We start from the raw sequence: 115,343 nt of genomic DNA, 5'->3' as shown, positions 1-115,343 counted from the left end.
ACCGGCGATAGCTATAAATAAAACGGGGAGCCATTAAAAGCTCCCCGCATGATTATTGTATGTATTTGATCTTACTTCTTCAACGTCACCACCCCGCTCGCTTCAAGCTTCGCGCGTTCAGCGTCCGCTAGTTTCCAGTTATTATCAAAGTATCCGTCGGAAACGATAGTGCCCGGGCTACCTTTGAACAACGCAAAGTCCTTAAACTCACCAAGCGTAGCGACAGCCACAGGTGCGAAAGCAAACTGCGTTTGTTTGTTCATAGCCCACCAGGGCAATCCGGAGTTGATGACTACATAGCGGCCGTCGATCGGCAACACGTAGAACAATCCATAGTCGGTAGTGCCGGCTTTCAGCTCCACCGGCAACCGGTCGCTATACTTCTCTACCAATGTATTGGTTTCCCGCGTACCGAAGAGTATGAGATTACTGCTTTGAAAATCACTGGGGCGTACCTCCTTGTCGGACACGACACGAGGGAACACCATGATTCGCCCCAGGAATGCATTGCGATATACCGACCAGTTGGCAGCCTGCGTCGCAATGTCCATGCGCGCTTTCAGCTCGGCTTCCGATGGGTTGCCCGCAGTGCCATACACATATACATGACGTTCGCCAAAGGCAGCGCTGATGGGACCCTCGGCGCCCGGCTTCTTCGCAGCGGCCGGTGCTTCGTATTTTGTAGCGACCCACTTGCCCGCTTGCAGCTGAAACGAGAGGGTAGGAGCCGTGGTTACTTTAACCTTCTTCCCATCGAGCGTCACCTGTAAAGGCTTCGCGGCATCGAACTTCGGGTGGCCAGTCAGTTGTAGCGTGAAAGCACCAAGCGCCGTGGTCTTGATAGTAAGCTGGTTGGGCGCTGTAAACGCAGCGTCGATTGTCGCCAATGTGCCGGGCGTAAGTTGATCGAGCGTTACCCAATAAGCGTGGTTATACTTGTAGTTGCGTGAATTGTATAGCACGCGGTCCGGGAATTTCTGACGGGTATATTTCTTGAACCAATCGAAGGCGGCTTCGTCTTTATAGGCATTCTCCCAGCTGTTGTGGTTCACGCCGGGGTATTCGGTATACTCCACGTTGACGCCAAGCTCCTTCAGCTTCTTGGTCCACTCGCGCGATACCGCCACCGGTACGGCACTGTCCTGGTCGCCGTGGTGAAAAAACATCGGCACATTCAGCGCATTGCCGGCGAGGTCGTCGGTGCCTCGGGGTGGTGCAGGGCAGACAGGGAACATCGCCGCCCAGATGTCGGGGTGTGTCAGACCGATCCACAGGGTGCCGCCGCCGCCCATGGAGAGGCCCGTGAGGTAGGTGCGGTCTTCGTCGATGCTAAAGCGTTTTTTTACATCCGCCAGCACGTCGTAAACATCGTGCTCGGCTACGCCCTGGTAGCCCATCGTACCGCGGGCATAAGGGCTGGCAACAATGTAGTCGACGTCCTTCCACTTCGGAAAATAGAGCGTAGCCTCTACGTCGTTCTCGCCGTTGGCGTTGCTCTTGCCAAAGACGCGCCGCAGCGACAGGCGATGGTTCGAGCCGGCGCCGTGCAACATCATGACCAGCGGGTATTTTTTGGTTTCGTCGTAGTTCGGCGGCAGGTACAGGCCGTACGGCTGCTCGGTGTCATCGATGGATGAGAAGAAGGTCATTACCTGGGGACCGGGCGCCAGCTTTTGGGCACGGGCCGCCGGCAGCAGCAACGCTGCTAGCGTAAGGGTTGTGAGAATGGTGCGTAGGTTCATGCGTATCAGTTATAGTATCCGCCCCCCCACCTGTCGGGGGGAGTGGAGTTAAAGTTAATGGTAAATTATGTTTATCAGAATGAATCTTGCCTGCGTCGCATCGGCTTTTTCATTCTTATACATAAAATACAGATCGTGTTTGCCCTTCGTGGGTTTCAGCGGCGCGGTAACGATGGTCGGTTTAGGCGGTGTTTTGCCCATAAGGTCCATGACCACCGGCTTGATCATCGGCGATTCGCCCACGACTTCACCCCCCGGGTAATCCAGGCGCACCTCTACGGTGCCACCGGCAGCACCCAGCATATTTTCCGGCGCCATGGCCACAAAGGTAATGGCGCTGATGTCGGTCAGGTCTACTTGTTTGAAGATAAGGTGGGCGCCTTTGGACGAGCCGATCATCAGCTCGATGGGCGGGTCGGGCATTTTATATTTCTGTACTTTGTCCCACTGGTCGGCGTCGCCGGCCATGACCGTGGCGCTGCGCAGGGTCATCGTCTTCTCGGACGTGATCGGGGCAATACCGTTCGCGCCGTGGTCGGTATACGCGGCACGCAGGATGACCGCACCCTGACCGGGCGCGCCCTTCGGCAAGGTAGGTGTATACGTGCCCTGGATCGGCAATACCGGACCGGGGGCGTTACCCAAACTGAGGATGTACTTCACGATCTCTTGTACGTCTGGCTTTTTCAACTGGGGGTGCGCCGCCATGGCCGTCTCGCCCCACACACCGCCACCCCCGGCGATGATCTTGTCCGTGAGGTAGTCGAGCGCTTTCGGATCGTTTTTATACTTGGCCGCTACATCCAGGTAACGCGGACCAATGGATTTTTTGTCGATGATGTGACACGATTTACAATCGCTGTTGTCCATGAGCTGCTTGCCAACGGCAACGGCGGCCGCCTGATCCGCCGCCTGATGACCCTGCGCCACCGCGATCTTGTCAAACCCTTCGAGGTAGTCTATCGACAGGGAAACATTGTCAGCCGTGATGCTGCCCGCCTCGGTGCTGCCGTCTTCCTTGTCCGTTACTTTTACTTCGTAATCAAACGGCTTGCCCGGGAAGAAGAAGCTAGTGTTGCCTTTTGTGATGTTGAATGATAACTGCGGCGGATCGTTTCCGGCCTCCAGCGTTATCGTGGCAGCAGCCGTATCACCCTTCGCATCGGTGACAGTCAGCGCGGCTTTATAAACGCCCGCTTTGTCCAGCGTCACAGACGAAGTCGCGCCTTTCTGCGTCGCTACCTCCTGGCCATTGGCCGCGGTAATCTTCCAGGCGTAGGTCAGGTCGTCGTGGTCGTAGTCCTTTGTGCCTTCCGACGTGAGATTGACGGTGAAGGGTACGGCGCCGCGTGTATGGTCTGCCGCCATGCGGATATGCGGCTTGCGGTTTCCTCCGTTATATTCAATGCGCACGAGGCGTGCGTCATCGTTGCCCTGGAACCAGGCCGTGCCGTACTCGAGTATATAGAGATCGCCACTGGGACTAAAGGCCATGTCCATGGGATTGCTGAAGCGGTGACTCGGCATAAAACGTTCCATCGAAACATAGTTGCCTTCTTTGTCCATGGTAACAGCCATAATCCAACCGCGCATCCACTCGTAAATGAACAGCTTGCCGTTGTAGTATTCTGGAAAAGCGCGCGGTGCATGGGTAAAGTCTTCGGTATAATATACCGGACCGGCCATGGCCGTACGTCCGCCGGTGCCGAGCAGCGGGAATTCGGGCGAGGCATCGTAAGGATACCAGATGAATGCCTTCTGCGCGGCAGGCAGGTCTTTCAGACCGGTATTGTTGGGCGATTCGTTGCGTGGCCTGGCCGGATCGAACTTCGCGCCGGTTTTGTTGGCGGCAAAGTCGTAGTCGAAGTAGGCTTTGTTGTCGCCGACAAAATAGGGCCAGCCATAGAAACCCGGACCGCGGGCCTGGCCGATCTCATCATATGCGCGTGGCCCGAGCGTGGTAGAGTCCTTGCCGGCATCCGGACCCACATCACCCCAGTAGAGATAACCGGTCTTTTTGTCGAAGTCTATGCGGTACGGATTCCGGTTGCCCATGACGTAAATCTCCGGGCGCGTCTGCGCGGTGCCTTTCGGAAACAGGTTGCCGTCGGGCACAGTATAGGTGCCGTCGGCTTCCGGGTGAATGCGCAGGATCTTACCGCGCAAGTCGTTGGTATTGGCCGACGACTTCTGTGCATCCCACGGACTGCGATCAGGTCGCTCGTCTATCGGCGCATAAGCCGTGGCACGGGGACTGGTGTTGTCGCCCGTAGAGAGGTATAGATTTCCCTTCGCATCAAAGGCCATGGAGCCGCCGGTATGGCAGCACTGCTCGCGTTGCACAGCCACTTCCAGGAGAACTTTTTTCGATTCCTCGATCAGTTTCTCGCCGCGCAGCTCATAGCGCACCAGCACGTTCTTGGGCTCGTTTCCGGGATCGGAATAATAAAGATATACCCAATGATTGGTAGCAAAGGCCGGATCGAGCACCACGCCCAGCAAGCCGTCTTCCGCTTCGCTCTCCTTGCCTTCTTTGTCTTTATACTTGGTACTGACGGCAATAGTGGCAATGACCTTGGTCTTCTTTTCTTTTTGGCTGTAAAGCTTTACAGCACCATGACGCTCGACAAACAGGATGTCGTCGCCGGGCAGGATGGCAAGCTCCACAGGCTCGTTGAGCTTCTCATCCAATACCACTTTGGTAAAGCGGTTTTCCTCGGGCATGCGCAGCGTGTGTGCAGTCTTGTAGTTCAGCGGCTCGTCGCCGCCGAGCACAAACTGCAAGCCACCCCATAAGTGGTGCAGGAACAAAGGATCGGAAAACGATTCGTCGGTGTGGCCGAGGGCGGTATAAAACGCGCGACCTCCGTCGTAATGATGATACCAGGCCATGGGATGGTAGTCGCCGTTGGTGCCGCCTTCGTACGACTTCTCGTCGATCGTCAACAGCACCTTTACATCGGGGTTGATGTCTTTGAAGTTATAAAACTCGTCATCGCGTTTCCACGGGTCGGGCAGGGAATCGGTAGCGGGATTATTTTTATCGGCTACATGAAAGATGGCGTTGCGTACGTTCGGTGCGTTGGGGTGACTGGTGAAATATGCGCCCACCAGCTTACCGTACCAGGGCCAGTCGTATTCGGTATCGGAGGCCGCATGGATGCCCAGGTAACCACCGCCGGCCTGGATGTAACGCTCGAAGTTGTTTTGCTGCTCGGCATTGAGCACGTCGCCCGTGGTGCTGAGGAAAATGACGGCCTTGTAACGCTTCAGGTTTTCTTCGTGAAAAGCCGCGCCGTTCTCGGTGGTATCGACAACAAAGTTATGCCGCTGTCCGAGCTTCCGAATCGCTTCGATGCCGGCGCCGATCGACTCGTGCCGGAAGACCGTGGTCTTGGAAAATACGAGTACACGCGTGGGCTCGTCCGGCTGCCGTTTGCAGGCGCCGGTTACCGCCACGAGGCAGATAAAAGTAAGGAGGGCGGAAAATAGTTTCCGCGAAGACGCAAAGAGATTTCTCATGGGTACATGACTGGTTAACTTGGATTAATATGCGAGGCCGAAGCCAAAAGGATAAAGCGGCTTAGCCGAATCGTGTGGAAGGTCTTCTTTCTGTTGGCGCACAGCCTCCATGGACGACGGAAGCTCAAAGGGAAGTTTCCCCTCCGGGCGTGCCTTGCCAAAGAGTACATCCAACAAGGCAGCGTCGCTGGCGCCGTAGTTCGCCACGAGGGCGCGGGCCGCAGCGTTGATTTCGGGAATGACAGCGGGCCGGTCGATATACAGGTCGACTACGGTCGGCACTTGTTTGAGCAGGGCCAGGATGCTGTCCTTTTCGGCACCTTTAAAGTCGAGGTCGCCATGGTGGAAGAGTTTGGCCATCGGGTTGTCAGTCTGCACGGCATACCACGGTGTGCGCAGGCGAACGATGGCGATATCTGCTTCTTCCGGACGATTCACCACGGTGCCATAGCGGGCAGCCGTTTCGGGGTTGACGTTGCGTACATACAGCTTCAGCTTGCCGGTGGCTAATGGCAATACTTTGCGTCCTTTTATTTTATCGTTCTTGAGCAGTGTGATGGATCGCCGCTGGGCCACTTCGCCCGCCTGTTTTAATGCTTCGTTCCCCACCGTCTGCACGGCCTTCTCAACATCGACATAGGGATTGTCGAATAATCCCAGTACAAACTTCTGGCGCAGCAGGCGTCGTGCCGAAACATCCACGCGCGCCATCGGCAGCTTGCCGCGCATCACCAGGTTTACCACGTGGTGTGTGCATTGCTCGCCGCCAAACTGGTCTACGCCGGCTTCGATAATTTTCAGTACACGCTCCTCTTCACTCAGGTGTTCTGCCCCCCAGGCGCGGGCGGGCCATACCACCGGACCCATATGGGCATCGGTCACAAGCCCCCAGTCGGTACAAACCACGCCGTCATAGTGATACTTTTCGCGGAGTAGTCCGGTGATGATCTCTTTGTTATAAGCAAAGGCTACATCTTCTTTTGTCTGACCTTTCGGCACGCCGTAATACGGCATAATGGCGGCCGTGTGTGCGGCGAACGCGCCTTCAAAGGGAATGATGTGATACTGAAAGTTGTTGCCGGGATATACCTGTCCTTTCTGAAATTCAAAGTGCGGGTCCAACCCCTCTTTCTGCGGACCGCCCCCGGTAAAGTGTTTGGTCATACAGGCAACACCCTCCGGACCCAGTGTGGCGCCTTGAAAGCCGAGGATATAGGCTTTCACCATACGCGACGACAGCTGCGCATCTTCACCGAACGTACCGCTGACCCGCGGCCAGCGCGGCTCGGTGGCGAGATCGGCCATGGGGTGTAACGCTTCGCGAATGCCGACGGCCAGATACTCCTGCCGGGCGATGTCGCCGTGTTGCCGCATGAGGGCTTCGTCGCCGATGGCAGCAAAGCCAAGCTGCTCCGGCCACTGCGAAAAGTCATTGGCCGCGACGGCGAACAGCGCTTCGCTAAAGGCGTTGCGGGGATCAGATGCCACCGTGACCGGAATGCCCAGCCGCGTCTTTTCTTCGGCGAGCTTTTGAATATTGTTAGACCACGTCGCCAGCGCCCGTTTGCCCGGCACGGCCCAGACATTGATGTGATTCATGCGTTGTTCGAGAATCAGCCTGGCCGCTTGTGGTGCGAAGGCAAAAGGCCCTTTGCCGGGGCGGTCGTCGAGCGAGCCGTCGTCGTTGATGCGGGCGCCGTTGATAAAGAGCAGTCCCGCTTTTTCTTCCAGCGTCATCTGGCGCAGCAGATCGTCTACGCGTTTCTCCACAGGCTGGGAAGCATCTTCATAGACATCCATTTTGCCGTTCTTATTGAGGTCGCGGTACGGCGGCCGATCGGGTAGGGTCCGCCAGGCGGAAGCACCTGCCAGCAACAATGGCGGCAGGACGCACAAAAGCAGTAGAGCGTGGGTACGTGTCATGATTGGGTTATTGTGTCGCAGTAACACAATGATACCTATTTCTTCGTTGCGTATGAAATACACATTGGAGTATTTATTTTAGCAGCATGGAGCTGAACGAGTTCGTGGAAAAGGGGCACGAGGTGTATTTGCGGCATCTCTCGATTGACTGCGTCATCATGGGTTTTCATGACGAGCAGCTGAAAGTATTGCTGTTAAAATGGAAGGAAAACGGCCAATGGTGCCTGCCGGGCGGCTTTGTACGCAAGGAAGACTCGCTCGACACGGCCGCCGCCCGCATCCTGCGGGAACGCACCGGCCTGCAAGACATTTACCTTCAGCAGTTTCACACCTTTGGCGATCCCGCGCGCGAGCGCCATAAAGAGCAGTTTTTATGGCCCCGGTCCATGCCACCCGACAGCTGGATGCACGACCGCTTTATTTCTGTGGGCTACTACGCCCTGGTGGAGTTTTCGCAGGTCACACCCCAGCCCGATCTCCTGACGGATGAGTGCCATTGGTGCGACATCCATGCCGTGCCGGACCTCATTTACGATCACAACGTCATTTTGGAAAAGGCGTTGGAGACACTGCGCATGCGCCTGAACGACTACCCGGTCGGCCTGAACCTGTTGCCGGCGCGGTTTACCATGCCGGAGCTGCAGCGGTTGTATGAAACGATCCTGGACATGTCGCTGGACCGCCGGAATTTTCAGAAAAAGATGCTGGCGTTTGGGATCCTGGAACGTCTGAACGAACGAAAAACAGGCGGCGCCCACAAAGCGCCGTACCTATACCGATTTGACAGAAGGAAATATGAAAAGGCCCTGAAACAGGGCCTCAAGTTTGGTTTCTGATATAGCCGGTTAGTGTGCGGCCATATCCAGCTCCTGCATGGAGTGGATCAGGTTGAGCTCCTCGGTTGAAAACTCCGAAGCTTCTTTTCGGGTGCGGCCTTCCATGAACGCTTCCAGGTTTGTGTAAAAGCGCAAACGGTGTTTCCAGATCAGCTTGCCGCCAATCGCCTCCTTGACGTCGCGGATGTCCTCGCGCTCGTCGAGCCAATACATGTCATGCTTACCATTGCCGGTGCCCATGTAACCCGTCATATATTTTATGCGGGCCTGGTCCAGCCGCTTCCGGACTTCATGGCTGAAGTCGGACTTGCCGGTTATATATAATGTTGCCCATTCCATAGTTCGTTAGTATTTATGTGGTATACAGCGTGTGCGTTGTAAAGAAAGTTTGGCAGTTTAGGAGAAGGCCGTGCATTTCTTTGGAGGAAGGATTGTTTGTTCTTCCGGTATAAAAAGTACGCACTACTAAGTACGGAACTATACCCCGGAAAGTTCTATCGTAACCGATAAATGTTGTAGAAATATGATACAAAATGATAAGAGTATAACATTACACTACTCGCAACGTGTACTGTCTCCGGCGGCAAATGCGGATAGACCGATCGTTCGGTGTTACAACCTGTATATACTTCTCTACACGTTACCGCTACCGGTCGCACGACGCTGACGTACGATACCAACGCCAACGAGACCGCCGGCCACCGGTCGAAAGAAGATGACGTTAGTCGGGGTATATATTTCCCGATGTGATGGTGCGTGTACGCAAACGTGTCGCACTATGACGCATGTCAGGAAAAGAATATCTTTAGAAAAATATTCGGTATGATCTCCAGACGTTTTATCAAGCTCACAGCGCCGGTGCTGATCATCGTGGCCCTGTATTTTCTCGGCCCTGCCCCCGCCACCCCCGTGTACGAACCCACGCTGCCCACCGTACCGGCCGAAGCCACAGCGCTGGAGCAATATGTCGCTGCAAACGAAGCCGCGCACACCCTGCGCCCCAACAACGAAGCGCGCATTGTCTGGAACGACAGCACACACAAAAAGACGCCCTGGGCCGTCGTGTACCTGCACGGCTTCACCGCCAGCCAGATGGAAGGAGACCCCGTACACAAACGATTTGCCAACGCCATGGGTTGCAACCTCTACCTGGCCCGCCTGGCCGACCACGGCCTGGACACAACGGAAGCCCTGATCAATATGACACCCGACCGTCTCTGGACCAGCGCCAAACAGGCCCTGGCCATCGGCAAACAACTCGGCGACAAGGTGATCCTCGTCGGCTGCTCCACCGGCAGCACACTGGCCCTGAAGCTGGCCGCCGAATTTCCGCAGGACGTACAGGCGCTCATCCACCTGTCACCCAACATCGCCATTAACAACAGCGCGGCATTCTTGCTAAACAATCCCTGGGGACTCTACATCGTCCGTGCCGTCATGGGCGGCCACTACGGCGAAACACCGCCTCCGATCGTACCGCCGGAACGCGCCCAATACTGGTACATGAAATACCGGCTGGAAGCCACAACCCAGCTGGAAGAGCTGATCGAAACCACCATGACACCGGAAACCTTCGAAAAAGTCCACCAACCGTCCCTGACGCTTTATTATTACAAAAACGAAGCGGAGCAAGACCAAGAAGTAAAAGTGAGCGCCATGCTCGAAATGAACGCCCAACTGGCAACCCCCGACAACTTGAAAGAAGCCATAGCCATCCCCGAAGCCGGCGCCCACGTAATCGCCAGCGGCCTCCGATCAAAAGCCGTGGACAAAGTGCTTGACATAATGGTAGACTTCGCCCACGAAAAGCTAAACATGCCAACGAAGTAGCAGACAGCACTTGCTGGCGCAAGAGTCTTCCGACCGAAGGGAGGGCGACTTGTGCCTACCCTAATGTCAGTCTTCAGACTGACGAGACAACCCCAAGGCGCACAGAATGCCCACGAAAGCGCCGAGCGTAAGCGAAGGCGCGAAACAACTACAAGCGCAACCCCCGCCACAAACAAAAAAAACAGCGCAAAGGCCCCGCTCTCGCGTCACCCTCACACTGTTTTTCAAACCCCTCTCTAAAAAACTCTTAATACTTCAAATGATGGATCTCCGTATGCCCGAACATCAACCCCTTGCTTACTTCCGCGGTTCCATCATACGTCACACGCGCTTCGCCAAAAGAATTGATCCGTAGCTCGTCTTGAGCACTCACCTTCACCTTACTCTCACCGTAAATATTGGTCGTGGTAGAATAACTACGCAACGGCTGTGTATCGATCTTATTGTCACCAAACAGCCGGTATTTCTGAAACTCAACACGGCCGCCGCGAACCTTCAGATCATTCTCGCCATACAAGCTGGTGCGCAGGTCCCGGGTTTCAATCGATGCGAATCGGATCTCGTTCTGGCCATACGCTTTCAACACAAGCTTATCGGCATGCAGCGGACTTTTACAGGTTAGCTCCTGAGCACCGCGAATCTCGATGTGACGGAGCGAGCGGTACGTGACGTAGGCCGTAATGGTGGCGTCGCGGTAGTAGCTGTGTTTATTATGGCGACGCACGCGATCCATCTTTTCGGTAATCTTGGCATCGTCGAGATAGATGTGCAGGGTTCTGCCATGTTCGCGAATATTGATCTTGTCGGCCGATACACCCCGGTATACCAGGCGGATGCTTTCGTGGTCGCCTTCTTCCAGGATCAGGTTCACTTTCGGTGACGCGATGACCTTGTTAAAGGAATGCAGGTCTTTTTGTATTTCTTCCTGAGCAGCTGCCGGCAGCGCCAGCGCGCCTGCCAGGAGAAGGGGCAGGGAGACACGTGTGAGGATTTTCATGCGGGTATTGTGTTGTTTGTCTTGAGACACCCAGCCCGCACCATACCCCCATGAGTTTTGATAAAATTTTTGCTTTATCTATAGCCGGCGCGAAGCGTCGGATTAAGATTGCTGGCGCAAGGTCTTCCGACCGAAGGGAGGGCGACTTGTGCCTACACGAATGGCAGTCTTCAGACTGCCGAGGAACCCCAAGTCGTCCTGAATGCTTACTAAAGCGCCGGGCGCAAGCGAAGGTGCGGAGCCAGATTTTTCACAACAACAACGCCTGATACCGCTTCAACGCCTCAAACAACTCCGACGACACCTTCTGAAACGTCTCATGATCCTCTTCAATATATTGATCATTCCACGACCCCATACCACCAAACACATCCGCAAACTTCACCGCCAGCATCCCCTGCGTACGCGACGCCTCCCAACCCAACTCCGTACAAAGCTCACCCACCCAGGTAGCCTGGCGGAAATTCTCGATCGCCTGCTCCGAAAACCCTGCTTTCGAAAGCGCCGCCACCAACGACGCAATATGCGCGTCGTCGTAACGCCCCGGTGAGAATGATTGGAGCGCAAACATGCTCAACCCAAAAGCCTCTTCAAACGGCGAGTCTATACCACCCGCGAATAAACGAATCGCTTTCAGGGCCTCTAGAAACGCTTTTCGTGACTCCGACAAGGATGCCGGCGTAAACCGCGGAGCATCTTCTACCGGACGAAATGCATAATGCTCCCACGGGTTTTGCGTGCTCTGCAAATTCCAGCGGTCTTTGTCTTTTGATCGTGCCGCCGAGCGTTTCTGCTCTTCTTCGTCCGGGCCAAAACTCCCGGCCAACGCAGCGGGTATAATCGGTTTAACGCCCGCCGCTTCGCACAGCGTACAAATGCTGCGGCAGAGCGGATGCACAATGCGCTCCAGGTCTTCGCGGGACATACCCCGCAACGTCTTCTCCCATTGTTCCGGCGCGACAACAGAGACGGCCGGGTCATCATACTCTTGTAGGGTGGTGTTTAAGGTCTCCCAGAGCAATAACCCGAAGGACTGTGCGTGTACCAGGTCGAGAATCTCTTGAGCCGATACATCGCGCAAGGGATAGAGGTATACATATTCGCGGTCATCGTCGAAGAAGGAATAGTCGTATTTAACAAACAGCGCTTGGAAGTCTTCCGGAATGACAAAAGGTTGCTCGCGCACCGTGCACTCGATCTGTAATTCTTTGACCAGGTCCGGCGCAAGGTACTCAAACACCTGGCGACCTTCCGCTGTTTGTAAATACGCCGGTGTTTCTTCCGGGGGAAATACACGGCGGTTATTCATACCGTTGGATTCGAGGATGAGCTCGGCCGCACGGTTCCAGAGGTGTGTTTTATCGGGTTGACTGTCCAGCAGGGTAATGAACTGCTGAGGCGTCAGCTCATACTGCGGACAGAAATAAGTATTGAGTGCAAATGCATGGGTGCGGCGTGCGGTCTTTACGCGCAGTAGCAAGTCGGGTATACCGGCAAAGGCCGCGGCCATGTGCGCGGGCATGTCGCGCTCGTCGAAGGCGTGGTACGATACATGCACGTCCTTTACGTGTTCGCTGCGCAGGCGACGCAGCCATGTCGCGAACGTTTCTTCGGTATCATCTTGCTCAGCACCAAGCGACACGGCGCCGGGCTTACGCGGTTCTTGCAAAGAGTAGATCTTCTCCAGGGTGGCGAGGAGGCGATCAACGTCGGCATCGGGCGCGCGCAGGAGGGTGGTGGTAAAAGCCAGGATGTGGTCGGTGCGTTTCATAGTGAACAAAATGAAAGCCCGAAGTAACGACATTCGCCGGATGACCACAAATCACTGATTCCGCCTATTCGTTGTTCCGCAGCGAGTTGGCAGGATTGCTCAGGGCGGCGCGAATGACCTGTACACTCATGGTGAGGAATGCCAATGCGACCACCACGATGCCGGTGACGACAAACACGTGCCACGACACTTCTGTGTGATACGCAAAGTTCGCCAGCCAGCGGTCCATGGCATACCACGAGATCGGCGCGGCCAGCACAAAGGCAATGATGATCAACCGTATGAAGTCGCGCGAAAGCAACGTGACGATCTGCTGCACGGAGGCGCCCAGCACTTTGCGGATGCTGATTTCTTTGATGCGCTGGGAAGCCGTGAAAGTTACCAGGCCAAACAACCCGAGACACGAAATACAGATCGCGATGATCGAGAACGCATAGAACAGTTTTTCCATGCGGGCCTCACTGCGATACATCTTATCAAACTCGGCATCCATAAAATTATAGTGGAAAGGATACTTGGAATTGTATTTCTTCCAAAGCTTCTCGGCAGTGGCCACGGCGCGTGCAGGGTCCGTTGTTTTCACATAGACCAGCCATACCCAATTTTTAGTATGGAAGAAGGCCGTAGGCTCTATCTTCTTACGGACAGAACTGTGGTGGAAATCTTTAACCACGCCGATGATGGTGGCTTTTGTCTGAAATAGGGTAAACGTCTTGCCGACGGGATCGGTGATGCCGGCGTTCTTCACCGTGGTTTCGTTGAGAATGACGTGCGCCGAGTCGGCCGGTGAGCCGGTAAATCCGCGGCCTTGTACCAACTCCAGGTTGAGTGTCTTAAAGAACGTTTCGTCAACGCCCATCGGATGGATGATAAATCCTTCGTCGGGGTTTTTACCCTCCCAGTCGGTGTCGCCGGTAGAGGACCCGATCGACATCAGGTTCTGATTGGCGAATGACACGTCGGTAACGGATGGGTCTTGTTTCAACGCATCACGCACGCCTTCGATGTTCTTAAACATATCGCCGCCCAACCCGAACGTAAAGACATTCTCTTTGTCGAAACCCAACGATTTTGTGCGGATATAGTGTAACTGATTACCCACCACGAGGGTGCCGATGATGATGATCGCCGACAGCGCAAATTGTGTTACTACGAGCGCCTTGCGGAAGGTCGTATTGCCGCCGCTGATGGCGAGCTTGCCGCGGATCACGTCGATGGGCTTGAACGCCGACAATACCCACGCGGGATAAAAACCGGAGACCAGCCAGGTGACAACCAGGACACCTCCCGTGAGCAGGGTCACCTGCGGATTGTCGAGTCGTACGGAGAGCTCTTTGCCGGACAGCATGTTATAAAACGGAATGGTGAGCTGCATGATAAAAAATGCCAGGGCTACCGCAAGCACGGACAACACCGCCGACTCCGTCAGGAACTGGCTTACCAGGCGCCGACGGTCCGCACCCGTCGTTTTGCGTACACCCACTTCCTTCGCCCGCTTGGCAGACCGTGCCGTGGCCAGGTTTACATAGTTGATGCAGGCAATAAGGAGGATGGCCAGCGCGGTAAGGGAAAAGATCTTGACGGTTTGCATGCCCGTTTCCTGACCGTCGCGGGCGTAGAGGTGCAGGTCTGTCAGCGGCTGAAGGGTATAATGCACGTTGGCGCCGTCTTGTGCTTTGGCATGGATGCCCGTGAGTTGTTCGCCGACGGTGGTGGCAGTGGCGCGTGGGTCGAGCAGCAGGTAGGTATGATAATGATAGTTGCCCCAGTCGGTTTCGAGCGACTTCCAATAGTCATTGGCTTCGTAGCGCTCCACCAGCCGGGCAAAGGGGTATAGCGCCGAAGCCCGGATCGTCGAGTTGGTGGGGAAGTCCGCGACGATGCCGCTGACAGTGAATTCATCTTTGTCGTCCAGGCGTACCGTTTTGCCAAGAGGCTCTTCGTCGCCAAACAGTTTCTTCGCCATGGTTTCGGTAAGCACCATGGACTGTGTCGTAGGGAAAGGTTTCCGGGGATTCCCGTGGATCAGCGGGAAGTCAAATACGTCAAAAAAATGTTCATCGACATAGCTTCCGCGCTCATCGGTGAATTCGCGCGTACCATGGGTGAAGATGGTGGTGTTCCAATCCCGCTTCAGGCGTACGACATCGTGTATGGCAGGTATTTCTTGTTTGCCGCGGGTGCCGATCGGACCAGGGGTTGTCTCCCACGTCATCTTGTTGCCGCTGTTGATGAAGTTGGCGTTGACAAGGTAAATGTTGGAACCGTTTTGGTGGAACCGATCAAAGCTCAGCTCGTCCTGAACCCAGAGTAACAATAAGACCGAAGCGGCAATGCCCAGCGCCAATCCGGCTACATTGATGCCCGCGTATATTTTGTCGCGAAAGAGCGTTCGGAATGCCAGGCGGATGTGGTGAAGAAACATAGACGTACAGTGTTAGGGGTTAGCGGGATATATTATTCGTGGCGCAGCGAATCTATCGGGTTGGATAGCGCCGCGCGAAGGGTTTGAAAACTGATGGTGACAATGGTAATCCCCGCGACAATGATCAACGTGATCACGAAGATTGCCGGATGCAGCGACACGCGCGTGGCAAAACCCTCCAGCCAGCGTTGTCCGATGAACCACACCAGGGGTATAGCAATGACGTTGGCCAGCAAGACCAACGCGAGGAACTCCCGCGACAACAAGCGCGCAATGCTCCACACGCCCGCGCCCAGCACCTTGCGCACACCGATCTCTTTCGTGCGCGAGACGACCATAAACGACACCAGGCCGAGTAATCCGCTGACGGCAATCAGCACCGTGACACCGGAGAACAATCCAAACACCTGCGCCAGCCGTTGCTCGGACTCGTATTGACGTTCGAAGCTTTCGTGCAGAAAAGAATAGTGAAAGGTATGGCCGGCGAATTGCTCATCCCAGAGCGCACGCAGGGTGGCCGTGAGTTGCGCCGCATCCTCCGACCGGAAGCGGATAGCATAGAGGTCGCTGGCGTGCGGGTTGTAATCCATGACAATCGGACCGATAGCGTGTTGAAGCCCCGCCTGATGATAATCACGCACCACACCCACCACTTCGCCTGCCGGATAGCCCGAGGGGGAAGCGATCCGTTTGCCGAGTGCGTCTGCCGGCGACGCCCAACCGAACTGGGCGACGGCGCGTTCATTTAATATCAAACCGTCTTTTAGGGCAGCGGTACGCTCCAGGTCGAAATAATTTCCCGCGATCACCTGAAGTCCGAGCGCTGCGGCATAATGCTCGTCCACGGCGATATACTCTACCGTCACCGCATCTTCGCTGCGTCCTTCGGCGGCCCAGGCTACCTGGCCGGCCCAGCCGCGGCGTCCGGGGAGGGCGTTGGAAAAGCTCACCTGGCTCACCGCCGCCTGCGCGCGAAGCTTGTCACCGAAGGTTTGGAATACGGCGCGGTTTGGCGTGCGCACCACGCTCGCGTCGATGATCAACACCTCTTCGGTGGTAAAGCCCAACGACTGCTCCTGCATGTAGCGAAGCTGATCCATGACAATGAGCGTGCCCAGGACCAATGCGACAGAGATCACAAATTGAAAAACCACCAACGAACGCCGCAGTTGCACGCCCCGTACAGAGTACTGCATTTTGCCTTTCAATACGTCTGCCGGACGTAACCCCGATAATACGAGGGCCGGATAATAACCGGACAGCGTAGCGACCACCAGCACCAGCAGGGCAATGCAAATCATGACGGCGGGTGATCCGAGGGCAGCGAGCGTATAATGTTTGTGGAGTAAAAAATTAAAGGCCGGCAGGATCATGCTCGTCAGCATCAAGGCTACCAGCAAGGCGCAGCACGTGAGCAACAACGATTCACTGAGGAATTGAAAGATCAGGTTGGAACGCGTGGAGCCGACAACTTTGCGCAGCCCCGCTTCTTTGGCGCGGTATACCGACCGTGCCGTGGTCAGGTTGATGAAGTTGATGCAGGCAAGCAGAATGACAAATGCGGCTATGCCCGAAACGAGGTAAAGCCGGTCGAGGCTGCCCAGCGGACCGATGCTATTGGTATGCGACGTGAGATACAACGTGCGCACAGGTTGGAAAAGCACACTGGCGGTAATACCCCAGGTTTTAAGCTCTTCTCCCGCGTGCTCCTGATAGATGCCGGCGGCCTTTCGGTGAAACGCTTCGGCGTCGACACCCGGTTTGAGCAATATATAATTTTGGATGTTGATGTTGCCCCAGCCGTCCTCGTAGGAAAACTCGCTGTTCAGCAGCGGATACGTTGCGAACGACAGTACCATGTCGGCTTGCAGGTGTGAATTGCCGGGGATGTCTTTCATCACGCCGGTCACCGCGAATGTCAGGGAGTCGGCGAGTGTCAGGGTTTTGTTGAGCGCATCGCCGCCCGGGAAATACTTCTTTTCCATGGCCTCGCTGATCACAATCGAGTAAGGCGCTTCCAATGCCCTCCTCGGATCGCCTTTTAGTAAAGGGAAAGAAAGGATCTGGAAAAACTCCGGCGATGCGAAGTATAGCTTTTGCTGGATCTGCTGGTTGTCGTGGACGATCAGCAAGCCCGAAGCGTCTTTGGCATACAATACCGACTCCACCTCCGGATAATCCTTTAATTTCATACCGATGGGCCAGCCGTTGGCATCATAGGATTTTTTTCCGACGCTTTCGGTCGTCGCGAATAACGTCTCGACCCGGTAGAGGCGGTCGAGGTTTGCATGAAACTTGTCAAACGAAACCTCGTCCAGCACATAGAGTAAAATGAGTATCCCCGCCGTCAGCCCTAACGCCAGCCCCAACAGGTTAATAGCCGTATACCCCTTGAACTTCAGCAGGGAGCGGATCGCAATCTTGATATAGTTCTTCAGCATGACCCGGAGGTTTTGAGATAGTTTCGCAGCATGACCATTGCGAACTGCATTTCAAGATCAATGCCATGCCCAAAGCGGCCTTTTCCGGCGATTTTGCCGGTCTCGGGATCTCCAGGCGCTTCAAAACTGAACGGGGGCGTCCGGCAGCGGTCACCCGATAGCCGAAAAGGACGTAACAAAACGAACTCATTAGCGGGGGAGGCTATTTCAATTTTTTCAAATAGTCCGCCACGTACGCCGGAATGTGCTTTCGCTTGTACTGCATGATAAACCGTGGGTGCGACAAGGGCACAACCTCTTTAAAAAATCCATGCTGGCGGTTGAGCTTGTCGAGGTACGCAAAGTTTTTCCCCTCGCCCAGGCAGTAGGCCGCCTTGCGGTCGATGCCAAAGTCCAGTTGACGTTGGATGCTGTCGACAACAAAAGGCTCGATGGCCTCTTGTAATTCGCGTATATCGTAGTAGTTGAGATTCTTGCCGTCCCGGACAAACCCCAAGGGGCACACCGAGTTGATATAATAACGGCTATAGAATTTTTTCGGGCCACCGTAGGCATCGATCATGGTATAGATAAAGTCGGCCGAGAGCTCGACTTTCTTTTTTAAATCGTTCTTGATGCCAAACCGCTGCTCCAGTTTAAGGGGATCGGTAAACGGCACGCCCGTAAGCCCGCCGCCAAAGCGCCCGGGATTAATGCCCATAATAATGCGACGCGGTTTATCATCACTATAGAACCGACGATAGAACTGCTCGCTCAGGTCATAGGCGGTGGCATCCTGGTAAGGATTCATGGCGTCGACCCCCGCCGGCAGATTGGGCAATTCCAGGGAACGATAGAACGTGAGAATCTTATCCGCAAACGCCATAATCAATACAGGATTTCAAATGCACTTTTATAGTATTCCTTGCCCTGCACATAGTCGATCAGCTCGGAGTAGAACGGGTGTGCACCCAATGTAGCAGAGTCGCCGATCATGATCAGCTTGCGCCGCGCACGGGTCATGGCCACGTTGGTACGGCGAATGTCACCCAGAAAGCCCACTTCACTTTTATCATTGCTCCGCACAAAGCTGATGGCAATCACATCGCGTTCCTGCCCCTGAAACGCATCGACCGTGTTGATGGCGATTCGCCCATGCAACGGCTCCAATATAGAGGAGGCTTCGGCAAGTTTCACAAGATAATCTACTTGTGCCCGGTAAGGGGTGATGATCCCAAACGTGATGTTCTCTTGTATCCACTCTTCGACCCCCACTTCTTCCACCAGCTGTTCTACCTGGCGGATCAGGAGCTGTGCTTCTTCTTCGTTGGAACGGCTTAACGTCTCCGGATCTTGTTTCTCGGTATAGCCGCAACCTGCTGTATCAATAAAAAGTATAGGGGCTTGATTGGGACGCAGCAGCGCATGGCGTACCGACTCGTGGGCGACAAGCTCATTATGATAAAAATACCGCGACGAAAATGCCATGATGTCCTCGTGCATACGGTACTGCACCGTTAGCATCGACACATGCTTCGGGTGACGGGCAATACCCTTTTCAAACAGCGTCTTCGCCAATCCGCGTTTCGCCGCGTCGGCCGACTTGATCGTGGGCGGCAGCTGCAAGTGGTCGCCGGCAAAGATGGCGCGCTGTGCTCGCAGCAAGGGTATCCAGCAGGCTGGCTCCAGTGACTGCCCGGCTTCGTCAATAAAGACCGTCTTAAACTTTTTACCGCGCAGCGTGGGATGGGATGAGCCCACCAGCGTACAACAGATCGCTTCGCTGTTCTGCAGCAGGTCGTTGACGATATAAAACTCCAACAGGTCGGCGTCCGCTTTCAGAAGCTTGGCTTCCTGTAAAAGCATCCGGCGCTCTTCGCGCTCGTGGTGGCCGAAGTGACGTTTAAACTTAAATGCTTTGCCGCGCACCCGCTCCATACGTTTGCGCAGGTCGCGCAAGTCGCCGTACTGGGCGTGTGCCGCAATGCGCGCATCGAGTGTCTTGCTCATTGCCTGCTCGGTCACCCGCGCCGGGTGGCCGATGCGCAGTACGTTGAGGCCTTGCTGCCCCAGCTTGTCGGCCAGCAAGTCGACAGCGGCGTTGCTGGGCGCGCAGACCAATACTTGTTTTTCTTCTTGAATGGTGGCGATGATGGCCTGTACCAGGGTCGTTGTTTTGCCCGTGCCGGGCGGACCGTGCACAAAGGCTACATCCGCCGAGGCCAGTACCGTGTGCAAGGCCTCGCGCTGGCTGTCGTTCAGCGGTGCTTCGATCGTAGCAACCGCCGGCAGCGCGCGCGTGCCGGCAGGTGTTGAGCCTAGCAACACTTCGCGCAGCCAGGCCACGCGATTGTCTTCGGCTTTCATGACTTCCCGCAAGGCGAACTCCATTTCGCGATAGCTCATCTCGTCAAACATCACGTCCACGCCCAGGAGCCCGTCTTCGAGCCATTCGGGTGTGTCGTCGCTGTTGAGCGTAATCGTCATGACGTTGTCGCGCACAAAGTTCACCACGCCGTTCACGTGGTTCTTTTCGGGCTTACCCCCCACATTGGAAAAAACGCTGACCGACTTGCCGCTCTGAAAGGCGTGGGGCTGGTCGAGGTGGTTGGTCCGCTCTACTTCTATAATGAGCCGCTCGCCGGTGCCAATATAGTGGCGTTGAAACCGGAGGGGGTACCACGTTGTGCCCTCCTTCGTGCGCTGACTAATGGACCGAAGCAAAACTTTCTGCCGGTAATATTCCAGGTCCGCCTGGCGCTCCAGTTGGATGAGTTCGAGGGTCTGTTGTAGTTGACTGTTCGCGGTCATGGGCGCGAAGATACAGATTCCTGCCGTGCCGCCGTAGACCGGGCGATGGCATGCAGGGGCGTGCCCACCAGTGCCGCCAGCTTGGCCAGCTGGTCCTGGTTGGACGGTGAGTTGATGGTATACTCGATCCCAAACTTCTCGCGTGTTGTCAGGCGCCAGCTGAGCGATGCCCGCGAGTTGTTCTGGCGGATGCTGTCCATCTTTTGCAGAATGGGCGTATAGCTTTCCGACTGATATTCAATGTCAATGCGGTCGATCGGACCCTGGAACCACGTACGGGCATGACCGATGAGCATGTCGCTGGTAATGTCCTGGAAGTTTTCAAAGTTGTTGTACACCGAGCTGATGGGCTGTGTAAAGTCGTCCACCAGCGTCTGACCCGTCTTCGGCATGATCGTCGCCATTTTAGGAGAGTCGCGAATGGACACAAAGACGATGCCCGAGGTATTCTCGGCAATCCATTCCTTAAAGGCAAAAACAAACCGCACCGCGTCCGACACGCCAAAGTTATCGGAGATGCCCGCATCCATGATCTTGATGGATGGCTCCGTCGGCAGCGTCGTGTTGGGGGTGATATATGGAAAGGTCGCGCTCATGCGCAACGCCGAAAGGAAACGCAGTTGCGAGCCGCCGTGTTCTTCAAAAAGCGTCTGGAAATCTACACCACTGATCTTCGACGAAGTATAGGCGGGAAAGTTGGCAATGTCGGCGTTCATAAACGATACCGGGCGCGACGCTATGTATAGTTTGCGGCCGTCGTTGACGACCGTCGGCGTCAGGATCATCATGGGGATGAGGGCCTGCTGCTCCACACTGTCGTAAGCGCTGATGGGTTTGTTCATCAGTCCCTCGGTAATTTGGTTCAGCTGCTCTTCAAAGGTATAGCCGCGGTCGCGGTAGTACAGGTTGCCGTTGTATTCAAACTTGGTAAAGCCCACAAACAGGTCGTTGGCCAGGAGGCTAAAGATGAGTGGGTTGAGGTTGTCCGTTGAGATTTTCTGACGATGGCTGGCGGCGTTGGGGCGTACGTTCTCGCCCAGCTTACTGCGCAGCTTCAGCTCGCGGTAATAGCTGGCGCCAATCAGACCGCCCGAAGCGCCCGTGATCAGCATCGCATGATTCATCACGCGTCCTTGTGTAATACTGTCGGCCGCCTGCAGGGCCGTCAGCGTCCACAGGGCGGCACGCTTACCGCCACCACTGGCGCAGAGGAATACCATTTTTGGTTTGTGTCCCTCGGGAAACTTGCGCCGCCAGTTTTCGAGCATGGCATAGGTGGCGCGGCGGTCGCGCTCGATGTGCGTGGAGTCGTTCAGAGCGCGCAGCGCAGCAACGGTATAAGGAACCGGCGGCCGGTTATACTCGATTCCAAAGGCCTCGTAGCGTTTACTGAAATAGTCTTCGCCCACCAGGTGGTTCACCACCAGGAAAATGGCCAATGCGGCCGTGGCCGCCCACCCGCCAAACCAATAGGAGAAGGCACCCGCCATCATCACAAAGATGGTCAGCAAGATGATAAAGCTCGACGCTGCGGGAAGCTGAAACGCGGCGTAATCCTTAAAGAGGCCCAGCACCAATACCAACGCAAAGATGAGCAGTTCGATCACCACCAGGTTAAAATGATTCTGATCGAATACTTGCAGGATCGTGGCCTTGTCGTAAAATACGTTATTCTCTACCGGCCGCACCCGGAAGTCGCTGTCTATATAATAGTCGACGCGCTCCTGCTTCTTGCGGGCGATGTCGAGCTTCTTCATGGCGCTGGCGCGCGTAACCTTCACATTCTGTTTGATCTTCTCGTCGATGCGGCAGATGACATATTTAAAAATGTCTTTGTTGGTGAATCGGAAGTAGGCAAAGAAGATCAGGATCATGACCACGTAGCCGCCAAGCAATCCCGCCAGGTTCCACGCCAGGCTGCCGGGCGTAGAGTATTCGTTGTTGATCTGGAAGCCGACGATCTGGTAAATATAGGTGCCCAGGAAAATGGCGGGAATGATGCTGTTGTTGATCGCAAACTTGGTAAACGGTCGCGACAACGTGCCGACGAACGAGAACCGGTGGCCGTCGTTGATATAACAGGTGATATGGAACGCCGTGGTGAACCCCGCCGTGACGAGCCCCATGATAAAGAAGCTGGTGAAGTTTACATGATTGAGATATTCAGGATCGAGAAACAGATAGGGAATGCCGAGGTATTTACCAAAGTTGCCGGTGATCATCGCAAACAGCACGATCCAACAGAGCAGTAATACCAAATTGCGTTTGATATTATTGAAGAGCAACTGCACGGGAAACGAGTAGAGGATCTTCGGCACCAGGAAATACAAACTTCGCAGCATAGACGTTTACCCGTAAGGGAATTTTCGAACCGGTAAGATACACGTTTCGGGATTCTTTGTGTATGTGGGGCGGGAGAACTATGAACCGAACGTGGTAATCGTAAATACAGGAAAGCCCGCCGGGGTGACTGGAAAAGAATGCGCTTGGGAAGGATATTTTTTATACGGGGTATTCAAATATTTCCTTACTTGGCACCGTGACCGATAAGACCTTTCACATTTACCGTTCCTCGGCAGGCTCAGGCAAGACCCGAACGCTGGCCAAGGAATACCTCAAGCTTGCATTGCGTTTCCCGGAATACTTCCGGTACATCCTGGCGATGACCTTTACCAACAAGAGTACCCAGGAAATGAAGGACCGGATCATCCGCTACCTCGATGACTTTGGGCACGACCGCAGCCAGGACCTCGCCGCCGAGATCCGCCGGGAGATTGCGTTGGATGGAAAGGCCTTTACAGACAGTGAGTTTCGCGACCGCAGCCGCGAGGTGCTGTCCCTTATTCTGCATCAATATTCGCAATTTGCGGTGAGCACCATCGACGCGTTCTTCCAACGCGTGATTAGATCGTTCACCCGCGAAACGGGGTTGCTGGGTAATTTCCGGCTGGAAGTCGACAACGACCTGGTGCTGGAGGAAGTGATCGACCGGGTACTGGACAAGCTCACCGACGATGACGAGCTGCGGGGCTGGGTGCTGGAGTTTTCGCTCGAACGCCTCGAAGACGGGCGCGACTGGGACATCCGCTCCTCACTGCTGGATTTCTCGCGCGAGATCTTCCGCGAAGAATTTAAGGCCATCGAAGAGGATGTGCTCCGCGCCACCGAAGACAAACGTTTCTTTAATAACCTGAAGCAATCCCTCCAAAAGGAGGTAAAACAATTTGAGCAACACGTGCTGGGCGAAGCCCGCGCGCTGATGCAGGAATTTCACAGCCTGCAACTGGTGGTGGCGGATTTTAAATGGGGCGCCTCCGGCAGTGTCTACACGTATATCGCCGGCCTGGAGACCGAGATCAAACCGCCCGGCAGCCGCGTGCGCGACGCATTACTCAGCAGCGCCGCCTGGCCCGGCGCCAAATCGCCTTCCAAGGACGTGATCATCGCCCGCGCCGGGCAGACGTGGATCCCGCGACTGCAGGCGCTGACCGACTACATTGAACAAGAGAGTGTAGCATACTTTTCAGCGGAACAGGTATTGCGCAACCTGTACGCCTTCGGACTGCTCTCCGACATTACCAAAACCCTGCGCGAATACCTGCGCGAAAACAACGTCATGCTGCTGTCGGATGCACCGCAGTTTTTGCAAGGCGTGATGCAAGGCCAGGACACGTCGTTTGTATATGAAAAGGTCGGCTCGTTCTTTCGACATTTCTTGGTAGATGAGTTTCAGGACACATCCGGCCTGCAGTGGAGCAACGTGCTGCCCTTGGTCCGCAACGGCATCGCCCAGGCCTACCGCAGCTTGCTGGTAGGCGACATCAAACAATCGATCTACCGCTGGCGCGGCGGCGACCTGAACATCTTGCAGGAGCGCGCCCGGGAAGATATAGGTGTATTGGTGACGGATATATACCAGCTCGACACGAATTACCGCAGTGCCACCAACATTGTACAAATAAATAACGCCCTATTCGATGCCTCGGCGGCGATCGTAAGCCGCGAGACGGGTACGGCCTTTCCGCAGCAGGCCTATATCGATGCGGCGCAGAAGATCTTCCGGCAACACCCCGGCTATGTCAACATGCGTTTTTTCCGCCAGGAAGAAAAAGCCCCGGGCGAAGAAAGTGGCGGTCGCTTCGACTTTCAGTCCGTGTCCCTGGAACAGTTGCCGGGGCTGGTGGAAGATCTGCAAGGCCGCGGCATTGCGCTGCGTGATATCGCCTTTCTGGTACGCGACAACAGCGAGGGACAAGCCATTGCCCAGCACTTTATGCAGTATCGCGCCTCGCCGCAGGCCAAAAGCACGTGCAAGTACGACGTAGTGTCAAACGAATCGTTGCGCCTCGACCAGGCAACATGCGTGCTGGTGTTGATCAACGCCCTGCGCTTGCTCGACAACCCCAAGAACCAGATCGCCCGCGCACAGCTGGCGTTTGAATACCAGAAGCTGTGGCCCACGCAGGCGTTTCCCAACCACCACCGCCTGTTCTCGGAAAGTAAAACCAAAGCGTTTGCCACCCAGGTGCCGGCGGCCTTTGCGCAGCAACAAGATGTGCTGGCAGCCCTGCCGTTGGTAGAGCTGGTGGAAACACTCATTCACATTTTTAACCTGGGCAAACTGCCGACCGAGATTGCCTACCTGCAAGGGTTTCAGGATGTGATCCTCGAGTTTGCCGAACGCGAGAAGAACGACCTGGCGTCGTTCCTGGAATGGTGGAATGAAAACAAATGGAAGAAGTCGATCCAGGTGGCCGGTGGCGTGGACGCTGCGCAGATCATTACCATTCACAAGTCGAAAGGACTGCAATTCGCCTATGTCATTATACCCTTCCTGGACTGGGAGCTGAATCACCCCCCCATGAAGTCGCCCATACTGTGGTGCCGCTCCGACGATGCTGCGTTCAACGGCGCCGGATATTTTCCACTCAAGTACTCCAGCAAGCTCGAAAGCACCGTCTTTAAAGAATATTATACCGAGGAGCGCAAGCGCATCTACCTCGACAACCTGAACCTGCTGTATGTAGCCTTTACGCGTGCAGAAGAAGGCCTGATCGTACACGCGCCATTAACCAAATCGGACAAGCTGACGAACGTCGGCCGCCTGACCAAGCTGGCGATCGAGCAAAGCGAGTACCTGTCGGGCCTCTGGACGGAAGAAACCCTGTCGCTACAGGCCGGCACCATTACACCGCCACCACAAAAGAACGTCACACCCGATGGCGGCGTGATGCTGCGGGGGTATTCCGTTTCCCCCTGGCGCGAGCGGCTGGCGGTACGCGCCGATGGCAAAGAGTTTTTTGAAGAGACCGAAAAGCGTCGGAAGATCAACTATGGTATCTTTCTGCATACACTCATGTCGCGGGTGCGCACCGCAGACGATATCACGGTGGTAGCCGGTCAGGCCTTACGGGAGGGACTCCTGGCCGAAGACGAGCTGGAGCTCGTGGCCGAGTCTATGCGTTGGATTGTATCGTCGCCGGTATTGCAGCCTGCCTTTGCAGCCGATGCCGTGCTCAAGACCGAAGCGGCGCTGATTATGCCCGATGGCAGCGAGCGACGCATCGACCGCGTCACCCTGCAAGACAACAAAGCCTTTGTTGTCGACTATAAAACCGGCAAGCCCAAGGAAGACGACCGGCGACAGGTGCAGGAGTATTTACAAATACTGCAGGCAATGGGCGTGAAGGACACAAAAGGCTTCCTGGTATATGTACACGAAAAACGCTGCGAGGAGGTACACGCATAATTCATGAAGACCTTTATCCAGGAACTGGCAGAGACAATTGTACGGGAATATCCCGATTGGAATAACCTCACCGTTGTATTCCCCAACCGCCGCGCGGCCCTCTATTTCCGCAAGGCGCTGGGCGAAGCACTGGACACCCCCCGCTGGGCACCGGACGTGCTGCACGTGGAAGCCTTCATTGGCTCCTTCTCTGAATTGGTGGAAGCCGATAAACTTTCGCTGGTAGTGAAGCTGTACCGTACCTTCAAACAGGTGACAGGCTCCGACGAAGACCTCGACTTTTTTTACTTCTGGGGGGAAATGCTGCTGCGCGACTTTGACGAGCTGGACAAATACCTGGTACCTGCCGCCGGCCTGTTCCGCGACATGAGCAACCAAAAGGAGATCGATGAATACTTCGATTACCTGACGGAAGAACAAAAGAAATTCCTGACCGACTTCTGGCAGTCCGTCGAGTTCGGCACAGCCGACAGCAAACGACGCTTCCTGGAGCTATGGCGAAGCCTGTATACCATCTATACAGAGTTCCGGCAACAGCTCGAGCGCGAAGGCATTGCCTATGGCGGCATGATCCACCGCGCCGTAGCCGAAAGCATCGGAAAGACGTTGACACCGCCCGCCGGACGACAGTATATCTTTGCCGGCTTCAACGCCCTGACCTCTGCGGAAGAAGCAATCATTGCCTGGTTTGTACTCCACCGCAAGGCACGGGTGTATTGGGATGAAGATGCCTTTTATGTACAGCCGCGTCACCGCGAGGCAGGCGCCTTTTTCCGGCAGTATCGGGCCCACGCGGTGTTGGGCGCAACCTTCCCCGAACAACCGGGTTCGTATCTCGGCACGGCCAAAGAGATTACCGTATTGGGAGTGCCGCAAAAGGCCGGTCAGCCGAAGCTGCTGGCACAGCGCCTCGAAGCCGTGCTGAAACAACCCGGCATGGAAGCCGAGCGCACCGTGGTAGTGTTGCCCGATGAAAGCTTGCTGCTGCCGGTGCTCTATGCCCTGCCGCCGTCGTTGCAAACCATCAACGTAACGATGGGCTTCCCGTTGGTCAGTACACCGTACTATACGCTGATCGACCTGCTGTTCGATTTGCACCTGCACCAACGTAAAGCTGAATTTTATTTCCGCTACGTCCTGGCGCTGCTGAATCACCCCTACCTGAAAGGGCGTGTGGGCGACGAAGGCAACGAATGGCGGGAGTATATATTAAAACACAATCAGGTATACCTGGCGCCGTCGTTCTTTGAGAAACATCCGCTGGCGCGCGTGATCTTTCAGCATATAGACCTGGAAGACTTCCTGCCCTATCTGCTGAATGTTATAGAGGTACTGGCAACTTCCGGTGGTCAGGAAGGATTGATGGAAAAAGAATTTGCCTTCCATTTCCACCGCATCCTGGCGCGTGTCAAAGACCTGGCGGCAAGCGAGCCCATGAACCTGCGCATGCTGCAGCGGATGTTCCGGCAGATAGCCCGGGCGGAGAAAGTTCCCTTTACAGGGGAGCCCCTGCGTGGCCTGCAGATCATGGGCGTACTCGAAACGCGTAACCTCGACTTTGATCGTGTGATCGTGTTGTCATTAAACGAAGGCCTGTGGCCCGCCGCCGCCCGGCAAGGATCGTACATTCCCCATAACATCCGCAAGGCCTACCGCTTGCCCACCGCCGAGCATCAGGACGCCATGTACGCCTACCTGTTCTACCGGTTGCTGCAACGGGCGTCCATCGTGGATTTATACTATAACACCGAACCTGACGTACTGGGTACACGCGAAATGAGCCGCTACCTGTACCAGCTCATATACGAAACGGGTTGGCCCTTCTCCCGGCAGGTGCTGTACAATCCCGTACAAATTCACCCGGTACAGCCCATCACGATTGAAAAGAAAGCCGATGTTTTGTTGAAGCTGGAGCGTTATTTCGGCAAGGCGCTGACACCGTCTACCCTGAATACATACATCGAGTGCCGCCTGCAGTTTTATTTCAGACACCTGCAGGAGCTGCGCGAGCCCGATGAAGTAGAGGAGGAGGCCGATGCGCGCATCTTTGGAAATATACTGCACCGCGTGATGGAGCTGTTTTATATAGCACTTCGTCCGCCGTCGGGGCCATGGCGCATCCAGGCCGGAGATTTTGCGAACCTGGACGACAAGCTGGAATTCTTTATCGAGCGCGCCTTTCGTGAGCACTTCTTCCTGCCCGACGAAAAACCTTTTGAATACGAAGGCCGTCAGCTGGTGGTAAAAGAAATGGTGAAGCGGTTCGCCGCCAAGGTGCTGCGCCACGATGCGCGCAGTGTACCGTTTGTCATCGAGCTGCTCGAAGCCAATAACTTCACCACGACGATAGTGGTCAAACAACGCGACAAGTCCCTGAGCATTGTGATGGGCGGCAAGATCGACCGGGTAGACCGCAAGGACGACACCGTGCGCATCATCGACTACAAAACCGGCAAAGACGAAAATCGCTTCGAAAATATACCGGCGTTGTTTCAGCGTAGTCCCAGGCGAAACAAAGCCGCCTTTCAGGCCATGCTGTACGCGTGGGTATATGCACAACGCCAACCCCGTAGGGAGGGTGAGACCCGCGCGCTCCAACCGGGCCTGATCAACCGCCGCGAGATCTTCAAAGACGATTTTGAATATGGCCTCTTCCTCGGTCGCCAACGCCTGGAAGATGTCACGAACCTGCTGCCCGAATTTGAAGAGCAACTCCTCATGTTGCTGGAAGAAATGTTCGATCCTGCCGTTCCCTTTGATCAGACGGAAGAGCTCAAGACATGTATGTATTGCGATTATAAGGAGATCTGCCAGCGGTAGCGCTTCCACAGGCATTAGTTTTGAGCGAACATCCTCATGTTCCACTTAAAACGTAATGCATCATGAGTACTACAGCGAAATTACGCGGCTTTTCCAACATCAGCTTTTATGCGGATGATCACCACGCTGCAAAAAGATGGTACACGGCACTGTTCGGCGTTGAACCGTACTTTAACCGCCCGGGATATTCGGAGTGGCGTATCGGAGACTATGAGCATGAATTTGGGTTGATCGACGGCAAATACAGACCCAAGGCCGCACAGGCTGGTCCCGGCGGCGCGATTATGTCGTGGCACGTGGATGATGTCAAAGGCACACTTGAGCACTTGTTGTCAAAAGGCGCCAAAGAATACGAGCCCATCATCGAGCGCGGCGAAGGTTTTGTAACGGCGTCGGTAATCGACCCATTTGGCAACATACTGGGCATCATGTACAACCCCCACTACCTGGAGGTGCTACACGCAGAGGAGGCCAGCACACCGGGCCTGCAATAACGACTGTATAGGTTGGTCGAACGGCCCCGAAAGGGCGTAACATACCAGCCCGGGTTGCAGGCCCTGGGTTTTCGGTTTTTTACAATTTTAGGCATGTACGCCGGGTGATCTTTGTATCAGAAACAACACAGATACCATGAGATCACACAGTATGAAAACGAATCAGCTTGTAAGCCTGCTGGCGGGCATTGCCGTGGCATTGGCCATCGTCTTTTTGTTGCAAGGCTGCAAAGAATCCTGGTCAAAAGAATCGCATGCGGGTTCCCTGACACCATTGGAAGAAGCGCGTCAGGCCATCGCCGCCAGCAATGAAGTGTACTTTCAGGCCTTTGTGAAAGGCGACTCGTCCTTATTTATCGAGCGGTATGCCGACGACTGCTGCATCATGGCCCCCGGCATACCGGCACTTTGCGGAGCGGACGCTGCCCGCCAATTCTTTCGCACGGCCTATGATGATATTGGGCTGCGAAACGGCAAGTTCATCACCACCGACGTATACGGCCTCGGCGACGGCTATGTAGTAGAAGAGGGCCTGTGGCAATCGTTTGGCGCAAACCAGATGATGTTTGACGACGGCAAGTTTCTGGTGCTGTGGAAAAAGACCGCAAAAGGCTGGAAGATGTTCCGCGATTCATTCAGCAGCAACCACGCCGCACCGGTACAATAGCCCGCCGTAGGAACGATAAAGGAAAAGGCAACCGGGAGGCTGCCTTTTTATTTACAATTGTCTTAATCGAGATCCATACGCTCGCTGCCCCATTTCAGATCGTCTCCCCAATCCAGCTTTTCAAAGCCATCTTCGCCGCGGGGCGCATCCTTGCGGGGAGCACCGCGTTGTGACTCCGTCCGCGGCGTACGTTGTTTTTCCGGACGCGGAGCGCGGGGCTGACGCGGTTGGCTGTTTTGTTGTGACTGCCCTTCCGGACGAGCCTGTGCCTGTTGCGCTTGCGGCTGGCCTTGACCCTCGCCTTTATTACGACCACGGTTACGGCGGTTGCCGCGACGACGGCCATTGCGGCCATTGCCTTCTACAGACTCCCCCGTCTGGCTGGTATTCTCGGTCACGTTGCCTTCTGCTTCCGAGGTAACGTTCGTCGCACGAACCGGCCGCGGTGGCCGGCTGTCAGGAGTGCTTTTGGCTCCGTTGCGGGAGTTCTGACGGCGGTTGTCCGGACGCTGTTGTTTGTTTCCCTGGCGTTGTCTTCCGGGTTGCACCGACGGTACAATTTTCGGCATGCCATCGCGCTGGAGCGGGTAGGGGTGATCCTCCACCACCGGAATGGTCTTGGCGATCAGCTTATGAATGTCTTGCAGGTATTCCTTTTCTTCTTCGTCGCAGAACGACAGCGAAACGCCACTGGCACCCGCGCGGCCGGTACGGCCAATGCGGTGTACATAGGTCTCCGGTACGTTGGGCAACTCAAAATTGATCACGTGTGTGAGCTCGTCTACGTCAATGCCGCGGGCTGCGATATCAGTCGCGACCAGGATGCGCGTCTTGCGGGCTTTGAAATTGCTCAGCGCGCGCTGGCGTGCGCCTTGTGATTTGTCGCCGTGGATGGCCTCCGCGCGAATGCCCGAATCGTTCAGGTCACGGGCCACGCGGTCAGCGCCGTGCTTGGTGCGGGTAAACACGAGGGCCGTGCCGATGGTGTGGTCATCCAGAATATGCTTCAACAGCTTGCGCTTGTCTTTCTTGTCGACAAAGTACAGGGACTGCTGAATGGTATTGGCCGTAGACGACACGGGGGTCACTTCGACCTTTACCGGGTTTGTCAGGATCGTGTTGGCCAGTTTGGCGATCTCCGTCGGCATGGTGGCCGAGAAGAATAACGTCTGGCGCTTGGCAGGAATACGGGCGATGATCTTTTTTACGTCGTGAATAAAGCCCATGTCCAACATACGGTCAGCCTCGTCGAGGACAAACATCTTGATGTTGTCGAGCTTAACGAAGCGCTGATTCATGAGGTCTAACAAACGGCCTGGAGTGGCGATGAGGATATCCACGCCATTGCGCAAGGCAGTGGTTTGGGAGTGTTGCGACACGCCACCAAAGATAACCGTGTGGCGCAGGCGCAGGTGACGGCCGTACGCGGTAAAGCTTTCGCCGATCTGGATGGCCAGCTCGCGGGTAGGCGTCAGCACCAGGGTTTTTATGCCTTCGGGGCCTTTTACATATAATTCGTCCTCGTGCAGGTTCTGCAAAATGGGGAGGGCAAAGGCTGCGGTCTTACCCGTGCCGGTTTGGGCGCACCCCAGCAAGTCTTTTCGCTCCAGCAATATCGGGATGGCCTGCGCTTGAATCGGGGTGGGGATGGTATAGCCTTCGGTCTTCAAAGCCCGTAACAGGGGCTCAATCAGCTTTAAATTTTCAAATGTCATAGATTTTCTTGTGCCTGAAAGAGGCGGAGTGACGGCGTCTGCGAACGGGCCTCTTTGTGTGAATTTGCGTTTAAATCGCGCTTTTTATATAAAACTTGAGATAATGATCACAAAAATACGGAAATAATCTGACACTACCGTCTGGCGCCAAATCCGGCAAATCGGAGGGGGGTGTCACCCGCTTTAAATTAATTCTGCTACCTTTGTACTAGAATATTTTAACATTTTCAATGAAAGAAGGAGTAGTAAAATTTTTTAATGAAGCCAAAGGTTTCGGCTTCATCAAAGAAACAGCAACCGGCCAAGAGTATTTTGTGCACATTTCTGGCCTGCTGGTAGATTCAATCCGTGAGAAAGACGCGGTAACATTCGAGCTTCAGCAAGGTAAAAAAGGAATTAATGCGGTTAACGTTCGTTTAGCCAACTAATACATCTTTCACTCTTTGCAAAAGCCAGGCCCGCAAGCCTGGCTTTTTTTTCTTATATATAGTATAGCTCCGTCACCGTTTGTGTCAGCCTTTCCTGCCGCCAGCTATACCCGCCCGCGTTAATTCATCACTTTTCCGGGAAAAAGTGGAATAAAACGGCTAATTTTGCCTATTCCTTACCTGGATACAATAACCAAACGATCGTTATGAAAACAATCATCCTGGCAATCCTCCTTCTGATTCAACCCATGGCGACTTCTATTTATGACTTCAAGATTAACTCGCTGGAAGGTGAGCTGGTCGATTTTGCCCGGTATAAAGGCAAAACCCTGCTGATTGTAAACGTGGCCTCCAAATGTGGATATACCCCGCAGTATGGCGACCTGGAAAAACTGCACGAGCAATTCGGCAACAAGGTGACAATACTCGGTTTCCCCGCCAATAACTTTGGTTCGCAGGAACCCGGTAGCAATGCCGATATCGCCTCATTCTGCCAAAAGAACTACGGCGTGAAATTCCAGATGTTTGAAAAGATTTCGGTGAAAGGCGCCGACCAGCACCCCCTCTATACATGGCTCAAGGAAAAGACCGGCAGCGAGCCCGGCTGGAACTTTAGTAAATACCTGGTGAAGCCTGATGGCACCGTGAAGTTCTTTGCTTCGGGGGTCAACCCGTTGGACAAACAAATTATCGATGAGATTAATTAAAGTTACAGCCTGGATAGCTGTTACAATGGGCCTAGTGGCATTCTTTTCCTCCAAGCTGTTATCGGCAAAAAAGCGCGAAGCTGTCGAAGGCTCGATCTATGACTTTAAGATGCGTGCCCTGGACGGCGAAGAGATCGACCTGGCCCGCTATAAAGGCAAATACATGCTGATCGTCAATACCGCGTCTAAATGCGGATATACGCCGCAGTATGGCGACCTGGAAAAACTACACGAACAGTTTGGCGACAAAGTGGTGGTGCTGGGTTTCCCGGCCAACAATTTCCTGTGGCAGGAGCCCGGCTCCAATGGCGACATCGCCACCTTTTGCCAGAAGAACTACGGCGTAAAATTCCAGATGTTTGAAAAGATCTCGGTCAAAGGCCGTGATCAGCACGCTCTATATAGATGGTTGCAAGATCGGTCGGGCCATGCCCCGTCCTGGAATTTTTGCAAATACTTGATCGACCGCGAAGGAAACGTCGTTTCTTTCTACCCCTCCAAAGTCAATCCGCTCGACGAGCAGATCGTTAGCAAGATTTCGATCTAATCTCCTACTTTTACGCTGCTATGAATACAAAAGTCTGGTTACAGGCCTTTCGCCTGCGTACCCTGCCACTAGCTTTATCGAGCATCGCCATGGGTGGTTTTCTGGCCTCTGCTGCGGGCGCCTTCCAATGGGGCATTTTTCTGCTTTGCGTACTCACAACCATCTTCTTACAAATCCTGTCAAACCTCGCCAACGACTATGGCGACTCCATACACGGCGCCGACAGTACCGACCGCAAAGGCCCCGCGCGTGCCGTACAAAGCGGCCGCATCACGGCAGGCCAGATGCGGACAGCCGTCGTCATTTTCGTGCTGCTAAGCCTCGTCAGCGGTGTTTCGCTTTTGTTCTTCTCGTTTGGCCTGGCCTGGAACGCCATCCTGTTTTTCCTGGGCCTGGGGCTGTTGAGCATCGGCGCCGCCATTGCCTACACCGTGGGCCGCAAGCCGTATGGCTACATCGGCCTGGGCGACCTGTCCGTATTGATCTTTTTTGGATTGGTGGGCGTGATGGGGTCGTACTACCTGTTTACAAAGGCCATCACGCCGTATGAAATATTGCCGGCGCTCAGCTGCGGTTTGTTCTCCATTGCCGTGCTGAATGTCAATAACATCCGCGACATCGAATCCGACCGCAAAGCAGGCAAATATTCCATTCCGGTGCGCATTGGCCGTGAGAAGGCCGTGGCCTACCACTGGTGCCTGCTGGCCGGTGGCGTACTGTGTGCCGTGTTATATACAGTATTTCACTACCAGTCGCTCACGCAGTTTCTGTTCCTGGTCAGTGTGCCGCTGTTTGTGCGCAATGGCCTGGCCGTAACCCACAAACCATCTACCGCGCTGGATCCGTTCCTGAAGCAAATGGCGCTTTCCACGCTGCTCTTTGTGCTGCTCTTCGGCGCCGGCCTGTTGTTGGCCTAATCTTTTAACGATGTATCTTTAAACCTAACGGCACCAGGCGGTGTCTATAGGGTGTGCCCCCGTCATACTGCACGGGCCGCTGCGTACGTTTCAGTATAGCGGCCGGTGACAACAAACGGAGCGGCCGTCTACGCATATGAAGATCATGAAAAGATACCTTTTTGTACTGGCCGTGATACCGGCCCTATGGAGTTGCGAGCCTGAGCCTGACAACTTGCGCCTGCTCGACCAGCTTGTGGTCTCGACCAATTTCGATCCGGATACAGAGTTTCAAAGCTTTGATACATACACCATTCCCACGGATACTATCGGGTACGTTTCCAATACCTCGCGCGACACCATCTGGACCTACACCGCTGCTCAGCCCTATCCACGTAGGATGATCCAAACGGTACGCGAACAAATGGACTCCATCGGTCTTACCTACGTGGGCCGTGATCAGGATCCCGACGTCGGCATGAACATCTACATCATCGAAAACCTCAACTTGTTCCAGCAGGTATATTACCCGAACTACTACTCTAATTATTACGGCTACGGCGGGTATTATTACTACCCCATTGTGCAGACCTATGCGCAAAACACCGCCACGCTGGTGGTGGAGATGATCGACCTCAAAAACCGCAACGCCAACAACCAGGTAAAGATCGTTTGGAACGCCTACATGGGTGACGTCGTCAACTCGGTAAATTATGAGCAACAGTCCATCGATGCGATCAGGACGGCCGTCAGACAATCGCCCTACCTCCATTAATTACGCTGCCAGATGAAGAAGCTACTGACCGTACTGTTTATACTCTTGCCCGCCTGTGCCCTGCTGGCGCAAGAGAACTACTTTTATTTAAACCTCGACATCAATACCCCGCTGGCCAACACCGATTGGGTAAGCAAAACCAGCGGTCGCGGTGGCAAGGCCGGCTACCGGATTATGATCGGCGAAAGCCGCTTTTCTGCCGGTGTTGATTTTGCCTGGGCATACTTCGAAGAATATGCACCGACGGAAACCTTTGAGAACGGCAACGGCGCCATCACCACCGACTATTTCAAAAAGCTCAACCAATACAGCATTGCCGCCAGTGGCCAATACAATTGGGAACTGGGTGAGCAGGGTCTGTTCTTTCCCTACGCCGGCATAGGCCTGGGCGCGCTGCACAACCAATACATTATGGCCTACAACATTTACGAAGATTCCGATAAAGGTTGGGGCTTTCTGGCGCGGCCGGAGGCCGGTATCCTGGCGCGGTTTGGCAAGCGGCGCTCGATGGGCGCGATGGCGGCCGTGCACTACGATTTTGCCACGAACAAAAGCGACGCCTACAACTATTCCAGCTATTCGGCGGTAGGCTTTCAGATAGGCCTGGTTCTCATGAACCGCTAGTACAGACAAGAACTTGCGTTTATTCGGCGTCCGCACTTTTGGAGGCGAAAAGTCGGTTTATCTTTGCACCCATGTCGCAACAGATACTGATCCTCGATTTCGGCTCCCAGTACACCCAGCTCATTGCCCGCCGCGTGCGCGAACTGAATGTCTACTGCGAAATCCACCCCTTTAACAAAATTCCTGCCCTAACGCCTGATATCAAGGGTGTTATTCTTTCCGGCAGCCCCTGCTCCGTGCGCGATGCCGGCAGCCCCGACATTGACATGAGCCTGTTTGAAGGCAAGGTGCCCGTGCTGGCCGTGTGTTATGGCGCCCAGTTGCTCGCCCACAAAAGCGGCGGCAACGTACTGCCTTCCACCATCCGCGAATACGGCCGCGCCAAGCTGTCGACCGTCGATCACCACAACACGCTGCTCAAAGAAATTTCACTCGACACCCAGGTGTGGATGTCGCACGGCGACACGATCGCGTCGGTACCCGATTCGTTCGAGATCATCGCCAGCACACCTTCGGTGAAGGTAGCCGCCTATCGCGTAAAAGGCACCGACACCTACGGCATCCAGTTCCACCCCGAAGTAACACACACCCTGCAAGGCAAAGAGCTGCTGCGCAACTTTGTAGTACACATCTGCGGCTGTGCGCAGGATTGGACCTCCGATCAGTTTGTGGAAGTTACCGTGGCCGACCTGCAGAAAAAGCTCGGCAATGACCGGGTGGTCATGGCCCTCTCCGGGGGCGTCGACTCGACCGTCGCCGCCATCCTGGTCCACAAAGCCATTGGCAAAAATCTCCACTGTATCTTCGTGGACAACGGTCTGCTGCGCAAGGGTGAGTTCGAGCAGGTGCTCGACTCCTACAAGCACATGGGCCTGAACATCAAAGGCGTCGACGCCAAAGAGAAATTCTATACGGCCCTGGCGGGGTTAACCGACCCCGAAGCAAAACGCAAAGCCATTGGCAAGACTTTTATAGATGTATTTGACGAAGAGTCACACGCGCTGACCGATGTGAAATGGCTGGGGCAAGGTACTATCTACCCCGACATTATCGAATCGGTATCGGTGAAAGGTCCTTCGGTCACCATCAAGTCGCACCACAATGTGGGCGGCCTGCCCGAGAAGATGAAGCTGAAGATCGTGGAGCCCCTCAATACCCTGTTCAAAGACGAGGTACGCCTGGTGGGTAAAACGCTCGGCATCGACCCGACCATTCTGGGGCGCCACCCGTTCCCCGGACCGGGACTGGGCATCCGCATCCTGGGCGACATCACGGCCGACAAAGTCCGCATCCTGCAAGAGGTGGACAGCGTCTTTATCGGCGGCCTGCGCGAGCACGGTCTGTACGACAAAGTATGGCAAGCCGGCGCGATGTTGCTGCCGGTACAGTCCGTGGGGGTGATGGGCGATGAACGCACCTACGAGCGCGTGGTGAGCCTGCGGGCCGTGACCAGCACCGACGGCATGACGGCCGACTGGGCACACTTGCCGTACGAATTCCTGGCCACGGTGTCGAGCGACATCATCAACAAGGTAAAAGGAGTGAACCGCGTGGTGTACGACATCAGCTCGAAGCCGCCGGCGACCATCGAGTGGGAATAAGAACATAACAACCCGTATTCTAACGCATGAGAATAAGAGCCTATAGTTTCTGTCTGGTCCTTTTCGTTTTAACGACATCGGTATACGCGCAGCTGGATTACAACAAACAGTTCTTCAACGCCAAGCAGCTTTTCCGCGAAGGAAAATACAACCTGGCCATGGAGAGCTTCAAGCCGCTGATACCGTACGACCAACGTAACCCGTATGCTCAATATGCCTCCTTCTATTACGGTCTGGCGGCATACAAGCAAGGCTTTCCGGCCGTGGCCAAAGACCAGTTCAACCAGCTCAAGACGCAACACGCTACCTGGGAGAAGATCGACGAGGTAAACTTCTGGCTTGCCAAAATATACTTCGACGGCAAAGACTACTTCCAGGGTATGAAACTGCTGGCACAGGTGAAGGATAAAAAGCTGCAACCCGATGTAGAGGCGCTAAAAGCCAAGGCCCTGTCGGACCTTCAGGACGCCGAGACCTTGCGCATGATGCGCGAAGAGTATCCCAAAGACGAGACCATCGGCAAGTTGCTGGCCACGGCATTGGCAAAAGACCTGACCGATCCCGAAAGCCGCACGCAACTGGAAACGCTCATCGACCAGTTGCACCTGAAGAAAACGGACTATATCCCGGAAGCTCCCAAAAGCTATAAGAAAGATATCTATACGGTTTCGGTGTTGATGCCGTTTATGGTACAAACGCTCGAACCGTCGCTGGGCCGCAAAAGGAATCAGATCGTCCTCGACTTTTACGAAGGCATGAAGCAGGCCGTCGACACGCTGGCGAAGCAAGGCGTAAAGATCAGCCTGCGCGCGTACGACACCGAGCGCAGCACGACCAAGCTGCGTACGGCGCTGGCGTTGCCCGAGATGAAAAACACCGACCTGCTGGTCGGCCCCTTCTTTCACGAAGAAAACCCGCTCTTGAAAGAGTTTTCGCAACAACAAAAGATCAACCTGTTCAACCCGTTGGCCAACAGCAGCGACCTGATCAGCAACAACCCCTACGGCTACCTGTTCCAGCCTTCGGAAGAAACGCTGGGCCAAAAGGCCGCCGCCTTTGTCGCGACCCATGCGCGCAGGAAAAACTGTATTGTATACTACGGCACGTCGCGCCGCGACTCGGTGCTGGCCGCCAACTTTATGCAGCAGGCACGGCAAGACGGCGTAACGATTCTGTCGTCGCAGCGCATTGCCCGCGAGGGCGTCGCCAGGATCCTGACGACACTGGCCACGCCGACGGAATACGACGAGTTTAAATATCCCAAGCAGTTCACACTGAAGAAAGACAGCCTGGGCAGCATCTTTGTGGCGACCGACGAAGCCCTGATCTATACCAAGGTATTGAGCGGTGTGGAAACGCGCGGCGACTCGGTGCTGGTGATAGGATCGGAGTCCTGGCTGGACCAACCCACCGTCGACCTCGAAAAATACAACACCCTGCCCATCGTGCTGGAAGCGCCGAACTATGCGCAGCCCGACGCGGTGCACTACCGCGCCTTCTTTCACAAATACGTTCATACACACGGCCGCACGCCGTCGGCCTATGCGCGCATGGGCTATGAGTTCATGCTCTTCACCGGTCTGCAGTTACGCGACAACGGTGTATACTTTCAAGATGGCCTCAGCCGCCAGGCATTTGTGCCGGGCAGCCTGACAACGGGCTATAATTACCAGTTCAGCCACGACAACCAACTGGTGCCGTTCATCCGGTTCCGTCACGGTAAGGCTACTGTAGTAGACAAACGATAATCTTCGCAGTGATGCACGATATTTCCAGGAGCACAGCCATTTTTGAACGCGCCAAACAATATATACCCGGCGGTGTAAACTCCCCCGTCCGGGCCTTTCGCGCCGTGGGCGGCAACCCGCTCTTTATGCAGCGGGCCAAAGGCGCTTATCTGTACGACGAGGATGGCCACGAGTATGTGGACATGATCAACTCGTGGGGTCCCATGATCCTCGGGCACGCGCACCCCATCGTGGAGGAAGCCGTGAAGGCCGCGCTGGCATACTCGCCGTCGTTTGGTGCGCCGACGCTGCGCGAAGTGGAGATGGCGGAGCTGATCTGTGCGCTGGTGCCCTCCGTGGAGCGGGTGCGCATGGTGAACTCGGGCACCGAAGCCACCATGTCGGCCGTGCGGGTAGCCCGTGGGTATACCGGACGCGACAAGATCATTAAAATGGAAGGCTGCTACCATGGCCACGGCGACTCGTTCCTGATCGCCGCAGGCAGCGGCGCCCTGACCTTCGGCACGCCCGATAGCCCCGGCGTTACCAAAGGCACCGCGCGCGATACGCTGCTCGCGCCGTTCAACGACCTGGAGGCCATTGAAGAGCGGGTAGAAGAAAACAAAGGCCAGGTGGCCGCGATCATATTGGAGCCGGTAGTCGGCAACATGGGGTGCGTGGCGCCCCAGGCAGGCTACCTGCAAGGGCTGCGCGCGTTGTGCGACCGTCACAACATCGTGCTCATCTTTGACGAAGTCATGACAGGCTTTCGCCTGGCACCGGGCGGCGCGCAGGAGCTGTACGGCGTAACACCCGATATGACCACACTCGGCAAGATCATCGGGGGTGGCTTGCCGGTAGGCGCATATGGCGGCCGTAAAGAGATCATGGACTTTGTATCGCCTGTAGGCCCTGTATACCAGGCAGGCACCTTGTCGGGCAACCCCCTGGCCATGGCCGCGGGCCTGGCAATGTTGAATTATCTGCAAGGGCACCCCGAAGTGTACCAACACATCGAACGGATGACCACCTCGTTGGTACAAGGGTTGACACGACAAATAAAAGAAGCCGGTGTAAAAGCGACCATTAACCAGGTAGGTTCCATGTTTACACTATTCTTTACCGACAAGCATGTGATCGACTTCGAAACGGCCAGGACCGTCGATACGCAAAAATTTGCCACGTATTTCCAGGCGATGTTACAACAAGGGATCTACCTGGCGCCTTCGCAGTACGAAGCCATGTTCATTTCTGCAGCAATTGATGAAAAACTAATTTCCAGGATACTCGAAGCAAGCCGCCGGGCATTGGCCACATTGGGATGAAAGCAGAAATATTGCTAACTTTTCACTGATGAGGCGCTGACCTCTAACCGGAAATTTTTTAACCAACTTCATGAAAAACCGAGCCCTGAAGTACTCCGTCGGCTTTGCCGTCGCGGGGGTACTGATCACGTTGTTGATCGCCTACGTGGAGCGCGACACCATCAACACGTACGAACGCAACCTTCCCTACATCTCGCTAGGCGACAACCTCAAGAACCGTGTCACCAAGGCACACCTGTGGTTCGAAGAGATGCTGGCCGGCGACGCTTCTGTAAACTATGAAAAGGACGTGCACAACGCATTTACGACGTCGCGTGACATATTACAGGGCGCCTACGATGGCACGGAAACGGAGCTGGGCCTGTTCGAAATTCACGACGACGAAGACACAAAAGCCATTCTGAAAGAAGGCATTATCATCCTCGAAAATCTGATGGCCTCGGCACAGGAAAGAATCCTCCATAAGCCCCAGGCGGCCGCGCCGGTCCAGACGGATAGCACCGGTGCGATCATCGCAACACCCCCCTTGGTAGACAATGTTGGCCCCGCGCTCGATGAAAAATTCGACCGCGAGTACGAAGCCTTTCAGTCAAAAATGGACCAACTTATTACACATGTCAACAAATCCGTAAAATCTGACGCTTCGTACATCAACACCCTCGCGTGGATCTCCATTCCACTCGTCGGTTTTGGTATTCTGGGCTTGTGCCTGCTGCTGTACAAACTGCAGCGCAGCTCCGACGCGCTGGTGGCGGACAACACAGAACGCCTGGTACAGCAGAACGACGAGAAGGCAGCGGTGATGACCTTTATCGAAGCGATCTCTTCGGGTAACTATGGTGTCGAGCTGGGACTGAAAGAGGCCGACAACCTCGGCACGACGATGATCTCGATGCGCGACAAACTGCGCCGCAATGCCGAAGAAGACCGACGCCGTAACTGGTCGAACACCGGTATCGCACAGGTAGGAGAGATTCTGCGAACCACGAATATATCAACGACCGAGCTGTACGACAACATCATTCGGTTTGTCGTGAAGTATACCAAAAGCAACCAGGGCGGCCTGTTTGTGCTGAACGAAGACAGCGAGCAGGAAAAGTATCTGGAGCTGGTCGCCTGCTACGCGTTCGAACGCAAAAAATACCTGCATAAAAAAGTAGGAATAGGCGAAGGGCTCGTCGGACAGAGCTACCTCGAAGGACAGAAGATTTATTTGCTGGAAGTACCCGAAGAATATGTCTCCATCACCTCGGGCCTCGGCGGCTCGAATCCCAATGCGTTGCTGCTGATGCCCCTCAAAGTAAACGAGCAGATCTACGGTGTGTTGGAGCTGGCGACCTTCGGTAAATATGAAGATTACGAGATCGGCCTGGTAGAAAAGCTGGCCGAGACGATCGCGTCGACGATCTCCACAGTACGCATCAACGAAAGCACGCGCGAGCTGCTGGAAAAGACCCAGCAACAAGCGGAAGAGATGCGCGCCCAGGAGGAAGAGATGCGCCAGAACATGGAAGAGCTCGAAGCCACCCAGGAGGAAATGCGCCGCAAGGAAAAACACATCCAGAACATGCTGGACGGCGAAAAACATCGAAACGAGATCAGCCAGAAGAACCGCCGCGCGCAAATGGAGCTGACCAAAAACAGCGACGTGCAGTCGGGCAACTGGAATGCCGCCATCGAAAAGATTACGGCGACCATCGCCAACCAGATCCACGTATCACGCTGCGGCATCTGGTCGTTCAACAACACCCGTAACAAGCTCACGTCAGAAAAACTCTATACACTTTCCAGCCGTGGCTTCTCCGCAGGAGCGGAGCTGTCGGCAAAAGATTACCCGGGCTACTTCGAGGCTTCCACGGGCGAAGAAGTGCTGGCGGTAAAAGACGTTGCCGGCCATGCCGCGACACGCGAGCTCTACGCCGGCTACCTGCGCGCGAATGGTGTCGCGTCGGTATTGAATGTGCCTTTCTTTAACGAAGGGCGTATTGCCGGTATCATTAGCTGCGAGCAGCAAGGCGAAGCAAAAGAGTGGACGGAAGAAGACATCGAGTTTCTGAAGTCGTGCTCGGACCTGGTAACGGTGGCGTACAATACCATGAAGATAAACACCATGGTGGAAGAGATGCAGACCGCCCAGCAGACGTTGCAAGCCGTCATTGACAATATACCCCGCGCGATCTTCTGGAAAGATAAAGACCTGCGCTTCCAGGGTGCCAACCGCATCTTTGCGCAAGTGGCCGGTGTACGGTCGCCACGCGAGCTGGTGGGCCTGACCGACTTTGACATGCCCTGGAAAGACCACGCCGACGCCTATCGCCAGGACGACCTGGCCGTGATCGAAAGCCGCAAGTCGCGCCTGGACCAGGAAGAACGGAATGTAAACAGCGCGGGCACAGAGTCGTGGGTGTTGACCAGCAAGGTGGTTGTTACCAACCAGCATGGCGAGGTAACGGGCGTGCTGGGCATGTTCGAAGACATTACCGACCGCAAGCACCGTGAAAAGGATACCCAGGCCAGGCTCGAAGAGCTGGAAGCCCTGAAAAAGACGCTTGGTGCCAGGGGATAATTGATTTTTTGGGCCAAACTCTTACCTCTGTAACCAGGGCGGTATACAGGGGGAAGTATTTTTTTCCCTGGATTGACTATTTTTACTGAAAATTACCCTAATCTACCCGGTTTATGAACTATCGCTTTTTACTAATCATGACTGCGTTTGTGGCCTGCACAGGTCATCTTTTTGCGCAGGGTGAACGAAAGGATAAAACGGCCGTTACCTACGAAGAGCTGTACGACGAACCGTATTCCGTCAATAAGCTCTTTATAGGCATCCAACCCCTCTATGGTGAGCTGTTCGTAACCAACGTCAACGCTGGCTTTGGTATGGAGGCTGCATACTATTACAAAGACAAAGCAGACTTCCACGCGCACTTCCGCAAGACCTATAGCCAGCAGTTCTTCGACTTTTCGCGCGACCTGGCATCTAAACAAAGCAGCGTGGACAACCGCGCCGAGGTATACAACTACTTCGAGCTGGGCGGCACCTACCACGTGAAGGACTTTGAACAGAGCTCGAAGACCAAGATGTTCTTGTTTAAAAAGAGCTACCGCGGCGACAAATGGGCAGCCCGTGTGCCCCTCAGCGCCGACGTGCCCTGCAAGGTGCGTAAGATCTATGGCGTGCGCGTAGGCGCGATCATCTGGGACAGCTCCACCGACCTGGAACGTGTACTCGAAAAACAAGGACTGACAAACGCCGACCTGAAAACAGCCGAAGGCCTGCCCCTGCCCGATACCGAATTTAACGACCGCGGCGAAGCCATTGATGTACACCCCTTCACTAACATCGCAACCCTGGGTGGTTATGTGGGAGGCTCGATGAGCTGGATCAAAAACGTAGCCGTAAACTTTGACAAGTTTGAAGAAGGCATCGACGACCTGATCTTTACCGCCTATGCGGACATACTCCTGTCGCCCTCCATGCGCCTCGACGACATCGTCTATACCAGCAAAGGCCCCAACGGCGAACCGATCGGCCCGACCATGACCTACCTGGTAGACCCGGTCAAAACCAAGATCTTTGGTTTCCGCATGGGGATCGATGGTCGGTTTAACCGCCAGTTCAGCTGGGCCTATGGCATCGAGACCGGCTACCGCCCCAGCATTCAGGGCCGTTCGTACTATGCGTTGCTGAAGATCAGCTTCCCGGTATTCGGCACGAACCTCGACTACAAGGTAGAATCCTTCGGAAAATAAGCCCGGCCACAGCATGGCCACCATCCTCATTACCCACATCAGAGGCCTGGTACAGGTCCGCGAGCCCGGTATAACGCCGATAAAAGGCGCGGCCATGGACACGCTACCGGTACTGCCCGATGCCTGGCTCTGGCTGGCCGACGGCAAGATTGCCGGCTTCGGCACCATGGACCAGTTCCCCACCGTACCCGGCGCGGAAGTCATCAATGCCACGGGCCGTTTTGTACTCCCCGCCTTTGTCGACTCGCATACACACCTGGTATTTGCCGCCAGCCGGGAGGAAGAGTTTGTGCTCAAAATCAAAGGCGCCACCTACGCCGACATTGCCGCAAAAGGCGGCGGAATTCTGAACTCAGCCCGCAAGCTGCAGCAAACCAGCGAAGACGAATTGTTCGCCCGGGCTTTACCCCGCGCACACGAGATCATGCGTACCGGTACGGGCGCCGTGGAGATCAAGAGCGGTTATGGGCTCACGGTACAAGACGAGCTGAAGATGCTGCGCGTCGCCCGTCGCATCGGACAAGAGACACCGCTTACAGTGAAAACTACTTTTCTGGGAGCACACGCCGTCCCCGCCGGCGTGACAAAAGAGGACTACGTGCGACAAGTGATCGAAGAAATGATCCCCGCTGTCGCGGAAGCAAGACTGGCCGATTACATCGATGTATTTTGCGAGCAGGGATTTTTTACACCCGAGGATACCCTACGCATCTTTGAAGCCGGTAAACACGTGGGACTCAAACCGCGCGTACACGCCAACCAGTTACACCGCTCAGGCGGCGTCCAGGCCGGGGTACAAGCCGGCGCATTGAGTGTCGACCACCTGGAAAATATAGGAGAAGAGGAAATCGCCGCGCTACAAGGAAGCAACGTCATGCCCACTGCACTACCCGGCGCAGCCTTCTTTTTGAATCTACCCTTTCCCCCCGCGCGCCAGCTGATCGGCGCCGGATTACCCCTCGCCATTGCCTCCGACTATAACCCCGGCAGCGCCCCCAGCGGCAACATGCCCTTAATGCTGTCACTGGCGTGCATCAAAATGAAAATGACCCCCGAGGAGGCAATCAACGCCGCTACCATCAACACCGCATACGCCCTAGAACTGAGCGCAACACACGGCAGCATAACAGTCGGCAAAATAGCCAACGTCTTCATCACCCACCCAATCCCATCACTCGCCTTCATACCCTACGCCTTCGGCAGCAACCTCGTCGACACCGTCATCCTGAACGGTACTCGTCCAGGAGAAAACTGGCGCCAGTATTAATACCAGCGTTCTTAATTTTCCACCCGCTGCTCAAACTGGTAGAAGTACCGCGTCCAACAATATAATCCTATAAACAAATTCACCGCCCCAAGCACCAACGGCGGCACCTGAAAAAGCGTCAGCACCACCGACCCAATCACCCACGCAAAAGCAAAACCCCCAAGCTGCTCCGGCGCACGATCGCGCCGATGAAGAATTCCATAAAACAGTATAACCCCCGCCAACAAGTACACCACACTCGCAATAGCCTCCATCACCGCCAGGTTAGCCGGTAAGTACGTGATGATAAGACCGACCTCCGGCAACAACAAAGCGAATAGTGTAACGGAGGTATACATAATCCGCCGCCCAAACGACAACGGCAATTGCCGCACAATGGAAAAGTGCACATGCTCGAACTGCAGCAGCTCCCACACCAGCTGCAGGTTAGCGGCCGCCACTACCGTGATGCCCATGATCAGCAGACGGCTGTCATATGCCTCGTCGGTATATAAATAGACAACGCTTAATAATAACAGACACCCAAAAGCCTTTGTGCCAAACAACAGCAACGGCTGCCGGCGAACAATCCATTCGATGAAGAACAACGAATAAGGCCGCACAAAGGTCTTGTCCAGAAAGCGCCGCAGGCGACTGGGCGAATGCTGGCGATGGGAGTAGAGCCGCTCCCGATACAACAGCGCGACGACGAAGAACACGAGCACCACCAACGCCAGCAGTACCATCACGAAAGACATCCATGCCTTTTGCCGCAGAGCCATCAACACCAGAAAAATGCCATATCCGATTGCCGGCAGCAACTGTACGGCAACGGTACTCAGCCACCCCACCCACTGGGCGCGCACGGGTAGCAGACAGTAATGCTGCATAAACGTATTCTCTGCGCGTTGCAGCAGGGCCTGGTTAAAGCGTAAGACTTTTAATGTATAAAGCGCCCAGACCGCGATCGGCGCCAGCATGCTGAGCGGTGTGCTGACAAACAATGACGCCAGGGCAACATGCTCCACCGCGCTCATAAAGCCACCCGCCATCACGGCAATGAACAGGAACAGCGTAGCGTTCGCTTGATAGAAGGGAATCACAAACACCCGCGCCAGTATATACCGTTCTACGTTCATGCCGCCACGACCGTTTGGTTTGCTACCTGGCACACGCCCTGTACGGGCAGCAGCTCCGGCTCCCACAGCTGGTGGGATGAGATGAGAAACGTTACATTCTGGCGTTCGGCGGCGGTGCGAATGCGATCGAACAACCTGCGGCGGGCTTGCTCGTCCAGCGTGATAAGCGGCTCGTCTAACAGGATCACGGTGGGCGAGCCAAGGAAGGCAAGCGCCAGCGAGAGCTTTTTCATCATGCCGCTGGAGTAGGTCTCGCAGGGCGTTTCGAAATAACGGCTCATGGCAAATGCCTCGACCAGCTCCTGTTGCTGGCCTTCCGGCGCCTGCCGGGCCTTGCCGGCAAACCGCAGCAGGTCCTTGCCTGTCAAAAAGCCCGGGTACAGGGGCTCGGCCTCTGCATAGTGCACCCGCCGCCGGTACGCCACCGGGTGAGCGTGCAGGGAGGTGCCATCGTCGAATTGTACGGTACCCTGACAGGGCAACAGGCCCGCCAGCGCCTTAAAAAAGGTAGTTTTACCCGCGCCATTCTCGCCTTTGACCCAATAAGCCCCAGGCTGGAACTGCAATGTATCAATAGACAATGCCAGGTGGCTGCCGTAGTATTTCCTGAAATTTGACAGGCTTAACATGTTTTGGGAAAAATTATTGTGAAAAACTGTCAACAATCTCAAACTTTTTGAGCTTTTGACGCGTCTAACTATTGAATCGATAAATAATCAACTGTGGTGTGATATTTGTCGTAAGAATACCAGGACTAATTACATTATGTATTTGAAGAGAATTCTAACCGTCTGGATCATACTTCTGGCAGCCTCGTTGCAGGTTTTTGCCCAGGACGGTGACTCGCTTCGGGTACAATCCGAAACCCCCGACTTTTTTAAGTCGATCCATCTCTTCCCTAACCCGGCGGTTGAGTACGTCAACGTAAAGATTGACCACGCTAATGTACATGACATCCGCGTGACCCTGCACAACATTATCGGCAACGAAATGTCCATCGAGACCGAAGTGGTCGACGAGCACACCCTGCGGGTGCGGGTGAAAGACTTCCCGGTAGGATATTACCTGCTGGCCCTGCGCGACAAGAATTCACGTCATACAGGTACTTTCAAATTCGTGAAGCGGTAGCGCCGATCAGCCGCCGTACACTGGCACTAAAGTGCCGTACATCTTCCTCTTCCGTATCGAACGAGCACATCAGGCGTATCTCTGACGTCTTTTCATTCCATACATAAAAATAGATCTCTTCCTGTAACGCCGGAATAATGGCCGGAGGCAGCGTGGCAAAAATGCCGTTGGCTTGTACCGGCCGCGTAATGGTAACACCGGGTATGCTGCGCAGCTCCTGCTCCAGCAGCCGCGCCATCGCATTGGCATGCCCCGCGCTTTGTTTCCAAAGATCACCACTCAACAAGGCTTCAAACTGGGCGCCGATAAAACGCATTTTCGAGTGAAGCTGCATGCTCTGCTTGCGGATATACGGGAAGTGTTTGGCCAGCCCCGGGTGAAAGAACAATACAGCTTCGCCAAACATCAACCCATTCTTCGTACCGCCAAACGACAGCACGTCGACACCCGCGTCGACGGTAAATTCCCGAAAGGATTTACCAAGACTCACGGCAGCGTTGGCCAGCCGCGAACCATCCATGTGCAGGTATAGATCGTATTGGCGTGCGACAGCCGCGAGCGCCTTTATTTCTTCTACCGAATAGACCGTACCATATTCGGTCGACTGCGAGATGGAAATAACCCGCGCCTGCGGATGGTGCTGGTCGCCCACCCGCTGAATGCGATGCGCTACATCTTGCGGGTAGATCTTGCCGTCTTCGGTTGGGATCGTCACCAGCTTACACCCCAGAAACTTTTCCGGTGCGGTGGATTCGTCTACGTTGATGTGTGCCAGGTCCGAGCAGATAATCGCTTCAAATGAGCGGGTGATGGCGCTCAGGCCAATGACGTTAGCACCCGTACCGTTGTAAGCAAAGAACACTTCGGTGTCGGGTGTAAAGTGCTCACGGAAGAGGGCCGTGGCCCGGGCGGTATATTCATCGGCGCCATAGCTGGGCGTGTGCCCCTGGTTGGCCCGTTGTAAGGCGGCAAAGATATCGGGGTGTACGCCGGAGTAATTGTCGCTGGCAAAAGTTCGTTTCATACGTATCAGTTCTTGTCTCCACTCCCCCGGTGGTTGAGCTTGTCGAGAATATCGTCCATCAGGTCTACCTGTATCTGCTGGATCTCCAGCAGGCGTTGGTTCTGTTGTAAAATGAGGTGGTCTATCTTTTCGTGCAGCAGCCGTATCTCCAGCTCTGCCTTGAGGTTGATCTTATAGTCGTGCTCCGACCGCTGGCGGTCTTTCGTCTCCTGGCGATTCTGACTCATCATGATGATGGGCGCCTGAATAGCGGCCAGGCAGGAAAGGATCAGGTTGAGTAGAATAAACGGATAGGGATCGAATGGCTTCCGGAAGAGTATAAATATATTCGTACCCATCCACACCGCGATAAAAGAAAAGAACAGAATGATGAACGTCCAGCTGCCGCCGAACTCGGCAATACGGTCGGCAATGCGATCGCCCAGCGAAGCGCTTTTCTCTATCACGGGCTCGATATTGGTCGAGAGTAATTCGTCCTCGTTGATGCTGTTCAGCACGGCTTGCTCGAGGTGTGACAGCTCACCCCGTTCATCTTTCAGCATCTTCTCGAGGTAACGCTTGCGATAATGCAGCAGCTCGTCCAGCGATACATAGGCATCATCGGTAAAGGTAGGATGGTCTTTTTTGATCAGGTCGCGGATGCCCGGGCGTACATCGGTACCTTTGACTGCCTGGGAAGCGGGTATTTCGCGGTTCGAGAGGTGGCAGTGTACCTTTTTCATGATGCGCAGAAAATTAAGGTTTAATCGGGTGGGTAAAAAACATTATTTTAGGAGGCACGTAACCCTTTTTGCACATGGTCAATATCCTGGTTCCTACAGATCTGTCAGAACTATCGAAAGCCTCGGTACAGTATGCTGTAAAGATCGTCAATAAGTTGGGAGGAACCCTCACGCTGCTGCACGTCATGACCATGCTGTCCCCGACGCGCACCGCCATGCGTCAGCGGGCGAAGGCCCTGGAAAAAGAGCTGGTGGAAACGGCACAGGAAGACCTGGAGGCATTCGCCCACAGCCTGTCGAAGCAGGTGAAGTTTCCCGACCCGATCCGTTGCCGGGTGGTAGTATCGGCCTCGTCGTTTACCGATACCGTGCGGAAGGAGGCCCGTAAGCAACACACTGGACTGATCGTGATGGGCACGCATGGTGCCAGCGGGCTGCAGAAGGTCGTACTGGGAAGCAACACCACCACGCTGATCAGCGCCAGCGCGGTGCCGGTGCTGGCCGTACCGGAGGCCGCGGCCTTTAAAGGCTTCCGGAATATGATTTACGCCACCGACATGCGCCACCTCGACAAAGAGCTGAAGATGCTGATCTCATACGTCGAGAATTTTAATACCACCATACACATGGTGCACATCGCGTCGTCGGGGCGCCAGGCGGTTGTAGCCGAGGAGAAGTTGGAGGAAGCGGCGGCACGGTCGGAGTATAAAAAGATCGTGACGATCGTGCTCGTGGATACAAACCTGGATACCGCGTTGGATCAATATATTGAAAACTCAAAAGCCGACGTGCTGGCAATGTTTACGCATGGGCTGAGCTTTTATGAAAAGCTCTTCAATCGCAGCCTGACCCGGCGCATGGCCTTTCATGTCAAAATTCCGTTGCTGGCTTTCAAGCACTAGCCGGCAGCCTTCGTAAGGTCTTTTTCTTATTCTCAATCGCCGCCGGACAGAGGATCTGCATCCCGGTAAAAGGTGCTCTGGTGTTACTTTATTTCCAGTCAAAAGCCAGGATAACCTAGAGTTAACCTGGTTATGAGCTAGTGTTAAGCTAGAGATAACCTAGTCTTATAAAGGACTAGGACATCTCCAGGTCATCTTTGCCTCATGTCTGAGGTATTTGTACAATGTATAGGCAGTTGACAAGCCCGTTGGGGGATGCAGGGGGGAATTTACCTGGCGGAAGAAATAAAAAAGGCTGCCAGCGGTGGAATTGCCGGCAGCCCCATGGCCTGGTGGAGGCCTTGATGGATTAAAACTCGGCGTTGCCGGGGTAGCGGGGGTATGCAATGACGTCGCGGATGTTGGTCATGCCCGTCACGAACAGCATGAGGCGCTCGAAGCCGAGGCCAAAGCCGGCGTGAGGAGCCGAGCCAAATTTGCGTAGGTCGAGGTACCACCACAGGTCTTTTTCCGGCAGGTGCATCTCGTGGATGCGGTTCAACAGGCGCTCGTAACGCTCTTCGCGTTGTGAGCCACCGATGATCTCGCCAATGCCGGGGAAGAGCACGTCCATCGCGGCCACGGTCTTGCCGTCTTCGTTCTGGCGCATGTAAAATGCCTTGATGTCTTTCGGGTAGTTGTAGAGAATAACCGGTTTCTTAAAGTGCTTCTCTACCAGGAAGCGCTCATGCTCCGACTGCAGGTCTACACCCCATTCTTCTACCAGGTATTGGAATTTCTTTTTCTTGTTCGGGTTGGAGTTTTTCAGGATGTCGATAGCCTCCGTGTATGACAGCCGTTGGAAGTCGTTGTCGGCGACAAAGCGCAGGCGGTCGAGCAAGCCCAGCTCGCTGCGTTGTTCCTGCGGTTTGGTGGCCTCTTCTTCCTGTGCGCGCTTGTGGAGGAACTCCAGGTCGTCGGCACAGTGCTGAAGGGCATAACGCACCAGGTACTGTAAAAACTCCTCGGCCAGCTGCATGTTGTCTTGCAGGTCGAAGAAGGCCATTTCAGGCTCGATCATCCAAAACTCCGCCAGGTGACGCGTGGTATTGGAATTTTCGGCGCGGAAGGTCGGGCCGAAGGTATAGATATCGCCCAGGGCCAGCGCGTACGTCTCGCCTTCGAGCTGACCGGATACGGTCAGGTTTGTCTCGCGACCGAAAAAGTCTTCTTTGAAATTTACATTGCCTTGCTCGTCGCGCGGCGGTTTGTTGGCGTCGAGGGTGGTCACGCGGAACATCGCGCCGGCACCTTCGGCATCAGAGCCGGTAACGATCGGGGTGTGGATATAAAAGAAGCCACGTTCGTGAAAGAACTGGTGTACGGCAAAGGCCATAGCGTGGCGCATGCGCATAACGGCGCCAAACGTATTGGTGCGCGAGCGCAAGTGCGCGATCTCGCGGAGGAACTCCAGTGAGTGCTTTTTAGGCTGCAGGGGGAATTTTTCCGCGTCGCTGTCGCCCAGTATTTCGAGGGCAGTAACCTTGAGCTCCACGCTTTGTCCCTTCGCCGGCGACGGTATCAGCTCGCCCGTGATGGAGAGGCAGGCACCCGTGGTAATGCGTTTCAGGATGGTGTCGTCGAGGGAATTCAGCGTCACGACAGCCTGTATATTGTTGATGGTCGACCCGTCGTTGAGGGCGATGAACTGGTTGTTACGGAACGTCCGTACCCACCCTTGCGCGAGTACTGTTTGGCCGGTGGGTTCTGTGGCGAGCAGCGCTTTGATCTTTGTTCTCTTCATAAACCTTGCAGAAGTGTGTAAACCGCGGACAGGCGCCGGGGGAAGAAGTATGCATGTTCTCCCGGTAACGTGTCGCGGTACACAATGGCCGCAAAAAACGACAAAAACTTGCAGTTTTGAAAGCTGTGGCCGCCTGAATGTCGGTGGAGTATAGCGTGTGGACGTGCGGCTGGTCTGCACGGTTGTTTCGCGGTTACCGCATTTTTTATAATTTGCATGGTATTTGATCAGACGGTCAAAAAACTTCCATCGATGCAGAAACTGGGACTAAATCAATCGTTACAACAAAAGCTGTCGCCGCAGCAAATACAGTTTATCAAGCTGCTGCAGGTGCCCACGGCTGAGCTGGAAACGCGCATTGAGGAAGAGCTGGAGATCAACCCCGCCCTGGAAGAAGGTGAGGACAACGAGCCCGAACGGGCCGAAGAGACCACCAACAATGAGGAGGATTACCCGGAGAGTGATAACACACCCAGCGCCGAGGACGATGTCGATATAAAAGACTACCTGCGCGACGACGACTATAGCGGCTATAAAATGCAAGGCGACGGCGATGACGACGAAGACCGCGAAATGCCGCTGCCGATGTCGACCTCGTTGCACGAGCAGCTGATGGATCAGCTCGAGTTCCTGGGCCTGGACGAAAAACAATACGCCATTGGCAAACAGCTCGTGGGCAGCATCGAGGGCGACGGTTATATTCGCCGTGACCTGGAAGCGATCGCCAACGACCTGGCCTTCTCGCAGGCCATCGAGACGACGGTCGACGAGGTAGAGAACGTGCTGAAAAAGATTCAGACCTTCGATCCTCCTGGCATTGCCGCGCGCAACCTGCAGGAGTGCCTGTTGCTGCAATTGGATCGCATGGACAACGGTCACGATATTGACGTGGCGGTGGCCAAGAAGATCATCGAAGAGTGTTACGAGGAGTTTACCAAAAAGCACTACCAGAAGATCCAACGCAAGCTGGATACCGAAGACGAAGAGTTTATACGCGATGCGATCGACCTGATCGTAAAGCTCAACCCCAAGCCCGGTGGCAGCAGCGCGCCGTCGATGGTGAAGAACCAGTTTATCATTCCCGACTATATTCTGACGAACACCAACGGCAAGTTGGAGCTGGCCCTGAACTCGCGCAATGCCCCTGAGCTGCGCATCAGCCGGTCGTATACCGACATGTTCAAGGCCTACGACAAGAGCGACAAAAAAGACAAGAAGCTCAAGGAGGCCGTATCGTTTGTCAAGCAAAAGCTCGACGCTGCTAAATGGTTTATCGACGCCATCAAGCAACGCCAGCAGACGTTGCTGCGTACGATGCGGGCGATTATAGACTTTCAATACGACTTCTTCCTGGAAGGCGACGAGACGAAGCTCAAGCCGATGATCCTGAAAGACATCGCGAGCATGATCAGCATGGATATCTCGACTGTGTCGCGGGTGGCAAGCAGCAAGGCCGTACAGACGGACTTCGGGATCTTCCCACTAAAATACTTCTTCTCAGAAGGTATCTCTACCGACTCGGGCGAGGAGGTGAGTAGCCGCGAGGTGAAGCAGATCATCAAAGATATTATCGAAAGTGAGGATAAGGACAAGCCTTATTCGGACGACAAACTTGAAAAGATCCTCAATGACAAAGGCTATAACATTGCGCGCCGTACGGTGGCTAAATATCGCGAACAGCTCAATATTCCCGTGGCCCGTCTGCGGAAAGAGCTGTAACGCTTCCGTTGCGCGGAGAGCCTTTTATTTTTCCATATAACCTTTCTCTTCAGTGAATACGGCTGCACGTGTAGTATCGTTTTTATTCCATCCGTTGTTGATGGCTACATATTTGTTTGCGCTCTTTGCCTGGACGCTGCCCTTGGCATTATCGCCGCTGCGCGAAGAGGGACATGGTAAATTTGTCCTGATCATTTTTAGCATTACGTTCGCCATGCCCGCATTGGCCATGGGCATCTTCCGGTCGATGGGTACGATCGACAGCGTGCTGATGCACACCCGTCGCGAGCGCATTGTACCGTTTTTGTTTACCACGGCGCTGTACGCCACCCTTACCTATATGTTTTATACCCGCACGGGTGTCCGGCTTGATGATAACCTGTTTCGGTTTATGCTCATCATCGACGCGCTCATCGTAGTGGGTACTTTGCTGACGCTTTTCTGGAAGGTGAGCATGCACAGCCTGGCAGCGTGGGGCTTTACGGGCATTATGCTGGCGCTGAACCGGCTGACGGAAGACGGTTCGCTGTTCTATCCCCTGATCTGCTCGCTGGTCATTACCGGTCTGGTGATGTCGGCCCGCTTGCAATTGCAGGCACATTCGATGCGCGAGGTGACCGCCGGATCCATTGCAGGATTACTGACCAGCTTCGCTGGTATGGTGTTTCTGTTTTAGGTATCTTCGGCGTATACCAACGCTAACCCTGTATGGATTTTACGACTTTGCGCTATACCGTTGAGAACGGCGTAGCCACCATTACGTTGAATCGTCCCGACGTATACAATGCCCTGAACGACGAGATTACCTACGAGCTGCAAGATGCACTAAAGGCCGTTGCGAAAGATGCCGCCGCGCGCGTGGTCGTGCTGACCGGCGCCGGCAAGGCGTTTTGCTCGGGACAGGATTTAAAGGCTTCGGCGGCGACACCGAATCGCTCGTTTCAGGAATCGTTACACAAACGCTATAACCCCATCATCCGGGCGATGCGTCAATTACCGAAGCCCATAGTCTGTCGGTTGAATGGTGTTGCGGCGGGCGCGGGCTGCTCGCTGGCGCTGGCGTGCGATGTGATCGTAGCCGCGGAGGATGCTGTGCTGACGGAAGTGTTTATCAATATCGGATTGGTGCCTGATTCGGGCTCGTCGTATTTTCTGCCCCGGTTGGTAGGTATGGCCAAAGCCTTTGAGCTGTGCACGCTCGGGTCGAAAGTGAGTGCGAAAGATGCGGCCGACTGGGGACTGATCAATCGCGCCGTGCCGGCCGATCAGTTGGATGCTGCCGTGAAGATTTATACAGATTATTATGCGACCGCGCCGACGAAGGCCATCGGGTTGATTAAAAAGATGCTGCAGAAATCGGCAACGGCTACGCTAGACGATATGTTGGAGTATGAAGCGTATTGCCAGGAGATTGCCGGCGGTACAGCCGATCATAAAGAAGGGGTGCAGGCATTTTTAGAGAAACGCAAGCCTGCGTTTGCCGGCAAATAAAAAGTCCACGGCGTGAGTAGCATCTCATGCCGTGGACTTTTTAACAACAATGTTGTACGATTACTTGATCAGGAACTGTGCCGTTACCTGCGCCTGGATCGTAATCTTGCGGAAGGCGGTAGGCTCCTGTGCGCCGCCGCCGTCGTATGCTTGTGCACGCATCATGACATTGGCAGTTTCAGACATCGGGAACGGGTTGTTCTCGAACTCGCGGATCATGAGGGGCGCTCCAATGCCGGCGCCAATCGATTTCGCCAGGGCGTCAGCTTTATCGCGGGCCGCCTGCAGTGCTTTAATTTTCAGGTCGAGGCGCAGCTTCTCCAGTTCCGAGTGGCTCACGCGGGTCACAGCAATATCGTTCACTTTCACGGCGCCAAGTTTTTCGACAAGGGTCGTCAGCTCGGTGCCGCTGGTGAGTTTCAACTGGTACACTTTCTCGCGGAAAGAGTCTTTGTCTTTGCGGCCCAGCTTGCCAAGGTCGGCGCCGACTGTGGCGAGCTCAAGGCGTTTCTTTTCGATGCCGGCATTTTTGATGGCGTCGAGGAAATCTTTATCGAGTTTTTCAAGTGCTACTTTGGCGCGGTTTTCTTCAAATTCAAGGAGGCTGATGCGAACATAAATTTCGTTGGGCTCGATCTCCTGTTGGGCGTTGCCGGAAACTTCAATGAAATGCTCACCCCGGAAGAGCTCCTGCTGAGCAAAGGCAACTGTGCTGAACAACACAAGGGCAACAAACAAAATGCGGGACTTCATAGTCGTAATAATTAGTTTATGTGAATGTTTAATGAAATATTCATGCCAGAAATTCCAACGGCATAGACACCGTTGGCGACAAAAAGGTGGGAACGCAGGTTGTTTAATATCCCACAAAAAGTTTTTACTTTAGCACAGTATCATAGCGAATGGAATTAAAAGAAACAGAATTAAAGGCGTTGGTGTCACTGCTGGACGATGAGGATACCCAAATCGTATCGCACGTAGAGGACAAAATACGTTCGCTCGGCACCAGTATCATACCCTTCCTGGAGCAGGAGTGGGAAAGCAATTTCAGCCCGCAGGTGCAGCGGCGCATCGAGGAGCTGATACACACCCTGCAATACGAGCTCTTAAAAGAAAGGATCAGAGAATGGTACAGCAGCCCGGAGCAAGATCTGCTGACGGGCATGTGGCTGGTAGCAACCTACCAATATCCTGACCTGGAGCTGATCAAGCTGAAGCAAGAGCTGGAGCAGCTGTATTATGAAACCTGGCTTGAATTTAAGCCCGACCTATACCCGTTCGACCAGGTGAAAGTAGTAAACAGCGTGTTGTTTAATAAGATCAAGTTTGGTGCGAATACCAAGAACTTTCACTCGCCCGGCAACTCATTGATCAATGTGGTGTTGGAATCCCGTAAAGGCAATCCCATCACCCTGTGTGTGATCTACCTGCTGGTGGCACAAAAGCTCAAGCTGCCGGTTTACGGCGTCAACCTGCCTAACTTGTTTGTGCTTACCTACAAGGACGAACGACATACACAGTTCTACATCAATGCCTTTAACAAGGGCCTGATCTTTTCACGGCAAGATATCGAGAACTATATCAGCGAGCTGCACCTCACGCCGCAGACCTCGTTCTTCGAACCGTGCCAGAACCTGGAAATTATCCGACGGGTGTTTCGTAACCTGATCATGTCGTTTGACAAAATGGGCGAGCACGCCAAAGCCGAAGAAGTGAAGGAGCTACTGCTCCTCATTGCCGATGGTAGCGACCTGGGCGTCTGATCTTTTCCGGAACGTCTCTCTTAAAATTCAAAGTTTGGATTCTGCCAGCCCATGGGGATGTCGGCTTCGTATGCGCGGCCCGTGGTGCGAATGCGCATTTCCAGCCGGCCTTCAATGCGGAAGCCCAGCGATTGGTAGAGGACAATGGCTTTGTCATTGCTTTCGCGCGTGACGAGCTCGATGCGGCCAATATCGGGACGGTTGCGTCCGACCTCTTCCAGGAAAATTGTAAAGAGCGTGCGCCCGATCTTGCGCCCCTGGAACTGCGGGTGCACAACCAGGGTAAGTTCAGACAAGACATGGTCGAATACGTGGATGCCCGGTTTGTAGGCGTGAATGGAACCTACCAGCTGCTCGGGGTCTTCCGGATGTACCGCGACCAGGGCCAGGCCCGTGGCGAAGCTTTTAGTGAGGATGTTTTGAATGTACTCTTCGGTGATCTCGCTTTCCAGGCGAGCGATGCCGCCTTCGTGGCGGGCAACCTCTTTGTATAGAACCTTAAGCCGGTTCAGGTCGTCTATTTCTGCTGTGCGGATGTGCATGTCGTGTATACTTTGCCTTTCTGCCTGCGGGCGAAGATGGCAAATTTGCGACAGGTGACAAAGCCAAAAGGATACTGCGTGCGCTCACGCCAGCTTGCGCAGCAGCGGGCCGGCAATGCCGCCATCCACGATGGCAAACGTCGGTCGGTTAGGCGTAGCGACTATCTGCGTGCCTTTTTCTTTTAAAGTGCCGTTTTTGTGTCCGTTCTTCTTGTGTCAGCTTGGCCAGATTATCCTGTGCCACTAAAAAATGCTGCAGGTACGAGTTACGGACCGGAGCCAGATTGATCTTGTTTTCCATAGCTATCCTGTTTTCCTTTCAAAGACAACCGTCGTGCCAAATACCCCTATGGTTCAGGACATTCCGATTGTTTGCAAACCCTCGCCCGCCTGCCGAAGGCAGTTGCGGTTCGCCATCTCTGAATACGGAACAAGCGCCCAAAGTGTTGTGGGCCGCTTAAAAAAAAGGATGCCTCACGGGGGCACCGTAATGTATGTTTTTCCATAAAAAAAGCTCCCGGAAGGCATTCCGGGAGCCTGGACAGTCGATAAAGACCGTTAAGCTTAAATATTGGGTTGAGGCGTTGTTCTCAGGTAGGGCTTAATACGCGTATGGCCCTTGGGGAATTTCGCTTCGATGTCTTCGTCTTTTACGGCAGCGGTGATGATTACGTCGTCGCCCTGTTTCCAGTTGGCGGGAGTCGCTACGCTGTAGCCGGAAGTCAGCTGGAGGCTGTCGACAACACGCAGGATCTCGTCGAAGTTACGGCCCGTAGAGGCAGGATAGGTCAGCATCAGCTTGATCTTCTTGTCGGGACCGATCACAAATACCGAGCGCACCGTAAACTTGTCGACGTTCGGGTGCACCATGCCGTACAGGTTGGCCGTCTTAAACTCGGGGTCGGCAATGAGGGGATAGTTTACCGTCGTGTTTTGCGTTTCGTTGATGTCGTGGATCCACTTTTTGTGGGATTCCAGGGGGTCGGCGCTGATGGCCAGTACCTTAACATTACGCTTGGAGAACTCGCCGGTTAACTTGGACATTGCGCCAAGCTCGGTCGTACACACGGGCGTGAAGTCGGCAGGATGGGAGAAAAGAATACCCCAGCTATTGCCGAGCCATTCGTGGAAGTTGATGGTTCCTTCGGTCGTTTCGGCCGTGAAGTCGGGGGCCAGGTCGCCTAATCGGAGTGACATAATGGGTTGTTATTTAAGTGAAACAATAAATTTCGTTCGAGGGGCTAAAGTTACTTTTAATCCCTATTAAACAAATAGATTTAAACCAAACGTTTTTTCTTGGCTTTCAGTTTCGCTTCTTTTTTGGCCAGGGAATCCAGGGTCTCTGATTTCAGCATTTCGACGGTGGCATTCCGGATTTGTTTGAAGGCATCGTGAATGCTGCAGGTCTCTTCGTCCTCACACTCGGCGCAGGGTTCATAGAACTTGTGGGTAGCACAGGACACCAGGGCAATGGCCCCGTCGAAAAGGCGTACGATCTCGGCCAGGTCTACCGTGGCGGGATCCTGCCGCAGGAAATATCCGCCGCCTTTACCCTGTTTGCTGCCCAAAACGCCGGCACGCTTGAGGTCGAGCAGGATCGCTTCCAGGAATTTCTTGGGAATATTGCACGCGTCGGAGATGTCTTTGATCAGAAACTTGGCTTCAGGCTCTTTCGCCATGTGCACAAGGGCGTGGATGGCGTATTTACATTTTTTGGATAGCATACCTGCGACAATTTAATGAATTAGGAATTTTGTAGTTGCCTTCGAACATTTAATTTTGAGGCCTGCCCTGACACTTGCCAAGGTAGCTCAGGGGTAGAGCAGCTGATTCGTAATCAGCAGGTCGTGGGTTCAAATCCCATTCTTGGCTCTCAGATAGAAAGACGATCGCACGCCGGTCGTCTTTTTTATTTACCGGAAGGTCGGTAGCATGTATGCGCGAGTTATTCAAGAGGATGAGAGAGCAGGGTTTGGATACTGCTCAGCTTACAAAGCTAATCAACTATAACAATATTAATTTTGTAGGGTTTACTATGACTGTATAACGGCACGCCCATCTTCTTGTGAACAGCCTGTGAACGCCGGTTGCAGACGGGGCAGCCGGCGTTTCGTTAACGGATAAAATCCTTCTGATCGATGGAGATCAGAAGGATTGCCGATTGAGACGGATATACCGTTGTTATGATTTTTTGTTTAGGAACATATCTACCTTCTCAAAGAACCATGTGGGATCGTCGTAAAAGATAAAATGTTTGGCTTTATCGCTCACCTCCAACGTGGCGTTGGGAACCTTAGCGATCTGCGCCTGGTAAGCTGCCTGTGATCGTTCACGGGTCATGCCATAGCCCTGGTAGGCAATCCAGGCGCTGAGGAGAAGTACCGGGCAGTCAATGGCAGCAACGGCTTCGCGTAAGTCGGTGGTGAAGATCTCGTATAAGACCTGGGCTTGTGTGGGAATGTCCGACTGGGAAGCAAAGGCGTTGACCTCTTCGATTCGCGCCGGGCTGGTAATCATGGTTTGGAAGACGGCCTGGTTATAAGCCTTGTATTCTTCGCGGGTTCTTGCTGCCATGGTTTTTTGTGCGTCATCGGCGAAAGGCTTCGCGGATGTTACCGTGGCGGAGGGATTCAGTAACCCGGGCAGGAACGGAACGCCATCGACGGCAATAACTTTACTGAAGGTGCCGGGGGCGCTGGCGGCAGCCCAAAAGGAAAGTATGCCACCCATGCTATGTCCCATGATGACCGGCGACTTCAATTTTTTAGTTTTGATGTAGGCCAGCAGATCGTTCTTGACGGCTTCGAGGAAATTTGGTTGTAATGCGGGCGGTGTACCACCAAAGCCGGCGAGTGTTACGATGTGGCACTCATAACGGTCCTGGTAACGAGCAACGGTTTCTTTCCAGACATCGCCGTTACACGAGAAGCCGTGGATAAGAATAAGGGGAGTACCTTTTCCTTTTACGTCGACTATAAAATGTTGTTGATCATGTGCTGTCAGATGGGCAAACAGAAGACCGGCGAGCAAGGCAATAATAGGTAAGGAGAAGATGCGTTTCATACGGTATTGTTTTGGTTATGAGCCAAAGGAACTGTGGCCGGCCGCGATTTGAAATATTTCTTGACCAACTGCAAAATGTTACTGACGATCTGTATGTGTCCAAGCGCTCGCTTGGTGTTGACTGACGAATAGGGGAAGGGACTCGGGAAAGAGGAGGAGGCCGTAGTTGATCAATGACTTTAGCTGCTTTGTCAATGAAATTTGGAGTAAATCCGCCCAGTTGTGTTATTTTATCGTTGCATGAATACCGAACGCATTTGGTTTTGGCTGGACCGCCTAAAACTCTTTCACCTGTTTTTCTGGATCTTCCACTATTTCTTCTGGGTGATAGTATACCGGCCCATGTACAAGGATTCTACAGACCTGTACATGGTAATGGTTGTGTATGAGATCTTCAATATGATTACTTTTTATAGTATCTCCTATTGGGTGGCGCCACGTTTCTACCATCGCGACCGCTATTTCCTGGCGCTGGTGTTGTTCTTGTTGATACTAATCGTGACGTCGACAGGGCTGGCGCTTTCGCTCGTCCAGGTTACTTTGTGGCTGGGTAAAACCCCCACGTATCCACTTATCCTGTTCATTGGTTACACGATGGCCTCTAATATAATCGTGTTGGTCATTGGCACAACCCTGCGGCAGTTGACGGCGCGTTTACGTATGGCCGGAACCGCGGCGGCGGTTCGCCGCAAGCAGACCGAGGCCGAGCTGCAATACCTGAAGGCGCAGGTGAATCCGCATTTTCTTTTTAATGCCATCAACAGTGTGTATTTCCTGATCAAGAAAGATCCCGACCTGGCGTCTGAAACGCTGATCAAGCTCAGCGACCTGCTGCGCTTTCAGCTATACGACTGCTCGGAAGATACCATTACGATCGAGCAGGAGCGCGAGTACCTGGAAAACTATATGGCGTTGGAAAAGCTACGCAAAGGTGACCGCGTTATGCTGGAGTATAGTCCCGAAGGTGACTTACACGGCTTTCGTATGGCGCCGCTGGTGCTCATTGCATTTTTGGAAAATGCCTTCAAGTTTGTTTCCAATTATACCGATCGGGAGAACCTCATCCGTGTTATCTTGCGACGGGAGGAAAAGCTTTTCCGGGCGTCGTTCTATAATACGTATGAGCCTCTTCCATCGGCGATGGTCGGTGGCATCGGCATCCGGAATGTGAGGCGCCGCTTGGAGCTGCTGTATCCCGATCATACACTGGACGTCCGCGATGAACGGGGCACCTATTTAGTAACGTTAACCATTCCGTTGGCATGAATAAAATACGAACGCTTGTCGTAGAAGATGAACCGCTGGCGCGGGAAGGACTGTTGAACTATATCCAGGAGGTCGACTTCCTGGAAGTTGTTGCCGCCTGTGAAAACGCATTGGATGCAAATCGGGTGTTGTCGTCGACACGGGTCGACCTGATGTTTCTCGATATCCAGATGCCGCGGCTTACCGGGATTGATTTTTTAAAGTCACTCACAAAACGTCCGATGGTCATCATGACCACGGCCTATCCTAACTTTGCACTACAGGGATATGAGCTGGATGTCATGGATTACCTGGTAAAGCCGTTCCCGTTCGATCGTTTTCTAAAAGCTGCCAACAAGGCCCGTGATTTTTATACACTGCGTGCGCAAGCGCCACAGAACACCACGCCTGTCCGTGAGGACTACTTCTTTGTAAAGTGCGACTATCGTTATGAGAAAATTCATTTCGATTCGATCCTATATATCGAAGGTATGGAGAACTATATCGTAATTCATACAGTGGAAAAATCGTTTATGACGTTGCTTCGCATGAAGAATATCGAAGAGATTCTGCCAATACCGGCATTCATGCGTATTCATAAATCCTATATAGCATCCGTGAAAGCAATTACCGCTATCGATGGGAATGAAGTTGTTATTGGGTCGAAGCGACTTCCATTGAGTCGTGAGAGAAAGGCGGAGATCTTAGAACGGCTGTTAAAGCATTAGCAAGAGCATATACTATTCATCGGAATAGTATATGATGTTTCGGAAACGATGGTCCTGAAAAGATGTTCCGCAAATGAAGGACTTTAAATGAAAGATTTTTAAAGATGTAATTTTTACGGTGTAAAGGCCTGAATTTGGCCCTGTGACCGAAGAAATACTACTACGACAGTTTGCCGAGAGTGTGGCCCGCGTGTTTGTCGCCCTGCGAAAAGAAAAAGGATACACAAGCTATGAAAGCTTTGCGTTCGATCATGAGTTCCCGCGGGCGCAGTACTGGCGTGTGGAGACCGGCAGGCACAACCTTACACTGCGAACGCTTACCAAGTTATTGATCATTCACAACCTCACGTTGGAGGAGTTTCTGCAACGCGTGATTGCCGAGGCTGTCCGGCGGCCGTAAGGAGCCTGAATAAAAAATGCTATCTTACTGGCAGCATTTTTCAACACGGTTATGGATCTGTACAAAATTCTGACGGTAGCCCTAGGCGGCTCGCTGGGCAGCGTGGCCCGGTACATTACCGTGCGGTCGGTCGACGCGCGGCTGAACGCCATGTTCCCGTATGGCACCCTGGTAGTGAATGTAGTCGGCTCGTTTGCCATCGGCCTGCTGTACGGGCTGGCGCTGCGGAAGACTGGGTTCTCCGAACCCTGGCGACTGTTTTTGGGCGCCGGTTTCTGTGGAGGCTTCACAACCTTTTCGGCCTTTGCCTGGGAAAATTTTAGCTTGTGGGAGCAGAAAATGGCGCCAGCGGCCCTGATGTATGTGGCGGCGACCCTGGTTTTGGGATTTTTTTCGGTTTTTGCCGGAAGTTTTGTGAGTCGTTTTTTAGAATAGCTTTGTTAATCTGCGAAGCTTTGCTACTTTTGTCGCCCCAACACGCACACACACTGTAATTTCGTATTATCCACACACAGAATGCCCAGGTGGTGAAATTGGTAGACACGCTACTTTGAGGGGGTAGTGCCTTAACCGGTGTGCTGGTTCGAGTCCAGTCCTGGGCACCCGGCTAGTCCGCTGGATCACATAGGGAGACAGGTAGGACTGCACGTTGTAAAAACATAAACGCACATAACGATTATACCGAAGTGGTGGAATTGGTAGACACGCACGTTTCAGGGGCGTGTGTCGCAAGACATGGGGGTTCGAGTCCCCCCTTCGGTACTCCAACAAAAAAAGGCTTGTCATTGACAAGCCTTTTTTGTTTCCAATATCCCGGATGATTTGTCACGGTTAGATCATCAAGATGACCTACTTAAGCTTATGAGCTTCCTCCACTGCTAATAAAAAGATGAAGCTACGACGGTGACGCTATGCTATGTTATAGCGTATGCATCTTGTTGATTGCCCTATAAAGTTAACGTGGTTAGTCCTTTTTTTCCTGGTGTGGATTTTTCGAAGCGATGAACTCACGGGCGGCATTGATCATTGCGTGTTCTATTGTTTCCCAGGAGAGATTGATCAACATCTCTTTGATTTCGGCTGAAATACTATGCTGCGTGATATGAAATTCTGTTCCTGGGAACATATCCCGAAGTGTTAGCAGTAGTTCTCTTTTGTTGACTTTCTCACAGGTGAAAAAATCGATATCTACTGATTTCCGATGGCCTAAGTGAAGAGATATGGCTGTGCCACCGACGATCCTGAACATATTAAGTCGAGGATTGTCGCACAGTTGTTGGGCAATCGAAAGTAAATCGGACGTTACCGTTTCAGAATGAAGCATGGTTGATCACAAGTATCTATGCTCGGGATCGACATTGAGGAACAGATAGGCCATAACTCGTCCGGTTGGCTTCAATTTTTGGTTGCTCAGGACGCTGACTATTTTTTGATGGCCATAAAATTCAATGGCGGCGAAGATGTCTGCAATCTTGCCATACTCGAATATCCGGACAATGGCCCAATCGTCGTTTTCGCGTAAAGCAGCATCAACCCGTTCGGGACTAATATCCCAAAAAAGCTCTTTTCGCTCTGTTAATGGCGTTTTTAATGTTGCATTGCCTGACATATTGCTATAACGTCTATGCGAATTTATTAGTTTTTCGCGTTTTTCATTTGTTCAAGCCAGAAAGTGCAATCCCCATGCGATGTAGGCCCCGAAAAACGCTTTAACCAACGTCAGGCATGACGACGCAAATGTCTTTTGTGGTTGTTAAACAGTTTTTTTGGAAATCAATGGCAGCTTTTATCAAGCGACCTCTTCCAACTTCATAATATGCTCGCGGCTCCATTGTGATAGAAGCTTCATGATTTCACGGAGCGATTCTCCTTTATCACTTAACGAATAGACTACCCTGGGTGGAATTTCCGGAAATGCAGTGCGAATGATTATCCCGTCGGTTTCCAGTTCCTTGAGACTTCGTGACAATACTTTCAACGCCATGCCCGGCATGGATTTATGAATGTCGCCAAACCGCATTGGTTCTTTCAATAAAAGCCAAATAATGGGAGGCTTCCATTTGCCGCCAATCACATCAATGGTGCTTGTGATCGGGCAGTCATCGGCATGGTGAAATTTTTTTTGGCTTTTTTCCTGCTCCGTTTCCATACATTCAAAATTACTACCTTTTTGTCATTACTAGACAAAAAGGTAACTACTTGCCAAAAGTACACTATTGGGATAGTTTTGGTAAACAAAAAGAAAGTAAATATGAAAATTATCATCATTGGCGCCTCCGGGACGATCGGTAAGCATGTTGTAAAAGCATTGGAGCAAGATCATGAAATTTTAAAAGCAGGATCAAAAAGTGGTGATCTGCAGGTCAACTTGAACGATCCTGATTCCATAAAGCAGATGTATGAAATGGCAGGTTCTTTTGACGCGGTCGTGTGCGTAGCCGGGGATGGTCACTTTGGCCCGTTAAACAAAATGACAGATGCTGACTTCAGAGTAAGTGTGAACAGCAAATTAATGGGCCAGGTGAATTTGGTGTTAATAGGTCAGCACTATATTAATCCAAAAGGGTCGTTCACGTTGACGTCGGGGAGTTTGGGTGATGACCCCGTGGTGCTGGGAGCTTCGCTCAGTACCGTTAATGCTGCTATCGATGGTTTTGTGCGTGGGGCGTCGATCGAATTGGAAAACGGTGTGCGGATCAACTCTGTGGGGCCGGATGTGGTAGAAGAATCACCGGGCTATTTTCCTTATTTTCAAGGACGAATACCCGTGTCCATGCATCGTGTGGCTCAGTCATATGTGAGAAGCGTGGCTGGCGCACAGACAGGAAAAACGTATAAGGTTTTATAACTGGCTTCTTGAAATGAAATAGTATTCAGCAGTATAAGGAATAGAGATCGGGTAATCTTAGAGTATGACTATCCTGTTTTGACTTTCTGACTGTCGCGGTATAAAAACGAATGCCTGCAGAGGATGCTGCAGGCATTCGTTTTCATTGCCCGGTCAGATCGGCAAGACGTTCAGGCTGGTTAAGAAAAAGAACGGTGCGCTACAACGTTGACATTAGAAGAGCGGCATCCCATACTGATGTTTCTTACTTATAAGCTGCTTGCAAGTCTTTGCGCAGGGTCGTGATGGAGTACTTGTTATAATAATCGCCTGTGGCGTCGTAGCTCTTGTTGATGTGGCTCAGACTACGCTTGTCCAGCAGCTGATACATTTGCGTGGCCGTGAAGATCTCGTCGTAGTTTTGCTTATACGCGTACGCCTCCATCTCCTGAATGTGCTGGTAGGCATTGCGGACCGGTCTTTCGGTAAAGAAATCAATGATCATCAACGAGCCGCCATCTTTCAGTACCCGGTCTGTTTCGGCAATGGACTTCAGCAACATCTCACGGTCTACCACATATAGCACAAATCCGATTACGATCAGGTCAAAGGTCCCATTAGAAAATGTCGATAGATCATCGGCGGTACCTCTTACAAATTGTACCTCCGGATATTGTTGCTTGCCTTTGTCAATCGCTTCTTGGGAAGGTTCGATGCCGGCCACAAACGAACCAAACTGGCTGCGGATAGCCTCGAGGCGATAGCCTGTGTTGCAGCCGATTTCCAGTACACGCTGCGGTGTATAGTTATATTCTTTTAGCAGGTTGATTACCACGTCCTTTTCCGGTACATAAGAAACGCCTCTATTCCGGTTAAAATAGTTGTCTGCTTCGTAGTGCAGGAATGCTTCTTTTTGTGTTTTACTTGTCATGGGTCTTAACAGGGTTTCTACTCTGGCCACGTGAATAGGTTTACACCGTGACCGATCTGTACAATTTAAAGATTTTTACGCTTCTGTTAGAGAAGCATTAACTTTTTTTGCGAATTATTCGGGGAATTGACTTTCCAATGAGGTGGCTGGGGCCGTTGGGGGGCGCAGGATTGTCGCGGTACAAGACGGCATACATTTTGTCGGCAAAATATAGCTGAAGGCCCATCTTTTCCTGATACCAGCGAACATCCCGATCGATGTCAGTCGTAGGGAGGACGGGAATGGTATTGAGGAATGTTGTATTCATTTATTTCGGTATTCCGGCTTTCTGTTTTTCATAAGCCATTGTTTTATCCCAGGCTTCTCTTGTCATAATGATTAAGTCCTTGTCTTTGCAGTCCCAGATGGAAACATGCCTGGCACCTATAACAAAATGTTGCCCCCAGGGTATGTGGGGTGCATAAAGCAGTAGCGTGCAGACATCGGTGGGGGTGATTAGATCGCCTGTTTCCGGTAGATGGGTGTGCATCGTGGCCAGGACTAGTTTACCGTCCTGTTGATCGTATTTTATCGGGATCAGGTTCTTGTGCAGTAATCGTTTCTGTTTTAGGATATTGTTGTTGTCAAACGTCAGCAGGTAATCATTGCCAAAGACGACGATGCCCTGTTGCTGAGGGGCCGTTAAGACATATACCCTTTTTCCTTGCTTGTCGCTTACCGGAATAAAATTGGGACTCATGTTTTTGTATGAATGAAACAAGGTGTCGGATGAGTACGTCTGGATAGCGGTCTGACGGATCGTCACGAGGTCCTGTTCATGCCTGGTCAATGCCCGCTCCTGTCCGTCGACAATGGCTGTTTGTGTATTATACGTGCTGTCGAAGGTGAACGTACCGATCACCCTGGGAGTCGCATCTTTTGAAAAGAATACACAGATGGCTTTGTTTCCGGATAGATAAGAGATGTATCCGCCGGTGTTTTCTTTTCTTTCGCCATACTTCGCCAGGAAAAGATCGGTTCCAACCCAGGCAGCCATTTCTGATTTGTATAGTTGGGTTCCTTCTTGAACGATCTCGGCCCGGGATTGTGCATAGGCGTGGATTCCCGGAAGGATCAGAACGCATAGAACAAGAAACTTTTTCATAAACTGCGGTGTGGCAACAAGATAAGCCTTTTTTTGCCTTCTTATCGTGCCTCCACGCCAAACCGCTGCCGCAGTTTCTCTTCTTCCAGATCCAGCTGCGTCAGATACTTTCGCACCAGCTCTTCATCAAACTCCTCCTTCCGATTGATCTTATGTAATAGCTCGCGCTTATGCTGGATCAGCTCGGTAACAATCGTATGATACCGATGCCCGCTTTCCGGTAATGCATCAATTTCCGGTGATCCCTGCGTGGTCAACAAACGCAGCTCATTCTCGATATTTACCCGCAGATTTTGCAACGGTATATTCCGCGTAAGATCCGAAGTATAGTGTTCATTCAGTAGTGCGAGGGTCTTCTCGTTCAGCTTCCGCTGGATGATAGCTTCTTGTTCCGACGAGGTGATAACAGTATCCCGGTCGGGGATTTGAAGGAAACGGATGACGGCGGGCAAGGTTAATCCTTGTACCACCAACGTGATCAGGATCACCATGAAGGTGATGAAGAGGATCATGTTGCGTTGGGGAAAGGCCTGACCGTTGTCGAGCAATAACGGTATAGACAAGGCCGATGCGAGCGACACCACGCCACGCATACCAGCCCAACCAAAGACAAGTGGCATGCGCCAACCCGGGCTGCTGTCGGCCGTGGTAATAAACCGGCTGATGAACACGGTAAAGACGGAGGCGCCGAGGCAGGAGAGGATGCGGGTGATGATGATCACCACCGAAATGATGAGTCCGTATAGAATGGCGCTGGGCAGCGCGTCGGGGCCGAGACCTTCGACAATGACGGGCAGCTCCAATCCGATGAACATAAAGACCAGGCCGTTGAGTACAAACCCGAGTGTACTCCAGACATTGACACCCTGCAGGCGGCTGATGTGGTTCATGATCTCATACCGGCGGCTCGAGAGAAATAAGCCACCGCTGACCACGGCCAGGACACCTGACACGTGGAAATGCTCGGCTGTTGTATACATGGCGTACGGGGCGATCAGCGTTAGCACCGTGTCCATGCTGGGCGTGGTAGGTAGCCAGCGGATGATGGCGTAGAAGATGAGCGCAATGAGCAGACCGGTAATGGTACCCATTACAATGACTACGACGAAGCTGACGGCAGCCTGTTGCCAGACAAACGTACCGGACGCTACAGCCGCGAGGGCAAATCGAAATACCACCAAACTGGAGGCATCGTTCAGCAGGCTTTCACCTTCAATGATGGAGACCAGCCGTTTCGGCACCCGCACACCACGCATGATCGTCGTGGCCGACACGGCATCGGGTGGTGAGATGATTCCGCCCAGGAGGAAGCCCAGGGCGAGGGTAAAGCCGGGGATGATGCTCGCCGAGACAACGGCGACCACGCCGGCGGTGAGGATGACAATGCCGAAAGCGAACGAGCCGATTACGCGCCGCCATTTCCAGAAGTCTTTCCAGGAAGTTTGCCAGGCAGCTTCGAAGAGCAGCGGCGGCAGGAAGATGAGGAAGATGATTTCGGGGTCAATGGAGATCTCGGGTAGGGCGGGGACAAAGCTGATGGCCAGTCCGCCGAGCACCAGGACGATGGGGTATGAAATCTTCAGGCGCTGGGCCAGCATGACCAACGCCAGAATGATAAATAATAAGACAATGTAAAGGGTAATGATCTGAGGCATGGGGAGACCGGTGTACCGACAAAGATAATAAAGTTTTATGCCTGCCGGCGGTTGCGATGCGGCGACCAATTCTTACAATTTTCCGACTTTTTTGCGGAGGGAAGGGGCGAGGTTGGTATATTTCAAGCCGGTAGACCTATTGATCGTATTGCTATGCTCGAAAACCTGATAAATTTATATGATCGCGACTTGCGGCGCCTGGAAACGGAGCTCTCTACATTTCGCCAGGAGGAAAACCTGTGGCGGGTTACCGGACAGATTGCAAACCCCGCCGGCAACCTGGGGCTACACCTGGTCGGCAACCTCACTACCTATATCGGCAAAAACCTCGGCGGCATCGACTATATCCGGGACCGCCCCGCGGAGTTCTCGCGACGCGATGTGCCTCTTTCCGAACTCCTGGCCATGGTCCGCACCACGCATGGACATGTGATCAGTACGTTGCAGCAATTGAAACGCGATGATTTGGAGGCGCGGTACCCCGAGGATGTATTGGGTTTTGAAATGACGAAGGGTTATTTTCTTTTACACTTGCTGGCGCACCTGGCGTATCATACAGGGCAGATCAACTATATACGGCGCATGCTGGAGTAGCCGTGTGAGCGTGGAAGCGAGATCGATATGGCGTGCTTTGCAGTTGGTTAATTATCATGGCGAAACAGGTGGAGTCTTTTTTAGTAAAATTGAACTTTGGGTATTCTCGTCTGTCACATATACCTCTTTGTTGAGTAAAACTGAGATATCATTGAGATAGTTAAGAAAGTTGTCATGATCTATCATTGATTTAAACCCTCTTGGGTCGATGTCATTTTCGATTTCGCCATCATCAAAGAAGTAACACATAATGATGATCGAATTCAATTTAATTTTGGCCTGGATTGTTTCTCTGTCGTTTGATTCCCAGTATTCCTCGACAATTTTGAGGTCGATTTTGTCGCTTGTGGATTCTGTCTTGGCATCGTAAAATTCAACGATGTATTTCTCGTTTACTAAGTCTATCCATTTTTTCCAATCTGTCTTGGTTGTGTTGAGAACGTAAATGTCACGTAACGATCCATCCTCAAAGTAGATTTTGTCTTTTAATTCTTGCCAGTGCATGTTGATATTCAAATTAATCCTTCGCAAAAAGTATTTTGATAGAAGCAATCTGTCGGATCCAGCGGGCATGTTTTTTGTCGCCGGGGGCTACAATGCGAAATGGACCTTCGCCGATGGGTAGCGGCTTGCCATCGACCTCGTACGCAAGCACAACCACTTTGTCTGTAAATTCAGGATCTACTTCCGCTAATGAATATACCACTTCGTAGCCATCCGTTGCCTTTATTCGAATGTATTTTGCCAGGTTTTCGCCGCGCAGTTGTCCGCCGAGTGTTACGCCTGCCTGCTGGAGCACTTCGTGCAATGCTACGCCGGTATAGCTGTGTTCTTTGCCGTCGCGATCTTTTGCCTTTATCGGGGTGTTCTTAAATGTTGCCAGGTCTTTGATGGTCAGTGTCAGCGGTGTCTGCACTTCACCTTCTACCTTGAGGGTGGCAGCCGTTTGCGCGTGGACGGTAAACGTGAATACGATCAGAAATAATGCTATTATTTGTTTATACATAAAGTCAGTGATTTGCATGAGGATCGGCAAAGGCCGGGTTCGTAATAAAAGTTGAGTCTGTTAACATAGTCAGGAAAGCGACCAGGGCTTTCTTCTCTTGTGCCGTTAGTTGAAGGCCCCGGCTACCGCCTGTGCCTGCTTCGTTTGTAATGAATGGGCTGAGCGTTGCGCTGGATTGTATATGGTCACTGTAATGATCCAGGACGTCTTCGAGCGTCCTAAAACGTCCATCGTGCATGTACGGCCCCGTCAATGCAATGTTGCGTAGCGTAGGCACGCGAAAGCGCCCGCGGTCCTCGGCGCGGCTTGTGAAATCAAAGCGGCCCGCATCTTTTGCTATAGTATCCAGGCCGTTGTTGTGAAAGACGTCGAGGAAGGTCTTGGGGGTGCCGTGGCAGTGGGTGCAGTTTGCGCCTCGTGCCCCCATGCCGGTCATGGGCGACATGAAAAACAAGGTGATTCCCACAAGCTCTTGCACGGTAGGTTTATATTCTCCGCGCAGGTAGCGATCATATGGCGCATCTGCAGAAATGAGCGACCGTTCGAATTGTGAAAGGGCCTTTACGATGCGGTCTGGTGTGATCTGGTCGCTGCCAAAGGCTTGTCGGAACAATGCGGAATATATTACCTTTTTCTGAAGCTTTTGCGCCGCAGCTTCGAGGGGCTGTCCCATTTCATGCACATCGGTTAACGGGACTATGGCCTGTGCTTCCAGGTTGTCAGCGCGGCCATCCCAGAAATAACTGCGCACCCACAACAGGTTTGAAAGCGACATCGCGTTGCGCCGCGTGCGCGTTCCGTCTACACCCTCGCTAAAAGCTTTTCCATCGGTAAACGCCAGTGCCTGTTGGTGACAACTGGCGCAGCTTAAGGTATTGTTAACCGACAGCGCCGGTTCATAGAACAACATCCGCCCCAGGTGTACACCTTCTTGTGTCATGGGGTTATCTGCCGGAATGTTAAAGCGGCTACCAAAGTTCGCGGGATATTTGAGTGTATAGGGTACCGGGTCCTGCTGTGTAGAGGCCAACAGACAAAAGCTCCCCACCAGCACAACGGCCAGGCGCCAGGTGCCAGCGTAGCGGAACAGGTGGGGGCGAAGTTTTTTCATCGGATTATAAATTACTGAATATCAGTGTGAGCATAAAATTGCGGCCTGCTTCCGGGAAGCCTTCGATCAGGCTGTAATCGCGGTCAAAGATGTTGTTGACACCACCTTCGATCGAAACGTATTTGTACACTTTGACGGAGGCTTTGGCATTGACCAGTGTGTAACCATTTGCTTTTGTGCCGTAGCTGGTGCTATAGCGTTTGCTGTTGTACTCCACGCTGGCCAGCAGGTTAACCCGCTGTAGAAACGTATAGTCGAGGGCGCCGAACAGTTTGTGGTTCGGAACGTTTGTAAAGCGAATGCCCGGCAGGGTCTCGTTCTTCCTGCGCATGTAGGTATAGTGCACGGAAGCATTCAGGCCTTTCAATGCCACCCAGTGAATACTACCTTCTACACCATAGAAAAGGGCATCACCGGTATTTTGCAGCTGGAAGCGTCCCGGTTCAACGTTGTCGACTTGCTGGATGATGTTGGTAATGTCGCGCGGAACACGGACGCCTGAATATCAAGAGCAGGCGTCAGCTTGCCGGTGTAGCGCAGGTCGTAGTTCACGGCTACCTCGGCGGTAAGGTCGGGGTTCGGCAGCGCCTGGCCCATGCGGTAGGAGTACCGGTCTTTGATCGTGGCAAACCGTGTTTTTCGCGCCACGGCCCCGAATAGCGTATGACGTGGATTAATGCTCCACGAAATGCCAATCTGGGCATTGACCGCCGTGTTATCGTTTGACGGAAAGTCGGAGATGGCTTGCGTCGTGGCGTTATAGTCTTCTGCCTGATCACTCTTGCGCGTGTTAAAGCTCACACCAGGAATGATGGAAATGGCGGGGGTAAGCTGATAGGTATCTTCCAGACCGATCGATGTCGTGTTGTCAATGAAGGTACGTTGCGGCTCTCCTGCATTGTTTTCGCGGTGGACATCGCGTTTGAGTTGTACGGCGAGCTTGAGCACGTGCGCTGTAAAGATACGGGACGCCAGCTCGGCATGACCCCCTACGGTATAATCATCGTAGTAGCTCTTAAAGGCATAGGGACGTGTAATGGCCGTGTACGTTGTGTCGTCGTAGCTAAAGAGCTCGTTCACGAACGTGTCGTAATACAGGCGTGTTTTGATCGTATTCTTTTCGCCCATGGCTGTATTGGAAATGAAATACAGGCTTTGTTTGTCCCACATGGGCCATTGCCAGAAGCGGGCGCGCATGGCGGGGTCCGTACCGATATAGGGTGGTGTACCTTTCTCACCGTGTTGATTGACATAGCCGACCACATACTCGTCAGTAGCGTTGGGTGTAAAGCCAGCTTTTACGCTAAACTTCAGATCGTCGCGATACGCATTTTGGCGTTCGTCGCTGTATTGGTTTGTGCGAAATGTAAAGTCGTCGGACAAAGGATAATAATCTTGCTTGAGTTGCGACGCCCCCAGTTGCACGTAGAATTTTTCAAAGCGTGATCCGGCGTTTACATGCCAGCGGTAACCGTCGCCGCTAAAGATGCCGGCACTGCCGTTGAGGTCCAGCTTTTTAACGGGTTTGCGCGATACGAGATTGATCGCACCGCCCATGGTGTTGGCGCCATAGAGTATCGAAGCAAAGCCTTTGGATACGTTCACTTCCGCCAGGTCGAAGGTTGTAAAACGTCCCATGTCGACATAACCGTCGTACGGCACGTATACCGGCACGCCGTCGATGAAGACGGGCACCTGCCGTAAGTCGAAGCCACGCACATATACTACAGATTCATTCCGTGGTCCTACGTTGGCCAGCGAAACACCGGGTAACAGGTTCAAGGCATTGGAAACATCGTTTCGGTTAAACTTTTGGATCGTGGCCGCCGAGACACGCTGTGTGCTATCCTGGTCGCGGATGCCGACGATCTCTACCTCGCCAAGCTGGAAGGTACGGTCAGTCGTAGTGGCAGGTGATGTGGTTTGTGCGGCAGCCTGTAAGGATAGTGCAGTGCCGAGCAGGAGTAAATTTCGTTTCATGAAATGGCTAGGATTCGATATGTATGGACGTACATATCGAAAGATACGAAAGAATTACAAACAGATTTTGTAAGGGGAGAAAGAACTATGAATGTTCGGTTCGCCGGTGACCAGCGCCGGGTTTCTACCGATCGGCGGCCTAGAGCAGTTTCAGCAGGTCTTTGTTTTTGTCAACGATGGCTTGCAACTGTTTACTCATTTTTTGGTAAGCTGCCACCACTTTGCGGCCAGTCTCCGTAACCTCGGCGTAGCCACCTTGCTGGCCACCTTTTTGCGTCACCACAAAAGGCTTGCGTCCACGGGTGTTCATCTCATCCACCATGACCCATGCCTTCTTGTAAGACATGCCCATTTGCCGTGCGGCCTGTGCAATCGAACCCGACTCCTGAATAAGCTCGAGCAACTCAGCCCGACCGGGGCCAAAGAATTTTTCGCCATCGAGATCAATCCAACAACGTACGCGTATTTCCTTTTTCATATAGTCATGCTGTATAGTTCTCTCCCAGATCCAATATCTTCAACACTCCCTGTATTTTACCTTCCTTCTCCAACTCCCTCAACACCCGCACAGGCTCTCCAATCGGCTCATCACTCAAATTAAACGTTCCATAATGCATCGGCACCAACACCTTCGCCCCCAAATCGTGAAACGCCCGCACTGCATCGCCTGGCGAAATATGCACCGGGTGCATAAACCACTCCGGCTTATACGCCCCTATACCGATAATCGCGATATCAATACCTGGAAACACCACCCGCGCATCGGCAAAGTGACTACCATAGCCCGTATCGCCGCTAAAGTATAGTGTATGATGCTCGCTTTGTAATACAAATGCGCCCCAGAGCCGTTTATTCGTGTCGCGGATGCCGCGCTTCGCCCAATGGCGTGTAGGCAGGAAGTATATATTCACGGCAGGGCTTGTCAGATACTGTTGATACCAACCCGCCATCTGGATGGGTCTTCGTCCTGCCCAGGGCCGTAACAGCTTTTCCATCTGCAGGCCGGTAAGGATGGCCGCTGAGGGATGCAGGGCCCGGATGCGTCGGATAGACTCCTCCTGACAATGGTCGCGGTGGTCATGCGAGATGAGCAGGTAGTCCAGGGGCGGTAACATTTCAGGTGTAAACGGGGCAGGCGTATAGCGGTGGGTGAGGGGTATATCGTAAAATACCGGGTCGATCAGGATGTTTATACCGGCCAGCCGTATAAAAAAAGAGGCATGTCCAAGCCAGACGATGCAGTCGGTTGTATCATGTATGAAACGGGTGTCGTGTTGAATCTTAAGCCGGAAGGTGTCAGCTTGCTTCTCTTGCTGTTGCGGTTTAGGACCAAACTTCCATTTTAATACATTCGACAATGCCGGTATATAGGGGTATTCGTGGTTCATGAACCGGCCTGTCCCGTCGATAGGGGTACCGGGCCAACCTTGTTTACAGGTATATAGAGCTGGGTTATACGTGTATTGCGTTGCTTGATCCAAGGCTTGTAAAATAACAATTGTAGGGGTAAACATAACATTTCCCCAAAAATGATTTGGGATTTGCGTTTCTTTGTCCCTTACCATTACCCCACACTATACCGGCATGGACCTTTTTTTAATGATTGTTCTGGCCCTCAATACCGTTTGGTTTGCTGTTGCGTTTTGGTTTTTCAGCATCCGGCCGCAGCGTGCAGCGCGGCTGTTGGTGCCCTGGCGGGACCGGTATGAAGCTTCTTTTGCGGTGTTAATTCACTCCCTGCGGTTTCTCGGCGGCATGAATCTGGCGCTGGCGTTGTATTCGCTGTTATTAGTGCTGCATCCCGAGCTGTGGCACGTTCCTCTGCAGGTGGTGATACCGCTGATGATCTTTGGTGTGGCGCACGGCAGCCAGTTCTATTTTAATTTGCAGCTGGCCATTCGCCAGGCGCGGGGGGAACGTTACCTGTGGCCCGTATGGAAGGGGCCCATGTTGGGGATCTTTCTGATCGATGCCACACTCAGCGTGCTGAACTTTACGTGCGGTATATTGTTGTTTCCGCCGTCTGTTCCGCATTGATCTTACATGCGGGGTTTCCAGGGTGTTTCGGGCGCGTTCAGGTCCTGCGTCATCTGACGTGACAGTACAAAGAGATAGTCCGAAAGCCTGTTCAGGTACTTTATTACTTCCGATGGTACACCTTCTGCGTGGTGCAAACTAATGGCCAGGCGCTCGGCGCGACGGCAGACCGTGCGGGCGAGGTGGCAAAACGATACGGCCTGGTGCCCACCGGGCAATACAAAAAAGCGCAATGGCGGAAGTCCTGCCTCCATCGTGTCAATTTCTTTTTCCAGTTGCTGTGTGTCAGCTTCCGACAGTGCGGGGATCTTTACTTTAGTGTTACCGGGCTCGGTGGCCAGAATGGAGCCAATGGTAAAAAGGCGGTCTTGTATTTCGACGAGTGCGGCGTGGCGTGGCCGGTTTACTTCCTGGTCGCGGACGAGGCCGATCCATGAATTCAGCTCGTCGATGGTGCCATAGGTATCAATGCGGAGGTCGTCTTTGGAAACACGCTTTCCGCCGAACAAGGCGGTAGTGCCCTGGTCGCCCGTTTTGGTATAGATTTTCATGCGTGGGCGACGGCCGGCCGGCGGTTGATGGCATCGTTCTTTTTATCCCATTCAATGAGCCCGTCGCGCAGGCGTATGATGCGGTGGGCATAGTGGGCAATGTCGTCTTCGTGTGTTACCATGATGATGGTATTGCCCTGGTCGTGCAGCTCCTGGAACAGGTCCATGATGTCGTACGACGTTTTGGTATCGAGGTTACCCGTGGGCTCGTCGGCGAGAATAATAGACGGGTTGTTGACAAGGGCCCGGGCGATGGCGACGCGCTGACGCTGACCACCGGAGAGCTCGTTGGGTTTGTGGTGGTAGCGGTCGGCCAGGTTTACGCTTTCGAGGGTGGCCATGGCGCGTTCTTCGCGTTCGGCTTTGCCGTAGCCCGCATAGATCAGCGGCAGGGCCACATTTTCCAGTGCCGACGCGCGGGGGAGCAGGTTGAAGGTTTGAAACACAAAGCCGATCTCCTTGTTGCGAACCTCGGCCAGCTGGTTTTCAGTCATTTCGCTTACCGGGTGGTTGTTGAGGCGATAAGTGCCGCTGGAGGGAGTATCGAGACACCCCACAATGTTCATCAGGGTCGACTTTCCGGAGCCGGATGGCCCCATAAACGCCACATATTCGCCTTTATCGATGGAAATGGTCACATCCTGTAGGGCGTTTACGATGTTACTGCCCATTTTATACATCCTGGACAGGTGGCTGGTTTCAATGATCTTCATGCTGGATATTAGTTGACGATTTAACGGCAGAATTACAAGTCATATTTTTAGTGAGACGACGGAGTGGTGATAAAAGTTTCACAGGCCTGGATCACTTCGTTGTCTTTTAGAATGCGGGTATGGCCGAGGCCTTCCGTGCGCAACAGTTTCGCCGACGGGTATACCCGTATGAGCGCCTCTGCATGTGCCAGCGATACTTCCCGGTCGTTGGCGTCGTGCACCAGCATGAGCGACAGCGGCGTGGGCAGGTGGCGGATAAAATGCAGGGCAGTGAATTCGTCGAAGGGCTTGCCATAGGCGCGCAACACATATTCCTTAAAGAACGTACCGGTAGCAGGCGAGCCCTGGATGGCGCGCAGATAGGTGTTGATGATCTCGTCGCCGACGGTGGGGCTGGAGATGTTAATGAGCTTTTTGATGGGTAAGCCGTGCATGGCGGCCATCAGCACCGCACCGCCGCCAAAGGAGTGGGCGATGACGGCGTCGGGTACGCCTTTCAACGCAACGATCTTTTGCAGTGTTTCTTCAAATTCGACGATGTGGGTTTTTGATCCTTGAGAGCGGCCGTGCGCGGGCCCGTCAAAGCCAATCACGCTATACCCTTTGGCCAGCAAGGGTTTTATAAAACGCCGGAATTGTGTGGCGCGGCCGGACCACCCGTGCACCAGCAGCACGTATGGACTGCCCCCCGAGCCCCAGGCATATGCCTGAATACGTTTGTTTGCGGCTTCAAACGAGAATGGCTGCGCAAACGACTCGGCCTTCTTTTCTTTTTCCGGCAACGGATACCGCACGGGCTGGAAGAACAATCGCACAAAGTAGCGGTGGGCAAGGCCGGGCGCAATTCTCTCAACACGCGGGTATGCCCAACGCACAAATTTCAACAGGGCCGGGGTCTTATCCTTTTTTTTCATCTATTGGGCATTGCAAAGTGTAACTGCCCGGCAGTTAACGGCATTAATGTACGCAGGATATGGTTACGAAATTGTACATTATCCCCTGGGATCGATCGCAAATGTAAAATCGTTTTGCCGGTAGGCAAACGTACTCAGGTCATATACACGTTCGGTATAGCGCACGTGGTTGTCGTGGTCGACTAATACCACCGTCGAGCACCGGGTACCGTAACTACCGGTCTTGATGAACATCGACGACAAGGCTTCCTCGCGGTCGAGCGTGAGGCCTGTATCGGGCAGTGCGTCTTTCGGTGCGCGGTGTTCGTCATAGAGCGCCGTGAACAGCTCGTCGGGTTGGAGGGTCTGTTGTAGCAGCAGGGGTTTGATCTTTTCTTTGCCGCGTACGACTTTCGGCCACGGTGTTTCCAGCAAGTGGTTGCTGAGGCCGTAGAACCCCGGCGGCAATTTATCCACGCCTTCTTTATAGTTTGAGTAATACCAAAGCTGGTCTGGGTGGCCCATCACCAGGTTAAAGCCATTATATCGTTTGCCGTTCTGCGCGATGCGTTGCAGGTAGGCGTCGGGTGATTCCGCGCCGATGAGATAGTCTGACACCAATGCGCCGCGCGTGGGCGCTTGCGGGTCGATGTGCAGCGGGTCGCGGTAGTTGGTCAGCAGACTGATGCGACCGCTGCGTGTCATGCCCATCCACGTGCCGCCCCCCTCCAGGTCGCGGCCGCCGACAAGTGCGGGATGATCTGCCCAAAAGTGGGCGTCCTCCGTTTTGCGTTGATAGAATTCGTCGCGGTTGGTGGCGACAACAAGCTTATAGGTTGGGTGGATGCCCACCGCAAAGAATGCGAGACACATGGTGCAAAGATAGCTTACTTGAGCCGATACCGGTAATTGCTATTCCACCAAAGCTTTTGGATCCGTCCGTCTTTATCGCGTTCAAAATATAGCTCTTCGCCCAGCTCGCCGTCGTCGCGAATGCGGCGGAATGTATTGTCTTGTGTACGTTTCCATAGGATCAGCGCATGTTTAGGATTGTCCGCCGGCAGGAACATGGTGGCAAGCTTATCACCCCAGGTCGATACCGCAAGCTCCGAGCCCCACGGCTGACCGCCGTAGAGTCCGCAGAACGGCACCAACGAAGCATCCACTTTGTCGGAGGGTTTGTCTTCGCATGCTTTGGCCAGCATGGCGCGCATGCCTTCATAATATTTATTCGGGTCGGTGCCGATGGCATTGATCAATACAATAAACGCAAGCTTGTCTTGCGGACTGAGAATGATGAGGCTTTGGTAGCCGGGACAATAACCGCTGTGGCTCACAAAGGTTTTGTTGTCGGTGTGGGTGATCTTGAAACCAAGGCCCCAGCTTGTTTTCCAATTGGGGTCCATGTATTGCACTTGCTGCATTTCCCGGAGGGTGGATGCGCGCAATATTTCGGTGCCGTCATTTTTTTCCAGCAACCGGAATTGCCACGACGCAAAGCGTGCCAGGTCTTCTACGGTAGAAGTATATCCCGCCGCGGGCGTAATGCCTTTGGTGTCAAACCGCGGTATCGGCCGGCGCTCGCCTTTGCGGCTTAATTCACTATAACCGCCCGCGACCTTTTCTGTTTCCCCTGTGGGAAACGTCGTATGCGTATGAAGCAACTTGAGCGGCCGCAAAATGTGTTCTTCCACGTACTGTGTATACGACATACCACTTACCTCTTCAACGATATAGCCCAGCAATGAAATGCCGAGGTTGCTGTATTGAAAATATGTCGACGCCGGATAAAGTGTTTGCTGTTGTTTTATTTTCTCGACGACCTGTTCTTTCGAAGGAAAGTTGTTTTCGGTCCAATACGGAAAATCGATCTCGCGTGGCAAGCCGGAAGAGTGGGTAAGCAATGTGCGTACAGTGATGGGCGCGCTGCCCGGATGTGCTTGTTTGATGGAGAACCACGGCAGGAGCGACGCCACGTCGTCATCGAGGCGCAGCTTGCCGGCGTCGCGCAGTTGCAATACCGCCACAGAGGTAAACAACTTGGAAATAGAACAGATGCTATAAAGTGTACTGGCGTCGGCGGGAATCTTTTTGGCTATATCCGCTTTGCCATAGCCTTTGCTCCAAAGCAGTTCCTGATCTTTTACAATGCCTACTGAAATGCCGGGCAGCCTGTCGTAATCAGTTTGCGCATCAAACCAAAAGTCAAGCAGTTTGATGGCTTCGGCATATGCGGGTGGAACCGTTTGTGCACGTGTGTGCACAGCGGGAAGCAACAGCAGTATGAGTAAAATTCTTTTCATGACGAGGGTTGTTGGCATTCAATATAGAAGTATCCGGGTGGGTGGAGGAATTGTTTTCAGGATGAAAGGTTGATAGACGTGCCTCCACGGTTCAGACCGGTCCTCACCGGAAAGTGGTGGCCGGCGCGAACGGCCTCAAAACAACTCGAGTTGCTCGGGAAGAAGTGTAAAGGATTTGCGATGATACGGGGTGATGCCCTGCGCGCGAATGCCATTGCGGTGTGCATCGGTGGGATAGCCGGCATTGGTTTCCCAGCTATAACCGGGATAGTGCGCAGCCAGGGATGTCATGAGGTCGTCGCGATAGGTTTTAGCCAGAATCGAGGCTGCCGCGATGGCCAAATATTTGCCGTCGCCTTTAATGATGCATTCGTGACGGATGTCCAGGTACGGCACAAACCGGTTGCCGTCAATGAGCAGCAACGTAGGTGTAACCGTGAGCCGTGCGATGGCGTGGTGCATGGCTTTGAACGACGCGTTCAGAATGTTGATGGTGTCGATTTCTTCGTTGCTGATTTCTGCGACAGCCCACGCCAGGGCATCGCGCTGCACATCGATGCGCAACAGCTCGCGTTCCGCTTTACCAAGCTGTTTGGAATCGTTTAGCAGCGGATGTTTGTATTTTTTTGGGAGTACGACGGCGGCCGCCACGACCGGCCCTGCCAGGCAGCCGCGTCCGGCTTCATCGCAGCCAGCTTCAATATGGTCGTCGGAAAAGGAGGCGAGTAACATGAGCGGGGTAAAAATAAGGAAAGTCGGGCGCAGAAAAAATGTGATATATTGCCGGCTACGAGTTTTTTATGGCAGAGAAGCGTGCAAACCCCTGGACAACGTTGTCGGGCGCAGAAAAATATGACAACCCGTGGATCAACGTAACCGAGTACCAGGTCATAAACCCCGGCGGCGGCCGCGGCATTTATGGCAAGGTACATTTTAAAAATATTGCCATTGGCGTTGTAGCGTTGGACGCCGAAGGCTACACGTGGCTGGTTGGACAATTCCGCTACACGCTGGAAGAATTTCACTGGGAGATTCCCGAAGGAGGCGCACCGGCCGGCGAAGACCCGCTCGTCGCCGCGCAGCGCGAGCTGCGGGAAGAAACGGGGCTCATCGCCCGCAAGTGGTCGTTGTTGGTGAAAGTGCACACATCCAATTCCGTGACCGATGAAGGGGGATTTATCTTTCTGGCCGAAGAGCTGGAGGCCGGCCCCCGGGCATTGGAAGAAAGCGAAGCTGATTTGCAAGTGCGCCGGTTGCCGCTAAAAGAAGCTGTTGATATGGTCATGCGCAGTGAGATAACCGACAGCATGAGCATGGTCGGTCTGCTGGCACTGGCCCGCACAAAGGGGCTGGCATGACCTTACGCGCGCACTTCCGGGAAAACCTTATCCTGGCGTTGCCAGTGATGCTGAGCAACCTCGGGCACGTACTCATGGGCGTAACCGACACCATGATGGTCGGCCACCTGGGCGCAGAGTCGCTGGCCGCCGCCGGGCTCGCGCTGGTTGTCTTTAACGTCTTTATGTTGTTCGGCATTGGCGTGTCGTTTGCCATGACGCCACTCGTTGCCGCCGCGCACGGTGCCGGCGACAATACCACCATCGCGGCGGTACTGCGACACGGCCTGGTGGTGAATATGCTGAATGCGCTCGTGCTGGTGGGCGTGGTGTCCATCGGTAAACATGCTTTGTATTATATGGGGCAATCGAATGCTGTGATAGCGCAAGCGTTGCCCTTCCTCGACATTGTGGCCTGGTCACTGGTGCCCATCATGATCTTTCAGACCTTCAAACAATTTGCAGAGGGTATGTCCAACACACGTGTGGCGCTCATTGTCATGGTGGCGGCCAACGCGCTGAATGTGCTGCTGAATTATGTTTTTATTTATGGGCACTACGGTATGCCGGCGCTGGGCCTTACCGGTGCGGCGTGGGCTACGTTTACATCGCGCGTATTTATGGCATTGGCCATGGCCGCGCTGGTATATGCGCTGCCTTTCTTTCGCGGCTTCCGCGCCGGTTTTGGCACAGGCGCATATTCACGTCCGCTGTTCCGCCGGCTGCTGGGCATCGGCATACCCAGCGGCGTGCAGTTTATTTTCGAGGCGGCCGCGTTTGACTTTTCGCTGGTCATGATGGGGTGGTTTGGCGCACGTGTGCAAGCCGCACACCAAATCGCCCTCAACCTGGCATCGCTCAGCTACATGACTACTGCCGGCCTGGGCGCCGCGGCCACCGTGCGCGTGGGCTATTACCTCGGGCGCGGGGACGGCATCAATATGCGCCGGGCGACGTACACGCTGATTGCCATGGCGATGGCGTTTATGAGTATCTGCGCGGTGATCTTTGTGGTGTTCCACGAGGTGCTGCCCACCTGGTATGTACGCGATGCCAACGTCGTGCCGCTGGCGGCTACGTTGCTGATCATCGCGGGCGTATTTCAACTTTCCGATGGCATGCAGGTGGTCTGCGCTTCGGCGTTGCGTGGTCTGCAAGATGTAAAGATTCCGTCGCTGTTTATCTTCCTGTCGTACTGGGCCATCGGGTTACCGTTGGGGTACTGGCTGGGTTTTCGCGCAGGCGTCGGACCGGTCGGCATCTGGTGGGGACTGGTGGTGGGGCTGACGCTCACCGCGACGGCCCTGTTCATCCGGCTGCGTTGGGCGATGCGCCGTATACCGTAAGAATTTACTAATTTCATTTCTATACCTACCGAATCATTTGTGACTATGACAGGCAAAGCTGTACGGGTTTCTCAAACCACGATTACCGAGCTGATGATCCCCGCGTACGCCAACTTTGGCGGCAAGATCCACGGAGGCATTTTACTTTCACTCATGGACAAGGTGGCCTACGCCTGCGCCAGCCGCCATGCGGGCACGTACTGCGTGACGGTTACCGTCGACAAGGTGGAGTTCTTACAACCCGTAGAGGTAGGCGAGCTCGTTTCGCTGCACGCATCGGTAAACTATGTGGGCAACTCGTCGATGATCGTAGGAATACGCGTAGAGTCGCAGAATGTCAAACTGGGTACGGTCAAGCATACCAATTCGTCGTACTTCACCATGGTGGCCAAGGGTGACAACGACAAGCCCGTAACGGTACCACCGCTGATCCTGGAGGATGGCGAACAGGTGCGTCGGTTTATCGAGGCGATGCGCATGAAAGAGATCCGCCAGAAAATGAAGGAGGAGATGCACGACGCCAAGTCCACCGTAGACCTCAGTCAGGCGACGGAGATGCTGCGGGCCGAGCGGTGTATCATTCAAATGGCTTGAATGTGTTATCTTCGTAAGTACGTATGAAAGTAGTCCGGTGGGCACATACCGTATATGGTGTACTGGTTTTTTCAGTGCTGTTCGCGCTCATTTGCCCATTGCTGGCAATCCCGATACTATTCCCCCGCGCGTTCCGGCTGGTGGGGGTCTTTAACCGATGGTGGGCGCGGCTGATGTTTCTTTTTATTGGCATGCCCTACCGGATGGTGTACCGGCAGCCGCTGGACCCGAAACGCCAGTATGTTTTCTGCCCCAACCATTTTTCGTACATCGACATTCCCGCCATGGGCCTCAACTACCTGAATGCCATTTTTGTGGGCAAGAGTGGCATTAGCAAAATACCTGTGTTTGGCTACATGTACGAGCGGCTGCACATCACGGTCGACCGCCAGAGCATGCGCAGCCGGTACACCTCCATGAAACGGTCGCTGGAGGCGATAGACGAAGGTAAAAGCCTGGTAATCTTTCCGGAAGGGGGGATTATCACGCTCAAGGAGCCCGTTCTGGCGCGTTTTAAGGATGGCGCATTCCGGGTAGCCATCGAGAAACAAATTCCCATCGTGCCTGTCACGATTCCATACAATTGGATAATTTTGCCGCCGGATCAATTCCTGCTGCGATGGCATCCGCTGCACGTGATCTTTCACGAGCCGATCGAAACCACCGGTCTGACGGTAGAGGACATCGGTACGCTTCGTGAACGAACATTTGCCGTCATTGCCGCCGAGCTGCGACAGCAGTTGCAGGGAAAGACCACTGCTTTGCAGCCCACAAACGTTCACAACTATGAAGATCGACCGCGCACTATTGGATAAAATCGCTCACCTGTCCCGTCTCGAATTTGATGAGAAAGACGCTGCCAAGATGATGCAGGACATGACGGCCATCGTTGACTGGGTAGAAAAACTAAAAGAGGTCGATACGGAAGGCGTGGAACCGCTCACGACGATGAGCCACGAGATTAACGTACTGCGCGAGGACGAGGTAAAAGAACATCTCAGCCACGAGCGTGCCCTGCGCAACGCTCCCAAAAAAGACTCCGATTACTTCCGCGTACCCAAGGTACTGGAATAACCCCGCTACATGCAATCCCGCTTTTTCTGGAAACTATGGCCCCGTGGCGAACGTCGCTTATGGTATGGGGCCGCGTTGCTTTTCTTTGCCTCGCTGACCTTTTTGTGGTTTTCCTACTTTCAGGGCCTGGACGGCATACTGACGTGGGACAATGTACAAGAGCAAAAGGTCGTCGAGACCAACGTACATATTTTCCGCCTGGGGCCGTTTCAACTGCAGGTGCCCGCCGAGAGCTATGTTGTCTTTGACTACTTCAACGGCAGCATGCTGACTCCTAACACGACGGCGTCGTACATTTTCCTGGCCGTGCTGGCCATTGGCCTGACCGTGTTGATCACCGTTATCAGTACGATGGAGCGTTTCTGGTTCCTGATGGCTATGGGTATTTTTATTTTACTCCTGGTCGCGCTACGATTGGAGGTGCTCGGACTGATGGGGCAGTATAATCGGATTCCCATCGTGGTTGTGCTGATCGTATATACCGTGCCGGCATTTTACTTTGCAAGGTTTGCCGCGCATATCTCGCCAGGCCTACGGTTGCTGGTGTTTGCCGCCGTCACGGCGGTGCTGGGAGGTTTGGTGGCTATGCTGTCGTCTGTGGAGCAACCGTTTCATCACCTGGCGGTAACGGCCTATGCCCCCGCGCTGGTGCTGTCGGTGTTGTTTATTATACTCGTGGCCCACGAAATCTTTGCAGGATTCCTGGCCATCACCAGCGGGGGCTCTTCCAAAAGCCTGCGCCATTTCTGTATCATCAGCCTGATCTATTTTGCCAACCTGGTTATAACGTGTATGCACCGGTTGGAGCTGATCGATTGGAATTTTGTATACATCAACCTGTACCTGCTTTTGACCGTGTCGGCCGTGCTGGGTATCTGGGGCTTTCGCCACCGCGAGCCGATCTATGCGGACATCATCGCGTTCCGGCCTGCCGGTGCGTATTTCTATCTCGCGCTGGGTGCGATCTGTTTTGCCACCGTGGGTCAGCTGCTGGGTAATGCCAACGGCCCGGCACTGGAGATCGTAGGCGATGCGATCATTTTTAGCCACACCGCGTATGGAGTCATTTTTGTGACCTATATCTTCTCGAACTTTATTCTGATGATGGCCCGCAGCATGCAGGTGTACAAGGTACTGTACACGCCTAACCGCATGCCGTATTTCACCTACCGGTTGGCCGGAACCATCGCCATGCTCGGATTTGTCTTTGTGTCCGACTGGCATGCGTATATATACAACGGCATGGCGGGTTTTTACAATGCCACGGGTGACTTGTACGCACAGCTAGGCAACGAGCAGTATGCCCAATCGTTTTACGAGCAGTCCAGCCACTATGCCCCGTACAGCAACCGCGCCCACTATGCGCTGGGCACAATGAAGGCCGCACAGCTGGACTTTGAAGGTGCGCAACAGCACTACGCCGCTGCCAACCTGGTGAATCCCACGCCGTACTCGCTGGCAAATGCCGCCAACTTGCTTTCGTGGCAAGGCGATACATTTGGGGCCATCGAGTCTTTACGGCTCGCACACAGGCAGTTCGCCAACTCCGGACCGATCTTAAACAACCTGGGGCGTGCGTATACGGCGACGCACAACATCGATTCGTCGCTGGTATACCTGAGCCGGGCGAAAGAAAAAGCCGTGTCAAAAGACGCCGCGGAGACCAACTTCTTTGCCCTGGTCGCTGCCGAGCGCATTCCATTCTTTAAGACCGACTCTACGCTTAGCGCGTTTGGTGCCAAGGCACCCAGCACGCAGGCCAATGCGTTGGCGCTCGCATCACTCTACCGCGACACCCTGCGGCAAGACATCCGCCCCCTGGCGAATACGGTGCTGAATCTTCAAACGGCGACGCTGTTGAACAACTATATATTATACCACGTGCGGTCGCTGGATACTACGTTCCTGAATGCCGCCTATCGCCTCGCGGCCGATTCGGTTAATGCTTCGTATAGCGAAGCGTTAAAAGCAACGCTATCGTATGGGTATTATCACCAGGGCAATGTGGCGCAGGCGCTGCAGCTGTTGGCCGAGCAGGTATACCTCAGCCAGGCCCACCAGGGCAAGTTTAACTACATCATGGGCCTGTGGGCACTGGATCAGGGCGATCCGGAGCGTGCTTCCAGCTATTTTACGTATGCCGATACCTACGATTACAAAGACGCCAAGTTTTATAATGCCATTGCATTGACCGAAGCGCGTAGTCCCGAAGCGTTGGCCGCGTGGTACGTTGTGTCTACCGGCCCGGACGAGAACCAGCGCGCCATTGCCGCCAGCATCCAGAAGATCCTGGTGTTGCCTGTACAATACGCCCTGGAGCTAAACGACGCTGAGAAGTACCAGTTCTGCCGGTACCGGTTAGACCTGCCGGATTCCGCCCTGTTCGACAGGCTGGCCAATACGTTTGAGAATGCAAACTACAAGGCGCAAGCCCTGTTAGACAGAAGCCGCCGCTATTACCAGGCGGAGGAATTTATACCCGCTATAAAACTCTTTCAACGCATTGCCGGGTTGGAGCTGACCGACGCCCTGTTATATGACGACGTGCAGCAATTTGAGCTTCGCATGCTCGCCGCCCGCCGCGAGTTGCGTGCACTGGCCGGCCAGATCAACAAAGGCGTTACGTTCGACTACCGTCGCCCGCTGGAAAAGATATTCTATACCGCGCTGCTAAGCGAATCAAGCGGCGACACCACCAAGGCACGCCAGCACTATGCAGTACTGGCCCGGTATAACCCGTATTACGAGGAGGGGATTCTGGCGGCAGCCGATTATTACCGTCGCCATAATCCGAAAGACACGCGCCCCTATACCATTCTGTCGGAAGCGATCCAGGTGAATGCTAACTCGTACCGGTTGTTGAAGGCGTACGCCGAGGAGGCGTGGCGGCAGGGCCTTGATGAGTATGCTGTCAATGCGGAGGAGCGGTTGCGGGTAATCCGGCCTTAAGGCCTGGTATTTCGAAATACAGGTTGAGATTTTAGAGGAGATTTAGCTTTGGCGAGGAAAGGGCCTGTGCTTTGTAGCACAGGCCTTTTCATTGGTATGGTCGTCGTGTTAAATATCATTGACTCACCACGTTGGGCTGCAGGTTATTACAAATAGGCGATTTTGGTGAGTTCGAGCGGGATTGAAATTTTTTCGGCAAAAAAAGTAGGGAGAAGCGATCTTCATGGGTCTTATGTCTGAATTGTATGGAAAGAATAGCAGATTTCAGGAAATTGTTTGAGTGTCATTTTATCCCTTTGGTAAAATATTCTTATACCATTACCAAAGATAAGGAGCAGTCAAAGGACATTGTTCAAAATTTCTTTGCAAATGTGTGGAAGGATCAACGGATTGATCATATCGAGTCATTTGAAGTCTTTGCATTTCATGCGATAAAAAACAAATCGATTACTTATTTACGAGATACTAAAAGATTTGTGAGAGTCGTGCCGGAGTTACCGGTTAACCAGAATGATCCCATACATGATCAGCATTTTCCAAAGTATTTATTAGAGTCTGCTATCCTTGGTTTACCGGATAAATGCCGGGAAGTATTTATACTCAGTAAACAAGATGGCCTCACGTATGAGGAAATAGCGGAGACACTGAACGTTTCGGTAAAAACGGTTGAGAAACATATCAGCACCGGATTGCAAAAGCTCAAGGAAAAACTGGCTCCTCATAAAGTGTTGTTTTTAGAATCTGTGAACAAAAACTCCTGACAGTTATGACTGAAAATAAGGAAGACATCGACTTTGAAAGAAAAATACTTGAAATGGAAATGCCACTGAAAAAATTCATTTCCGAGGAAGAGAAAGAAACATCCTGGAAAGAAATACTCCTGACGGTTGAAGGAGATAGTCATAAACGAAGCATCATAAAAAATCTGTATTGGGTGGCGGCTGCAGCGTCCGTGCTGATCATTATAGGCGTAGCGTTGTGGCCTATTGTTGACAGCGGATTTAGGACGAGTGATCACGAAAAACTTACGATAGGGTTAACGGATGGATCATCGGTAACGCTCAATAATAAAAGCCGGTTGGATGTGGCTGATGATTTTGGTGAGAAAGACAGGCGTGTGTCGCTGCGCGGGGAGGCGTTCTTTACCGTACAAAGGGATGAGATGAAGCCGTTTGTTATAGCCATTGGGCGCCATGAAGTGATTGTTGTGGGTACTTCCTTCAATGTGAATTATAAGGAGAACCTTGCTGAAGTTACCGTGCGTTCCGGGAAGGTAAGACTTCAGGCGGATAATAAGGTTCTGATTTTAGAGGCAGGAGAGAAGGGCGTTATTTCTTTAGCCGGTGAGTTGTCAAGGGTGGAATGGAATGCTAATGATTTTGCATGGTATTCCGAGACGTTGATTTTTAAAGAGAAATCGCTTAAGGAAATTGCCGAGATTCTTTCAAAAATTTTTAATAGAAGGGTGGAGGTTTCTCCTACGATTGCCTCTTGTACGCTTTCAGGAAAAATAGAGTACGAAACCATTGACGATATTCTCGTCATTATCGAAGTAACGTTTGACGTTGAATGGAAGGTTGAATCCAATAGAATATACATTTATGGCGATAAGGGCTGCTAGCTATTTCGGTTTTGTTTTATTGTTTTTTACAACCTCATGGGCTTATTCGCAAAGTGATAGAACAAGAATAGAGCGTTTCAGCGACTTGATCTCCTATCTCGAAACGTATACGCAATTCAAGTTCTCTTATTCGGGGAAGCTGGCCAGTATTGCACTAACCGTGCATGAAAGCGTGAACCTGAACGATCCAAAGCAACTGGAAAAGCTGCTTATCCCGTATGGAATCGAGGTCGTACGAAGAGGCGATCTTTTGATCTTCCGGAAGCGGGATAATACGGTAAAAAACGTAAGCGGTTTTGTGCGTGATGCAGAGTCCGGAGAAAGCCTGGTTGGTGCGAGTGTCATGGACGTCACAACCGGTAAAGGTGTTGCCACGAATACATTTGGTTTTTTTAGTCTGAATACATCGGGTGATTCGATTGCTGTCAGCTTTGTTGGATATGACTATCAGAAACTGGCTGTAAAAGATGCAGGAGATGGATTTGTGATTGCGCTTTCCAGGGAAAACAACATATTGACGGAGGTGCTCATATCCGGAGCGGATACCCGCGAGCTCGCTGAAATGAGTACCGTTAGACTCTCACCAGAACAGATAAAAAAATTGCCTGTTTTCATGGGAGAAACAGACATGTTGAAAACATTACAACTGTTACCGGGTGTGCAGGCCGGAACAGAAGGTACTGCAGGCTTCCACGTGCGCGGAGGTGGTCCGGATCAAAACCTGATCTTGCTGGACGGAGTACCTGTTTACAATGCAAATCATCTTTTTGGATTTTTCTCTGTCTTCAATGCAGATGCTATTAAGAGCGTAGAGTTAATTAAAGGTGGCTTCCCCGCCAGGTATGGAGGCCGTCTCTCGTCGATCGTCGACATTCAAATGAAAGAAGGAAATCTTCATGAATTGGAGGGCGAAGGTGCCGTCGGATTGGTAGCATCGAAGATCACTATTAGCGGCCCAATCAACAAAGGAAAAACTTCGTTCATGCTGTCGGCCAGGCGGACGTACATGGATGCCTTTGTTGTTCCACTGGCGAAACTCTCGGGTAGCGACAGGGTTGTTGGTGGCAGTTTCTGGGATGTAAATGCAAAAGTGAATCACATCATATCGCCTAAAGACAGGGTTTATGTGAGCTTTTATTCGGGACGGGACAGGTTATATGATGAATACAGCTACGATAATGAGGGGGTGAAGGAGGATGAGCATGCGGAAATACAATGGGGAAACATTACATCGGCCTTGCGGTGGAACCATCAATACACCGATCGGCTTTTTAGTAACGTGACGGCTACTTATACCCGGTATCAGTTTGAGCTTGGGACGAGGGTCAACTATCAATACGCTGATGATCTGAATGCGCCTGATATTTACCGGGACAATGAATACTACTCAAACATCAGTGATGTCGGTTTGAAAATGGATTTCGATTATTTTCTGAATAACGATCACCTGATAAAATTCGGAGCCAATCTTGTTCATCACGCCTTGCGACCAGGTGTTTCAAACTTTCGGTCTCATATCCAAACGGATACAACGTTTGGGTCTCCAAAAATCGCCCTCGATGAAATGTATGTATATGCTGAAGACGAAGTGTCGCTGTCAAATTCTACACGTGCAAATATCGGCGTTCACTATTCTGCCGCACGGGCAGGGTCAACGACGTATACTTCATGGCAGCCCCGGTTTACGCTCAACCAGAGGCTTGGCCCCGCGCTTTCGGTAAAGGCGTCTTACTCCCGGATGGCGCAATACATTCATCTCCTCGTGAATTCCGGAATAGGACTGCCTACTGATCTATGGGTGCCTTCCACGGAACGGGTTAAGCCTCAGTTATCAGATCAGTTGGCGTTGGGAGTATCGTCCGTGTATAAGAGCATTGAAATCTCTGTGGAGGGGTACCATAAGTGGATGGACAATCTGATCGAATATAAAGATGGTGCAGGCTTTCTGGATATTGATAGTAGATGGGAGAATAAGGTTGAGTTCGGATCTGGTAAAAGTTATGGTGCGGAGTTTTTTGTTCAAAAGAAATCCGGGCGCTCTACCGGATGGCTTTCCTATACCTGGTCTAAGTCCAATAGAGAATTTGATAATCTGAATTTTGGGAAGCCGTTTCCTTACCGCTACGATAGAAGGCATAATGTGTCTGTCGTTTACAATCTGGCGGTGAATAGTAGAATAGACATTGGCGCAGTGTGGGTGTACAGCACGGGCAATGCCGTTACACTGCCGACCTCCACGTACCCGAAGGCCGTCTGGGATTCGAATCAGGCAGGTTATGAAGATTTTATAAAGCATTATCCTGGTAGGAACTCGTCGAGGATGAAAGATTACCATCGGCTTGATCTCAGTATCAGCTTTAAGAAAGCAACACGCTGGGGCGAAAGAAAGTGGGTGGTTGGTTTATATAATTCGTACAACCGGCTTAATCCGATCTATATTGAGCTCGATGATGAGAATCGTTTGAATAAGAAATTCCGGCAGCTCTCGATTTTTCCTTTAATTCCAAATGTTAGTTATCAGTTTAAATTCTAGAAAATGCGTAGCCTGATATTTTTACTTTTCGTCATTTTGCTTTCGTGCGAAACCGCGGTTGATCCCCGGCTTCCGGATAATGGGTCTGGCCTCGTAATATATTCCTTCTTTCGACCGGGAAGCCCCTTAAAAATCGATGTCTTTAATACTGTCCCGGTGCTACAAACAGAAACGATTCAGCGAAACAGGGACCTTACAATACGAATTCTGGAGAACGGTGCGTTTGTGGAGGAAATTACGGCCGATCAGCAGGGAGTCTACAGGAGCAATACCGTTCCCGCGGAACAGAACAGCTATAGTTTTGAGACGGCGGTGGGCGAGCGGAGCTTTTCAGCCACAAGTCACATTCCGGAGCCCGTGCGGATCTCCAGTGCGCGCATGTCGGAAACGATTCAATACATCAACTCGGGCGAATATGGATATCCTGCGGAGATATCGCTGGCCGATCCGCACGAAACGGCGAACTTCTATTCGCTCGAGATTCTCGTACAGAACTGCAGCAGTGGCTGTACGGGTGACGACCTTCAGGGAAGCCTGAACGAGGTGCTGGTGGAAGAGCTCAAAGTAAACACAAGCGGCAATACGGATGTTGATATCGTTGGCGGCCCGCAACAGATCGACGGATTAAAATACATTTACTTCAGCGACGAAGGGTTTGATGGAGAATTGGTTACACTGAAATTTTTCATAGTACCCATGCTGATCAATCTGAACAAGGATCAGAATATAAAATTTGTGTTAAAGTCCATTGCCCGGGAGTACTACGAATATTTACGAACATCGGATTTTCAACATGAGCTGGAAGAGGAAGGTAATTTGTCGGAGCCTGTTCAGATAGCCACGAACATCGAGAATGGTCTTGGTACTTTTGCCGGCTATAGCTTTTCGGTTTACACAGTGAAACATTAGTATAACGAACATAGTTGAAGATGAAAAAATTGATTATTATTCTGGCTTTCGGTATCTGTGTCATGAACTGCCAGGACGACGAATCCCGCTCGCTTCGTCAGAAGCTCGAGGATCAGATGGCGCATTACGAGCAACAAGGCTTTTCGGGAAGTATATTGGTGGCGCATAAAGGTGATCTGTTGTTACGTGATGGGTATGGCTTTTCGAATAAGCAGAAGCAAATTGCCAATACTCGCGAAACCATATTCGATTTCGGATCGCTCACGAAACAATTTACGGGTGCTGCCATCGTGAAAGCGGAAACACTGGGGCTTCTGACGGTAGAGCAAAAACTATCTGATTTTTTTCCGAACGTCCCGGAAGACAAAGCCCATATCACGCTCCATCAGCTGCTGACGCATTCTGCGGGCTTTGAGGATGTGCTGGGAGATGACTACGATCTCATCGGCAGAAACGAATTTCTGGATCTGGCGTTAGCGGCCGAACTGAAGTTTGCGCCAGGCTCCGGCTATTCGTATTCGAATGTAGGCTATAGCCTGTTGGGAATTGTCCTCGAAGATGTTAGCGGGCAGACATATGAATCGTTCTTGCGCGCTCATTTATTTAACCTGGCGGGCCTGGAGACAACCGGGTACACCCTGCTCAAGGATAATTCTTTCCAGGACCAAATAGCAGTAGGTTACAGGAAGGGGGACCTTGATGGTAAACCCACCGAGAAGCCGTGGCTGGCCGATGGACCCGGCTGGCATCTGCGAGCGAACGGAGGCATCCTCACGACCGTGGAAGATATGTATCATTGGATAAGTGCACTAAACGGAAAGAAGGTTCTGGATGAGCGCGCCTTAACGAAATATCGGACCCCATACGTGAAGGAAGATGAAGGATCAGGCTATTATAGCTATGGATGGGTTGTTGACAGCGGCACACTGGGCAAGGTATATTGGCACGATGGCGGCAACGGAATTTTTTCAGCAGTAGCCTGTAACTTCCCGGAAACTGAAACGATTATTATTATTGCCTCGAACGATTCAACGATCGATGCTTCTGATCTCGTCGAGGAGCTGATTGACATTATTGGCGCGCCATGAACGGCAGCCCTGTCTTGCCTATTTCTCCTGCAGATCGTGGAGCAGGCCTTTTAGTTTTTCGAGGTGGTTGCCGTATAGTTTTTTGAGGTACCAGTTGGCCAGCCAGGTGCTGCAAAAGAAAAAGACGCCCGCCAGGATGGCCAGGTATACCAACGTGCGAGGTTGTACCAGCAGCTCAATGAATTTATCCATGCCGCGGTCCAGCGCGCCAAACAGCAATCCCAGGCCGAAGTAGATGGGGTAGAGTATCGTATAGCTGCTTTTATATACTTTGAGGTAGCTGGACAGGTTGTCGATCAGGCGTTCGAGTGTTTCGCGCAGGTTTTCGGTGGCCGGGTTGAACCGGTTCAGTATCGTGATCTTTTTGATATAGTAGATGGTGTACACCATAAAGACGGCCAGGATCGAAACCGACGTCCACTTCAGCGCACCGCTGGACAGCGTGAGCGCGTACGACAACAATACAATGCCGGTGGTCAGGGTAACGATCAGCTCGAACCACACGCTGCGTTTTAGCTTGTCGACAATGGAGCGGCTGTTGCCTCTGAGCATGCGCGCAATTTCCGCTTCGTCCTTGGGTTGGAAGGACGCGTCGTTGTGGCGCCATATACTTTTTAGTTCATCCAGTTCTTCCATGTTACGGGAGCATAAGTTTTCGGAGTTTTTCGCGGATTCGGTTCATGCGTACCCGCACGTTGTTTTGGGTGATGCCGATGGTTTCTGCGATCTCATCGTAGGGTATTTCTTCCAGGGCCATCATGATCATGGCGCGCTCGATCTCCGAGAGCTGCCGGATGGCCCATTGCAGCTTTTGAAAGTCTTCTTCACGGTCGTCGCCACTCCAGGCATCGGAGATGTTCATGTGTACCTCCTGCATGGTTTCAGTACGGGGCAAACGCGTTTGTTTGCGGAAGCCGGAGATGGCAGTGTTCAGGGCGATGCGATACATCCAGGTCGTGATCTTGGCTTCGCCGCGGAACGACGGGAACGACCGCCAGAGCTGCAACACAATTTCCTGAAACAGGTCATTGCGAACCTCAGGGTCGTGCTCATACATAAAACAGATCTTATGAATGAGCCCCTGGTGTTGGTTGATCAGGTCGATGAATTTTTTTTCGTCGTCGCTTGCCAAGGCTGTTCGGTCGTTGGGTAAAGATAGCACACCGGAGGCAAAAAAAAGAACCCGCTCCGGGGCCAGGCGTAGGGGCCCTTGGGAGCAGGTTCAGCCGCTGTAAAACACGTCAGATCAAAGCGGCTTACTCAGTCGAGGTGTTGTGTGTAAAAAGGGCGAAGGCCACGCAGGCGGGCGATACTGCCTACTATTTTAAATACTATCCACTGTAGGGCATAGGGTGGCTTTGTGAGCCGGAACTCACGCGAGAAATGCCCGAGCATCAATGCGGTCTGGGGCCATGAAGGCATGCCGGTGGCATTGGTCTTTCCGTCGCATGCCAGACCGGTGATGGTCTCCAGCATATACTCGGTTTGCATGGCCGGCAATACTTTCCAGTTGACAATTGTTTCGATGTTCCCCGCATTCCACATGGCGTGCGGCACGTTTGCAGAAATGTGCAGGCTGTCGCCGGTACGCAATACTTTTTCGATGCCGTGTACCCGCACCGTGAGCTCACCGGCCTGTATTTGAAAATACTCTTGCTGCCCGGGATGATAATGCGCAGGCGGCTCGTGTGAGCCCGGTGCATAGCTCGTTTCCATCTCCAGCAGGGTGCCGTTGGTATCGCGTCGCGTTTGCAAGAACGTTATGGTCTGCCCGGTCACCGGGTTGTGAATGGTTTTGCGCCGGAATGCCATCTGCGTTCTTACAGGCTGTTGAGGTACAGGTGCAGCGCTTTGAGCTCGAGGTCTGTGAACTCCTTCGCCATGGTCCACGGCATTTCTGCCGGGTTGAGCGTATGGCCTTCAGGTGTTGTACCGGTGCGCAGTGTAGCGATAAACTGGTCGTCGTTCCACTTACCCGGACGTCCGCTCGAGGAGATGTCCATCACGGGTGGAAAGCCCGGCGCGATTGGGTCCCCACCTTTCATATTTTCTCGGTGGCAGCCCTGGCAGGAAGTCGAGAGGTACTTGCCATACGCCAACGATACTTCTGCTTTTACTTCTTTTACCAGCGGGCGGTTGTGGTCGATCTTCTCGACCGGGAACAAGGAGAGTTTACCCAGATCGGTCAGCAGATAGCCGAGCGGCCCCAGGCTGCTGCCTTCGGGGAACTCACGGTCCACCGGCGCCACTTGCGCGCAGTAAGAAATAATGGCGCCCATGTCTTGCTCGGTGAGTAACGTAAATTCTTCCGAGGGCATAATGAGCAGCGGTTTGCCTTCGCGGTTTACACCATGTTTCAAGGCGCGGATCCAGTCCGTCTTTGTATAATCGGATAAACCGCCGTTGCCTTTGGTCAGGTTCGTGGCAACGATGTGGCCGAGTGCGGGGTCGTCTATAAAGACTTTGCCCCCCAGGTCGGCACCGTGGCACTCGGTGCAACCTTTGACTTTGGCCAGTCGTGCGCCGTGCGCCAGAATGGCGGAGTCGGTCGACATCGGTACTTGCTGCACGTCCATGGCGTAGTGCTTGTTACGGCGGCCTTCTACGCTGATATAGGCCTTTGTGAAAAAACCTGCGATGACAACAACGATGACGCCGAGGATAATGCCGGCAATCTTGATGATCTTGCGAAACATAGTGTCTGTATGTGTTTTTAGAATGGGTTGCAAGATATACGGAGCGAGGGGCTTGCTGTTGTACGGCAGCGGGAGCGATCCCTCCGCGAAACGGAATATCCTGGTTAAAACGCGTTTACGACGTTGCTATACCTGTTTTTGACACGCCTACATAATGATGGAGTTAGCCTAACCTTGCCGGTGATACTCCGTTATACGGAGGAACCTATGCTCACCGCACAACAGACCCTTTCGTATAACGATGTCCTTTCCTGCCTGCGCACGGCACCGGAGACCGATGAATTTGGTTTTACGCGCCGTGTCGCGAGCGACCATACATGGGGATGCTGGGAAGAACGCCTGCTGGTGGGCGATCATTATCGTTTGACCAACATTGAAGCAGACCTGACAAGCACCGTGGGTTTTCAATTTGAAGACGAGCACATGCTCCACAGCCTGAACGTCTGTGCCGCGCTGGACGGTAATATTGGACTACACCTGCCGGGTAGCGGTTTTTCTACAGGCCTGCAAACACGACGCCACCACGTCGTACATTCATGCGAGCCCGCCTATACCCTGACGATCCCCGGCAAGGTAAACGTGTTGCACCTCTCGATTGATCGCGCTTATTATACCGGCCTGCTCTGCGACCATGAGCGTTGGATGGCTCAGCTGAAAGAGCGGCTGTTAAACAAAGAACAGGTGGTACAGGGCGACGCCGAATTGAAACTGGAAATGTCGCAGGTGATCCAGCATATTTGTAACAACCCGCTGCGTGGCACTTTGGGAAAACTAATGATCGAAGCGAAGATCCTGGAGCTGGTGGCCTTGCAGCTGACACAATTTGCCGGCAGCGTTACGCCTAACACTCCGCGCACACCTACTTTGCGTGCCGCAGACCGTGATACGTTTTATGCGTTGCGCGACCATCTCGATATACACTTTGCCAGCGACCTGTCGCTACGCTCCCTTTCGCGTACGTTCGGACTGAATGAGTTTAAATTGAAGCGGGGCTTTAAAGAGTTATTTCAAACAACGGTCTTTGACCATATCCACATGCGCCGCATGGAGCATGCGCGGTACTTGCTGGCCGATCAGAAAATGTATGTACACCAGGTGGCCAACCTCGTGGGGTATAAAAATGCCAATCACTTCTCGACTGCTTTCAAACGCACGTTTGGCGTGAAGCCAACCAGTCTGGGCTGAGACCTACCACTCCGCCGCCGGATCAATGCGAAACACCTCTGACATCTCATCGAGCAGGGAGGTCAGGTGCTCGGTGTGCTGACCTTGCCTGCCGCCCAGGCGTGGTGTTATACTTCCCCAGGCGGGAAGCGATAGCTGCGTGGGGCGAAGTACTTCTTCCACTACTTCCTGCCAGCGTGTGTACAGCGCTTGCTCGCCGGCAAAGATCCGTTGATCGATAAGCTCATCTTCGTAAGGAGAAGGTTCAAAGATCCCCAGGGCATAGGGGATGGCAAATTCCAATGACTGTTGCAACCGTGTAATACTTTCTTCGGTGGCCGAGCCCAGCTGGCGGATCCACGTGTTGGCGTGGAGGGTGTGATACCGAAGCTCGCCGCGGATCTTTCGCGCTAAATCCGCCAGGGGGATGTGCGAAGACTGTATGAGCATCTCGAAGCGCAGCGCTTCCGCGGTATCAAATAAGAAGTGGCGAACGAGGCTGAAGTCATATTCACCGTTCGGCAACTCTACCAACTGGCAATTACGAAACAGCGAGGCCTCGCGCATGAAGGCCACCGTATCGGGTGGCGGCTCACCCAGCGTGTTCAGCATTTGATAGAGCGCATAGCTTTGGCCCACTTTGTCCTGGGCCATCGAGGAGAATGCAATGTCTTCTTCCAACAAAGGACCGAACCCGGTCCACTCTGAATTGCGGTGACCGATGATGAGCTGGTCGTCGGCGATCTTATACAAAAGCTCTTGCAGGGCAGTCATGGTGCGGATGGGTTAGCGCGAAGCGTCGAGAAAACGTTGTAGTTTCTCGCCGCCTTTATAGGCGGCGGCATCGCGGAATTTTTTATCGGGTAATGTTTGCCAGAAGTCTTGCTCTTCTGCCGTGGTGAAACGAATGGCGCGCCGGTCAATTGCCCAGAAGGCATAGGGCATGGTCGTGCATTGCTGATGCGCGAGGGCGAGTGCTTGTTGCGGCGACGCGGCGTCGATCGCACCGGTCTGCATGGATTGTTTGCCACGCCTGGTGAGTTGAAATATCTCGAAGGTTGATGGTGTTATTGCTTTGCTGGCAGCGTCATCGGTGGGGGGCGTTTGCTCGTCGGGTGCGAAGACATGGACGTCGTGCGTGTCGGCAACAAAGAGTGATGAACACGTGAAGCGGCGGGTAAAAGCTTCCTTGGCGAGCACGTAGGCCATTTCAAGGCCGGGTGCATGTACCGGGCCTTCATGGCGAAATGGTTTGCCGGGCGCCGGCTGCACAAAGACTTCAAAGGTGCCGAATTGATCCAACGGTTGCTTGGCTGGGTTGTCGGTTTGGGGAAGCCGACCGACGCGTGGGTCGAGTGATTTTATCGGATCTGATTTCATGGCGCTTTTCTGAAACTTTCAGTAACTTGAATACGTGTTTGTGAAACACAGCTATGAAATACCTGGACTTTCTTTGGGCGTTGGATATGATGTATCGGTATTATCCGAAATATCACTCGAATGAATTGCTGTTGCTGGCCGACGACATTCTGAAGTGGTTCAACAATGAGCTGCCCGAAGATAGTAGCACCCTGATATACCTCCAGAGCTGTTACAATTCTCCCTACGATGCACTGATGGCGGTGTGGAAAGAGATCCTCCTTCTCAGCGACACCTTTCTGCCCTTCCGACGAAATTAAGCCAGCGGCATGTTATATACCGCGCGCGGTGAGCGCAGTGCTTCGCGCACCCAGCGCCCGCGTGCTTCGGCTATTCGTCGTACATCCAGTCGCTCGCGATTGCAAGGACCATCGCCCTGAATCACGCGCTTAAATTCTTCCCAGTCCGGTTCGGTATAATCCCACACACCCGTCTCGGAGTTCTTGGCCAGCTTGGGGTCGGGGATGGTAAAACCCAGCTCGCGGATCTTGGGCACATACATGTCCAGGAATTGGTTGCGCATGGCGTCGTTGGTGGCCATTTTCACTTTCCACTTCATGAGAATGCGGGTATGATCGGAGATCTTGTCGGCCGGACCAAAGAAGTGCATCATAGGTGGCCACCAGCGATTCAGAGCCTCCTGGAACATGGCGCGCTGTTGTTGCGTGCCGGCGGCCAGGTAGATGACACAGTGGTGACCATATTTCAGGTGAAATGATTCCTCTGCACAGATGCGCTCCAGCGCCCGGCAGTAGGGACCGTAGCTGCCTTTGGCATTGGCCAACTGGTTTACAATGGCGCCTGCATCGACGAGCCACGAAATAAAGCACGCGTCGGCCCAGGTGTAGGCCGGGTAATTAAAGATGTTGGAATACTTGGACTTGCCGCTGATCAGGTCGGTAATCATCTCCTCGCGGGTCTTGCCGAGGGTTTCGGCGGCGCTGTATAATAACTGGGCGTGGCCCACTTCATCCTGAACTTTGGCCATGAGCGACAGCTTGCGCTTAAAGCCGGGCGCACGTGTGATCCAGGTGCCCTCGGGCAGGGCGCCGATGATCTCGCTGTGGGCATGTTGTTCGATCATGCGGATCAGCTGCCGGCGGTATAAGGCCGGCATCCAGTCTGCAGGTTCAATCTTTTCGCCGCGTTCAATACGAGCCTCAAAGACCTGCAACCGCACGGGATCTTCCGACGCCAGCGTGTCGGCACCGGCGCCATCAAAAGTGGTTCCCCCTCCGTACATAAAGCTGTAATTTCTTACTATTTACAACTTTAAAACGATTGCGGCAAACGGTTGTTAGTGGAAGACGGTTAGTTCTTTTTGAGACCGTTGATGAGCATGTCAGCCAGTTGATAGCCGAGTTGCGAAGGGTCGATGGCAGATCCCGGATCGTACCACATGGGCATCCAGTTCAACGACGAGAACAAGGTCATGACTGCCAGCTTTTTGTCGATAGAGTCTTTGAACTCGCCCGTTTGCACCCCTTGCTCGATAATGCTCTTGAAGCGATTAATGTAGTTGATACGCATCAGCAAGAAGTCGCGCAGGTACGGCTGGCTCAAGTGGCGGTGCTCGTTCATAAAGACAGCGGATGCCGTCAGGTCTTTGGCCATCACCTGAATGTGACCGATAATACCGTTGCGAAGCTTTTCGCTGGCAGATGCCTTTTGCTTTTCAACTTCGTCCAATGATTTCCTGAATTCGGATGCCATGTCGAAGCACAGGCTGCGCAGGATTTCTTCCTTTGATTTGATGTGTGAGTAGAGGCTGGCCGCTTCAATGCCCAGCAGTTGCGCGAGGTCGCGCATCGAGGCTGCGGCGTAGCCTTTATCTTTGAAAAGCTCGGCAGCTTTCCGAATCACTTGCTCTTTCCTGGATAAGTTTGTGGTAGCGTCACTCATGTGATGTCAAAGATATACAATATCAACTCTTAAAAGTAGGGATTTGCAGGGTTGCATAGAAAGAAACAACCGAAAAAATAGAATACGAGCAGGTAACGACTGTTAGTTAAAAATGCAACGCCCCGGCACAGGGTGTATGGCCGGGGCGTTTGTACACGTATGAGTATAAGGACCTCAAAAGATCACGCCGAAGCTGAACGCGTTCAAGTCAGGACCTTTACCATCGGTAAAGAGCTTATTGATGTCGTAGTTGAAGAACAGGTCTGTTGAATGAAAACCGAGCTGTAACCGCGCGCCATAGCGCAGGTTGTTGAGGTAAAAGTTATTGCGTTCTTTCTCCTTCTCACGATCGCCATCCACCGAGTACACCAGCTTGGAGTGGCTGCCGATGCGATAGCCAATATAGGGGCCGATACCGATGCGGAAGGCGCTGCCACCTTCCCATACACGTCTGCGTTGATCGTTGTCGTCGAAGTCAAACATGGGTATGAGCGACGCCATGACGTACGATGCGGATAGTTTACTTTTTTTGTAGTTGGCATCGGGTATATCTGCGGCTGTAAACGTCACGCCCTGATCCGTTTCCGTAATGAGTACGTCGTCGTCCTGGAATTTAAAGTTATACCAGCTCAGGCCAAGGGCCCATTCGAGAAAGAAGTTACGGGCCATACGCGATCGCTGCGTAGACCACACACCGACGTACCACGAACCCCATGGACGAACCGCATACTTTTCGTTGCTTGCGTCCGAGAAGCTTCCGTCAGCGATATAGTTGTTAATGCCTATATCGAAGTTTGTCGACTGCCAGGTGCGGCCCCAGCGGCGGCCGTGCACATCGATGTGAATGTCGACGTGCTCGTGCTCGCCGTCGTTGTAGGTTCCTCCGTCGCTATACGTGCCACCGTCGCGCGGATTGCCATGGTCGTCGTAGCGGCCGTCGCCTTTGCGTGTCCAATATACTTCTTCACTGTCGGTCGATTTCGTCGTATCGTTCCGTACCAGGGCGGAGGTGTCGTTGGCTTCGAGCTTGGTGAGGACATCGTGAAAGAGCTGATTGAAGTTATAGTGCTTCAGCTGTTGAATGTCGCTGCGGTCGCGGATGGTGAAGATCACGCGGCTGGTCCTGGCAAGCTCTACAATAATGGTGTCATTCTTTTGTTCGGGCTTCTGGGCCTGTGCTACCATAGAAAGCACGCAGGCCAGTATGCATAGGGCTGTTGTTTTCATACACTCGTTACTTGTTTTGTCCACGTTTATCATTCTTGAAATTCAGCGCCAGAATCTCATTCTTCTTCAGCCGCAGATCGCCGATCGGGTCCTGATTGGTTTTCAGGTCGCGTGCTTTCTGTAACAGCTTCTTAAACGTAGATGCATCTTTACCGTCTTCGGTTGCTTCGTCTAAACTATTTTTATCGAGGTATGCTTCTGTCTCACGTGCATTAAATACTAATGTCATGCTGCGCTCCGGTACTACAGCCGTATTGGCCGGTGTAGTGGCAGCAGGTGTTTTATCAACCATCGTTGCAGGTGTCTGTGCATCGGCCGTCAAGGGTACATCGGTTTGTGCGGGTATCCCTTTATCCGGTGCCGGTACAGATGCCGAAGCTTCCTCCGTGGGGTGCGTGGGTGTCACGATGCGCTTAGGTGTTGTTGCGGTATTAGCCGTATAGGTATTGCGTTGTGCAGGAACGGGGGCGGGAACTACCACGGGCGCTAGTGTCTTCGTAGAGGCCGTGTCAACCGCAGTCGGTATGGGTGTTTGTATATATGGTGTACGGCCCTGATCGGCCGTCGGGCCGGTGGTCGTGTCATGGTGCCAGTATAAATAGATTGCCGCGCCGGCTGCCAACGGCAACAGGATCGATGCGGCGATCTTCCAGGGAGCTATCCGCCGTACCGGGGGCTGCAGCCCCTGGCTGATACGGTCCCAGGCAGCCGGTGGTACCGGCCGCGAAAGACCGGACAGCTTATCGCGAAATAATTTGTCAGGTTGTTGATTCATGATTGCTGGCTTTTTGGTCAGACGGCCACGCGTGCTCCGTCAATCTCTTTTGCAAGTATACCCGTGCGCGGCTTAATTGTGACTTCGAGGTGTTCTCGGCAATGCCGAGCTGCTCGGCAATCTCTTTATGTGAATACCCATCCACCGCATACAGGTTAAATACGATGCGGTACCCCGTAGGCAGCTCGTGGATGAGGTTTAGCAGATCTTCGGTTTCGAGGTGGTCGGACAGATTGTGATAGTCGGGTTCGTGCGAGGCATGCTTCAGGTCGGTTTCCAGGTACATCGACCGGTTGCGACGCAGGTGGGTGAGGGCTTCGTTCACCACAATGCGGCGAATCCATCCTTCAAAGCTACCTTCTTGTTTGAATTGCCCGATTTTATCAAAAACCTTCATAAAAGCCGTTACCAGTACGTCTTCGGCCTCCATGGAGTCCTTGACGTACCGGTAGCAGAGCGCGTACATTTTCGGCGCAAAGGTTTCGTACAGGTGTTTTTGAGCGCTGGCATCACGCTTTAAACACCCCCGGATAAGCTCATCTTCTTTTGCGCGGTAGATCTTGAGTTCCATTTAAGTGGTACACAACGAAGATGCAACTTTACTGCCGGGGGTTGCACGGCATGTTTTATTTTTTATTCATCTTCTGTCACATTCGGATTTCCGCGGTATTCCACCTTACTGACAAAATCTTTATCTATTTGTAGGGTCTCGGTCACGTTTACCTTAGCGGACGATGCCCCGCTGACGTCCACGGAGGCATCTTTCGTCGTAAAGCGGTACGCTTCCAGCGACGACAGGCCGCTGAGGTCGGCATGCATGGTATCGCCGTTACCCTTCAGGTCCAGATCGCAGGCGCCGGAAAGTTCCAGCGTCAGGTCCAGTGCCTCCATTTCTCCATGGCCGCTGATCTTACCGCTGAACTCAATATTCAAGCGCTCTGAACGGAAACCGGTAAAGCGCACTTCGCCTTTGCCGCTGGCGCTCAGGCTTTCCAGGGCTGGGAGCGTCAGGCGGATTCTCACTTCTTTTAATAAGTCGTCCGCATGAAACTCGCCGTCGTTGTTGTAGTCGATTACTACTGTGCTGCCGTGATGCTCCACGCGGTACTTGGCCTTTTCACTTTCCGAGCCGTCAATTTCCAGCGCGTATTTATCGCCTCGGGTAATTTCCAGGTCGAACAAACCGTCGATCTCCACGTCTTTTATTTCGTCGCCGGACTCGGCATTCATTACATCGGCTGCGGGTGCTTCTACCGGCGCCGGGCAGCTCAGGCATGAGAGGCCGTCGGGCGTCATGCGCCAGGTTTGGTTATCAAGCGCTTCGGTTTCGATGAATTGTGTGATGAAACGTGCTACATCCTCTGTCATCGTGAACGGATAGTCGTATGGAATGAACAGGGTCATCTTGAGGCGCTGTGCACGGAAGATGGCATCGTCCTGAAAAGTGATATTCGAGTCGAATGTAAAGATCGAATCTTCCACCACCACGTTGTAGTCAACCATCTGTGCGTTTTCAATCGCCGCCTTGCGGCTGCTGCCCTGGGCCTCAAATTCCTGCACGAGCTTGATCTCTTTACCTTGATAGCCTTGCAATGACAACCAGATCTCGTCGTAATCATCCATGCCCGTCTCGTTCATACGGAACACCGCACGTTTCGCCGTGATGGGATACACCGTCTCCACACGGTGTGTGCCTTCTTCCTTGAAGTCAAAGATCAGCTTCGGTACACCCAGCGTCAGCGCGACAATGCTGACAAAGAACAATACGAACAAGGTCCAGCCCGCGGCGCCACCAAAGGTGATGCGTTTAGAGACGGCCGAGGCACCCAGCAAAATGATAAAGATGCAGGGAATGAAGCAGGCAACAAACCCGGCGATCACAATCCAACCTGGGAAGGCTCGCGTCATAGCTTCCACCGGCAGTGTAAAGTGCTCACTCGCAAATGTCGCGGTCGACAGGAAGCCAAACGTAATGCCGGCGGTGAGCAGTGTTGCGAAAGCCAGGGCGACGCCCAACAGGATGATAACGATGCCTACGGCTACACGCAACACTTCCACCAGCGGGCCAATTACTTTTGCCAATGCCAGCAACAGCATGGCCAGCAAGCGGAATGGCAACAGGAGTATCTTGGCCAAGGCGCTTTCTTCCTTATCAGGATCTTCCTTTAGATTTTTTTTTATGGTCGACTCAATGTTCGAGAGCGTTACCGGCTCCCCCTGCATCTGCATACGTTCCGTCAGGCTTTTCGCCTCGGGCACGGCAATCCACAAGACAATGTATACTACGAGCCCCAGGCCGCCGGTAATCGTGAACACAATAAAGAGAACACGAACAATCAGGATGTCAATACCCAGGTACGAAGCGATCCCACCCGATACGCCGGCCAGCACTTTGCTATCGGGATCGCGGAACATCTTTTTATCGATCTGCGGTTCTTCGAGTGTATAGGAGCCGGGCAGGATGATCCACAATACCAGATAGATCACCACGCTCAAACCATAGGCAAAGGTTACCACGGCAAACAACAACCGGATCCAGAGCGGGTCAATATTAAAGTAGTTTCCCAACCCGGTACAGACCCCTCCGAGGATCTTGCGGCGCTGATCGCGCATGAGCGGTCGCGGCGCGGAAGTCGCTTGCTGGCGGGTGCTGCTGTTGGTTCCCGTGGAGCTATCGTCTGTCGCAGGACCGGTCGACGCCGATGTATTTTTAGCCTGCGGGGCATCTTGTTCTTCGGCCGCTTTGAAGTCGCTCACGCTACCCATGGTGGTCATCAGGAACGCTACGTCTTCCGCCGTGATCACCTGTTTGCCCTCGTTTAGCTTCGAGAGAAAGATCTCGGCAATGCGCCCTTCGATATCGGCCATGATCTCGCTGCTGTCTTCGAACGAAGAGAAATACCGGGTGATGGAATCCAGGTATTTGCGCAGGGTATCGTACCCGTCTTCTTCGATGTGGAAAATGATGCCGCTGATGTTTATGCTGATGTTCTTTTTCATATGGTCTCGGGGCGTGAGATATTAGTAGATTTATTCGTGATGGTTTGCGTAGAGTGGACGAGCTCATCCCAGGTGTCTGTCAGCTTTTCCAGGAACTTGCTGCCGCGATCCGTCAGCGTATAATATTTACGCGGCGGCCCCGACTTCGACTCGATCCATTTGTACTCCAGTAGTCCGGCATTTTTGAGCCGGGTGAGGAGGGGATAAAGTGTTCCCTCTACAACAATGATCCGCGCGGCTGTGAGCTCATCGAGCATGTCTGACGCATACACTTCGCCGCGCGAAATGATGTGAAGGATGCAGTACTCCAGTATTCCTTTTCTCATTTGTACTTGCGTGTTTTCAAGGTTCATACATCCTGTTGTTTACTATGGTAGTATTAACGCAAGGGTACTATGTATGGCCAAGTACTTGTAGCAAAAACCTAAAAAAGCGTATTTTTGAGCAAATTTCGAATAAAATTTTTTTTGACATCCTTCGGGAAGCTTCACAATTCAATAAAAATTGTCCAAAAGCGTACAGGAATTCTGATAAAACCGTACAGAATTTCGGCCCCGGTAACATGTGTTTTGGCCATCGTAACGCTTTGCTTCAGCTTGCCTTCAGGCCTGTCTGGCGGGAGTACGGTGGGGTTAGTATTTTTTACTTACGTTTTGGCTTTGAAACGTATTCATTTTCGTTTCCGCCAGCGCATGGTTATTTTAGGGGTTGCATGAGAAAGAGTATTGCGGTATTGGGTGTGCTTTTGACTTTTATGCTCTCGGCATATGGTCAGATCGGCAACGAGTGGATCAATTTCAGTCGACCTTATTACCGGATTTTGGTCGGCAAAGACGGCATCTATCGCGTGGACTATACTGCCTTGCAGGCCGCCGGCATCCCCGTAGACGCTATCGACCCGCGCACACTACAACTTTTCCACCGCGGCACGGAGCAATCCCTGTACATCGCCGGCGAAACCGACGGCCGGCTCAATACGTCCGACTACGTCGAGTTTTACGGCCAACGCAACGATGGCAGGCTCGACGCCAGCTTGTATAAGCCAGCCACCCTGCAGCCTCACGCGTACTATAATATTTTCAGTGACACGTCCGCATACTTCCTGACCTACGGTACGTTGGTGGGCAAGCGCATGGCCCAACTCACCCCTGCCGATCCTGGACTGTCGCCCGACGATCATCATGTCGATGAAAAGCTGTTGGTGAATACCAACTTTTATTCGACGGGGACCAATTTCGACGTCGAGTTGCAGAACTCCTATTTTGACCAGGGGGAGGGCTGGACCGGCTCGCAAATAAACATGGGACAGTCGGCTGACTATACCCTGACGGGCATTCAAAACATGGCAATGGCCTCCGGGCAGCCGCAGCTCGAAGTATTGCTGGTCGGGCGAGGTATGATGGACCACCGGGCCGAGATCTACGCCGGTGGACGCTTGTTAACGACCGTGACCTTCTCGGCTTTTAATGCGTATAGGATAACAACAGAGATCGATTGGAATGATATCGTGTCGAACGCACTTACGGTGCGGGTGCGGGTTATCGGCGTCACCGCGTCAGACCGCCTGTGTGTATCGTATGTTCGACTGCGTTACCCACAGACTATAGACGCCGTCAATGCTACGGAGAAGATCTTCCGACTGGCAATCAAAAGCTCAGGTGTTTCCAATATAGAGATACAACGTGCTGTTGCCGGCACGCGGTTATTCGATATTACCGATCCGGATAATGTTAGGATCATCGGCACAACGACCGCGGGCACTACGGTAAAAGCCGCTGTGCCGGGTACGATCCAATCGCGTCAGCTGCTGGCGACGACGCTTACGTCTATGGCATCGCTGCGGGCGGTATCGTTTCGGGAGATCATACCGACTTCGAATAATTTTGTCATCATCAGCCATCCTTTGCTGCGCACACCGGCCGGTGGTTATGCCGACCCGGTAAAAGCCTATGGTGGCTATCGCGCGTCGCCGGAAGGCGGTGGCTACGATACGATCGTGGTCAACGTCGAGCAACTATACAACCAGTTCAACTATGGCGAGAAGTCGCCGCGGGCCATCTTTCAGTTTATGAAATACCTCTCGCAGCGCCACCTGCCCCGGTATCTGTTCCTCATCGGCAAGGGGTTGGATGCGAGCTACCGGTACAATCGAGGTCCCGCCCCCTTTGTGCTCTTTAGAGACCTGGTGCCTTCCTCCGGTATGCCGGGTTCCGACGCGTATTATACCGTGGGACTTGGCGGGACCACGCACAGCAACGCTGTTGCCACGGGGCGCCTGACGGCCATGAAGTCCGACGATGTCGCGGCGTATCTCAAAAAGGTGATCGAGACCGAAGCGCGTCCTTTCGATGACCTGACACGCAAACATCTTTTGCACCTCAGCGGGGGCATTGAAGAAGGTGAGCCGGCGCTCTTTCGCGCGTTCATGCAGGATTTTGCCAAGATCGCGGAGAAGCATTATCTCGGCGGGCGCGTATCCTCCATTGCCAAGCGTTCGGTCGATATCGAGCTGATCAACATTGCCAACGAAGTAAACAAAGGCCTGGGGCTGGTGACTTTTTTCGGGCACTCGTCGCCGAGCACACTCGACTTTGACATCGGTTTTGTGACGGATCCCATCATGGGCTATAACAACGCCGGTAAGTATCCCATGTTGCTCATGAACGGCTGTAACGCCGGTGCCTTCTTTCTATATTCAAAATTGTTTGGCGAAGACTGGGTCATGGCGCCCAACAAGGGAGCTACTGGTTTTATCGCGCACAGCTCGTATGGCTTTGTGTCGAACCTGCGGTTTTATACCCAGAAAATCTACGAGGTAGGCTTTGGCGACTCGACGTATATTCACAAAGGCATCGGCGACATCCAGCGCGAAGCCTGCCGCCGGTATATCGAGTATGCCGGTGATTATATAGCCAACACCACCCAGGTGCAGCAGATGGTATTACTGGGTGACCCGGCGGTGCCGCTGTTTGGCGCGCCGAAGCCCGATCTGGAGATCAACAACAATAACTTCTTCGTCTCGTCTTTCGACGGAGGTCCGGTCACGGCGCAGGCAGATTCTTTCGCCGTGCATATGATCGTGCGCAACTTTGGCCGTGCGCAGCAAGACACGATCCGAATTGAAGTAAAACGCTACCTGCAAGACAACTCCGTTGTTGTCTATGATTCCTTATACCCGTCTACGTTGTACAGCGACACCCTCACGTTGGTGGTGCGCAAGGGGCGTGAGTCAGGCGGTGGCAACAACCGCTTTGAAGTCACCATAGACCCGGAGAATGTGTTACCGGAGCTGAATGAAAACAACAACACCGCATCCATCGAATGGCTGATCCCGTTGAATGGAACGCACAATCTTTTTCCCGGCAACTTCTCTATTGTACACACTGCCGCTGTCGACCTGTCGTGGCAGGCAACGGACCTGCTCTCGGGCAAGCGATCCTTTGTTGTAGAAGTAGACACCGCCTACACGTTTAACAGCCCCTATAAAAAACAATTTACGATAGAAGGCACGGTGCTGGCGCGACAGGCCGTACCGATGCTGGCGGCCGACACGCTGGTGTATTATTGGCGCACAAAGCTGGCCGAGCCGCTGGCCGGCGAGAACGATGCGTGGACCACGACCTCCTTTACCTATATTAAAGACGGCCCGGAAGGATGGGCACAGGTGGATTTCCCCCAGTACCTGGAAAACGCGGCGGAAGGTCTCGTGCCGGATGCCGTAGCGCGCCAGCTGGGCTTCCGTAAAACGATCACGCCTTTTACCGTGCGGAACATGGGTGGCAATTACCCCGGCGGCACGGCACAAACCGTCAGTGTAAAGATCGGTGGCGCGGAGTATAATCTTTTTACACAAGGGTTTTATTGCCGGATGAATACACTCAACCTCATAGCGTTCGATCGGCGCTCTACCGTGCCGTACCTGGGTGTGCCCTTTACCTGGCGCAACCGTGCCGGTCGTGCATGTGGTCGTGAGCCCTGGGTGATCAACAGTTTTGTGTATTACGATATGGTCACCGATAATAACGGCGACCTGATCAGATACATCGACAATATTCCTATCGGCGATTCCGTGCTGTTATATACCATGGGCGATCCGTTATACCAGCTGTGGCCCGCGGCGGCGAAGGCCAAGCTCAGTGAGCTCGGTTTGTCGCTGGCACAAGTCGAGGCCTATCAGTTGGGAGAGCCGATGATCGCTGTAGGGCGCAAAGGCCTGGCGCCGGGTACGGCCAAAGTATACCGGGTGGCGGGATCCCCTGCCAATCAGCAAGCATTGGAAGTAAACGGTACCATGACCGGCGGCTATACGTCGGGCAATATGCAAACGGCGCTCATTGGCCCCGCCGTTGCCTGGAACTCCTTTGTGTTCGATCCTGCTGCGCTGGACGCCGCCGATGTCGCCGTGGCCGACATTCTGGGGGTGAAGGTCAATGGCGAAGCGGTATCGCTGTGGACTGACCTGACGGCCAACCAGGACCTCTCCGGCGTAGACGCCCGTGAATATCCGTATCTGCGCATTATATACCGCACGCGCGACGATTTCGACCTGACGCCCGTACAACTGCAACAATGGCTGGTGCTCTACACGCCGGCACCCGAGGGACTGTTGGTATACCACGGCGACGCCATTCCGCACGTAGTAAATGAAGGCGACGCCTGGCCCGGTTCGTATAGCTTTGTCAACATCAGCGACAAAGCCTTTGGTGACTCGCTCACGGTGCAATACGAGCTGTTTAACCAGGACCAGCGATTCTCACAAAAGGCGACGATGAAGATTGCCCCGCCCACGCCGGGTGACACCACACATTTTATCGTCAACATTCCCACGGCCAATCGCCAGGGCCTGAACGATGTCAACGTGTTTGTAAACCCGCGTATTCTGCCGGAGCAATATTACGAGAACAACCTGCTGGCGCTGCCCCGTTACCTCGACGTACAACAGGATCAATTTAACCCGGTGCTGGCCGTGACCATCGATGGCCGTTATGTCGAGAACGGCGACTTCGTCTCGGCCAATCCCCTGATCGCGGTACGGATATGGGACGAGAACCATACCATTCTAAAAACCAACACCGATGGCATTCGCATGTTCCTGACGTATCCGTGTAGCGACGAGCCTTGCACGCCGGTGCAAGTCACCCTGCAAAGCGATTCGGTCATGTGGCAGCCCGCCACGGCAACAACCGATTTCATGTTACAGCTAACACCCCGCACGCTGCCCGACGGTCATTACACCTTGCAGGTGGAGGCCACCGATGCACGCGGTAATAGCAGTGGGGCTGACCCTTATTTGCTGAGCTTTACCGTCACCAGCGACGAGGCTTTAACGGTTTCCGAACCTTATCCTAATCCATCCTATGGCGATGTATACTTTCGCGTGGTCCTGTCAGGGCAGACGTTGCCCGGCGATATTTCACTGGAGATCATCGACGTCAACGGCAAGCAGGTAGCGCTCTTTCCGCACGAAGCATTTACTGATTTTCACATCGGCGTCAATCGCCTACGGTGGGACGGTCGTGATCTGGCGGGCAATGTGTTGCCGGTAGGTGTTTACATTTACAGGTTACGGATTGCAACGGAAAAGACAGGCGTACGCCGGAATGGCAAAATCTTGTTGCGTCGTTAAGCCGGAAGATTATTCTTTTTCGTCGGCTACCATCTGAAAGAGGGGTTTCTTTTCGATGGTAGGCTGAATGTCTATTGCGCTAATGTCTTCGCGATTTTCTTCCAGGAATCTGTTGTAGGCGGCCACGATGGCGTCGTAGTCATCGCGATAAATGTATACGCGCTGGTCGGCCATGCGAATTTCGTCGGCCAGTTTTTGCAGCGTAGAATTATACTGAAATTGCGGTTGCGACTCGGCCGTGGTAATAAGCTCGGTGACGAGCGAGTTGGAGGCAAAGTCGTATTCTTCCACCACATCGGCGTTGGCCATGGTTTTTTGCGTATAGCGCAGGCGCAGCAACTGCTCCAGGCGCTGCTCGTAGCCTTCGAGTTGTTCGGGATCGGCCGATGCCGACACTGTCAGCTCGTGGAGCAGGTTGTGCATGGCCTTCACTTTCTGGTTGTCGTCGTGGATCATGATATTCCACGCCAGTAGCATACTATCCTGAAGCCCCAGGTAATAATCTGTCAGCGAATCCAACCGGGTGAAGGTGGTTTGCTGGCGCGGCGCGTTCCGGTCACCGCAATTCAGCAGTGTCAGCACGCAGCCGGTAATCATGATACCAGAAAAGAGAGATCTCATAACTCGTTATAGTGGGCTCAGGGTGAGATACGATGCAAAGAAAGAAAATGTTGTTGAGGATGAGCGCGTTTTGGTAGATAAGTATGATTTCGTGCGTTTTTGAACGATTCAGGCGCCTGATTTATAAGGTTTTAAACTGCTCAAATGCCTCTCTGCAATCGTAGCAGTAATGAATGGAGCGACAACGTGTGGCGCCGAACAAATTTCGCAGCTCGGTATTGCTACCCTGGCAGCGGGGGCAGGTAGCTTTTTCCAGTATATCGAGGTCGGTGACCAACCCCGGCACCGGCGGCGCCAGCCCAAACTCTTGTAATGCGCGTCTGCCTTTTTCGGTAATGCGATCGGACGACCACGGCGCATGATATTGTATCACAATGTGTACATTCTGTACGTTGTGGCGCGCCAGGGCTTCGGTAATTTCCTGCTGCATTAAATCGAGGGCGGGACAGCCCACAAACGTGGGCGTCATTTCGATTTGCACTTTCCCGTCGTGTATGGCGACGGACGTGATCACGCCCAGGTCCACCAGCGATAAGACGGGAATCTCAGGGTCTTTTACCTCCTCCAACCATTGGTATATTTCCGGGACGGTGGGCATCTGCATATCCTGTTATAACGCGCCGGGAAAGATCTGGTTCAAATGGTGTTTGAGATGGCGTATATAATCGCTCGCCAGCCATTCAAGAGTATGCAGGGCAGGTGTATTTCTGCCGGTATTACAGGTCAGTGCGTAGCGTGTTGGGGGCATGGTGCTGATGACGTGCGCAATGCGGTCGTTCAGCAACTTCCATAGCAGGATCAGCTCTTCTTGTGGAACTTGCTGGTAGCCCTGCAAGGCCACCCACTGGTCCTGATCGTATACAATATTGGGTGGAATGTTTTCGTATTGGGCACAAATAAAACGACGCAGGTTGTTGTGTGCCGAGTCACAAAGATGACCCAGTATTTCTTTTTTACTCCACTTCGTCGGGAGGGGTTTGTGCGTAAAGTCGTGTTCGGAAACCTCGCGGAGGTGATCCGCGAAGGCATGCACTAGCTGGAGCAGTTCTGTTGCTACAGCGTCCAAGGTTATTTCTTTTCGGTTACGCGTTCCAGGTTAAAGAGCTCGTGCAGCATTTCGGTCAGCGACTCGGCATCGCCACGTTTGCAGGCGGCCTTCAATTGAAGCACCGGATACTTCAGGATCTTCTGCATCAGCGAGCGGCTCATCTCTTCCAGTTTTTCGGCTTCTTCCGGCTTCGCATTTTTCATGTAGCGAACCAGTTCTTCCTGGCGGATTTTTTCGAGCGTGTTTTTCAGCTTTTGAATCGTCGGAGAGACGATCATTTCCTTGGACCAATCTTCAAACTCGGCAATGGTCTCGCGGATCATCTCGCGAATGCGCGGGATCGAAGCTTTCCGTTTTTCAACGGCTTCGTTTGTTTTTTCCTGAATGTCGTCCAGGTTGTATACAATCGCACCAGGTATTTCTTCGATCGAAGGCTCGATGCTGCGTGGCATGGAGAGGTCGATAAAGAATTTGTGCGAGAGAATTTTGATGTCTTTCAACAGCTCGCGGGTTACGAGCGGCTCGTTACCCGAGACAGAGCTTATGATCACGTCGGCCTTGGCCAGCTCCTCTTGCAGGAGATCGATCGGGCCCGCGCGGAAACCACACTTTTGCGCCAGCTTTTCAGCTTTATCCGTCGTGCGGTTCAGGATCATGACGTTTTGCAGGCGCGAGTTGACCAGGTTCAGGCAGAAGTCCTGACCGATCTCGCCCACGCCGAGGACCAGTACTTTGGGCTCGCGCAGGGACATCGTTACATCTTCGGCCAGCTCCTTGGCAGCATAGGAGATGGACGCGGCACCATCGCGGAAAGAAGTCTCCTGTACAACGCGCTTGTTCAGGAAGAAGATGGTGTGCATGAGGCGGTGCAGGAAAGGCCCCGCCATGTTTTCGTCGGCGCTCCACTGGTAGGCATTTTTCACCTGACCGGAGATTTGCAAGTCGCCTACCACCTGGGCATCCAGGCCGATGGCTACTTCAAACAGGTGGTTCACAGCATTCAATCCTTCCAGTTGGCCGAAGTGTTGCTCAAAACCAGCCTCTATTTGTTTGATGAGGGCAAGTCCTCTGAAAATTTCTGTGGAATAGTCCTTTTCGGACACGTAATAGATTTCTGTCCGGTTGCAGGTTGAAACCACCAGCACATCCGTCGTTACCGCGTACTCACGAATGAAATTCAAAAACTGTTTGACCCCTGCCTCATTCAACGAAACCTGCTCGCGCACGGCAACCGGAGCGGTTTTGTAGGTCAGTACTAGTGCTTTAAAATTCTGTGTCATTTTCGAAGTACAAAAGTAAAACCTGAATGAAGACCAAGCATGATAATTGTCACCCGTTAATTAATTTAGAATTTGTATAAATAGATTGAACTCTCATCAGATCAGTCTTTTACGGGGCCAGCATGCTTTCGGTTTTGACGTTGGCGGATTATATTTCCGTCAGGCATTCCCGTACACTTCCGGCGCCGGTCAGGCGGTGTTCACAAGACGGTATTTCTTGCGTCCGGGCTGCCTGCCAGTTAAATAACATTGTCGTTTAACCGTTAGTTGCCATGAAACATCTGAAACACAGCTTCCGTTCCGCTTTTGGTTTCTCCCGCGCACAGGCCAGTGGCTTTGTTCTGTTGGCAGCATTGATATTGGGGGTTGTGGTTTGGGGGGTGCGGTGT

General features: G+C 53.2%; 104 protein-coding genes, 3 tRNA genes and 1 pseudogene. 49 read left to right on the top strand and 59 right to left on the bottom strand.

Annotation, left to right across the window (positions count from 1 at the left end; all coding sequences use genetic code 11):
• Positions 1–71: 71 nt before the first annotated feature.
• From KK062_RS20635 to KK062_RS20625, 3 genes are read right to left on the bottom strand one after another with little or no spacing between them, the layout of a single operon-like run.
• Positions 72–1,742 (bottom strand): carboxylesterase family protein, encoded by a 1,671-nt coding sequence (locus KK062_RS20635; RefSeq protein ID WP_254086241.1) that lies wholly within the window; start codon positions 1,740–1,742, stop codon positions 72–74.
• A 54-nt stretch (positions 1,743–1,796) separates the two neighbouring features.
• Positions 1,797–5,264, bottom strand: coding sequence for a ThuA domain-containing protein (locus tag KK062_RS20630; RefSeq protein ID WP_254086240.1), 3,468 nt, complete (start codon positions 5,262–5,264; stop codon positions 1,797–1,799).
• 24 nt (positions 5,265–5,288) lie between these two features.
• Complete coding sequence (locus KK062_RS20625) at positions 5,289–7,187, bottom strand: glycoside hydrolase family 3 protein (RefSeq protein WP_254086239.1); 1,899 nt, start codon at positions 7,185–7,187, stop codon at positions 5,289–5,291.
• Positions 7,188–7,273: 86 nt separating this feature from the next.
• On the opposite strand from KK062_RS20625, the gene KK062_RS20620 reads away from it, so the two are divergent.
• Complete coding sequence (locus tag KK062_RS20620; RefSeq protein WP_254086238.1) at positions 7,274–8,023, top strand: NUDIX hydrolase; 750 nt, start codon at positions 7,274–7,276, stop codon at positions 8,021–8,023.
• Between the two features lie 9 nt (positions 8,024–8,032).
• On the opposite strand, the gene KK062_RS20615 is transcribed toward KK062_RS20620, so the two are convergent.
• The gene (locus KK062_RS20615) at positions 8,033–8,362 is read right to left on the bottom strand and encodes a hypothetical protein (RefSeq protein WP_254086237.1); all 330 of its coding nucleotides are present in this window, start codon (positions 8,360–8,362) and stop codon (positions 8,033–8,035) included.
• Between the two features lie 270 nt (positions 8,363–8,632).
• On the opposite strand from KK062_RS20615, the gene KK062_RS20610 reads away from it, so the two are divergent.
• Positions 8,633–8,773, top strand: coding sequence for a hypothetical protein (locus KK062_RS20610; RefSeq protein ID WP_254086236.1), 141 nt, complete (start codon positions 8,633–8,635; stop codon positions 8,771–8,773).
• Between the two features lie 72 nt (positions 8,774–8,845).
• Positions 8,846–9,853 carry an alpha/beta hydrolase gene (locus KK062_RS20605; protein ID WP_254086235.1) on the top strand — a complete coding sequence of 336 codons (1,008 nt, stop codon included), beginning with the start codon at positions 8,846–8,848 and terminating at the stop codon, positions 9,851–9,853.
• A gap of 247 nt (positions 9,854–10,100) precedes the next feature.
• Here the strand turns inward: KK062_RS20605 and KK062_RS20600 are convergent, their stop codons facing one another.
• The 7 genes from KK062_RS20600 to KK062_RS20570 form a co-directional block, all read right to left on the bottom strand.
• Complete coding sequence (locus KK062_RS20600; protein WP_254086234.1) at positions 10,101–10,850, bottom strand: GIN domain-containing protein; 750 nt, start codon at positions 10,848–10,850, stop codon at positions 10,101–10,103.
• Positions 10,851–11,100: 250 nt separating this feature from the next.
• Positions 11,101–12,621, bottom strand: a complete 1,521-nt coding sequence (locus KK062_RS20595; protein ID WP_254086233.1) for a hypothetical protein — start codon at positions 12,619–12,621, stop codon at positions 11,101–11,103.
• Positions 12,622–12,685: 64 nt separating this feature from the next.
• On the bottom strand, positions 12,686–15,046 hold the full coding sequence (locus tag KK062_RS20590) for an ABC transporter permease (protein ID WP_254086232.1): 2,361 nt from the start codon (positions 15,044–15,046) through the stop codon (positions 12,686–12,688).
• Positions 15,047–15,078: 32 nt separating this feature from the next.
• A complete protein-coding gene (locus KK062_RS20585; protein ID WP_254086231.1) occupies positions 15,079–17,487 on the bottom strand; it encodes an ABC transporter permease in 2,409 nt (802 codons plus the stop codon).
• A gap of 202 nt (positions 17,488–17,689) precedes the next feature.
• Entirely contained in the window at positions 17,690–18,352 is a 663-nt protein-coding gene (locus KK062_RS20580) for a uracil-DNA glycosylase family protein (RefSeq protein ID WP_254086230.1), read from the bottom strand.
• A gap of 2 nt (positions 18,353–18,354) precedes the next feature.
• Positions 18,355–20,277: an AAA domain-containing protein gene (locus tag KK062_RS20575; protein WP_254086229.1), complete on the bottom strand. Its 1,923-nt coding sequence runs from the start codon at positions 20,275–20,277 to the stop codon at positions 18,355–18,357.
• Entirely contained in the window at positions 20,274–22,619 is a 2,346-nt protein-coding gene (locus KK062_RS20570; protein ID WP_254086228.1) for a patatin-like phospholipase family protein, read from the bottom strand. Before KK062_RS20570 ends, KK062_RS20575 begins: the two co-directional genes overlap by 4 nt.
• A gap of 197 nt (positions 22,620–22,816) precedes the next feature.
• Here KK062_RS20570 and KK062_RS20565 point away from each other — a divergent pair, with 197 nt between their 5' ends.
• From KK062_RS20565 to KK062_RS20550, 4 genes are all read left to right on the top strand, one after another.
• Positions 22,817–26,026, top strand: a complete 3,210-nt coding sequence (locus tag KK062_RS20565; protein ID WP_254086227.1) for a UvrD-helicase domain-containing protein — start codon at positions 22,817–22,819, stop codon at positions 26,024–26,026.
• Positions 26,027–26,029: 3 nt separating this feature from the next.
• On the top strand, positions 26,030–28,846 hold the full coding sequence (locus tag KK062_RS20560; protein ID WP_254086226.1) for a PD-(D/E)XK nuclease family protein: 2,817 nt from the start codon (positions 26,030–26,032) through the stop codon (positions 28,844–28,846).
• Positions 28,847–28,908: 62 nt separating this feature from the next.
• On the top strand, positions 28,909–29,340 hold the full coding sequence (locus tag KK062_RS20555) for a VOC family protein (RefSeq protein ID WP_254086225.1): 432 nt from the start codon (positions 28,909–28,911) through the stop codon (positions 29,338–29,340).
• 151 nt (positions 29,341–29,491) lie between these two features.
• The gene (locus KK062_RS20550; protein WP_254086224.1) at positions 29,492–30,007 is read left to right on the top strand and encodes a YybH family protein; all 516 of its coding nucleotides are present in this window, start codon (positions 29,492–29,494) and stop codon (positions 30,005–30,007) included.
• 62 nt (positions 30,008–30,069) lie between these two features.
• Here the strand turns inward: KK062_RS20550 and KK062_RS20545 are convergent, their stop codons facing one another.
• Complete coding sequence (locus KK062_RS20545) at positions 30,070–31,722, bottom strand: DEAD/DEAH box helicase (RefSeq protein WP_254086223.1); 1,653 nt, start codon at positions 31,720–31,722, stop codon at positions 30,070–30,072.
• A gap of 230 nt (positions 31,723–31,952) precedes the next feature.
• Between KK062_RS20545 and KK062_RS20540 the strand changes: the two genes are divergently transcribed.
• The 12 genes from KK062_RS20540 to hutI all read left to right on the top strand — a co-directional run bounded on the left by KK062_RS20540 (position 31,953) and on the right by hutI (position 45,372).
• Positions 31,953–32,150: a cold-shock protein gene (locus KK062_RS20540; protein WP_254086222.1), complete on the top strand. Its 198-nt coding sequence runs from the start codon at positions 31,953–31,955 to the stop codon at positions 32,148–32,150.
• Between the two features lie 206 nt (positions 32,151–32,356).
• Positions 32,357–32,857, top strand: coding sequence for a glutathione peroxidase (locus KK062_RS20535; protein ID WP_254086221.1), 501 nt, complete (start codon positions 32,357–32,359; stop codon positions 32,855–32,857).
• Positions 32,844–33,404 carry a glutathione peroxidase gene (locus KK062_RS20530; RefSeq protein WP_254086220.1) on the top strand — a complete coding sequence of 187 codons (561 nt, stop codon included), beginning with the start codon at positions 32,844–32,846 and terminating at the stop codon, positions 33,402–33,404. Before KK062_RS20535 ends, KK062_RS20530 begins: the two co-directional genes overlap by 14 nt.
• Positions 33,405–33,424: 20 nt before the next feature.
• Positions 33,425–34,321, top strand: coding sequence for a 1,4-dihydroxy-2-naphthoate polyprenyltransferase (locus KK062_RS20525; protein ID WP_254086219.1), 897 nt, complete (start codon positions 33,425–33,427; stop codon positions 34,319–34,321).
• Positions 34,322–34,466: 145 nt separating this feature from the next.
• Positions 34,467–35,075, top strand: coding sequence for a DUF4136 domain-containing protein (locus KK062_RS20520; protein ID WP_254086218.1), 609 nt, complete (start codon positions 34,467–34,469; stop codon positions 35,073–35,075).
• A gap of 12 nt (positions 35,076–35,087) precedes the next feature.
• On the top strand, positions 35,088–35,699 hold the full coding sequence (locus KK062_RS20515; RefSeq protein ID WP_254086217.1) for an outer membrane beta-barrel protein: 612 nt from the start codon (positions 35,088–35,090) through the stop codon (positions 35,697–35,699).
• Between the two features lie 71 nt (positions 35,700–35,770).
• The gene (gene guaA, locus KK062_RS20510; RefSeq protein WP_254086216.1) at positions 35,771–37,300 is read left to right on the top strand and encodes a glutamine-hydrolyzing GMP synthase; all 1,530 of its coding nucleotides are present in this window, start codon (positions 35,771–35,773) and stop codon (positions 37,298–37,300) included.
• Between the two features lie 26 nt (positions 37,301–37,326).
• On the top strand, positions 37,327–39,048 hold the full coding sequence (locus KK062_RS20505; RefSeq protein WP_254086215.1) for a type 1 periplasmic-binding domain-containing protein: 1,722 nt from the start codon (positions 37,327–37,329) through the stop codon (positions 39,046–39,048).
• 11 nt (positions 39,049–39,059) lie between these two features.
• Complete coding sequence (gene hemL, locus KK062_RS20500; protein WP_254086214.1) at positions 39,060–40,352, top strand: glutamate-1-semialdehyde 2,1-aminomutase; 1,293 nt, start codon at positions 39,060–39,062, stop codon at positions 40,350–40,352.
• A gap of 70 nt (positions 40,353–40,422) precedes the next feature.
• Positions 40,423–42,918, top strand: coding sequence for a GAF domain-containing protein (locus KK062_RS20495; RefSeq protein WP_254086213.1), 2,496 nt, complete (start codon positions 40,423–40,425; stop codon positions 42,916–42,918).
• Between the two features lie 113 nt (positions 42,919–43,031).
• On the top strand, positions 43,032–44,105 hold the full coding sequence (locus KK062_RS20490; protein ID WP_254086212.1) for a hypothetical protein: 1,074 nt from the start codon (positions 43,032–43,034) through the stop codon (positions 44,103–44,105).
• Positions 44,106–44,118: 13 nt separating this feature from the next.
• Positions 44,119–45,372: an imidazolonepropionase gene (hutI, locus tag KK062_RS20485; protein ID WP_254086211.1), complete on the top strand. Its 1,254-nt coding sequence runs from the start codon at positions 44,119–44,121 to the stop codon at positions 45,370–45,372.
• An 11-nt stretch (positions 45,373–45,383) separates the two neighbouring features.
• On the opposite strand, the gene KK062_RS20480 is transcribed toward hutI, so the two are convergent.
• Together KK062_RS20480 and KK062_RS20475 are read right to left on the bottom strand one after the other, a co-directional pair.
• Complete coding sequence (locus tag KK062_RS20480) at positions 45,384–46,490, bottom strand: hypothetical protein (protein ID WP_254086210.1); 1,107 nt, start codon at positions 46,488–46,490, stop codon at positions 45,384–45,386.
• Positions 46,487–47,119, bottom strand: coding sequence for an ABC transporter ATP-binding protein (locus tag KK062_RS20475; protein WP_254086209.1), 633 nt, complete (start codon positions 47,117–47,119; stop codon positions 46,487–46,489). Before KK062_RS20475 ends, KK062_RS20480 begins: the two co-directional genes overlap by 4 nt.
• A gap of 142 nt (positions 47,120–47,261) precedes the next feature.
• Here KK062_RS20475 and KK062_RS20470 point away from each other — a divergent pair, with 142 nt between their 5' ends.
• Positions 47,262–47,618: a T9SS type A sorting domain-containing protein gene (locus KK062_RS20470; RefSeq protein ID WP_254086208.1), complete on the top strand. Its 357-nt coding sequence runs from the start codon at positions 47,262–47,264 to the stop codon at positions 47,616–47,618.
• Here KK062_RS20470 and KK062_RS20465 read toward each other — a convergent pair.
• Both KK062_RS20465 and KK062_RS20460 read right to left on the bottom strand, forming a co-directional pair.
• The gene (locus tag KK062_RS20465) at positions 47,599–48,642 is read right to left on the bottom strand and encodes a threonine aldolase family protein (protein ID WP_254086207.1); all 1,044 of its coding nucleotides are present in this window, start codon (positions 48,640–48,642) and stop codon (positions 47,599–47,601) included. The two genes, KK062_RS20470 and KK062_RS20465, sit on opposite strands and share 20 nt — an antisense overlap.
• A 5-nt stretch (positions 48,643–48,647) precedes the next feature.
• Positions 48,648–49,364 (bottom strand): DUF1003 domain-containing protein, encoded by a 717-nt coding sequence (locus tag KK062_RS20460; RefSeq protein ID WP_254086206.1) that lies wholly within the window; start codon positions 49,362–49,364, stop codon positions 48,648–48,650.
• 74 nt (positions 49,365–49,438) lie between these two features.
• Between KK062_RS20460 and KK062_RS20455 the strand changes: the two genes are divergently transcribed.
• On the top strand, positions 49,439–50,266 hold the full coding sequence (locus KK062_RS20455) for a universal stress protein (protein ID WP_254086205.1): 828 nt from the start codon (positions 49,439–49,441) through the stop codon (positions 50,264–50,266).
• Between the two features lie 349 nt (positions 50,267–50,615).
• Here the strand turns inward: KK062_RS20455 and asnS are convergent, their stop codons facing one another.
• Positions 50,616–52,049, bottom strand: a complete 1,434-nt coding sequence (gene asnS / locus KK062_RS20450) for an asparagine--tRNA ligase (RefSeq protein ID WP_254086204.1) — start codon at positions 52,047–52,049, stop codon at positions 50,616–50,618.
• Between the two features lie 252 nt (positions 52,050–52,301).
• Between asnS and rpoN the strand changes: the two genes are divergently transcribed.
• The 3 genes from rpoN to KK062_RS20435 are packed head-to-tail and all read left to right on the top strand — an operon-like array spanning position 52,302 to position 55,259.
• Positions 52,302–53,768 carry an RNA polymerase factor sigma-54 gene (rpoN, locus tag KK062_RS20445; RefSeq protein ID WP_254086203.1) on the top strand — a complete coding sequence of 489 codons (1,467 nt, stop codon included), beginning with the start codon at positions 52,302–52,304 and terminating at the stop codon, positions 53,766–53,768.
• Positions 53,769–53,820: 52 nt separating this feature from the next.
• The gene (locus tag KK062_RS20440; protein ID WP_254086202.1) at positions 53,821–54,444 is read left to right on the top strand and encodes a hypothetical protein; all 624 of its coding nucleotides are present in this window, start codon (positions 53,821–53,823) and stop codon (positions 54,442–54,444) included.
• Positions 54,445–54,476: 32 nt separating this feature from the next.
• Complete coding sequence (locus KK062_RS20435; RefSeq protein WP_254086201.1) at positions 54,477–55,259, top strand: enoyl-CoA hydratase-related protein; 783 nt, start codon at positions 54,477–54,479, stop codon at positions 55,257–55,259.
• Between the two features lie 60 nt (positions 55,260–55,319).
• Here the strand turns inward: KK062_RS20435 and KK062_RS20430 are convergent, their stop codons facing one another.
• A complete protein-coding gene (locus KK062_RS20430; protein WP_254086200.1) occupies positions 55,320–56,012 on the bottom strand; it encodes an SIMPL domain-containing protein in 693 nt (230 codons plus the stop codon).
• A 149-nt stretch (positions 56,013–56,161) separates the two neighbouring features.
• Between KK062_RS20430 and KK062_RS20425 the strand changes: the two genes are divergently transcribed.
• Positions 56,162–57,022, top strand: coding sequence for a transglutaminase-like domain-containing protein (locus KK062_RS20425; protein ID WP_254086199.1), 861 nt, complete (start codon positions 56,162–56,164; stop codon positions 57,020–57,022).
• Between the two features lie 20 nt (positions 57,023–57,042).
• Here the strand turns inward: KK062_RS20425 and KK062_RS20420 are convergent, their stop codons facing one another.
• From KK062_RS20420 to KK062_RS20405, 4 genes are all read right to left on the bottom strand, one after another.
• On the bottom strand, positions 57,043–57,564 hold the full coding sequence (locus KK062_RS20420; RefSeq protein WP_254086198.1) for a GNAT family N-acetyltransferase: 522 nt from the start codon (positions 57,562–57,564) through the stop codon (positions 57,043–57,045).
• A gap of 148 nt (positions 57,565–57,712) precedes the next feature.
• Positions 57,713–57,865 (bottom strand): hypothetical protein, encoded by a 153-nt coding sequence (locus KK062_RS20415; RefSeq protein ID WP_254086197.1) that lies wholly within the window; start codon positions 57,863–57,865, stop codon positions 57,713–57,715.
• Positions 57,866–58,128: 263 nt separating this feature from the next.
• A complete protein-coding gene (locus tag KK062_RS20410) occupies positions 58,129–58,761 on the bottom strand; it encodes a peroxiredoxin (RefSeq protein ID WP_254086196.1) in 633 nt (210 codons plus the stop codon).
• Positions 58,762–58,841: 80 nt separating this feature from the next.
• Entirely contained in the window at positions 58,842–59,288 is a 447-nt protein-coding gene (locus KK062_RS20405; protein WP_254086195.1) for an RrF2 family transcriptional regulator, read from the bottom strand.
• A gap of 76 nt (positions 59,289–59,364) precedes the next feature.
• Here KK062_RS20405 and KK062_RS20400 point away from each other — a divergent pair.
• A tRNA-Thr gene (locus tag KK062_RS20400) sits at positions 59,365–59,436 on the top strand.
• A gap of 309 nt (positions 59,437–59,745) precedes the next feature.
• On the opposite strand, the gene KK062_RS20395 is transcribed toward KK062_RS20400, so the two are convergent.
• Complete coding sequence (locus tag KK062_RS20395) at positions 59,746–60,627, bottom strand: alpha/beta fold hydrolase (RefSeq protein ID WP_254086194.1); 882 nt, start codon at positions 60,625–60,627, stop codon at positions 59,746–59,748.
• Positions 60,628–60,867: 240 nt separating this feature from the next.
• On the opposite strand from KK062_RS20395, the gene KK062_RS20390 reads away from it, so the two are divergent.
• From KK062_RS20390 to KK062_RS20365, 6 genes are all read left to right on the top strand, one after another.
• A complete protein-coding gene (locus KK062_RS20390; RefSeq protein ID WP_254086193.1) occupies positions 60,868–61,893 on the top strand; it encodes a sensor histidine kinase in 1,026 nt (341 codons plus the stop codon).
• On the top strand, positions 61,890–62,600 hold the full coding sequence (locus KK062_RS20385; protein ID WP_254086192.1) for a LytR/AlgR family response regulator transcription factor: 711 nt from the start codon (positions 61,890–61,892) through the stop codon (positions 62,598–62,600). Before KK062_RS20390 ends, KK062_RS20385 begins: the two co-directional genes overlap by 4 nt.
• Positions 62,601–62,742: 142 nt before the next feature.
• Positions 62,743–63,000 (top strand): XRE family transcriptional regulator, encoded by a 258-nt coding sequence (locus KK062_RS20380; RefSeq protein WP_254086191.1) that lies wholly within the window; start codon positions 62,743–62,745, stop codon positions 62,998–63,000.
• 51 nt (positions 63,001–63,051) lie between these two features.
• Positions 63,052–63,435, top strand: a complete 384-nt coding sequence (crcB, locus tag KK062_RS20375) for a fluoride efflux transporter CrcB (RefSeq protein ID WP_254086190.1) — start codon at positions 63,052–63,054, stop codon at positions 63,433–63,435.
• 83 nt (positions 63,436–63,518) lie between these two features.
• Positions 63,519–63,602: transfer RNA gene (locus KK062_RS20370), tRNA-Leu, on the top strand.
• A gap of 78 nt (positions 63,603–63,680) precedes the next feature.
• Positions 63,681–63,762: transfer RNA gene (locus KK062_RS20365), tRNA-Leu, on the top strand.
• A gap of 202 nt (positions 63,763–63,964) precedes the next feature.
• Here the strand turns inward: KK062_RS20365 and KK062_RS20360 are convergent.
• From KK062_RS20360 to KK062_RS20350, 3 genes are all read right to left on the bottom strand, one after another.
• Positions 63,965–64,324 carry a nucleotidyl transferase AbiEii/AbiGii toxin family protein gene (locus KK062_RS20360; RefSeq protein WP_254086189.1) on the bottom strand — a complete coding sequence of 120 codons (360 nt, stop codon included), beginning with the start codon at positions 64,322–64,324 and terminating at the stop codon, positions 63,965–63,967.
• A gap of 6 nt (positions 64,325–64,330) precedes the next feature.
• Entirely contained in the window at positions 64,331–64,609 is a 279-nt protein-coding gene (locus KK062_RS20355; protein ID WP_254086188.1) for a DUF6922 domain-containing protein, read from the bottom strand.
• A gap of 180 nt (positions 64,610–64,789) precedes the next feature.
• Positions 64,790–65,149 carry a winged helix-turn-helix transcriptional regulator gene (locus KK062_RS20350; RefSeq protein ID WP_254086187.1) on the bottom strand — a complete coding sequence of 120 codons (360 nt, stop codon included), beginning with the start codon at positions 65,147–65,149 and terminating at the stop codon, positions 64,790–64,792.
• Between the two features lie 102 nt (positions 65,150–65,251).
• On the opposite strand from KK062_RS20350, the gene KK062_RS20345 reads away from it, so the two are divergent.
• The gene (locus tag KK062_RS20345) at positions 65,252–65,848 is read left to right on the top strand and encodes a short chain dehydrogenase (protein WP_254086186.1); all 597 of its coding nucleotides are present in this window, start codon (positions 65,252–65,254) and stop codon (positions 65,846–65,848) included.
• A gap of 244 nt (positions 65,849–66,092) precedes the next feature.
• Here KK062_RS20345 and KK062_RS20340 read toward each other — a convergent pair whose 3' ends face one another.
• From KK062_RS20340 to KK062_RS20325, 4 genes are all read right to left on the bottom strand, one after another.
• The gene (locus KK062_RS20340; RefSeq protein ID WP_254086185.1) at positions 66,093–66,758 is read right to left on the bottom strand and encodes a class I SAM-dependent methyltransferase; all 666 of its coding nucleotides are present in this window, start codon (positions 66,756–66,758) and stop codon (positions 66,093–66,095) included.
• 97 nt (positions 66,759–66,855) lie between these two features.
• Positions 66,856–67,065: a VOC family protein gene (locus tag KK062_RS20335; RefSeq protein ID WP_254086184.1), complete on the bottom strand. Its 210-nt coding sequence runs from the start codon at positions 67,063–67,065 to the stop codon at positions 66,856–66,858.
• The gene (locus tag KK062_RS20330; RefSeq protein ID WP_254086183.1) at positions 67,066–67,902 is read right to left on the bottom strand and encodes a hypothetical protein; all 837 of its coding nucleotides are present in this window, start codon (positions 67,900–67,902) and stop codon (positions 67,066–67,068) included.
• Positions 67,903–67,943: 41 nt separating this feature from the next.
• Positions 67,944–69,557 (bottom strand): Na+/H+ antiporter, encoded by a 1,614-nt coding sequence (locus KK062_RS20325; RefSeq protein WP_254086182.1) that lies wholly within the window; start codon positions 69,555–69,557, stop codon positions 67,944–67,946.
• Between the two features lie 153 nt (positions 69,558–69,710).
• On the opposite strand from KK062_RS20325, the gene KK062_RS20320 reads away from it, so the two are divergent.
• The gene (locus KK062_RS20320; RefSeq protein WP_254086181.1) at positions 69,711–70,151 is read left to right on the top strand and encodes a DinB family protein; all 441 of its coding nucleotides are present in this window, start codon (positions 69,711–69,713) and stop codon (positions 70,149–70,151) included.
• Positions 70,152–70,205: 54 nt separating this feature from the next.
• On the opposite strand, the gene KK062_RS20315 is transcribed toward KK062_RS20320, so the two are convergent.
• The 6 genes and pseudogenes from KK062_RS20315 to KK062_RS20285 form a co-directional block, all read right to left on the bottom strand.
• Entirely contained in the window at positions 70,206–70,655 is a 450-nt protein-coding gene (locus KK062_RS20315; RefSeq protein WP_254086180.1) for a hypothetical protein, read from the bottom strand.
• Between the two features lie 13 nt (positions 70,656–70,668).
• The gene (locus tag KK062_RS20310) at positions 70,669–71,157 is read right to left on the bottom strand and encodes a molybdopterin-dependent oxidoreductase (RefSeq protein ID WP_254086179.1); all 489 of its coding nucleotides are present in this window, start codon (positions 71,155–71,157) and stop codon (positions 70,669–70,671) included.
• A gap of 4 nt (positions 71,158–71,161) precedes the next feature.
• A complete protein-coding gene (locus KK062_RS20305; RefSeq protein ID WP_254086178.1) occupies positions 71,162–72,268 on the bottom strand; it encodes a cytochrome-c peroxidase in 1,107 nt (368 codons plus the stop codon).
• 4 nt (positions 72,269–72,272) lie between these two features.
• Positions 72,273–74,248: pseudogene (locus tag KK062_RS20295) on the bottom strand (TonB-dependent receptor plug domain-containing protein).
• Positions 74,249–74,387: 139 nt separating this feature from the next.
• Positions 74,388–74,726 carry a winged helix-turn-helix domain-containing protein gene (locus KK062_RS20290; protein WP_254086176.1) on the bottom strand — a complete coding sequence of 113 codons (339 nt, stop codon included), beginning with the start codon at positions 74,724–74,726 and terminating at the stop codon, positions 74,388–74,390.
• Between the two features lie 4 nt (positions 74,727–74,730).
• Positions 74,731–75,636: an MBL fold metallo-hydrolase gene (locus tag KK062_RS20285; protein WP_254086175.1), complete on the bottom strand. Its 906-nt coding sequence runs from the start codon at positions 75,634–75,636 to the stop codon at positions 74,731–74,733.
• 196 nt (positions 75,637–75,832) lie between these two features.
• Between KK062_RS20285 and KK062_RS20280 the strand changes: the two genes are divergently transcribed.
• Entirely contained in the window at positions 75,833–76,285 is a 453-nt protein-coding gene (locus KK062_RS20280; RefSeq protein WP_254086174.1) for a hypothetical protein, read from the top strand.
• Positions 76,286–76,287: 2 nt separating this feature from the next.
• Here KK062_RS20280 and KK062_RS20275 read toward each other — a convergent pair whose 3' ends face one another.
• From KK062_RS20275 to rnhB, 6 genes are all read right to left on the bottom strand, one after another.
• Positions 76,288–76,836, bottom strand: coding sequence for a cob(I)yrinic acid a,c-diamide adenosyltransferase (locus KK062_RS20275; protein WP_254086173.1), 549 nt, complete (start codon positions 76,834–76,836; stop codon positions 76,288–76,290).
• On the bottom strand, positions 76,833–77,549 hold the full coding sequence (locus KK062_RS20270) for an ABC transporter ATP-binding protein (RefSeq protein ID WP_262899275.1): 717 nt from the start codon (positions 77,547–77,549) through the stop codon (positions 76,833–76,835). Before KK062_RS20270 ends, KK062_RS20275 begins: the two co-directional genes overlap by 4 nt.
• A 47-nt stretch (positions 77,550–77,596) precedes the next feature.
• A complete protein-coding gene (locus KK062_RS20265) occupies positions 77,597–78,463 on the bottom strand; it encodes an alpha/beta hydrolase (RefSeq protein WP_254086172.1) in 867 nt (288 codons plus the stop codon).
• A 78-nt stretch (positions 78,464–78,541) separates the two neighbouring features.
• Positions 78,542–79,315, bottom strand: a complete 774-nt coding sequence (locus KK062_RS20260) for an NRDE family protein (protein ID WP_254086171.1) — start codon at positions 79,313–79,315, stop codon at positions 78,542–78,544.
• A 14-nt stretch (positions 79,316–79,329) separates the two neighbouring features.
• Positions 79,330–80,745 carry a serine hydrolase domain-containing protein gene (locus KK062_RS20255; protein ID WP_254086170.1) on the bottom strand — a complete coding sequence of 472 codons (1,416 nt, stop codon included), beginning with the start codon at positions 80,743–80,745 and terminating at the stop codon, positions 79,330–79,332.
• A 135-nt stretch (positions 80,746–80,880) separates the two neighbouring features.
• Positions 80,881–81,477 (bottom strand): ribonuclease HII, encoded by a 597-nt coding sequence (rnhB, locus tag KK062_RS20250; RefSeq protein WP_254086169.1) that lies wholly within the window; start codon positions 81,475–81,477, stop codon positions 80,881–80,883.
• 68 nt (positions 81,478–81,545) lie between these two features.
• On the opposite strand from rnhB, the gene KK062_RS20245 reads away from it, so the two are divergent.
• From KK062_RS20245 to KK062_RS20195, 11 genes are all read left to right on the top strand, one after another.
• Entirely contained in the window at positions 81,546–82,103 is a 558-nt protein-coding gene (locus KK062_RS20245; RefSeq protein ID WP_254086168.1) for an NUDIX domain-containing protein, read from the top strand.
• Positions 82,100–83,428 carry an MATE family efflux transporter gene (locus tag KK062_RS20240; RefSeq protein ID WP_254086167.1) on the top strand — a complete coding sequence of 443 codons (1,329 nt, stop codon included), beginning with the start codon at positions 82,100–82,102 and terminating at the stop codon, positions 83,426–83,428. Before KK062_RS20245 ends, KK062_RS20240 begins: the two co-directional genes overlap by 4 nt.
• 45 nt (positions 83,429–83,473) lie before the next feature.
• Entirely contained in the window at positions 83,474–84,022 is a 549-nt protein-coding gene (locus tag KK062_RS20235) for an acyl-CoA thioesterase (protein WP_254086166.1), read from the top strand.
• A gap of 23 nt (positions 84,023–84,045) precedes the next feature.
• A complete protein-coding gene (locus KK062_RS20230) occupies positions 84,046–84,837 on the top strand; it encodes a lysophospholipid acyltransferase family protein (protein WP_254086165.1) in 792 nt (263 codons plus the stop codon).
• Positions 84,809–85,096, top strand: coding sequence for an Asp-tRNA(Asn)/Glu-tRNA(Gln) amidotransferase subunit GatC (gene gatC, locus KK062_RS20225; RefSeq protein ID WP_254086164.1), 288 nt, complete (start codon positions 84,809–84,811; stop codon positions 85,094–85,096). Before KK062_RS20230 ends, gatC begins: the two co-directional genes overlap by 29 nt.
• Before the next feature lie 9 nt (positions 85,097–85,105).
• Positions 85,106–88,045 (top strand): tetratricopeptide repeat protein, encoded by a 2,940-nt coding sequence (locus KK062_RS20220; RefSeq protein ID WP_254086163.1) that lies wholly within the window; start codon positions 85,106–85,108, stop codon positions 88,043–88,045.
• Positions 88,046–88,290: 245 nt separating this feature from the next.
• Positions 88,291–88,806, top strand: a complete 516-nt coding sequence (locus KK062_RS20215; RefSeq protein ID WP_254086162.1) for an RNA polymerase sigma factor — start codon at positions 88,291–88,293, stop codon at positions 88,804–88,806.
• 5 nt (positions 88,807–88,811) lie between these two features.
• Positions 88,812–89,666, top strand: a complete 855-nt coding sequence (locus KK062_RS20210; RefSeq protein ID WP_254086161.1) for a FecR family protein — start codon at positions 88,812–88,814, stop codon at positions 89,664–89,666.
• Positions 89,647–92,199 carry a TonB-dependent receptor gene (locus tag KK062_RS20205; RefSeq protein WP_254086160.1) on the top strand — a complete coding sequence of 851 codons (2,553 nt, stop codon included), beginning with the start codon at positions 89,647–89,649 and terminating at the stop codon, positions 92,197–92,199. Before KK062_RS20210 ends, KK062_RS20205 begins: the two co-directional genes overlap by 20 nt.
• A 3-nt stretch (positions 92,200–92,202) precedes the next feature.
• Positions 92,203–93,108: a DUF4249 domain-containing protein gene (locus KK062_RS20200; protein ID WP_254086159.1), complete on the top strand. Its 906-nt coding sequence runs from the start codon at positions 92,203–92,205 to the stop codon at positions 93,106–93,108.
• Positions 93,109–93,128: 20 nt separating this feature from the next.
• Positions 93,129–94,196, top strand: coding sequence for a serine hydrolase domain-containing protein (locus KK062_RS20195; protein ID WP_254086158.1), 1,068 nt, complete (start codon positions 93,129–93,131; stop codon positions 94,194–94,196).
• 18 nt (positions 94,197–94,214) lie between these two features.
• Here KK062_RS20195 and KK062_RS20190 read toward each other — a convergent pair whose 3' ends face one another.
• From KK062_RS20190 to KK062_RS20175, 4 genes are all read right to left on the bottom strand, one after another.
• Entirely contained in the window at positions 94,215–94,832 is a 618-nt protein-coding gene (locus tag KK062_RS20190) for a hypothetical protein (protein WP_254086157.1), read from the bottom strand.
• Position 94,833: 1 nt separating this feature from the next.
• Complete coding sequence (locus KK062_RS20185; protein WP_254086156.1) at positions 94,834–95,358, bottom strand: RNA polymerase sigma factor; 525 nt, start codon at positions 95,356–95,358, stop codon at positions 94,834–94,836.
• A 98-nt stretch (positions 95,359–95,456) separates the two neighbouring features.
• Complete coding sequence (locus KK062_RS20180; RefSeq protein WP_254086155.1) at positions 95,457–96,008, bottom strand: cupin domain-containing protein; 552 nt, start codon at positions 96,006–96,008, stop codon at positions 95,457–95,459.
• 8 nt (positions 96,009–96,016) lie between these two features.
• Positions 96,017–96,892, bottom strand: coding sequence for a c-type cytochrome (locus KK062_RS20175; RefSeq protein WP_254086154.1), 876 nt, complete (start codon positions 96,890–96,892; stop codon positions 96,017–96,019).
• A 207-nt stretch (positions 96,893–97,099) separates the two neighbouring features.
• Here KK062_RS20175 and KK062_RS20170 point away from each other — a divergent pair, with 207 nt between their 5' ends.
• Positions 97,100–98,077 (top strand): helix-turn-helix transcriptional regulator, encoded by a 978-nt coding sequence (locus tag KK062_RS20170; RefSeq protein WP_254086153.1) that lies wholly within the window; start codon positions 97,100–97,102, stop codon positions 98,075–98,077.
• Positions 98,078–98,080: 3 nt separating this feature from the next.
• On the opposite strand, the gene paaC is transcribed toward KK062_RS20170, so the two are convergent.
• Together paaC and KK062_RS20160 are read right to left on the bottom strand one after the other, a co-directional pair.
• Positions 98,081–98,830 carry a 1,2-phenylacetyl-CoA epoxidase subunit PaaC gene (gene paaC / locus KK062_RS20165; protein ID WP_254086152.1) on the bottom strand — a complete coding sequence of 250 codons (750 nt, stop codon included), beginning with the start codon at positions 98,828–98,830 and terminating at the stop codon, positions 98,081–98,083.
• 12 nt (positions 98,831–98,842) lie between these two features.
• The gene (locus KK062_RS20160; RefSeq protein ID WP_254086151.1) at positions 98,843–99,436 is read right to left on the bottom strand and encodes a phenylacetic acid degradation b; all 594 of its coding nucleotides are present in this window, start codon (positions 99,434–99,436) and stop codon (positions 98,843–98,845) included.
• A gap of 53 nt (positions 99,437–99,489) precedes the next feature.
• Here KK062_RS20160 and KK062_RS20155 point away from each other — a divergent pair, with 53 nt between their 5' ends.
• A complete protein-coding gene (locus KK062_RS20155) occupies positions 99,490–99,735 on the top strand; it encodes a hypothetical protein (RefSeq protein ID WP_254086150.1) in 246 nt (81 codons plus the stop codon).
• On the opposite strand, the gene paaA is transcribed toward KK062_RS20155, so the two are convergent.
• From paaA to KK062_RS20120, 7 genes are all read right to left on the bottom strand, one after another.
• Entirely contained in the window at positions 99,732–100,718 is a 987-nt protein-coding gene (paaA, locus tag KK062_RS20150) for a 1,2-phenylacetyl-CoA epoxidase subunit PaaA (RefSeq protein WP_254086149.1), read from the bottom strand. The genes KK062_RS20155 and paaA overlap by 4 nt on opposite strands.
• A gap of 68 nt (positions 100,719–100,786) precedes the next feature.
• Positions 100,787–101,377, bottom strand: a complete 591-nt coding sequence (locus KK062_RS20145) for a TetR/AcrR family transcriptional regulator (RefSeq protein ID WP_254086148.1) — start codon at positions 101,375–101,377, stop codon at positions 100,787–100,789.
• Positions 101,378–101,551: 174 nt separating this feature from the next.
• Complete coding sequence (locus tag KK062_RS20140; protein ID WP_254086147.1) at positions 101,552–102,604, bottom strand: hypothetical protein; 1,053 nt, start codon at positions 102,602–102,604, stop codon at positions 101,552–101,554.
• A gap of 7 nt (positions 102,605–102,611) precedes the next feature.
• Positions 102,612–103,379 (bottom strand): hypothetical protein, encoded by a 768-nt coding sequence (locus tag KK062_RS20135; protein WP_254086146.1) that lies wholly within the window; start codon positions 103,377–103,379, stop codon positions 102,612–102,614.
• The gene (locus tag KK062_RS20130) at positions 103,363–103,950 is read right to left on the bottom strand and encodes an RNA polymerase sigma factor (RefSeq protein ID WP_254086145.1); all 588 of its coding nucleotides are present in this window, start codon (positions 103,948–103,950) and stop codon (positions 103,363–103,365) included. The genes KK062_RS20135 and KK062_RS20130 overlap by 17 nt, the downstream gene beginning before the upstream one ends.
• Positions 103,951–104,012: 62 nt before the next feature.
• A complete protein-coding gene (locus tag KK062_RS20125; protein ID WP_254086144.1) occupies positions 104,013–106,379 on the bottom strand; it encodes a PspC domain-containing protein in 2,367 nt (788 codons plus the stop codon).
• Entirely contained in the window at positions 106,376–106,732 is a 357-nt protein-coding gene (locus tag KK062_RS20120; RefSeq protein ID WP_254086143.1) for a PadR family transcriptional regulator, read from the bottom strand. Before KK062_RS20120 ends, KK062_RS20125 begins: the two co-directional genes overlap by 4 nt.
• Positions 106,733–107,091: 359 nt before the next feature.
• Here KK062_RS20120 and porU2 point away from each other — a divergent pair, with 359 nt between their 5' ends.
• Positions 107,092–112,005 (top strand): putative type IX secretion system sortase PorU2, encoded by a 4,914-nt coding sequence (gene porU2 / locus KK062_RS20115; RefSeq protein ID WP_254086142.1) that lies wholly within the window; start codon positions 107,092–107,094, stop codon positions 112,003–112,005.
• Positions 112,006–112,014: 9 nt separating this feature from the next.
• Here the strand turns inward: porU2 and KK062_RS20110 are convergent, their stop codons facing one another.
• The 4 genes from KK062_RS20110 to hemA all read right to left on the bottom strand — a co-directional run bounded on the left by KK062_RS20110 (position 112,015) and on the right by hemA (position 114,954).
• The gene (locus KK062_RS20110) at positions 112,015–112,626 is read right to left on the bottom strand and encodes a LemA family protein (RefSeq protein ID WP_254086141.1); all 612 of its coding nucleotides are present in this window, start codon (positions 112,624–112,626) and stop codon (positions 112,015–112,017) included.
• A 121-nt stretch (positions 112,627–112,747) separates the two neighbouring features.
• Positions 112,748–113,224 (bottom strand): 1,2-phenylacetyl-CoA epoxidase subunit PaaD, encoded by a 477-nt coding sequence (gene paaD / locus KK062_RS20105; RefSeq protein WP_254086140.1) that lies wholly within the window; start codon positions 113,222–113,224, stop codon positions 112,748–112,750.
• Positions 113,225–113,236: 12 nt separating this feature from the next.
• Positions 113,237–113,692 carry a DinB family protein gene (locus tag KK062_RS20100; protein ID WP_254086139.1) on the bottom strand — a complete coding sequence of 152 codons (456 nt, stop codon included), beginning with the start codon at positions 113,690–113,692 and terminating at the stop codon, positions 113,237–113,239.
• 2 nt (positions 113,693–113,694) lie between these two features.
• A complete protein-coding gene (gene hemA, locus KK062_RS20095; RefSeq protein WP_254086138.1) occupies positions 113,695–114,954 on the bottom strand; it encodes a glutamyl-tRNA reductase in 1,260 nt (419 codons plus the stop codon).
• Positions 114,955–115,343 lie beyond the last annotated feature (389 nt).

The organism is Dawidia cretensis (assembly GCF_018598175.1).
GTDB lineage: Bacteria > Bacteroidota > Bacteroidia > Cytophagales > Cyclobacteriaceae > Ohtaekwangia > Ohtaekwangia cretensis.
Note: the sequence above shows the minus strand (reverse complement) of the source record. Positions and strands in the feature narration are given on the sequence as shown.

What these genes read in the sequence shown, in the direction of transcription:
- KK062_RS20245 (WP_254086168.1), top strand. Translation starts at nt 81,546, where the DNA reads ATGGCAGAGAAGCGTGCAAACCCCTGGACAACGTTGTCGGGCGCAGAA.
- KK062_RS20395 (WP_254086194.1), bottom strand. Translation starts at nt 60,627, where the DNA reads ATGAAACGCATCTTCTCCTTACCTATTATTGCCTTGCTCGCCGGTCTT.
- KK062_RS20590 (WP_254086232.1), bottom strand. Translation starts at nt 15,046, where the DNA reads ATGTTTCTTCACCACATCCGCCTGGCATTCCGAACGCTCTTTCGCGAC.
- KK062_RS20215 (WP_254086162.1), top strand. Translation starts at nt 88,291, where the DNA reads ATGGAAAGAATAGCAGATTTCAGGAAATTGTTTGAGTGTCATTTTATC.
- gatC (WP_254086164.1), top strand. Translation starts at nt 84,809, where the DNA reads ATGAAGATCGACCGCGCACTATTGGATAAAATCGCTCACCTGTCCCGT.
- KK062_RS20560 (WP_254086226.1), top strand. Translation starts at nt 26,030, where the DNA reads ATGAAGACCTTTATCCAGGAACTGGCAGAGACAATTGTACGGGAATAT.
- KK062_RS20490 (WP_254086212.1), top strand. Translation starts at nt 43,032, where the DNA reads ATGAACTATCGCTTTTTACTAATCATGACTGCGTTTGTGGCCTGCACA.
- asnS (WP_254086204.1), bottom strand. Translation starts at nt 52,049, where the DNA reads ATGAAGAGAACAAAGATCAAAGCGCTGCTCGCCACAGAACCCACCGGC.
- KK062_RS20435 (WP_254086201.1), top strand. Translation starts at nt 54,477, where the DNA reads ATGGATTTTACGACTTTGCGCTATACCGTTGAGAACGGCGTAGCCACC.
- KK062_RS20460 (WP_254086206.1), bottom strand. Translation starts at nt 49,364, where the DNA reads ATGAAAAAGGTACACTGCCACCTCTCGAACCGCGAAATACCCGCTTCC.
- porU2 (WP_254086142.1), top strand. Translation starts at nt 107,092, where the DNA reads ATGAGAAAGAGTATTGCGGTATTGGGTGTGCTTTTGACTTTTATGCTC.
- KK062_RS20200 (WP_254086159.1), top strand. Translation starts at nt 92,203, where the DNA reads ATGCGTAGCCTGATATTTTTACTTTTCGTCATTTTGCTTTCGTGCGAA.
- KK062_RS20360 (WP_254086189.1), bottom strand. Translation starts at nt 64,324, where the DNA reads ATGCTTCATTCTGAAACGGTAACGTCCGATTTACTTTCGATTGCCCAA.
- KK062_RS20495 (WP_254086213.1), top strand. Translation starts at nt 40,423, where the DNA reads ATGAAAAACCGAGCCCTGAAGTACTCCGTCGGCTTTGCCGTCGCGGGG.
- KK062_RS20410 (WP_254086196.1), bottom strand. Translation starts at nt 58,761, where the DNA reads ATGTCACTCCGATTAGGCGACCTGGCCCCCGACTTCACGGCCGAAACG.
- KK062_RS20285 (WP_254086175.1), bottom strand. Translation starts at nt 75,636, where the DNA reads ATGAACCACGAATACCCCTATATACCGGCATTGTCGAATGTATTAAAA.
- KK062_RS20630 (WP_254086240.1), bottom strand. Translation starts at nt 5,264, where the DNA reads ATGAGAAATCTCTTTGCGTCTTCGCGGAAACTATTTTCCGCCCTCCTT.
- KK062_RS20390 (WP_254086193.1), top strand. Translation starts at nt 60,868, where the DNA reads ATGAATACCGAACGCATTTGGTTTTGGCTGGACCGCCTAAAACTCTTT.
- hemL (WP_254086214.1), top strand. Translation starts at nt 39,060, where the DNA reads ATGCACGATATTTCCAGGAGCACAGCCATTTTTGAACGCGCCAAACAA.
- KK062_RS20475 (WP_254086209.1), bottom strand. Translation starts at nt 47,119, where the DNA reads ATGTTAAGCCTGTCAAATTTCAGGAAATACTACGGCAGCCACCTGGCA.
- KK062_RS20570 (WP_254086228.1), bottom strand. Translation starts at nt 22,619, where the DNA reads ATGCTGCGAAGTTTGTATTTCCTGGTGCCGAAGATCCTCTACTCGTTT.
- KK062_RS20170 (WP_254086153.1), top strand. Translation starts at nt 97,100, where the DNA reads ATGCTCACCGCACAACAGACCCTTTCGTATAACGATGTCCTTTCCTGC.
- KK062_RS20325 (WP_254086182.1), bottom strand. Translation starts at nt 69,557, where the DNA reads ATGCCTCAGATCATTACCCTTTACATTGTCTTATTATTTATCATTCTG.
- KK062_RS20620 (WP_254086238.1), top strand. Translation starts at nt 7,274, where the DNA reads ATGGAGCTGAACGAGTTCGTGGAAAAGGGGCACGAGGTGTATTTGCGG.
- KK062_RS20205 (WP_254086160.1), top strand. Translation starts at nt 89,647, where the DNA reads ATGGCGATAAGGGCTGCTAGCTATTTCGGTTTTGTTTTATTGTTTTTT.
- KK062_RS20265 (WP_254086172.1), bottom strand. Translation starts at nt 78,463, where the DNA reads ATGAAAAAAAAGGATAAGACCCCGGCCCTGTTGAAATTTGTGCGTTGG.
- KK062_RS20455 (WP_254086205.1), top strand. Translation starts at nt 49,439, where the DNA reads ATGGTCAATATCCTGGTTCCTACAGATCTGTCAGAACTATCGAAAGCC.
- guaA (WP_254086216.1), top strand. Translation starts at nt 35,771, where the DNA reads ATGTCGCAACAGATACTGATCCTCGATTTCGGCTCCCAGTACACCCAG.
- KK062_RS20195 (WP_254086158.1), top strand. Translation starts at nt 93,129, where the DNA reads ATGAAAAAATTGATTATTATTCTGGCTTTCGGTATCTGTGTCATGAAC.
- KK062_RS20120 (WP_254086143.1), bottom strand. Translation starts at nt 106,732, where the DNA reads ATGAACCTTGAAAACACGCAAGTACAAATGAGAAAAGGAATACTGGAG.
- KK062_RS20425 (WP_254086199.1), top strand. Translation starts at nt 56,162, where the DNA reads ATGGAATTAAAAGAAACAGAATTAAAGGCGTTGGTGTCACTGCTGGAC.
- KK062_RS20480 (WP_254086210.1), bottom strand. Translation starts at nt 46,490, where the DNA reads ATGAACGTAGAACGGTATATACTGGCGCGGGTGTTTGTGATTCCCTTC.
- KK062_RS20125 (WP_254086144.1), bottom strand. Translation starts at nt 106,379, where the DNA reads ATGAAAAAGAACATCAGCATAAACATCAGCGGCATCATTTTCCACATC.
- KK062_RS20465 (WP_254086207.1), bottom strand. Translation starts at nt 48,642, where the DNA reads ATGAAACGAACTTTTGCCAGCGACAATTACTCCGGCGTACACCCCGAT.
- KK062_RS20130 (WP_254086145.1), bottom strand. Translation starts at nt 103,950, where the DNA reads ATGGAACTCAAGATCTACCGCGCAAAAGAAGATGAGCTTATCCGGGGG.
- KK062_RS20260 (WP_254086171.1), bottom strand. Translation starts at nt 79,315, where the DNA reads ATGTGTCTCGCATTCTTTGCGGTGGGCATCCACCCAACCTATAAGCTT.
- KK062_RS20270 (WP_262899275.1), bottom strand. Translation starts at nt 77,549, where the DNA reads ATGAAGATCATTGAAACCAGCCACCTGTCCAGGATGTATAAAATGGGC.
- KK062_RS20175 (WP_254086154.1), bottom strand. Translation starts at nt 96,892, where the DNA reads ATGTTTCGCAAGATCATCAAGATTGCCGGCATTATCCTCGGCGTCATC.
- KK062_RS20350 (WP_254086187.1), bottom strand. Translation starts at nt 65,149, where the DNA reads ATGGAAACGGAGCAGGAAAAAAGCCAAAAAAAATTTCACCATGCCGAT.
- KK062_RS20320 (WP_254086181.1), top strand. Translation starts at nt 69,711, where the DNA reads ATGCTCGAAAACCTGATAAATTTATATGATCGCGACTTGCGGCGCCTG.
- KK062_RS20535 (WP_254086221.1), top strand. Translation starts at nt 32,357, where the DNA reads ATGAAAACAATCATCCTGGCAATCCTCCTTCTGATTCAACCCATGGCG.
- KK062_RS20540 (WP_254086222.1), top strand. Translation starts at nt 31,953, where the DNA reads ATGAAAGAAGGAGTAGTAAAATTTTTTAATGAAGCCAAAGGTTTCGGC.
- KK062_RS20625 (WP_254086239.1), bottom strand. Translation starts at nt 7,187, where the DNA reads ATGACACGTACCCACGCTCTACTGCTTTTGTGCGTCCTGCCGCCATTG.
- KK062_RS20415 (WP_254086197.1), bottom strand. Translation starts at nt 57,865, where the DNA reads ATGGAAAACAAGATCAATCTGGCTCCGGTCCGTAACTCGTACCTGCAG.
- KK062_RS20600 (WP_254086234.1), bottom strand. Translation starts at nt 10,850, where the DNA reads ATGAAAATCCTCACACGTGTCTCCCTGCCCCTTCTCCTGGCAGGCGCG.
- KK062_RS20180 (WP_254086155.1), bottom strand. Translation starts at nt 96,008, where the DNA reads ATGGCATTCCGGCGCAAAACCATTCACAACCCGGTGACCGGGCAGACC.
- KK062_RS20385 (WP_254086192.1), top strand. Translation starts at nt 61,890, where the DNA reads ATGAATAAAATACGAACGCTTGTCGTAGAAGATGAACCGCTGGCGCGG.
- KK062_RS20635 (WP_254086241.1), bottom strand. Translation starts at nt 1,742, where the DNA reads ATGAACCTACGCACCATTCTCACAACCCTTACGCTAGCAGCGTTGCTG.
- KK062_RS20190 (WP_254086157.1), bottom strand. Translation starts at nt 94,832, where the DNA reads ATGGAAGAACTGGATGAACTAAAAAGTATATGGCGCCACAACGACGCG.
- KK062_RS20420 (WP_254086198.1), bottom strand. Translation starts at nt 57,564, where the DNA reads ATGCACATCCGCACAGCAGAAATAGACGACCTGAACCGGCTTAAGGTT.
- KK062_RS20255 (WP_254086170.1), bottom strand. Translation starts at nt 80,745, where the DNA reads ATGAAAAGAATTTTACTCATACTGCTGTTGCTTCCCGCTGTGCACACA.
- KK062_RS20555 (WP_254086225.1), top strand. Translation starts at nt 28,909, where the DNA reads ATGAGTACTACAGCGAAATTACGCGGCTTTTCCAACATCAGCTTTTAT.
- KK062_RS20405 (WP_254086195.1), bottom strand. Translation starts at nt 59,288, where the DNA reads ATGCTATCCAAAAAATGTAAATACGCCATCCACGCCCTTGTGCACATG.
- KK062_RS20210 (WP_254086161.1), top strand. Translation starts at nt 88,812, where the DNA reads ATGACTGAAAATAAGGAAGACATCGACTTTGAAAGAAAAATACTTGAA.
- rpoN (WP_254086203.1), top strand. Translation starts at nt 52,302, where the DNA reads ATGCAGAAACTGGGACTAAATCAATCGTTACAACAAAAGCTGTCGCCG.
- paaD (WP_254086140.1), bottom strand. Translation starts at nt 113,224, where the DNA reads ATGCCCACCGTCCCGGAAATATACCAATGGTTGGAGGAGGTAAAAGAC.
- KK062_RS20240 (WP_254086167.1), top strand. Translation starts at nt 82,100, where the DNA reads ATGACCTTACGCGCGCACTTCCGGGAAAACCTTATCCTGGCGTTGCCA.
- KK062_RS20580 (WP_254086230.1), bottom strand. Translation starts at nt 18,352, where the DNA reads ATGGCGTTTGCGGATAAGATTCTCACGTTCTATCGTTCCCTGGAATTG.
- KK062_RS20140 (WP_254086147.1), bottom strand. Translation starts at nt 102,604, where the DNA reads ATGAAAACAACAGCCCTATGCATACTGGCCTGCGTGCTTTCTATGGTA.
- KK062_RS20310 (WP_254086179.1), bottom strand. Translation starts at nt 71,157, where the DNA reads ATGTATAAACAAATAATAGCATTATTTCTGATCGTATTCACGTTTACC.
- KK062_RS20305 (WP_254086178.1), bottom strand. Translation starts at nt 72,268, where the DNA reads ATGAAAAAACTTCGCCCCCACCTGTTCCGCTACGCTGGCACCTGGCGC.
- KK062_RS20430 (WP_254086200.1), bottom strand. Translation starts at nt 56,012, where the DNA reads ATGAAGTCCCGCATTTTGTTTGTTGCCCTTGTGTTGTTCAGCACAGTT.
- KK062_RS20275 (WP_254086173.1), bottom strand. Translation starts at nt 76,836, where the DNA reads ATGAAAATCTATACCAAAACGGGCGACCAGGGCACTACCGCCTTGTTC.
- KK062_RS20345 (WP_254086186.1), top strand. Translation starts at nt 65,252, where the DNA reads ATGAAAATTATCATCATTGGCGCCTCCGGGACGATCGGTAAGCATGTT.
- KK062_RS20335 (WP_254086184.1), bottom strand. Translation starts at nt 67,065, where the DNA reads ATGAATACAACATTCCTCAATACCATTCCCGTCCTCCCTACGACTGAC.
- KK062_RS20315 (WP_254086180.1), bottom strand. Translation starts at nt 70,655, where the DNA reads ATGCACTGGCAAGAATTAAAAGACAAAATCTACTTTGAGGATGGATCG.
- KK062_RS20530 (WP_254086220.1), top strand. Translation starts at nt 32,844, where the DNA reads ATGAGATTAATTAAAGTTACAGCCTGGATAGCTGTTACAATGGGCCTA.
- paaA (WP_254086149.1), bottom strand. Translation starts at nt 100,718, where the DNA reads ATGTACGGAGGGGGAACCACTTTTGATGGCGCCGGTGCCGACACGCTG.
- KK062_RS20605 (WP_254086235.1), top strand. Translation starts at nt 8,846, where the DNA reads ATGATCTCCAGACGTTTTATCAAGCTCACAGCGCCGGTGCTGATCATC.
- KK062_RS20330 (WP_254086183.1), bottom strand. Translation starts at nt 67,902, where the DNA reads ATGAAAAAGTTTCTTGTTCTATGCGTTCTGATCCTTCCGGGAATCCAC.
- KK062_RS20585 (WP_254086231.1), bottom strand. Translation starts at nt 17,487, where the DNA reads ATGCTGAAGAACTATATCAAGATTGCGATCCGCTCCCTGCTGAAGTTC.
- KK062_RS20515 (WP_254086217.1), top strand. Translation starts at nt 35,088, where the DNA reads ATGAAGAAGCTACTGACCGTACTGTTTATACTCTTGCCCGCCTGTGCC.
- KK062_RS20340 (WP_254086185.1), bottom strand. Translation starts at nt 66,758, where the DNA reads ATGACAAGTAAAACACAAAAAGAAGCATTCCTGCACTACGAAGCAGAC.
- hemA (WP_254086138.1), bottom strand. Translation starts at nt 114,954, where the DNA reads ATGACACAGAATTTTAAAGCACTAGTACTGACCTACAAAACCGCTCCG.
- crcB (WP_254086190.1), top strand. Translation starts at nt 63,052, where the DNA reads ATGGATCTGTACAAAATTCTGACGGTAGCCCTAGGCGGCTCGCTGGGC.
- hutI (WP_254086211.1), top strand. Translation starts at nt 44,119, where the DNA reads ATGGCCACCATCCTCATTACCCACATCAGAGGCCTGGTACAGGTCCGC.
- KK062_RS20505 (WP_254086215.1), top strand. Translation starts at nt 37,327, where the DNA reads ATGAGAATAAGAGCCTATAGTTTCTGTCTGGTCCTTTTCGTTTTAACG.
- KK062_RS20135 (WP_254086146.1), bottom strand. Translation starts at nt 103,379, where the DNA reads ATGAATCAACAACCTGACAAATTATTTCGCGATAAGCTGTCCGGTCTT.
- KK062_RS20575 (WP_254086229.1), bottom strand. Translation starts at nt 20,277, where the DNA reads ATGACCGCGAACAGTCAACTACAACAGACCCTCGAACTCATCCAACTG.
- KK062_RS20160 (WP_254086151.1), bottom strand. Translation starts at nt 99,436, where the DNA reads ATGAAATCAGATCCGATAAAATCACTCGACCCACGCGTCGGTCGGCTT.
- KK062_RS20280 (WP_254086174.1), top strand. Translation starts at nt 75,833, where the DNA reads ATGGACCTTTTTTTAATGATTGTTCTGGCCCTCAATACCGTTTGGTTT.
- KK062_RS20235 (WP_254086166.1), top strand. Translation starts at nt 83,474, where the DNA reads ATGACAGGCAAAGCTGTACGGGTTTCTCAAACCACGATTACCGAGCTG.
- KK062_RS20520 (WP_254086218.1), top strand. Translation starts at nt 34,467, where the DNA reads ATGAAAAGATACCTTTTTGTACTGGCCGTGATACCGGCCCTATGGAGT.
- KK062_RS20145 (WP_254086148.1), bottom strand. Translation starts at nt 101,377, where the DNA reads ATGAGTGACGCTACCACAAACTTATCCAGGAAAGAGCAAGTGATTCGG.
- paaC (WP_254086152.1), bottom strand. Translation starts at nt 98,830, where the DNA reads ATGACTGCCCTGCAAGAGCTTTTGTATAAGATCGCCGACGACCAGCTC.
- KK062_RS20615 (WP_254086237.1), bottom strand. Translation starts at nt 8,362, where the DNA reads ATGGAATGGGCAACATTATATATAACCGGCAAGTCCGACTTCAGCCAT.
- rnhB (WP_254086169.1), bottom strand. Translation starts at nt 81,477, where the DNA reads ATGTTACTCGCCTCCTTTTCCGACGACCATATTGAAGCTGGCTGCGAT.
- KK062_RS20355 (WP_254086188.1), bottom strand. Translation starts at nt 64,609, where the DNA reads ATGTCAGGCAATGCAACATTAAAAACGCCATTAACAGAGCGAAAAGAG.
- KK062_RS20595 (WP_254086233.1), bottom strand. Translation starts at nt 12,621, where the DNA reads ATGAAACGCACCGACCACATCCTGGCTTTTACCACCACCCTCCTGCGC.
- KK062_RS20230 (WP_254086165.1), top strand. Translation starts at nt 84,046, where the DNA reads ATGAAAGTAGTCCGGTGGGCACATACCGTATATGGTGTACTGGTTTTT.
- KK062_RS20525 (WP_254086219.1), top strand. Translation starts at nt 33,425, where the DNA reads ATGAATACAAAAGTCTGGTTACAGGCCTTTCGCCTGCGTACCCTGCCA.
- KK062_RS20110 (WP_254086141.1), bottom strand. Translation starts at nt 112,626, where the DNA reads ATGAGATCTCTCTTTTCTGGTATCATGATTACCGGCTGCGTGCTGACA.
- KK062_RS20220 (WP_254086163.1), top strand. Translation starts at nt 85,106, where the DNA reads ATGCAATCCCGCTTTTTCTGGAAACTATGGCCCCGTGGCGAACGTCGC.
- KK062_RS20550 (WP_254086224.1), top strand. Translation starts at nt 29,492, where the DNA reads ATGAAAACGAATCAGCTTGTAAGCCTGCTGGCGGGCATTGCCGTGGCA.
- KK062_RS20155 (WP_254086150.1), top strand. Translation starts at nt 99,490, where the DNA reads ATGAAATACCTGGACTTTCTTTGGGCGTTGGATATGATGTATCGGTAT.
- KK062_RS20290 (WP_254086176.1), bottom strand. Translation starts at nt 74,726, where the DNA reads ATGAAAAAGGAAATACGCGTACGTTGTTGGATTGATCTCGATGGCGAA.
- KK062_RS20545 (WP_254086223.1), bottom strand. Translation starts at nt 31,722, where the DNA reads ATGACATTTGAAAATTTAAAGCTGATTGAGCCCCTGTTACGGGCTTTG.